The organism is Aeromonas sp. R2-4, from assembly GCF_040908365.1.
Classification (GTDB): domain Bacteria; phylum Pseudomonadota; class Gammaproteobacteria; order Enterobacterales; family Aeromonadaceae; genus Aeromonas; species Aeromonas veronii.
The window spans coordinates 1-115,343 of the sequence record NZ_JBFODO010000052.1; the positions used below are offsets into that span (position 1 = coordinate 1).

93 protein-coding genes, 1 tRNA gene and 2 pseudogenes (1 of these 96 running past the window's edge) are annotated in these 115,343 nt (G+C 59.6%); 59 read left to right on the forward strand and 37 right to left on the reverse strand.

Features of this window, described 5'->3' with window-relative positions; genetic code table 11:
- Nucleotides 1-59, forward strand: a pseudogene (locus tag AB5Z05_RS18940) (PT domain-containing protein); the annotation flags it as partial.
- Nucleotides 46-213 (forward strand): annotated as a pseudogene (locus AB5Z05_RS18945) (PT domain-containing protein); the annotation flags it as partial. The pseudogenes AB5Z05_RS18940 and AB5Z05_RS18945, both read left to right, overlap by 14 nt.
- Nucleotides 214-497: 284 nt before the next feature.
- Here AB5Z05_RS18945 and AB5Z05_RS18950 read toward each other — a convergent pair.
- The 3 genes from AB5Z05_RS18950 to AB5Z05_RS18960 all read right to left on the reverse strand — a co-directional run bounded on the left by AB5Z05_RS18950 (nt 498) and on the right by AB5Z05_RS18960 (nt 3,390).
- Complete coding sequence (locus tag AB5Z05_RS18950) at nt 498-1,238, reverse strand: YebC/PmpR family DNA-binding transcriptional regulator (RefSeq protein ID WP_005337681.1); 741 nt, start codon at nt 1,236-1,238, stop codon at nt 498-500.
- A gap of 101 nt (nt 1,239-1,339) precedes the next feature.
- On the reverse strand, nt 1,340-3,106 hold the full coding sequence (gene aspS / locus AB5Z05_RS18955) for an aspartate--tRNA ligase (protein ID WP_368152762.1): 1,767 nt from the start codon (nt 3,104-3,106) through the stop codon (nt 1,340-1,342).
- A gap of 32 nt (nt 3,107-3,138) precedes the next feature.
- On the reverse strand, nt 3,139-3,390 hold the full coding sequence (locus tag AB5Z05_RS18960; protein ID WP_005337686.1) for an FmdB family zinc ribbon protein: 252 nt from the start codon (nt 3,388-3,390) through the stop codon (nt 3,139-3,141).
- A gap of 162 nt (nt 3,391-3,552) precedes the next feature.
- Between AB5Z05_RS18960 and AB5Z05_RS18965 the strand changes: the two genes are divergently transcribed.
- The 6 genes from AB5Z05_RS18965 to AB5Z05_RS18990 all read left to right on the forward strand — a co-directional run bounded on the left by AB5Z05_RS18965 (nt 3,553) and on the right by AB5Z05_RS18990 (nt 9,749).
- The gene (locus AB5Z05_RS18965) at nt 3,553-4,401 is read left to right on the forward strand and encodes a DUF72 domain-containing protein (protein WP_368152764.1); all 849 of its coding nucleotides are present in this window, start codon (nt 3,553-3,555) and stop codon (nt 4,399-4,401) included.
- 275 nt (nt 4,402-4,676) lie between these two features.
- Nucleotides 4,677-5,423: a carboxy-S-adenosyl-L-methionine synthase CmoA gene (cmoA, locus tag AB5Z05_RS18970; protein WP_368152766.1), complete on the forward strand. Its 747-nt coding sequence runs from the start codon at nt 4,677-4,679 to the stop codon at nt 5,421-5,423.
- Nucleotides 5,420-6,397, forward strand: a complete 978-nt coding sequence (cmoB, locus tag AB5Z05_RS18975) for a tRNA 5-methoxyuridine(34)/uridine 5-oxyacetic acid(34) synthase CmoB (protein ID WP_368152768.1) — start codon at nt 5,420-5,422, stop codon at nt 6,395-6,397. The genes cmoA and cmoB overlap by 4 nt, the downstream gene beginning before the upstream one ends.
- Before the next feature lie 52 nt (nt 6,398-6,449).
- Nucleotides 6,450-7,238 (forward strand): ATP-dependent zinc protease, encoded by a 789-nt coding sequence (locus tag AB5Z05_RS18980; RefSeq protein WP_005337698.1) that lies wholly within the window; start codon nt 6,450-6,452, stop codon nt 7,236-7,238.
- A gap of 3 nt (nt 7,239-7,241) precedes the next feature.
- Entirely contained in the window at nt 7,242-8,780 is a 1,539-nt protein-coding gene (locus tag AB5Z05_RS18985; protein WP_005337699.1) for an inactive transglutaminase family protein, read from the forward strand.
- A gap of 3 nt (nt 8,781-8,783) precedes the next feature.
- Entirely contained in the window at nt 8,784-9,749 is a 966-nt protein-coding gene (locus tag AB5Z05_RS18990) for an alpha-L-glutamate ligase-like protein (protein WP_005337700.1), read from the forward strand.
- A gap of 288 nt (nt 9,750-10,037) precedes the next feature.
- Here AB5Z05_RS18990 and AB5Z05_RS18995 read toward each other — a convergent pair whose 3' ends face one another.
- A complete protein-coding gene (locus tag AB5Z05_RS18995) occupies nt 10,038-10,640 on the reverse strand; it encodes a peroxiredoxin C (RefSeq protein WP_005337701.1) in 603 nt (200 codons plus the stop codon).
- Between the two features lie 146 nt (nt 10,641-10,786).
- Here AB5Z05_RS18995 and AB5Z05_RS19000 point away from each other — a divergent pair, with 146 nt between their 5' ends.
- The 3 genes from AB5Z05_RS19000 to AB5Z05_RS19010 all read left to right on the forward strand — a co-directional run bounded on the left by AB5Z05_RS19000 (nt 10,787) and on the right by AB5Z05_RS19010 (nt 12,827).
- Nucleotides 10,787-11,695 (forward strand): hydrogen peroxide-inducible genes activator, encoded by a 909-nt coding sequence (locus AB5Z05_RS19000; RefSeq protein ID WP_005337702.1) that lies wholly within the window; start codon nt 10,787-10,789, stop codon nt 11,693-11,695.
- 194 nt (nt 11,696-11,889) lie between these two features.
- Nucleotides 11,890-12,339 (forward strand): C40 family peptidase, encoded by a 450-nt coding sequence (locus AB5Z05_RS19005; RefSeq protein WP_005337703.1) that lies wholly within the window; start codon nt 11,890-11,892, stop codon nt 12,337-12,339.
- A 311-nt stretch (nt 12,340-12,650) separates the two neighbouring features.
- Entirely contained in the window at nt 12,651-12,827 is a 177-nt protein-coding gene (locus AB5Z05_RS19010; protein ID WP_005337704.1) for a hypothetical protein, read from the forward strand.
- A gap of 164 nt (nt 12,828-12,991) precedes the next feature.
- Here the strand turns inward: AB5Z05_RS19010 and dsdC are convergent, their stop codons facing one another.
- Nucleotides 12,992-13,936, reverse strand: coding sequence for a DNA-binding transcriptional regulator DsdC (dsdC, locus tag AB5Z05_RS19015; RefSeq protein WP_368152770.1), 945 nt, complete (start codon nt 13,934-13,936; stop codon nt 12,992-12,994).
- Nucleotides 13,937-14,159: 223 nt separating this feature from the next.
- Here dsdC and dsdX point away from each other — a divergent pair, with 223 nt between their 5' ends.
- The 3 genes from dsdX (at nt 14,160) to AB5Z05_RS19030 (ending at nt 17,330) form a co-directional block, all read left to right on the forward strand.
- The gene (dsdX, locus tag AB5Z05_RS19020) at nt 14,160-15,497 is read left to right on the forward strand and encodes a D-serine transporter DsdX (protein WP_368152772.1); all 1,338 of its coding nucleotides are present in this window, start codon (nt 14,160-14,162) and stop codon (nt 15,495-15,497) included.
- A gap of 16 nt (nt 15,498-15,513) precedes the next feature.
- A complete protein-coding gene (locus AB5Z05_RS19025; protein ID WP_368152774.1) occupies nt 15,514-16,845 on the forward strand; it encodes a D-serine ammonia-lyase in 1,332 nt (443 codons plus the stop codon).
- A gap of 308 nt (nt 16,846-17,153) precedes the next feature.
- Nucleotides 17,154-17,330, forward strand: coding sequence for a hypothetical protein (locus tag AB5Z05_RS19030; protein ID WP_005337712.1), 177 nt, complete (start codon nt 17,154-17,156; stop codon nt 17,328-17,330).
- Nucleotides 17,331-17,402: 72 nt separating this feature from the next.
- On the opposite strand, the gene icd is transcribed toward AB5Z05_RS19030, so the two are convergent.
- Together icd and AB5Z05_RS19040 are read right to left on the reverse strand one after the other, a co-directional pair.
- Nucleotides 17,403-18,656, reverse strand: a complete 1,254-nt coding sequence (icd, locus tag AB5Z05_RS19035) for an NADP-dependent isocitrate dehydrogenase (protein ID WP_368152776.1) — start codon at nt 18,654-18,656, stop codon at nt 17,403-17,405.
- A 156-nt stretch (nt 18,657-18,812) separates the two neighbouring features.
- Nucleotides 18,813-19,688, reverse strand: coding sequence for an AraC family transcriptional regulator (locus tag AB5Z05_RS19040; protein WP_005347181.1), 876 nt, complete (start codon nt 19,686-19,688; stop codon nt 18,813-18,815).
- 116 nt (nt 19,689-19,804) lie between these two features.
- Between AB5Z05_RS19040 and manA the strand changes: the two genes are divergently transcribed.
- From manA to AB5Z05_RS19080, 8 genes are all read left to right on the forward strand, one after another.
- Nucleotides 19,805-20,995, forward strand: coding sequence for a mannose-6-phosphate isomerase, class I (gene manA / locus AB5Z05_RS19045; RefSeq protein WP_368152778.1), 1,191 nt, complete (start codon nt 19,805-19,807; stop codon nt 20,993-20,995).
- A gap of 638 nt (nt 20,996-21,633) precedes the next feature.
- Nucleotides 21,634-24,330, forward strand: a complete 2,697-nt coding sequence (locus AB5Z05_RS19050) for a GH92 family glycosyl hydrolase (protein ID WP_368152780.1) — start codon at nt 21,634-21,636, stop codon at nt 24,328-24,330.
- A 55-nt stretch (nt 24,331-24,385) separates the two neighbouring features.
- A complete protein-coding gene (locus AB5Z05_RS19055) occupies nt 24,386-26,788 on the forward strand; it encodes a GH92 family glycosyl hydrolase (RefSeq protein ID WP_236268333.1) in 2,403 nt (800 codons plus the stop codon).
- 62 nt (nt 26,789-26,850) lie between these two features.
- A complete protein-coding gene (locus AB5Z05_RS19060) occupies nt 26,851-29,373 on the forward strand; it encodes a GH92 family glycosyl hydrolase (protein ID WP_368152783.1) in 2,523 nt (840 codons plus the stop codon).
- Between the two features lie 306 nt (nt 29,374-29,679).
- Complete coding sequence (locus tag AB5Z05_RS19065; protein WP_368152785.1) at nt 29,680-32,118, forward strand: GH92 family glycosyl hydrolase; 2,439 nt, start codon at nt 29,680-29,682, stop codon at nt 32,116-32,118.
- A 442-nt stretch (nt 32,119-32,560) separates the two neighbouring features.
- On the forward strand, nt 32,561-34,453 hold the full coding sequence (locus AB5Z05_RS19070; RefSeq protein WP_368152786.1) for a PTS fructose transporter subunit EIIC: 1,893 nt from the start codon (nt 32,561-32,563) through the stop codon (nt 34,451-34,453).
- 233 nt (nt 34,454-34,686) lie between these two features.
- Entirely contained in the window at nt 34,687-35,439 is a 753-nt protein-coding gene (locus tag AB5Z05_RS19075) for a DNA/RNA non-specific endonuclease (protein ID WP_368152788.1), read from the forward strand.
- Nucleotides 35,440-35,738: 299 nt separating this feature from the next.
- Nucleotides 35,739-36,842 (forward strand): ElyC/SanA/YdcF family protein, encoded by a 1,104-nt coding sequence (locus AB5Z05_RS19080; RefSeq protein ID WP_368152790.1) that lies wholly within the window; start codon nt 35,739-35,741, stop codon nt 36,840-36,842.
- An 81-nt stretch (nt 36,843-36,923) separates the two neighbouring features.
- On the opposite strand, the gene AB5Z05_RS19085 is transcribed toward AB5Z05_RS19080, so the two are convergent.
- Nucleotides 36,924-37,298, reverse strand: a complete 375-nt coding sequence (locus AB5Z05_RS19085; protein ID WP_005337730.1) for a DUF805 domain-containing protein — start codon at nt 37,296-37,298, stop codon at nt 36,924-36,926.
- A gap of 367 nt (nt 37,299-37,665) precedes the next feature.
- On the opposite strand from AB5Z05_RS19085, the gene AB5Z05_RS19090 reads away from it, so the two are divergent.
- On the forward strand, nt 37,666-39,591 hold the full coding sequence (locus AB5Z05_RS19090) for an NAD(P)-binding protein (RefSeq protein ID WP_368152791.1): 1,926 nt from the start codon (nt 37,666-37,668) through the stop codon (nt 39,589-39,591).
- A complete protein-coding gene (locus AB5Z05_RS19095; protein WP_279498468.1) occupies nt 39,588-40,793 on the forward strand; it encodes a cytochrome c in 1,206 nt (401 codons plus the stop codon). The genes AB5Z05_RS19090 and AB5Z05_RS19095 overlap by 4 nt, the downstream gene beginning before the upstream one ends.
- 88 nt (nt 40,794-40,881) lie before the next feature.
- Here the strand turns inward: AB5Z05_RS19095 and AB5Z05_RS19100 are convergent, their stop codons facing one another.
- The 3 genes from AB5Z05_RS19100 to AB5Z05_RS19110 form a co-directional block, all read right to left on the reverse strand.
- A complete protein-coding gene (locus tag AB5Z05_RS19100; protein WP_005353195.1) occupies nt 40,882-41,217 on the reverse strand; it encodes a DUF3634 family protein in 336 nt (111 codons plus the stop codon).
- Between the two features lie 106 nt (nt 41,218-41,323).
- Nucleotides 41,324-42,292 carry a nucleoside hydrolase gene (locus tag AB5Z05_RS19105; RefSeq protein WP_005337734.1) on the reverse strand — a complete coding sequence of 323 codons (969 nt, stop codon included), beginning with the start codon at nt 42,290-42,292 and terminating at the stop codon, nt 41,324-41,326.
- Nucleotides 42,293-42,511: 219 nt separating this feature from the next.
- A complete protein-coding gene (locus AB5Z05_RS19110) occupies nt 42,512-42,805 on the reverse strand; it encodes a hypothetical protein (RefSeq protein ID WP_005353197.1) in 294 nt (97 codons plus the stop codon).
- A gap of 212 nt (nt 42,806-43,017) precedes the next feature.
- Between AB5Z05_RS19110 and AB5Z05_RS19115 the strand changes: the two genes are divergently transcribed.
- From AB5Z05_RS19115 to AB5Z05_RS19130, 4 genes are read left to right on the forward strand one after another with little or no spacing between them, the layout of a single operon-like run.
- Complete coding sequence (locus AB5Z05_RS19115; RefSeq protein ID WP_368152792.1) at nt 43,018-44,463, forward strand: coniferyl aldehyde dehydrogenase; 1,446 nt, start codon at nt 43,018-43,020, stop codon at nt 44,461-44,463.
- A gap of 11 nt (nt 44,464-44,474) precedes the next feature.
- Nucleotides 44,475-45,095, forward strand: a complete 621-nt coding sequence (locus tag AB5Z05_RS19120) for a TetR/AcrR family transcriptional regulator (RefSeq protein WP_368152793.1) — start codon at nt 44,475-44,477, stop codon at nt 45,093-45,095.
- Nucleotides 45,076-45,594, forward strand: a complete 519-nt coding sequence (locus AB5Z05_RS19125) for a hypothetical protein (RefSeq protein WP_368152794.1) — start codon at nt 45,076-45,078, stop codon at nt 45,592-45,594. Before AB5Z05_RS19120 ends, AB5Z05_RS19125 begins: the two co-directional genes overlap by 20 nt.
- An 18-nt stretch (nt 45,595-45,612) precedes the next feature.
- Nucleotides 45,613-46,797 carry an iron-containing alcohol dehydrogenase gene (locus tag AB5Z05_RS19130; protein WP_368152795.1) on the forward strand — a complete coding sequence of 395 codons (1,185 nt, stop codon included), beginning with the start codon at nt 45,613-45,615 and terminating at the stop codon, nt 46,795-46,797.
- A 3-nt stretch (nt 46,798-46,800) separates the two neighbouring features.
- On the opposite strand, the gene AB5Z05_RS19135 is transcribed toward AB5Z05_RS19130, so the two are convergent.
- On the reverse strand, nt 46,801-47,106 hold the full coding sequence (locus AB5Z05_RS19135; RefSeq protein WP_368152796.1) for a hypothetical protein: 306 nt from the start codon (nt 47,104-47,106) through the stop codon (nt 46,801-46,803).
- A gap of 194 nt (nt 47,107-47,300) precedes the next feature.
- Here AB5Z05_RS19135 and AB5Z05_RS19140 point away from each other — a divergent pair, with 194 nt between their 5' ends.
- From AB5Z05_RS19140 to AB5Z05_RS19185, 10 genes are all read left to right on the forward strand, one after another.
- Nucleotides 47,301-47,561, forward strand: a complete 261-nt coding sequence (locus AB5Z05_RS19140) for a GNAT family N-acetyltransferase (RefSeq protein WP_005337747.1) — start codon at nt 47,301-47,303, stop codon at nt 47,559-47,561.
- A complete protein-coding gene (locus tag AB5Z05_RS19145) occupies nt 47,548-48,138 on the forward strand; it encodes a nucleotidyltransferase family protein (protein ID WP_368152797.1) in 591 nt (196 codons plus the stop codon). Before AB5Z05_RS19140 ends, AB5Z05_RS19145 begins: the two co-directional genes overlap by 14 nt.
- 71 nt (nt 48,139-48,209) lie before the next feature.
- Nucleotides 48,210-50,033 (forward strand): SulP family inorganic anion transporter, encoded by a 1,824-nt coding sequence (locus AB5Z05_RS19150; RefSeq protein WP_021230679.1) that lies wholly within the window; start codon nt 48,210-48,212, stop codon nt 50,031-50,033.
- Between the two features lie 121 nt (nt 50,034-50,154).
- Nucleotides 50,155-51,516 carry an MATE family efflux transporter gene (locus AB5Z05_RS19155; RefSeq protein WP_013723595.1) on the forward strand — a complete coding sequence of 454 codons (1,362 nt, stop codon included), beginning with the start codon at nt 50,155-50,157 and terminating at the stop codon, nt 51,514-51,516.
- A complete protein-coding gene (locus AB5Z05_RS19160) occupies nt 51,513-52,124 on the forward strand; it encodes a hypothetical protein (protein WP_368152798.1) in 612 nt (203 codons plus the stop codon). The genes AB5Z05_RS19155 and AB5Z05_RS19160 overlap by 4 nt, the downstream gene beginning before the upstream one ends.
- A gap of 276 nt (nt 52,125-52,400) precedes the next feature.
- Nucleotides 52,401-52,616: a YdcH family protein gene (locus AB5Z05_RS19165; protein ID WP_005337763.1), complete on the forward strand. Its 216-nt coding sequence runs from the start codon at nt 52,401-52,403 to the stop codon at nt 52,614-52,616.
- A 162-nt stretch (nt 52,617-52,778) separates the two neighbouring features.
- Complete coding sequence (locus tag AB5Z05_RS19170; protein WP_368152799.1) at nt 52,779-53,972, forward strand: extracellular solute-binding protein; 1,194 nt, start codon at nt 52,779-52,781, stop codon at nt 53,970-53,972.
- Nucleotides 53,969-56,107, forward strand: coding sequence for a diguanylate cyclase (locus AB5Z05_RS19175; protein ID WP_368152800.1), 2,139 nt, complete (start codon nt 53,969-53,971; stop codon nt 56,105-56,107). Before AB5Z05_RS19170 ends, AB5Z05_RS19175 begins: the two co-directional genes overlap by 4 nt.
- A gap of 138 nt (nt 56,108-56,245) precedes the next feature.
- Nucleotides 56,246-56,905: a YceH family protein gene (locus AB5Z05_RS19180; protein ID WP_368152801.1), complete on the forward strand. Its 660-nt coding sequence runs from the start codon at nt 56,246-56,248 to the stop codon at nt 56,903-56,905.
- A gap of 84 nt (nt 56,906-56,989) precedes the next feature.
- Nucleotides 56,990-57,547 carry a HutD family protein gene (locus AB5Z05_RS19185; RefSeq protein WP_042057881.1) on the forward strand — a complete coding sequence of 186 codons (558 nt, stop codon included), beginning with the start codon at nt 56,990-56,992 and terminating at the stop codon, nt 57,545-57,547.
- A gap of 114 nt (nt 57,548-57,661) precedes the next feature.
- On the opposite strand, the gene azu is transcribed toward AB5Z05_RS19185, so the two are convergent.
- On the reverse strand, nt 57,662-58,102 hold the full coding sequence (gene azu, locus AB5Z05_RS19190) for an azurin (protein WP_076494211.1): 441 nt from the start codon (nt 58,100-58,102) through the stop codon (nt 57,662-57,664).
- Between the two features lie 335 nt (nt 58,103-58,437).
- Between azu and AB5Z05_RS19195 the strand changes: the two genes are divergently transcribed.
- The 6 genes from AB5Z05_RS19195 to AB5Z05_RS19220 all read left to right on the forward strand — a co-directional run bounded on the left by AB5Z05_RS19195 (nt 58,438) and on the right by AB5Z05_RS19220 (nt 67,951).
- Nucleotides 58,438-59,484, forward strand: a complete 1,047-nt coding sequence (locus AB5Z05_RS19195; protein ID WP_368152802.1) for an FAD:protein FMN transferase — start codon at nt 58,438-58,440, stop codon at nt 59,482-59,484.
- Nucleotides 59,485-59,643: 159 nt separating this feature from the next.
- Nucleotides 59,644-61,290: a tetratricopeptide repeat protein gene (locus AB5Z05_RS19200; protein ID WP_368152803.1), complete on the forward strand. Its 1,647-nt coding sequence runs from the start codon at nt 59,644-59,646 to the stop codon at nt 61,288-61,290.
- Between the two features lie 66 nt (nt 61,291-61,356).
- The gene (locus tag AB5Z05_RS19205; protein WP_069555464.1) at nt 61,357-62,319 is read left to right on the forward strand and encodes an ion channel; all 963 of its coding nucleotides are present in this window, start codon (nt 61,357-61,359) and stop codon (nt 62,317-62,319) included.
- Between the two features lie 114 nt (nt 62,320-62,433).
- Nucleotides 62,434-63,240 carry an exodeoxyribonuclease III gene (gene xthA, locus AB5Z05_RS19210; protein WP_368152804.1) on the forward strand — a complete coding sequence of 269 codons (807 nt, stop codon included), beginning with the start codon at nt 62,434-62,436 and terminating at the stop codon, nt 63,238-63,240.
- Nucleotides 63,241-63,637: 397 nt separating this feature from the next.
- A complete protein-coding gene (locus AB5Z05_RS19215) occupies nt 63,638-64,837 on the forward strand; it encodes an efflux RND transporter periplasmic adaptor subunit (protein ID WP_368152831.1) in 1,200 nt (399 codons plus the stop codon).
- A 9-nt stretch (nt 64,838-64,846) separates the two neighbouring features.
- A complete protein-coding gene (locus AB5Z05_RS19220; RefSeq protein ID WP_368152805.1) occupies nt 64,847-67,951 on the forward strand; it encodes an efflux RND transporter permease subunit in 3,105 nt (1,034 codons plus the stop codon).
- Nucleotides 67,952-68,011: 60 nt separating this feature from the next.
- Here AB5Z05_RS19220 and AB5Z05_RS19225 read toward each other — a convergent pair whose 3' ends face one another.
- The 3 genes from AB5Z05_RS19225 to AB5Z05_RS19235 form a co-directional block, all read right to left on the reverse strand.
- Nucleotides 68,012-69,133: an HlyD family secretion protein gene (locus AB5Z05_RS19225; RefSeq protein ID WP_368152806.1), complete on the reverse strand. Its 1,122-nt coding sequence runs from the start codon at nt 69,131-69,133 to the stop codon at nt 68,012-68,014.
- Nucleotides 69,093-69,398, reverse strand: coding sequence for a hypothetical protein (locus tag AB5Z05_RS19230; RefSeq protein ID WP_021231217.1), 306 nt, complete (start codon nt 69,396-69,398; stop codon nt 69,093-69,095). The genes AB5Z05_RS19225 and AB5Z05_RS19230 overlap by 41 nt, the downstream gene beginning before the upstream one ends.
- A 284-nt stretch (nt 69,399-69,682) precedes the next feature.
- Nucleotides 69,683-70,867 (reverse strand): OmpP1/FadL family transporter, encoded by a 1,185-nt coding sequence (locus tag AB5Z05_RS19235; protein WP_368152807.1) that lies wholly within the window; start codon nt 70,865-70,867, stop codon nt 69,683-69,685.
- Between the two features lie 392 nt (nt 70,868-71,259).
- Between AB5Z05_RS19235 and AB5Z05_RS19240 the strand changes: the two genes are divergently transcribed.
- The 4 genes from AB5Z05_RS19240 to AB5Z05_RS19255 all read left to right on the forward strand — a co-directional run bounded on the left by AB5Z05_RS19240 (nt 71,260) and on the right by AB5Z05_RS19255 (nt 77,151).
- Nucleotides 71,260-71,760 (forward strand): hypothetical protein, encoded by a 501-nt coding sequence (locus AB5Z05_RS19240; RefSeq protein ID WP_368152808.1) that lies wholly within the window; start codon nt 71,260-71,262, stop codon nt 71,758-71,760.
- A gap of 273 nt (nt 71,761-72,033) precedes the next feature.
- Nucleotides 72,034-73,551 carry an efflux RND transporter periplasmic adaptor subunit gene (locus AB5Z05_RS19245; RefSeq protein ID WP_368152809.1) on the forward strand — a complete coding sequence of 506 codons (1,518 nt, stop codon included), beginning with the start codon at nt 72,034-72,036 and terminating at the stop codon, nt 73,549-73,551.
- A gap of 73 nt (nt 73,552-73,624) precedes the next feature.
- Nucleotides 73,625-76,753 carry an efflux RND transporter permease subunit gene (locus tag AB5Z05_RS19250; RefSeq protein ID WP_368152810.1) on the forward strand — a complete coding sequence of 1,043 codons (3,129 nt, stop codon included), beginning with the start codon at nt 73,625-73,627 and terminating at the stop codon, nt 76,751-76,753.
- Nucleotides 76,754-76,797: 44 nt separating this feature from the next.
- Nucleotides 76,798-77,151, forward strand: a complete 354-nt coding sequence (locus AB5Z05_RS19255; protein ID WP_368152811.1) for a copper-binding protein — start codon at nt 76,798-76,800, stop codon at nt 77,149-77,151.
- A gap of 119 nt (nt 77,152-77,270) precedes the next feature.
- Here AB5Z05_RS19255 and AB5Z05_RS19260 read toward each other — a convergent pair whose 3' ends face one another.
- The 6 genes from AB5Z05_RS19260 to AB5Z05_RS19285 form a co-directional block, all read right to left on the reverse strand.
- Complete coding sequence (locus AB5Z05_RS19260) at nt 77,271-78,188, reverse strand: iron-siderophore ABC transporter substrate-binding protein (RefSeq protein WP_349930018.1); 918 nt, start codon at nt 78,186-78,188, stop codon at nt 77,271-77,273.
- Nucleotides 78,189-78,271: 83 nt separating this feature from the next.
- Nucleotides 78,272-79,075, reverse strand: coding sequence for an ABC transporter ATP-binding protein (locus AB5Z05_RS19265; protein WP_368152812.1), 804 nt, complete (start codon nt 79,073-79,075; stop codon nt 78,272-78,274).
- Nucleotides 79,075-80,112, reverse strand: coding sequence for an iron chelate uptake ABC transporter family permease subunit (locus tag AB5Z05_RS19270; protein WP_043821272.1), 1,038 nt, complete (start codon nt 80,110-80,112; stop codon nt 79,075-79,077). Before AB5Z05_RS19270 ends, AB5Z05_RS19265 begins: the two co-directional genes overlap by 1 nt.
- Before the next feature lie 7 nt (nt 80,113-80,119).
- Nucleotides 80,120-81,136, reverse strand: a complete 1,017-nt coding sequence (locus tag AB5Z05_RS19275) for an iron ABC transporter permease (protein WP_110302427.1) — start codon at nt 81,134-81,136, stop codon at nt 80,120-80,122.
- A gap of 124 nt (nt 81,137-81,260) precedes the next feature.
- Nucleotides 81,261-83,228: a TonB-dependent receptor gene (locus AB5Z05_RS19280; RefSeq protein ID WP_368152832.1), complete on the reverse strand. Its 1,968-nt coding sequence runs from the start codon at nt 83,226-83,228 to the stop codon at nt 81,261-81,263.
- A 278-nt stretch (nt 83,229-83,506) separates the two neighbouring features.
- Nucleotides 83,507-84,310, reverse strand: coding sequence for a siderophore-interacting protein (locus tag AB5Z05_RS19285; RefSeq protein ID WP_368152813.1), 804 nt, complete (start codon nt 84,308-84,310; stop codon nt 83,507-83,509).
- Nucleotides 84,311-84,634: 324 nt separating this feature from the next.
- Here AB5Z05_RS19285 and AB5Z05_RS19290 point away from each other — a divergent pair, with 324 nt between their 5' ends.
- Nucleotides 84,635-86,152 (forward strand): HD domain-containing phosphohydrolase, encoded by a 1,518-nt coding sequence (locus tag AB5Z05_RS19290; protein ID WP_368152833.1) that lies wholly within the window; start codon nt 84,635-84,637, stop codon nt 86,150-86,152.
- 100 nt (nt 86,153-86,252) lie between these two features.
- Here AB5Z05_RS19290 and AB5Z05_RS19295 read toward each other — a convergent pair whose 3' ends face one another.
- Nucleotides 86,253-87,518, reverse strand: a complete 1,266-nt coding sequence (locus tag AB5Z05_RS19295) for a TIGR03503 family protein (RefSeq protein WP_368152814.1) — start codon at nt 87,516-87,518, stop codon at nt 86,253-86,255.
- Nucleotides 87,515-88,249, reverse strand: a complete 735-nt coding sequence (dnaQ, locus tag AB5Z05_RS19300) for a DNA polymerase III subunit epsilon (RefSeq protein ID WP_005337813.1) — start codon at nt 88,247-88,249, stop codon at nt 87,515-87,517. The genes AB5Z05_RS19295 and dnaQ overlap by 4 nt, the downstream gene beginning before the upstream one ends.
- A 79-nt stretch (nt 88,250-88,328) precedes the next feature.
- On the opposite strand from dnaQ, the gene rnhA reads away from it, so the two are divergent.
- On the forward strand, nt 88,329-88,793 hold the full coding sequence (gene rnhA, locus AB5Z05_RS19305; RefSeq protein WP_005353268.1) for a ribonuclease HI: 465 nt from the start codon (nt 88,329-88,331) through the stop codon (nt 88,791-88,793).
- Here the strand turns inward: rnhA and AB5Z05_RS19310 are convergent.
- The gene (locus AB5Z05_RS19310) at nt 88,781-89,503 is read right to left on the reverse strand and encodes a methyltransferase domain-containing protein (protein ID WP_005361718.1); all 723 of its coding nucleotides are present in this window, start codon (nt 89,501-89,503) and stop codon (nt 88,781-88,783) included. The two genes, rnhA and AB5Z05_RS19310, sit on opposite strands and share 13 nt — an antisense overlap.
- Nucleotides 89,504-89,575: 72 nt before the next feature.
- On the opposite strand from AB5Z05_RS19310, the gene gloB reads away from it, so the two are divergent.
- Together gloB and AB5Z05_RS19320 are read left to right on the forward strand one after the other, a co-directional pair.
- Nucleotides 89,576-90,340: a hydroxyacylglutathione hydrolase gene (gene gloB, locus AB5Z05_RS19315; RefSeq protein ID WP_236292354.1), complete on the forward strand. Its 765-nt coding sequence runs from the start codon at nt 89,576-89,578 to the stop codon at nt 90,338-90,340.
- Between the two features lie 70 nt (nt 90,341-90,410).
- Complete coding sequence (locus tag AB5Z05_RS19320; protein ID WP_005361719.1) at nt 90,411-91,964, forward strand: LysM peptidoglycan-binding domain-containing protein; 1,554 nt, start codon at nt 90,411-90,413, stop codon at nt 91,962-91,964.
- A gap of 160 nt (nt 91,965-92,124) precedes the next feature.
- Here the strand turns inward: AB5Z05_RS19320 and astE are convergent, their stop codons facing one another.
- Together astE and AB5Z05_RS19330 are read right to left on the reverse strand one after the other, a co-directional pair.
- Nucleotides 92,125-93,150, reverse strand: coding sequence for a succinylglutamate desuccinylase (gene astE / locus AB5Z05_RS19325; RefSeq protein WP_368152815.1), 1,026 nt, complete (start codon nt 93,148-93,150; stop codon nt 92,125-92,127).
- A gap of 283 nt (nt 93,151-93,433) precedes the next feature.
- On the reverse strand, nt 93,434-93,643 hold the full coding sequence (locus AB5Z05_RS19330) for a DUF1127 domain-containing protein (RefSeq protein ID WP_113739172.1): 210 nt from the start codon (nt 93,641-93,643) through the stop codon (nt 93,434-93,436).
- Between the two features lie 526 nt (nt 93,644-94,169).
- On the opposite strand from AB5Z05_RS19330, the gene AB5Z05_RS19335 reads away from it, so the two are divergent.
- Entirely contained in the window at nt 94,170-95,063 is an 894-nt protein-coding gene (locus AB5Z05_RS19335) for a DNA replication terminus site-binding protein (protein ID WP_368152816.1), read from the forward strand.
- Nucleotides 95,064-95,218: 155 nt separating this feature from the next.
- Here the strand turns inward: AB5Z05_RS19335 and AB5Z05_RS19340 are convergent, their stop codons facing one another.
- The 3 genes from AB5Z05_RS19340 to AB5Z05_RS19350 form a co-directional block, all read right to left on the reverse strand.
- The gene (locus tag AB5Z05_RS19340; RefSeq protein WP_368152817.1) at nt 95,219-99,094 is read right to left on the reverse strand and encodes an SNF2-related protein; all 3,876 of its coding nucleotides are present in this window, start codon (nt 99,092-99,094) and stop codon (nt 95,219-95,221) included.
- Nucleotides 99,095-99,527: 433 nt separating this feature from the next.
- Nucleotides 99,528-100,613 (reverse strand): ATP-binding protein, encoded by a 1,086-nt coding sequence (locus AB5Z05_RS19345; RefSeq protein WP_368152818.1) that lies wholly within the window; start codon nt 100,611-100,613, stop codon nt 99,528-99,530.
- Nucleotides 100,610-101,338: a response regulator gene (locus AB5Z05_RS19350; RefSeq protein WP_323917453.1), complete on the reverse strand. Its 729-nt coding sequence runs from the start codon at nt 101,336-101,338 to the stop codon at nt 100,610-100,612. Before AB5Z05_RS19350 ends, AB5Z05_RS19345 begins: the two co-directional genes overlap by 4 nt.
- A 157-nt stretch (nt 101,339-101,495) precedes the next feature.
- Here AB5Z05_RS19350 and AB5Z05_RS19355 point away from each other — a divergent pair, with 157 nt between their 5' ends.
- Together AB5Z05_RS19355 and AB5Z05_RS19360 are read left to right on the forward strand one after the other, a co-directional pair.
- Nucleotides 101,496-102,653, forward strand: coding sequence for an efflux RND transporter periplasmic adaptor subunit (locus tag AB5Z05_RS19355; RefSeq protein WP_106842633.1), 1,158 nt, complete (start codon nt 101,496-101,498; stop codon nt 102,651-102,653).
- A 15-nt stretch (nt 102,654-102,668) separates the two neighbouring features.
- Nucleotides 102,669-105,803, forward strand: a complete 3,135-nt coding sequence (locus AB5Z05_RS19360; RefSeq protein ID WP_368152819.1) for a multidrug efflux RND transporter permease subunit — start codon at nt 102,669-102,671, stop codon at nt 105,801-105,803.
- Between the two features lie 86 nt (nt 105,804-105,889).
- Here AB5Z05_RS19360 and AB5Z05_RS19365 read toward each other — a convergent pair.
- Nucleotides 105,890-105,979: transfer RNA gene (locus tag AB5Z05_RS19365), tRNA-Ser, on the reverse strand.
- 439 nt (nt 105,980-106,418) lie between these two features.
- Between AB5Z05_RS19365 and AB5Z05_RS19370 the strand changes: the two genes are divergently transcribed.
- Entirely contained in the window at nt 106,419-107,327 is a 909-nt protein-coding gene (locus tag AB5Z05_RS19370; protein ID WP_216949325.1) for a L,D-transpeptidase family protein, read from the forward strand.
- A gap of 39 nt (nt 107,328-107,366) precedes the next feature.
- On the forward strand, nt 107,367-108,353 hold the full coding sequence (locus tag AB5Z05_RS19375) for a DUF481 domain-containing protein (RefSeq protein WP_058055848.1): 987 nt from the start codon (nt 107,367-107,369) through the stop codon (nt 108,351-108,353).
- Between the two features lie 116 nt (nt 108,354-108,469).
- Here the strand turns inward: AB5Z05_RS19375 and AB5Z05_RS19380 are convergent, their stop codons facing one another.
- From AB5Z05_RS19380 to AB5Z05_RS19395, 4 genes are all read right to left on the reverse strand, one after another.
- Nucleotides 108,470-109,885 (reverse strand): DASS family sodium-coupled anion symporter, encoded by a 1,416-nt coding sequence (locus tag AB5Z05_RS19380; protein ID WP_076495096.1) that lies wholly within the window; start codon nt 109,883-109,885, stop codon nt 108,470-108,472.
- A gap of 244 nt (nt 109,886-110,129) precedes the next feature.
- On the reverse strand, nt 110,130-110,855 hold the full coding sequence (locus AB5Z05_RS19385; protein ID WP_019445964.1) for a MaoC family dehydratase: 726 nt from the start codon (nt 110,853-110,855) through the stop codon (nt 110,130-110,132).
- A 245-nt stretch (nt 110,856-111,100) separates the two neighbouring features.
- Nucleotides 111,101-112,072: a 23S rRNA (adenine(1618)-N(6))-methyltransferase RlmF gene (gene rlmF, locus AB5Z05_RS19390; RefSeq protein ID WP_216948927.1), complete on the reverse strand. Its 972-nt coding sequence runs from the start codon at nt 112,070-112,072 to the stop codon at nt 111,101-111,103.
- Nucleotides 112,073-112,220: 148 nt separating this feature from the next.
- Nucleotides 112,221-112,709 (reverse strand): C40 family peptidase, encoded by a 489-nt coding sequence (locus AB5Z05_RS19395; protein ID WP_368152820.1) that lies wholly within the window; start codon nt 112,707-112,709, stop codon nt 112,221-112,223.
- A 275-nt stretch (nt 112,710-112,984) separates the two neighbouring features.
- Between AB5Z05_RS19395 and AB5Z05_RS19400 the strand changes: the two genes are divergently transcribed.
- Together AB5Z05_RS19400 and AB5Z05_RS19405 are read left to right on the forward strand one after the other, a co-directional pair.
- Nucleotides 112,985-113,707 carry a 4'-phosphopantetheinyl transferase superfamily protein gene (locus tag AB5Z05_RS19400; protein ID WP_368152821.1) on the forward strand — a complete coding sequence of 241 codons (723 nt, stop codon included), beginning with the start codon at nt 112,985-112,987 and terminating at the stop codon, nt 113,705-113,707.
- Nucleotides 113,704-114,552, forward strand: a complete 849-nt coding sequence (locus tag AB5Z05_RS19405; RefSeq protein WP_368152822.1) for a tetratricopeptide repeat protein — start codon at nt 113,704-113,706, stop codon at nt 114,550-114,552. Before AB5Z05_RS19400 ends, AB5Z05_RS19405 begins: the two co-directional genes overlap by 4 nt.
- A gap of 156 nt (nt 114,553-114,708) precedes the next feature.
- On the opposite strand, the gene AB5Z05_RS19410 is transcribed toward AB5Z05_RS19405, so the two are convergent.
- Complete coding sequence (locus tag AB5Z05_RS19410; protein WP_005334342.1) at nt 114,709-114,951, reverse strand: Lpp/OprI family alanine-zipper lipoprotein; 243 nt, start codon at nt 114,949-114,951, stop codon at nt 114,709-114,711.
- 225 nt (nt 114,952-115,176) lie between these two features.
- Nucleotides 115,177-115,343, reverse strand: the end of a protein-coding gene (gene ribB, locus AB5Z05_RS19415; protein WP_323894869.1) for a 3,4-dihydroxy-2-butanone-4-phosphate synthase. Its footprint extends 487 nt past the window's final position; 167 of the gene's 654 nt are visible here — the last part of the coding sequence; its start codon lies beyond the right edge, outside the window — the gene reads right to left on this strand; it ends in the stop codon at nt 115,177-115,179.

A 115,343-nucleotide genomic window follows, 5' to 3' on the forward strand; every position in this document is an offset into this window, starting at 1 on the left:
AACCAACCAACCAACCAACCAACCAACCAACCAACCAACCAACCAACCAACCAACCAACCAACCAACCAACCAACCAACCAACCAACCAACCAACTCGCCCCAGCCAATCCATTATCGACATCCCAACCTGTGACTCTGTATTGATGGGCCCCTGTGATAACAAGAGCACGCTCCATCACCTCCTATCCCCTACCCGCAACGAATTACCCTGACGGGCAGATGTGAGCAGTCAACGCCATCTCAAGAGCTAAAGGTGTGATAAACAGGATACGCGGAGCCTCGCTAACGCAATGCAGCAGAACTGCGACTGGCGTACGTGCAGGGCCAACCGACTGGCAGAGACAGAGCAATGATAATTCGCAGAGAAAGCGGGAAAGATTGTCAGTGAAGAGAATTGTTGCGCCGATTGCTCAACCGACACATCAGCAGTTGCCACGATGCAAAGATAAAAAAATGGCAGCCATCAGGCTGCCATCGGGAGAGCACGATTCAGCGATCAGAGGGTCGCAGCGACTTCATCGGAGATGGAGCCGTTGTGGTAAACCTCTTGCACGTCGTCCAGATCTTCCAGCATGTCGATCAGACGCATCAGCTTGGGTGCAGTTTCTGCATCCAGCTCAGCTTCGGTGGAGGGGATCATGGTCACTTCGGCGCTCTGGGCCTTGAAGCCGGCAGCTTCCAGACCATCCAGCACGGTACCGAAGTCGTTCGGGGTGGTGTACACCTCGATGGTGCCATCCTCTTCGGTGACCACGTCATCGGCGCCCGCTTCCAGCGCGGCATCCATCAGGGCATCTTCGTCCACGCCCACGAAGGTCAGCAGACCTTTCTTGCTGAACAGATAGGCTACGGAGCCGTCGGTGCCCAGGTTGCCACCGCACTTGCTGAAGGCGTGACGCACTTCGGCTACGGTACGGTTACGATTGTCGGTCAGGCACTCTACCATCACGGCAGAGCCAGCCGGGCCGTAACCTTCGTACACGATGGTCTCGAGCTGTTCGCCATCGCCACCACCGGCGCCACGCTGAATGGCACGGTTGATGGTGTCGCGGGTCATGTTGTTGGTCAAGGCGGCAGTCACCGCAGCGCGCAGACGCGGGTTGTTGGCGGGATCGGCATCACCCAGACGCGCGGAGGTAGTGATTTCGCGGATCAGCTTGGTGAAGATCTTGCCACGCTTGGCGTCCTGAGCGGCCTTGCGGTGTTTGATGTTGGCCCATTTACTGTGACCTGCCATAGAGACTCTCCGTTATTTTTAAATGTCAGTAACACTGATCATGACTAACCCAAGGGAAACACAGAGGCCGCACGGCGGCGGCCTCCGGTGCCGGTATCGGCTTACTCGTCGCCCTTGACGGTGGTTGCAATCGCCAGCTCACCCAGCTGGGCGGCGTTGGCAAGGCTGGGGGCGTCTGTCATCAGACAGGCGGCCGCGGTCGTTTTCGGGAAGGCGATGACGTCCCGAATGTTTTCGGTGCCGGTCAGCAGCATGCTGAGACGGTCCAGACCGAAGGCCAGACCGGCGTGCGGCGGAGTACCGTACTTCAGCGCATCCAGCAGGAAGCCGAACTTCAGGCGCTGCTCGGCCGGGGTGATACCCAGGATATCGAACACGGTGGATTGCATCTCGCTGTTGTGGATACGCACAGAACCGCCACCCACTTCGTAGCCGTTGATCACCATGTCGTAAGCGTTGGCGTAAGCACCCACAGGGTTGGCTTTCAGCTCGGCCGGGCTCATGTTGCTCGGCGCGGTGAACGGGTGGTGCATGGCGGCCAGACCACCTTCACCATCTTCCTCGAACATCGGGAAGTCGATGACCCACAGCGGTTTCCAGCTGTTCTCCAGCAGGCCCAGATCGCGACCCACTTTCAGACGCAGAGCGCCCATGGCATCGCAGACCACTTTCTTGCTGTCAGCGCCAAAGAAGATGATGTCGCCGTCGGCAGCGCCGGTACGAGCCAGGAGCTCGCGCACGATAGCGTCAGAGAGGAACTTGGCAACCGGAGACTGCACGCCTTCGATACCATTGGCGGCTTCGTTGACCTTCATCCAGGCCAGGCCCTTGGCACCGTAGATGCCGACAAACTTGGTGTATTCGTCGATCTGCTTGCGAGAGAGCTCGGCACCGCCCGGGACTTTCAGGGCAGCCACACGGCCTTTCGGATCGTTGGCGGGGCCCGCGAACACGGCGAACTCGACAGCGGTCAGCAGATCAGCCACATCAACCAGCTCCATTGGCAGACGCAGGTCCGGCTTGTCGGAGCCGTAGCGACGCATGGCTTCGTCGAAGGTCATGATCGGGAAGTCGCCCAGATCCACGTTCAGGATGTGCAGCCACAGTTTGCGGATCATCTCTTCCATCACTTCACGCACTTGCGGCGCTGTCATGAAGGAGGTCTCCACATCGATCTGGGTGAATTCCGGCTGGCGGTCGGCACGCAGGTCTTCGTCACGGAAGCACTTGACGATCTGGTAGTAGCGATCGAAGCCGGACATCATCAGCAACTGCTTGAACAGCTGGGGTGATTGCGGCAGAGCGTAGAACTTGCCCTTGTGCACGCGGCTCGGCACCAGATAGTCACGGGCACCTTCCGGGGTGGCCTTGGTCAGCATCGGGGTCTCGATATCGAGGAAGCCGTGCTCGTCCATGAAGCGGCGTACGAAGGCGCTGGCCTTGGCACGGGTCTTCAGGTACTTGGCCATCTCGGGACGACGCAGATCCAGGTAACGATACTTGAGGCTGATCTCTTCGCTGTTGACCTGATTGAAGTCCAGCGGCAGCGGCTCGGCACGGTTGATGATGTTGAGTTCGTGGGCGAACACTTCGATGGCGCCAGTGGCCATGTCGCTGTTGCGCTGGGACTCGGGACGGGTGCGCACCACGCCGGTCACCTGGATGCAGAACTCGCCGCGCAGCTCGGAGGCCAGGGCGAACGCCTCCGGCTTGTCCGGATCGAAGAACACCTGAACGATCCCTTCCCGGTCGCGCATATCGATAAAGATCAGACCGCCGAGATCACGACGACGATGAACCCAACCGCACAATGTAATGGTCTGCCCTGCATGGGCCTCATTGACCTGTCCGCAATAGATAGAGCGCATGGACTTCTTCCTTCGAAATTGTAGAGAGACGGTTAACCTTGGGCCGCCGGGCACGACTGGCAAGCACCGTCTGTCTCACAGCTGGCCAGATTCTTTTTCTTACCCGGTTTGAAATCAGTCTCGTACCATCCGGTTCCCTTGAGCCGGAAGCCTGCCGCCGATATCAGCTTGACCAGATTCGGCTTGCTACAGGCCGGACAGTCGGTCAGGGGGGCATCGGAAAGCTTTTGCAGTTTTGCCAATTCATGGCCACAGACGTCGCAACGATATTCGTAGATAGGCATGGGTCACAAGAAATTGAAAAACAAAAGGGCTGGCATTATAGAGGAAAACCCCCTTTTGGGTAAAATGGCCAGCAGCCTCCTTTCGCCAGTTTTTTGCACTCGATGGCAAAAAGCGGGTAAAAAATCGGCACGAATGCACCAAGAGCGAAGAGAATAGCCATCATGAGCCTCTATTTGGGCCTGCCGCAGTGGTCCCACCCCAGCTGGCCCGGCCAGTTGCTGGGCCTTGGCGCCAAGCCTGCCGAACACCTCGCCCACTATGCCACCGTATTCAATTCGGTGGAGGGCAACACCACCTTCTACGCCCTGCCGACACCGGACACTGTACAGCGCTGGGCCGATGCGGTGCCCGATCACTTTCGTTTCAACTTCAAATTTCCGCAAGCCATCAGCCACCAGAGCGATCTCGTGAGCGCAGACAAGCAAGTAGCCGACTTTATCAAGCTGCTTGCGCCGCTGCACGACAAGCTGGGGCTGCTCACCCTGCAGTTGCCCGCCCGTTTCGGGCCACAGGGGCTGGCCAGACTGGCGGCCTTCATTGATCGGCTGCCACGGGCGTTTCGCTACGCCCTCGAAGTGCGTCATCCTGATTTCTTCGCCAAGGGGGAGGCCGAGCGGGCATTGAACCGGCTGCTGATGGAACAGGGAGTGAACCGGGTGATGCTCGACAGCCGGCCACTCTTCTCGGTGCCAGCAACCACGCCAGCCCTTGTCGATGCCCAGGGCAAGAAACCACGCCTGCCGGTGCATCTGCTGGCCACCGCCAACGCCCCCATGGTGCGCTTTATCGGCCTGCCGGATCCGGCGGCCAATCACCCCTTCCTGCCCAGCTGGCTCCCCCACTGGCGCCAGTGGCTTTCCGAGGGCAAGGATCTCTACCTCTATATACATACTGCCGACAACGCCCAGGCACCTGAGCTGGCCCGCCAGATCACCCGCTTGCTGGAGCAGGAGATGGCCCCCTGGCCGGGGGAAAACGATCGCGCACGGCAGGGAGTGCTGCGCTTTTAGCCAACCTATTCTGCCGCCATCGTTTCACTGCAAAAAAAGTGCTTTTTTGTGGCGTGGCAAGCCCTGGCGTCAAGACAAACGGCCACCAATCCTCTACACTAGCGCCCCAAGTAAGGGTCCGGAACATGGCCCGTACGAACAGGAACGGTCCAAAGGATTTCACGACCAGCCACCCCGTTCGTAAACAGGTGATAAATCTACTCTGATGGGTGTCACCCAACGACTCAATTGAACAATACAGCCGGGTGATGTCCCGACTGTCAGGTTGCGCCAGCATGCATACCAAAGATCAAATTTTTGCCGCCCCGATCGCCCGATTGGGAGACTTCTGTTTTGACGAACAGGTCGTCGACGTTTTTCCCGATATGATCCAGCGCTCGGTGCCGGGTTACAGTAACATCATCTCTGCCATCGGCATGATGGCAGCCCGCTACGCCCAACCCGAGAGCCGACTCTATGATCTCGGCTGCTCACTGGGCGCCGCGACCCAGGCGATGCGTCGCCATGTCAGCCAGCCCGGCTGCCACATCACCGCAGTGGATCTCTCCCACCCGATGATCGAGCGCGCCCGCGCCCACCTCTCCGGTTTCAAATCCGAGGTGCCAGTGGAGCTGGTGGAAGCAGATATCTGCGACATCGATATCGAGAACGCCTCCGTGGTGGTGCTCAACTTCACCCTGCAATTTGTCGAACCAGAGAAACGGGCCGCCCTGATCCAGCGCATTCACGATGGTCTGCGCCCGGGCGGGATCCTGATCCTGAGCGAAAAGTTCCGCTTCGAAGATGAACCGGTCAACGAGCTGCTCATCGATCTGCATCTCGACTTCAAGCGGGCCAATGGCTACAGCGAGCTGGAGATCAGCCAGAAACGCACTGCCCTTGAGAACGTGATGCGCACCGACAGCCTGCCGGTGCATCAGGCACGCCTGCGGGATGCCGGTTTCGTCCATCAGGATCTCTGGTTCCAGTGCTTCAACTTCGGCTCCATGATTGCCATCAAATCCAGCGACGCCCAGACATGATCGACTTTGCCAATTTCTATCAACTGATTGCCAAAAACCGGCTGAGCCACTGGCTGCATACCCTGCCCGCCCAGCTGCACGCTTGGCAACATGACAACCAGCATGGCGACCTGCCGCGCTGGAATCGTGCCCTCAACAAGCTGCCAGTGGTCTCCCCCGGCAACATCGAGCTGAAAAGCCGGGTCGAGATTGACTCGGCCGAGAGCCTTGGCGAAGGGGAGCGCAAGAAGGTCGAAAGCCTGCTGCGCCACTTCATGCCCTGGCGCAAAGGGCCGTTCACCGTACACGGCATCCATATCGATACCGAGTGGCGATCTGACTGGAAGTGGGATCGGGTGCTGCCCCATATCAGCCCGCTCGAAGGCCGTTACGTGCTGGATGTGGGCTGCGGCAGCGGTTACCACCTCTGGCGCATGGTGGGTGAAGGGGCTCGGCTTGCAGTCGGCATCGACCCGAGCCCGCTGTTCCTCTGCCAGTTCGAGGCCATTCGCCACTTCGCAGGCAATGATCAGCGCGCCCACCTGCTGCCGCTCGGTATTCAGGAGCTGCCGGAGCTGCGTGCCTTTGATACCGTATTCTCCATGGGGGTGCTCTATCACCGCAAATCCCCCATCGAGCACATCGAGCAGCTGCGCAATCAATTGAAAGATGATGGCGAGCTGGTGCTGGAGACGCTAGTGATTGACGGCGGGGTCAACGACGTGCTGATGCCCACCGACCGCTACGGCAAGATGCGCAACGTCTGGTTTATTCCCTCAAGCCGCGCCCTCAAGCTGTGGGTCGAGCGCTGCGGCTTCACCGACGTGCGGATAGTAGACGAGAATATGACCAGCACCGACGAACAGCGTCGTACCGACTGGATGATTAATGAATCCCTGAGTGACTATCTGGATCCAGACAATCCGGCACTCACGGTAGAAGGACACCCGGCGCCGAAACGTGCCGTACTGATTGCCCGCAAGGCCAAAGACTAGCCGATGGCGATTCAGGAAGTTACACTGACCCAATTCCAGGAAGCACAGTTAAATGAATGACATGAAAAGCAAATTAAAAGGAATGACCCTGCTCTCCCTGCTTAGTCTCGGCGGGTGTGTCAATATGGAAAAAGCGCCTCAGGTCCCTGCTCTGACGCTGGCCGAGCTTCGTAGCGAGCTGAGCCAGAGCGAGCAGCGCCTGCAAACATCCATGGAACAGCAACAGAAGCAGTATGTGCAGCAACAGCACCTGCTGGTTCAGCTCAACACAGATGTCACCAATATGAAAGAGTCCGTCAAGCAAGTAGACCACAAGCTCGCCACCCTCCCCTCCGAGCCGCCCAAGCCGATGGCCATCCCCACCGAGAAGTGCCCGGCCCCCAATCAGGGTCACACCATCGATGGCAAACTGATGGTCGGTGAAGCCGAGTGGATCTGGGTTGATGCAGCCAACGACGCCTTCCAGGCGCGGGTCGATACCGGTGCGACCACCTCCTCCATCAGTGCGCAGGAGATCACCATTTTCGAGCGCAACGGCAAAAACTGGGTGCGCTTCTTCCTGAGCCATCAGGAAGTGGACGACAAGATCCAGATCGAAGCGCCGCTGGTGCGCCATGTGCGGGTGCGTCAGGCCTCTGCCGACGATCTGGACCGCCGTCCGGTAGTGCGTCTGGCCGTGCGCATTGGCGACATGACCGAGAAAGCCGAATTTACCCTGAAAGACCGTAGCGACATGACCTTCCCTGTGCTGCTGGGTCGCGAATTTTTGAAAGACATCGCCGTGGTTGATGTGGCCCGCGAATATATCCAACCCAAACCCAAGCTCAAGGATGTGAAATAATCCATGGTTTCCCGTAAGCCGTTCTATTTGCTGGTAGCCCTGCTGTACATTGTCGGCCTGGGGATGACGATCTATCACCATATCGCGTTGGATGTACCCCTGACGCCCGGTGAAAAGCGCCAGATCTGGTCCATCGAAGCCAAGCTGGAGTTCGAGGCGACCGGTGAGCCGGTGATCGCCTCTCTGGCCATCCCGGGCACCCAGCCCGGTTTCACCCTGATGAACGAGAACGCTGCCAGCCCAGGCTACGGCCTCTCCTTTGTCGAGAAAGATGGCGATGCCCGCGCCGAGTGGTCCATCCGCACCGCCTCTGGCCGTCAGGAGCTCTACTACCGCGTCGACATGATGGCAGATGCCCATGCCAAACCAGCCGCCAATCCGCAGCCGCCTGCCATCGAGAAGCAGATCGAGAGTGAGCCTTACGCCACCGCGATGAAGCAGATCCTCGAGCGGGCACAGGAGCGCTCTGCCGATGGCTACACCCTGACTCGCGAGATCATCAAAGAGATCGAGAAGCAGGAGCAGAACGCCGAGCTGCTGAAAAAGCACAAGAGCCGCGCCAACCTGATCGCCGAGCTGCTCAACAATGCTGACGTCCCCACCCGCGTGGTGCATGCCCTGAATCTGGAAGATGGCCGCCGTCGTCAGGAACTGGTGGATTACCTGCAGGTATTCAACAGCCCGACCGACTACAAGCTGTTCAACCCGCAAACCGGTGAACAGGGTCGTCCGGCCAACCTGCTGCTGTGGGAATATAACTCCGGCGCCCTGCTGGACGTGACCGGTGGTCACAACTCCCGTGTCAGCTTCTCGATGATCGAGCAGGAGCAGCCGGTTAGCGTGGCACTGGCGCAGAAGTTCGAAAAATCAGAGATGATGAACTTCTCAATCCACAGCCTGCCGCTGGAAGAGCAGACCCTGTTCAAGGGCTTGCTGCTGATCCCGATCGGCGTGCTGATGGTGGTATTCCTGCGGGTTCTGGTGGGGATCAAGACCTCAGGTACCTTTATGCCGGTGTTGATCGCGGTCGCCTTTATCCAGACCTCGCTGGTCACCGGCCTCATCGGCTTCCTGCTGATCGTCGGCACCGGTCTCATCATCCGCTCCTATCTGTCTCGGCTTAACCTGCTGCTGGTCGCCCGAATATCGGCCATCATCATCATGGTTATCTCGATGATCGGCATCTTCTCCGCGTTCGCCTTCAAGCTGGGGCTGACCGACGGTATGAAGATCACCTTCTTCCCGATGATCATCCTCTCCTGGACCATCGAACGGATGTCCATCCTGTGGGAAGAAGAGGGCCCGAAAGAGGTGTTCCGCCAGGGCGGCGGCTCTCTGCTGGTGGCCGTCATCGCCTATCTGGCCATGGATAACGAGCTTATTCGTCACCTCACCTTCAACTTCCTCGGCCTGCAGCTGGTGCTGATGGCGACCGTGCTGTTGATGGGTAACTACACCGGCTACAAGCTGAGCGAACTGAAGCGTTTCAAGCCGCTGGTGGACGAGATGAAATCTGGCGTCACCCCGGGTAAGGACAAGTAACCGATGTGGTTCTGGGAAAAATACACCACCCCGTGGAGCCTGTCCCAATCAGGCATCCTCGGCATGAACAAGCGCAACCACTCCTACATCAGCCGCTACAATCCGCGCAGCCTCTATCCGCTGGTGGATGACAAGCTGCAGACCAAGCAAATTGCGCTGGATGCAGGCGTTACCGTGCCTGAGCTGATCGGTACCATCCGTGCCCAGCACGATGTGGGTCGCATCACCGAGCTGGTAAAAGATTGGCCGGGCTTCTGCATCAAGCCGGCTCGTGGCTCGGGCGGCAAGGGGATCCTGGTGATCCTGCGTCAGGAAGATGGCCTCTTCTATAAACCCAACGGCAGCGCCTCCAACGGTCAGGATCTGGAGCGCCATGTCTCCAACATTCTGGCGGGGCTCTATTCGCTTGGCGGCAAGCCCGACGTGGCACTGGTGGAAGGCCTCATCAACTTTGATGATGTGTTCGACGGCTACTCTTTTGAAGGGGTACCCGATGCCCGGGTCATCATCTTCAAGGGGTTCCCGGTGATGGCGATGATGCGCCTCTCCACCGCCGCCTCTGACGGCAAGGCGAACCTGCACCAGGGCGCCGTGGGGGTGGGTCTGTGCCTGCGTACCGGTCGTGCCCTGCGGGCGGTGCAGTTTGGCAATCCGCTGCGCCACCATCCGGATACCGGCCTCGATCTCTATGAGCTCAAGGTCCCACACTGGGATACCCTGCTAACTCTGGCCGCCTCCTGCTACGAGATGTCGGGTCTAGGTTATATCGGTACCGATATGGTGCTGGACAAGTTCCGCGGCCCCATGCTGCTGGAGCTCAACGCCCGTCCCGGTCTTGCCATCCAGATCGCCAACGGTCGCGGCCTGGTGCCCAATCTCAAGACTATCGAGAAGCTGGGCCAGGTGAAGATGAACGTGGAGCAGCGGGTCAATTTCGCCAAGGATCACTTCGGGATCTTTGAGGAATAACACCTCCGCTTGTGAACTAAGCGCGCCTATGGCGCGCTTTTTTTATGGCGATTGTCTGTCGGCATATCCCCCCACCCAGCCATTCGGATCAGCACCTCATTTCGAAACAACGAGTACGCCAGCGAACGGCAGCTTGGAGTAGCAAGGAGAGCGATGGAACGATGGAACGATGGAACGATGGAACGATGGAACGAGAAGAGTGTGACCGCAATGTCAGAGGATGGATAAATCTCAGGTATAAAAAAACCGGCGCCAAGACGCCGGTTCTTCAAGGAGAGTACGACTCGATTACAGGGAGTCAGCATTCTCGGACAGGTACTTGGCAACGCCGTCCGGAGAGGCTTGCATACCTTTTTTGCCTTTTTCCCACTGAGCCGGGCACACTTCGCCGTGCTCTTCGTGGAATTGCAGGGCATCGACCATGCGCAGCATCTCGTCGATGTTGCGGCCCAGCGGCAGATCGTTGACAACCTGGTGACGAACGACACCGTTCTTGTCGATCAGGAAGGAGCCACGGAACGCCACGCCGGCTTCCGGATGCTCAACGTCATAGGCTTTGCAGATTTCGTGTTTCACGTCGGCGATCAGCGGGTACTTGACCTGACCAATACCGCCATCTTCCACTTTGGTGTTGCGCCATGCGTTGTGGGAGAACTGGGAATCGATGGAAACACCGATCACTTCCACGCCACGCTTCTGGAACTCTTCATAACGGTGATCGAAGGCAATCAGCTCGGACGGGCAGACGAAGGTGAAATCGAGTGGATAAAAGAAGACAACGGCAGCTTTGCCTTTGATGTGGGATGACAGGTTGAATGAATCAACGATCTCGCCATTACCCAGAACAGCTGCGGCGGTAAAATCGGGTGCGGGACGGCCTACCAATACCATATTCAATTCCTCTTTATGTGAAGTGAACAATCCGGTGAGGATTGGGCTACCTAGAGCCAAGTCCATCTAATTCAAGCGACAAACTATAGACCCGGTGGTAGATTAGTTAAATCAAATTAAATAGATAGCATTAATCGGGTTTTTCTATGCAACGTTGGCCCAGCCTCAAACAGCTGCAATATCTGGTCGCTCTCGATGAGCACAAGAACTTCAACCGCGCCGCCAAGGCCTGTCATGTCAGCCAGTCGACCCTGAGTACCGGGATCCAGACGCTGGAGGACATGATGAACCTGCAATTGGTGGAGCGGGACCACAAGAGCTTCATTATGACCCCGGTCGGCATGGAAATCGTCGAGCGCGCTCGCAATTTGCTCTCCGATGCGCGGGATCTCATGGAGCTCGGGCAACATCAGGGCGGCGTGATGCAGGGGACGGTACGTCTTGGCTGCATTCCCACCATCGCCCCCTTCCTGCTGAGCAAGCTGCTGAAAGAGTGCAGCAAAACCTATCCTGACCTCGAATTGTTGCTGCGTGAAGACACCACCAGCAATCTGCTCAAGCAGCTGGAACAGGGTCAGCTCGACTTGCTGATCCTCGCCCTGCCCATCGAGATCGGGGGATTTCACTGCAAGACCGTCGGCCAGGATCCGTTCCACATGGTGATGCCCGCCAGCATGGCGGCCGGTCTGCATACCCCGTTCGACTACAAGGAGCTGCCCAACCAGAGCATCTTTCTGCTGGAGCGGGAGCACTGCCTCACCGAGCACGCAGTAAGCGCCTGCCGCCTGCGGGACAAGAGCAAGATCAACCCGTTCGCCGCCACCAGCCTGCACACCCTGGTGCAGATGGTGGAAGCGGGTCTTGGCACCACCTTCCTGCCGCAGATGGCCATCGATGCCGGCATTCTTGCCAACTCCGATCTGGTGGCCATCCCGCTGCCGGGAGAGACCTCCTATCGCGAGATTGGGCTGGTCTGGCGCCCTAGCACCACCCGGGTACAGACCTTCTACAAACTGGCCGAGCTGCTTAAACCGCTGATCAGCCACAACGAGTGACAACAAACGCCAGCCCTCGGGTTGGCGTTTTTCAGTTCCCCGCCACATTTTTCCTCTCGGAGACTAGGTCTGGAGCCAGATCCCTGTTTATGATGGAAAAGTTGTCGCGTGCCCTCCTGCCCCCAGAACGATTTGGCAGGATATAGCGTTCGATAAATGTCTCGTTTGGTAGACCCGTCCGTGGAGAGAGCCCGATGTATCGCAAGCTGCTGCTATCCCTGCTGACTCTGCTGCTGGCCGCCTGTTCCAGCACGCCGGAGCCGCCTCCGGCCCCCCGGCAGAGCAGTGCCTTTGATGGCTTCTACCAACAATGGCGCGGTGTTCCCTACCGCATGGGCGGCGCCAGCCGCGCCGGGCTAGACTGCTCCGCCTTCACCCAGCTCGCCTACAGTCAGGTGCTGGGCTTCAACCTGCCAAGAACCACCGAATCTCAGGCCAGCATTGGCAAACCGGTGGATCGCTACCGGCTGCAACACGGGGATCTGGTCTTCTTCAAGACCGGCTGGCAACAGTACCATGTCGGGGTCTACACAGGTGCCGGCGAGTTTATTCACGCCTCCACCAGCAAGGGAGTGATCCGCTCCCGCCTCGACAACGTCTACTGGAACAGTCGCTACTGGCAGGCGCGTCGGGTGACCCAGTAACCGGCCACACGCCTGCTCGTGACACAAGTTGCGTGCCGATACTCTCCGTCAATCCCTGTCGCGATGTCGGGACACACAACCCGCGCTTATAACTCAATTGGACCCAAAGCCTGCATATCACACCATTTTGTGATAAGGTGGTGGCCAATTTTTAACACTTTTGCCTTTTTCTCATACGCTCTCTGTCCTGATTGACAACACGCGCGGCGATAACAAGCAGCGCGCGGCGAAAGTGGAGTGTGGCGCAACACTGCCGGACGGGTGTCCCACAGCTGCAGTATCAAGGGTTAAATAGATAAGGAGATCGTGCAATGAAACAGTATCAAAGCTGGCTGGGGCAATACCTGATGAGTCGCCGTGACGGTGACCACGCTATGGCATGCGAGATGGCGAGTTCCATCTGCGAGTTCTGGCAGCAGCAGGGTGATGAAAACGAACTGGACAAGTGGCAGCAGATTTACCAGAACCATCTGGAAAAGACCACCTGATCCCGACCGTTGCCTTGCTGCCAGCCACGGTTGGCAGCAAGGCCACTCGCGACCAACCACCATCAGCCAACCCCTCTCCCCCAATTTTCCCGCTACGTTAAACCGCTACCTTCGTTCACTCGCGCTTTACCATCTTCATTTTGCTCTTGCGCACCGGCCTCTGTTCATTCCATCTCGGCAGCCATTTCCTGCGCCCAGTCGATAAAGGCCTGGATCTTGGGACACGCCCGATTGGGCAGGGTCGCCATGTAATAACGCTGCTCGCACTTGATCTCCAGCCCGGCAAAAGGGGCCACCAGCTCGTTGCGTGCCAGTCGCTTGCTCACCAGATTCTTGCGCCCCATGGCGATCCCGGCGTGATTCATGGCGGCGATGATGGCGAGATCCGAGCGATCAAAACCCATGCTCAGCTGGCATGCCTCGAGGCTGACCCCGGCGTGGTGAGCCCAGCTGCTCCATTCGTCAGTATCCGAGTCAAATCCCCATGCCTGCCGATCATGAAGCAGACGGCACAAGGACAAGTTGGCGGGATTGCCGACAAGCCCGTGCTGCTCGGCATATTCCGGGCTGCAGACCGGCAGCATAAACTCATCCATCAGCGGGTGGATGGCAAGCCGCTCCGGGCTCTTCTCATCGAAATAGAGGGTCAAATCGATGCCATAACCATGCAGGTTGATGTTCTCGTTACCGGTGATGATATTGAGCTCGATCTGCGGATGCAGGCGGGAGAAATCAGCCAACCTGGGCACCAGCCAGCACTGGGCGATGGAGGGACGCGAATAGATGGTCAGGGTACCGGAGAGCTCCTGATTCTTGATCTCCAGGATCTCCTGATTGATGAACTCCAGCGAGGATTTGAGCGCCCAGAACACCCGCTGCCCATCCGCCGTCAGTACCACCTTGCGGTGAAAACGCTCAAAGAGCTTGAACCCCAGCTCCTCTTCCAGCGCGCTGATCCGGTGACTCACGGCACTGGGGCTCAGCGACAGCTCATCGGCCGCCATGGCAAAGGATCCGTGGCGGGCGGCCGCCTCGAAGGTGTGCAACTTGGCCAACTGGTAGCCGCTCAACAGCTTGTTGCGAGATATGTAATTATCCCCGTTATACATTCATCCCCCTCTTCGCAATGGCCGCCGATGATACACCCACAGGCCACCTCCAGGATGAAACCAAAAGACCCAAAGAGTGTGATTTCGATAAATTGTGACCAATGTAGCGCCTTTGCATCACCTCATCTCACCCAAGTGGTCGATTTCATCATTTGTCAGCCCCGCCTCATTTTCATTCAATAAGCGCATAAACAATCACACACAACAGATGTCGAGGCGCAGTATGAGTTCAGAGGTATGGGTCATCGCTACCTTGCTAAGTAGCATCGTTCTTATCGTGGTTACCATAGTGAAGGGCAAGGTGCATCCTTTCCTTGCCCTGCTGCTGGCGAGCTTCTATGTCGGCACCCTGATGGGGATGGAGCCCCTCAAGATGGTCAGCGCCATGGAAGATGGCATTGGCGGCACGCTAGGCTTTCTCGCCGCCGTCATCGGTCTTGGCACCATACTCGGCAAGATGATGGAGGTGTCAGGGGCGGCGGAGCGCATCGGCCTCGCCCTGCAGAAATGCCGCTGGCTCTCGCCACAGGTCATCATGGTGCTGGTCGGTCTGGTGTGCGGCATCACCCTGTTTGTCGAAGTGGGGGTAGTGCTGCTGATTCCGCTTGCCTTCTCCATCGCCCGCAAGACCAACACCTCGCTGCTCAAGCTGGCCATTCCGCTCTGCACCGCCCTGATGGCCGTGCACTGCATAGTGCCGCCCCACCCGGCAGCCCTCTACGTCACCAATCAGCTGGGGGCTGACGTCGGCTCGGTTATCGTCTATGGCCTCGCGGTCGGCCTCTTTGCCTCGCTGGTGGGCGGTCCGCTGTTTCTGAAGCTGCTGGGTAACCGGATTCCATTCAAGGAGGTACCCGCTGCCTTTGCCGACATCAAGGCCCGCGATGAGGCAACTCTCCCGACCTTAAGCGCCTCGCTCTTTACCGTGCTGCTGCCCATCATGCTGATGCTGGCCAAGACGGTCGCCGAGCTCAATATGGAGCATGCCAGCCACCTCTACACCGTGCTGGAGTTTATCGGCAACCCCATCACCGCCATGTTTATCGCCGCCTTCACCGCCTACTACGTGCTGGGGATCCGCCAGCAAATGAAGATGGAGGGACTGCTTAACAAGACCGAGGAGTGCTTCTCCTCCATCGCCAACATTCTGCTCATCATCGGTGCGGGTGGCGCCTTCAATGGGGTGCTCAAGGCAAGCGGCCTGGGCGATAGCCTGGCCACCATCCTCTCCCAGCTGGATATGCACCCCATTCTGCTCGCCTGGCTGGTTGCCATCGTGCTGCACGCCGCTGTGGACTCCGCCACCGTCGCCATGATGGGCGCCACCGCCATCGTCTCCCCCATCATGGTGCACTACCCGAACATCAGCCCGGAGATCATGACCCTGGCCATCGGCTCCGGTGCCATTGGCTGCACCATGGTGACTGACTCTCTGTTCTGGCTGGTCAAGCAGTATTGCGGCGCCACCCTGAACGAAACGCTCAAGTACTACACCACCGCCACCTTGGTCGCCTCCCTGATGGCGCTAGCCGGTACCTTCCTGCTCTCCTTTATCGTGTAACAAGACCGAGAACACTATGAAAAACATCGACGTACAACAGCTCACAGAGCAATTTCCACTGGTGCAATCCCTGATCGCGCTTGAGCCAGTCACCTGGTTCAACCCCAACACCACCACTCTGGCTGCCGGTCTGCCCTATGTGGGGCTCGATAACAACAATGTGGCGGACGCTTCCGCTCGGCTGGCCCGCTTCGCCCCCTACATGTGCGAAGCCTTCCCCGAGACCCGCGCCAGCAACGGTATTCTGGAGTCCGAGATCGCCGCCATTCCGGCGATGCAGGCTACGCTCAACCGGCGCTACGGGGTTGAGGTCACCGGTCGACTGCTGCTGAAAAAAGACAGTCATCTGCCCATCTCCGGCTCCATCAAGGCGCGAGGCGGTATCTACGAGGTGCTGACTCACGCCGAACAGTTGGCGATCAAGGCGGGACTGCTCTGCGAAGAGGATGACTACCGCAAGCTCTTTAGCGACGAGTTTCGCCAGTTCTTCAGCCAGTACAGCATCGCGGTAGGCTCCACCGGCAACCTTGGCATGTCCATCGGCATCATGAGCGCCAAGCTCGGCTTTACCGTCATCGTCCACATGTCAGCCGATGCGCGGGAGTGGAAGAAGCGCAAGCTGCGTGAACACGGTGTCATCGTGGTCGAATATGCCGAAGATTACGGGGTGGCGGTGGAACAGGGGCGCAAAGAGGCCGAACGCGACCCCAACTGCTTCTTTATCGACGACGAGAACTCCCGCACCCTGTTCCTCGGCTACTCGGTGGCGGGCGAGCGGGTGAAAAAGCAGTTCGACCAGATGGGTATCAAGGTGGATGCCGACCACCCGCTGTTTGTCTACCTCCCCTGCGGCGTGGGTGGCGGCCCGGGTGGCGTGGCCTTTGGTCTCAAACTCGCATTCGGGGATAACGTCCACTGCTTCTTCGCCGAGCCCACTCACTCCCCCTGCATGTTGCTGGGGGTCCACACCGGATTGCACGATGCCATTGCGGTGCAGGATCTGGGCATCGACAACCTCACCGCAGCCGACGGCCTCGCGGTAGGACGCGCCTCCGGCTTCGTCGGCCGTGCCATGGAACGGCTGCTTGATGGCTTCTACACCCTGAGCGATCAGGAGATGTATGACCTGCTGGGGCTGCTGGCACGCGATGAACAGATCACACTCGAACCTTCTGCTCTGGCGGGTATGGCCGGCCCGTGGCGGGTGGCTGCCAATCCCGAGTGGCTCACCGGGCGCGGTTTCGATGCCGCAACCATGGCACAGGCCACCCATCTGGTGTGGGCCACCGGCGGTGGCATGGTGCCCGCCGAGGAGATGGCAAAGTACCTGGCCAGCGCCAAGATCTAGGCTGTTTTGCCACATTTATCTGCAAATAAACCCGCCATCGCGGCGGGTTTTCTGTTTTGGGAACAAAGGGATGGGGCAGTTCTGTCGCAATCCATGGCGACAATTTCCCCAAGTTGGTCAGTTTGTGCTAAGATGGCGCTCATTTTTTGACATCTCGCGTCACGTTCGCCGCCAGATTGCCCATCGGGCTCTCTGCCCGGGTCGTGACTTTGCACCATCATGCCTGATGATGTTTCCCCCAGGATGAGCCGACAGGCTCCCGTCAAGGTGGGCACCCTCAAGGGCACATGAGATAAGGAGATCGGGTAATGAAACAATATCAAAGCTGGCTGGGAGATTATCTGATGAGCCGACGTGACGGAGATCACGCGATGGCTTCGGAACTTGCCAACACCATCTGCGCCTTCTGGAAGGCCCAGGGTGATGAAGCAGAAACCAGCAAATGGCAGCAACGCTATCAGCAACACGTAGAGCAGGCGCAATAAGCCCCTTCACTCTTTCGCGATAAAAAAACCGGCGCACATGGCGCCGGTTTTGCGTTTCTGGCAAGCAGCAAATTACATCTGGTCGATCATGTCCTGAGCAAACTGGGAGCAGGAGCGCAGGGTGGCCCCTTCCATCAGACGCTCGAAGTCATAGGTGACGGTCTTGTTGCGGATCGCCGCTTCCATCCCCTTGATGATGAGATCGGCCGCGTCAACCCAGCCCATGTGGCGCAGCATCATCTCGGCGGAGAGGATCAGCGAGCCCGGGTTGACCTTGTCCTGACCGGCATACTTCGGCGCAGTACCGTGGGTCGCCTCGAACAGGGCCACGCCGTCACCGATGTTGGCACCCGGCGCGATACCGATACCGCCTACCTGAGCGGCCAGCGCGTCGGAGATGTAGTCGCCGTTGAGGTTCATACAGGCGATGACGTCATACTCGGCCGGACGCAGCAGGATCTGCTGCAAGAAGGCATCGGCGATGACATCCTTGATGACGATGGTCTTGCCGGTTTTCGGGTTCTTGAAGGAGCACCAGGGGCCGCCGTCGATCAGCTGGGCACCGTACTCGTTCTGGGCCAGAGCATAACCCCAATCCTTGAAGGCACCTTCGGTGAACTTCATGATGTTGCCCTTGTGCACCAGGGTCACTGAGTCGCGATCGTTGTCGATGGCATACTCGATGGCGGCACGCACCAGACGCTCGGTACCGGCTTTGGACATCGGCTTGATGCCGATACCGCAGGACTCGGGGAAGCGAATTTTCTTCACGCCCATCTCGTTTTGCAGGAAGGCGATCACCTTGTTTGCTTCGGCGCTGTCGGCCTTCCACTCGATACCGGCGTAGATGTCTTCGGCGTTTTCACGGAAGATCACCATGTCGGTCAGATCAGGACGTTTCACCGGGCTCGGGGTGCCGTCGTAGTAACGTACCGGACGCAGGCAGATGTAGAGATCCAGCTCCTGACGCAGGGCTACGTTGAGGGAGCGAATACCGCCACCGACCGGAGTAGTCAGCGGGCCCTTGATGGCCACGCAATATTCACGAATGAAATCCAGGGTTTCGGCCGGCAGCCAGGCACCTTCACCATAGACATGAGTCGACTTCTCGCCGGTATAGATCTCCATCCAGGCGATCTTGCGCTCGCCCTTGTAGGCTTTCTCGACCGCAGCATTCACCACATTCAACATGGCCGGGGTTACGTCAACACCGATGCCATCCCCTTCAATAAACGGAATGATCGGATGGTTGGGAACCTGCAGCTTGCCGTTGGCATCGACTGTGATTTTCTGACCTTGGGTCGGGATTACTACTTTGCTTTCCATCGGCATCTCCTAACTTCCGTTTGTTATCAACTTGTTTGTTGCGCGCGGCCATCTTAGCCCATTCATTTTCATAATAAAACGACAAGAAAGCATGTCAGACCAAAGAGGTAGCCACCCGCCAGTGCGCCGTCACCACGCCTTCCCGACACAGCCCCGTTATCCCTCCAGCTCGCTGGCCGCCGCCTGCGGCTGACTCAGGGAACGGTACTGGGAAGGGGTCAAGCCGGTCTTCTGTTTGAACACCCGGCAGAAGTAGTTCACGTCGGTAAACCCGCAGCGATTGGCGACCTCTTCGAGACGGAAGCGATACTTTTTCAGCATGAACTTGGCCCGCTCCAGCCGCACCCAGCTGATGTAGTCCGCCAGCCGCATGTGCCCCTGCTGGCGAAACAGACGTGAGAGGTGGCTGGGGGAGAGATTGAAGCGGGCGGCGATGCATTCGCGGCTGATGGGGCGGTGGAAATTTTCCTGAATGTAGATGCAGATGCCATGAAAAAGATCGGAGCCACGAGGACGACCGCTCTCCGACTCCACCAGCAACTGCCGTGAATAACTTAGCAGCGCCTGCAGCAGGTGATTGTCCATCGGTGCCCTTATCGGCTCCTGCGCAAGGGTGTTGAGGGAGAGCAGGATATGATCGAGCGCCCGTCCGGCACCGGCCTGAATACTGTGCTTCTGCACATCGAAGAAGCCGGTGTCTCCCTTGTGCTTGCTCACCAGACTGAACCCTATCTGACGCTTGCCGAACAACAGGCTGAGCACGGAACAGTCATTGTCCCAATCCGGCTTGTTCCAGCCGTTAGGGGGAATGTACATCGCCTCCCGCGGCCCCATCTGTACCGACTGCACATCCCCTTCCGGGGACCAGATCTGGTTGAGATAGTGGCCACTGAATACCAGCTCGAGACGCGGAAAATTGACCTGATAACTGAAGCAGGGAGGCACCCCTTTGTCAGAGGCAAACAACACCTTCTCAAAGCCTCCCCCCTCACTTAGAAAGCCGTCCAACAGCTGGGTAAAGATGATACTCATGAATGATCCTGATCAAGATGCAGAGAGCAACCGATTGCGGTGCGCTGCCCCTGCCATGCTATAGTCCGCGCCAGACTGAAATTCCCAAAAAATCGTTCTGATACAAGGAGCCATCCATGAGCTACCCGCCGTTTTTTCTAATGTGCAACCCGATCCAGGATTATGTCTGGGGCAGTCGTGACTCCCTGACCACGCTGTTTGGCATCAAAAATCCCGAAGGCAAACCACAAGCTGAACTGTGGATGGGCGCTCACCCCAATGGCTGCTCCGAAGTGACCCTGGCAGGCGAGACCGTGAAGCTTTCCAGCCTGATTGACGCCAACCCCGTCGCCATGCTGGGCGAAGCTACCCAGGCTCGTTTCGGCTCACTCCCCTTCCTGTTCAAGGTGCTCTGCGCCGAGCAAGCCCTCTCCATTCAGGTACACCCGAGCAAGGCACAGGCCGAAGCCGGTTTTGCCAGAGAAGAGGCCGCAGGCATTGATATCAAGGCGAGCAACCGCAACTACAAGGATCCGAACCACAAGCCGGAGCTGGTCTTTGCCCTCACCCGCTATCAGGCGATGAACGGCTTTCGCGCCATCCCTGCCATCCTGGCCCTGTTCGATCGCATGGCGCTGCCCGCACTGGTCGACCTGACCGCGGCGCTTCGCCAGTCACAGGATGAAGCTGGCCTGCAGCACTTCTTCCACCAGTTGCTGATCCTCAGCGGTGATCGCAAGGACGAGGCGCTGGCTGGCCTGCTGGCCTATGCAGCCGCCCATCAGGATGAAGAGACTTTCGCCACCATCAGCAAGCTGGCCAACCAGTACCCGGGGGATGTGGGGCTCTTCTCGCCGTTGCTGCTCAACGTGGTAACACTTGAGCCGGGTCAGGCGATGTTCCTCGATGCCCAGACCCCCCACGCCTACATCCACGGCACTGGCCTCGAGATCATGGCCAACTCCGACAACGTGCTGCGTGCCGGTTTGACCCCCAAATACATGGATGTGCCGGAGCTGCTGGCCTGCACCAGCTGTGTCGCCAAACCGGACGACCAGATCCTGCTCACCCCTCGCATGGAAGGCACAGTACAGCACTTCGACGTGCCGGTACCGGATTTCACCTTCAGCGTATATGGCGCAGGCGAACATGCCCTCACCACCGGCAATGCCGAGATCCTGTTCGCCATCGATGGGGCCATAACCCTCATTGGCCAGGATGGCGAGCGTCTGACACTGACCATAGGGCAATCTGCATTTGTACCCGCCAGCACCGGCGATTATCGCGTGACGGCTGAAGGGCGTTTTGCCCGCGCCAGCAACCGCTGATCCTGGTGGGCCATCGGCTCATCACCCTCTGTTCAAAGGGCCCAGCATGGCCCTTTTTTTCAGCTCATCTGACCATGTGGAGCCCGGTACGACTCACAAAATCGGTCATTTAACTCAACATCGAAGAATAACACGCTGACTTATAATGATTAATATCATTTAGCCTCCCTGGTCACGCCACCCTGCAGTTATGCGAGCCAGCTCACACCCTTCCCCACACGTCATAAAAATCCAGTTAATGCCATTTTTTTCCTCTGTCCTAAGATATTAATCAACGAAATAATAGAAACCGTTAATTTACAGGCAGCAGGAAAAACATTTAAGAGCATTTATATATTCCAGATGTAACACAGCTCAGCCACTTATTTCATAAGTGTAAGGGGCGATTTTTAAATCAGGCTATAGGTGCCTGTTATTTTTCTGCGCATTTATTTTTCCGCCTGTATGGCCAGAACGTTTTCACTATCCATTTTATCTGGCTGATATTCCCCCCGTCACCATCTTTATCCAGTGACAGTCGGGGTAATACATGAAGATGGCTATCTCAGCCGGCAGATATTCATTGGCTGGCCCGGCATTCTGCATTATCTGTTTTTATATGTTCGATACCCTACTTTCATTAACCTGTGGCGACAAATATGAAACTGAAACGTTCCCTGCTCGCGTGTGCCGTACTGGCTGGCCTGGTTGGTATATCCGGTTGTCAAAATGACTCGGATACCGCTGTCGATAACAATAAAGAGACTAACGTCTCCCGTTACGTCAATCCGTTCATCGGCACAGGTAATTTGGGCAACACCTATCCTGGTGCCACTACCCCGCATGGCATGGTGCAACTGTCGCCCAATAATGGGGCCAATGGCTGGGAATATATCTCCGGCTATTACTACCACGACAACCGCCTCGCCGGGTTTTCCCACACTCACCTCTCGGGGGCCGGAGCTGGAGATCTCAACGATATTCTGGTGATGCCGATCAACTCACGCTCCAATTTCATGCTGAACGAGGGGTCGGCCTCACTGAATCTGGAGGCCTCCCGCTACAGCCACAAGGATGAAGAGGCAACAGCGGGCTACTACAAGGTCAATCTGAAGGATTACGGGATCAAGGCCGAGCTGACCGCCTCGGATCGAGTGGGTGTTCATCGCTACACCTTCCCGCAAGATAAAAAATCGGAAATCGTGGTCAACCTCGGCTTCAAGGTCAACTGGGACTACACCTCCGACTCCTATCTGAAATGGGACAAAACCCACAACCGGATCGAGGGCCATCGCTTCTCTGACGGCTGGGCCCCCAGCCAGAAAGAGTTCTTCGTGATGGAGTTCGACCAGCCCATCAAAAACATCCGCTTCGCCTACTTTGACAAAGACCAAAACCGCTATCTGGACCTGCCGGAAGGCACCACCGAGATCGGCAACGAGACCCGTGGCAAATATCAGTACGCGCGTGCCTATGTGGAATTTGATACCGCGGCGGCGGGCTTGGTCGTCGAGGCCAAGGTAGCCCTCTCCAACGTCGAGATCGGCCGGGATGGCAACGCTGGCGCCTCACTCAACATGACCGAAGTGGCCAATATGTCGTTTGACGATGTCCGTCAGGCTGCGACCCAAAAATGGGAAAAGGAGCTGGGCAAGGTCCGGGTCAGTGGGGATGAGGAGTACAAACAGACCTTCTATACCGCGCTCTACCACACCTATCTGGGCCAGACCATTCACTCTGATCTGGACGGACGCTACCGCCAGGTGCATCAGGGGCGCAACGCCTATCCGGATGGCAACACACCGTGGGGCGAGCAGATCGATACCCTCAAGGAGTCGGTTCGCACCGCCGATGCCAACCGGGATGGCAAAGCGGACTTTACCCGTTACGACACCTTCTCCCTGTGGGACACCTATCGCGCAGTACAACCCCTCTCGTCACTGCTGGAGCCGGATCGCCTCGCCGATGTGGTGCTCTCCATGCTCTCCTACGCCGAGGAGGAGTGGATGGACGATCTGGGCAACCTGCGCAAGGGCAGATTGCCGGAGTGGACCTTCAAGGGTAACGAGACCGGCATGATGATGGGGATGCACTCCACGCCGGTGATCCACGACGTGCTCTCCAAAGGCTCGCTGGACAGACGGATGATCGCGCTGGGCTTCAGTGATGCGGAACGTCAGGAGATCAAGGAACGACTGGTGACAGCCATGATCACCGACGCCCGCGCAGCCACCAGCCAGGGGGTTGCCTGGATCAAGGAGTACGAGCAGCAAGGCTATGTACCTGCCCAGTTGCATGACACGCCTCCTGCCAATGACTGGGAATCACACTCTCCCTTCAAGGATGCCTGGACCTCATCCTACTCGCTGGAGTACTCCATGAATGACTGGGCGATCGCCCAATCGATCAAGGCAGTATTTGGCGAAAGTGACCCCCGCTATCAGGAGTTTGCCGATCGATCCAAGAACTGGCAGGCGCAGTTTGACTTTGGCGGCAAGCAGTACAAGGGGTGGTTCAAGGCCCGCGACTACGCTGGCAACTTCATTGATGCCGGTTGGGTAGACCCGAAAACCGGCCGGGCAGTGGGCAAGGATTGGCGCCCCGACATGTTCAACTGGTCATTCGCCGAGTCCAACGGTTGGCAATACGCCTTCAGCGTTCAACATGACATTCATGGCCTGGTCGATCTGATGACCCGGTTCGACCAGACCCAGAATCCTCAGGCCAAACGGGGCGAACTGTTTGCCAAACGGCTGGACGAGTATTGGAGCACCTATCCGGATCGCAACGCTGGCGACAACCAGTTCCCGGTATTCAACACCGGCAACGTGGGACAGCATGTGCAGGGCAACGAGCCCGATATCCATGTGCCCTACCTCTACAACTACGTAGGACAGCCCTGGAAGGGACAGGCCGCCATCGTGGCAGCCACCAACGTCTGCTACAAGAACACCCCTGACGGCATCTGTGGCAACGATGACTTTGGCACCCTCTCTGCCTGGTTCGTGTTCCGGGCGCTGGGCTTCTTCCCGGTCAATGCCTCCTCCGGCATCTACGAGATTGGCACCCCCATGTTCGAAACCGCCTCGCTCGATGTGGGTGCGGGCAAGCAGTTCACCGTCACGGCCCAGAATGTCAGCCGCGACAACATCTACATCCAGTCCGCTCGCCTCAATGGCAGCGAGTTCAATCGCAGCTACCTCACCCATGAGGAAATCCTCAGTGGCGGCAAGCTTGAATTCGTGATGGGCGATAGCCCCAACCAGAACTGGGCCAGCCAGCCGGAAGATCTGCCGCCCGCGCAAGGTATCGGCTCCTTCCTGCACGAAGGCGACCTGCCTGCCGGTTCCCGTTAATCACCTGTTCGGGGGAGGACTTCCTCCCCCATCACCACTCAAAAATGGAATGACCATGTTCAAGTGCAATCTTCTTTCTCTTGCGGTGATTGCCGCACTGACCGGTGGCATCGCCGGTTGCAACAGTGAGAGCGAGTCTACCGCTATCGAGAAACCGGTAACTCCGGTTGTCGATCTGTCGGTACTGAAATACGTTGACCCCATGATAGGCACCGCCGCATCCGGCCACACTTTCCCCGGTGCCACCCGCCCTGCCGGCATGGTGCAGCTCTCGCCGGATACCTTTATTGGCTCCAACACCGATCACGAGAGCGGACTAAACCCCTGGCACTCAGCCTCCGGCTACTGGGACTCTTCCAATTACCTCACGGGCGAGATCGTCGCAACCGATGTTCCGCTCTACGGCTTCTCTCATACCCATCTCTCCGGCACTGGCGCCACCGATCTGGGCGACATTCTGGTACTGCCCTACGCCGAGATGGCCGACGCCCAAATAAACGCCTTTGACAAAACCAATGAGCACGCCAGCGCCGGTTATTACCAAACCAGACTGAACAAGGGGGAGATTGAGGTTGAACTGACCACCACCAAACGGGTCGGTTTGCACCGTTACACCTTCGCCAAAGGAGCGGATCGGAATGTGAAATTCGATCTGGGCCACACTCTGCTGAACAACAACGGCCAGTCGCTCAAAAACAAAATCGAAGTGGTGGATGAGTACACCCTGCGTGGCCGCAAAACCTCCACTGGCTGGTTCCAGGGACAGAACCATCAGGGCCAGAACATCTTCTTCTACGCCAAATTTAACCAACCTGTGGCCAAGGCCATGCTGGGCGAGCAGGACAAGATGCCGACCCGGGAGATGCGCCCCAACAGCGTCTATCAAGGGGATGACCTGACCGCCTACCTCAATTTTGGCCAGGGTGACCAACCGCTCGAGATCCGGGTCGGTATCTCGGCGGTGAGCTGGCAAGGAGCACAGAAGAATCTGGAAGCGGAAGCCCCCACCTTTGATTTTGCCAAGGTGAAGTCAGACGCCGAATACGCGTGGGCCGAAAAGCTGGCAACACTCAAAACCGAAGGGGGGACGGAAACCGAGAAGACCAATTTCTACACCGCCCTCTACCACATGATGATCGCCCCTATCGAGCTCTACGATGTGGATGGCAAGTATCTTGATATGCAGGGCACCCTGCGCACCCTGCAACCAGGTGATACCCCCAACTACTCCATCTACTCGACCTGGGATACCTTCCGCGCCGTTCACCCCATGTGGACCATCATGGACCCGCCACAGGCGACTCTCTACGCCAAGGATCTGATCCGCAAATCCAACGTGGAGTTCGGCCTGCTGCCCAAGTGGGAAGGCCACGGCTCGGAAACCGGCACCATGATTGGGTACCCCTCGGCGGCCATCCTTGCCGATGCGGTGACCAAGGGGCTGATCGATGCGCAAGAGGCACTGGAAGCCTCGGTCAAATCGGCCCACTACCGGCCTGCCGATTACCCGCAGATCCATGACGACATCCTGAGTGCGCTGATGGCCGGTCAGCTCAGCTATCACGAGAAAGAGCAGTGCGTCCGTTATCCCAACTGGAACTCGGTCTCCTACTCGCTGGAGTTCTCTTTCTACGACTGGACCATCGCCGAGATGGCAAAAGCCGCGGGCGACATGACCACCTATCAGGAGTTCAAGGCACGATCCTACAACTCGCTCAAACATTGGGATCCCCAGGCTGGCAATGCCGATGGCAAAGGCTTCTTCGTACCGACCGAGCTGAAAAACGGCGACCCGTGCGCCCTGAAATACGCGCCAACCGATTTCGATCCCTACAAGTCGGATGCCTTCTACTACACCGAGGGCAATGCCTGGCAGTGGCAGTGGTCATTCATGCAGGATCTCGACAAGCTGACCGAGATCATGGGTGGCCAGCAGGGACTGAACGACAAGCTCGACAACCTGTTCAATGCCGACCCCAACGGGGGCGAAGCACATCAGGACATGACCGGTTACATCGGGCAGTACATTCATGGCAACGAGCCCTCACACCACGTCATCTATCTCTACAATCGCACCGCTCAGCCCTGGAAAGCGCAGGAGTACCTCGACCGGGTCTATAAGGAGTTCTACAAAACCACCCCGGATGGCCTGATCGGCAATGAAGACGTTGGCCAGATGTCGGCCTGGTACATCATGAGTGCCATGGGCTTCTATCAAATCTCCCCGGGCGACCCGACCTACACCATCGGCCGTCCCATCTTTGACAAGGTCACCATCAACCTGCCCGACGGTCAGTTCAACGTGGTAGCGCAGAACAACAGCCCGGACAACCTCTATGTCAAAGAGGTCACCATCAATGGCAAGCCACTCAACCAGTACAACACCTTCGCCCACAGCGAGATCCGTCCCGGTGGTGAGCTGCGTTTTGTGATGACCAACCAGCAACCGACCCCGTAACTCTACAAGCGGCAAGCCACCCGGCTTGCCGCTTGTTCATCTCCGGAATTTGAGGAACTACGATGTTCAAACCCCACAAGCTGGCCATCATGGTGACAGCCCTGCTTGGCCTCTATGGCTGCAACACAAACGATGAGACTACTGACAATGGCCGCCCCGACAATGCCCTGCAGGTGCTGCAATATGTCGATCCGCTGATCGGCACCGATGGGCTGGGCAATGTCAATCCGGCCCCTGTCATGCCGGAAGGGATGATCCAGCCGGGCCCGGACAACTGGAATCCGGCCAACTGGAATGGCAAGGGATCCCCTTCCGACTATCACCACCATCTGGCCAAGCTTTCCGGCTTCAGCAGCACCCATATCTCGGGGGCAGGCAAGGGGGATCTCAATGATTTCGCCTTCTTGCCCTTCACCGGCAGCAATACCGACCCGGTCACCATCAACAAGACGAGCGAACAGTCGGAAGTAGGCTATTACAAAGCGGATCTGGTGGAGACCGGCATCAAGGCCGAACTCACTGCCACCCAGCGGGTCGCCTTCCACCGTTACAGCTATCCGGCGGGTGAAGATCGTAAAGTCCAGCTCGATCTGCAGCACGAGCTGCTGGAGCAGTATGGCAACCACTCCCGCAATATTTACTTCAGGCGGGTGAGCGACAACGCCATTGCCGGAGCCAGAACCAGCAACGAGTGGGGGCAGTGGCAGACGGTCTTTTTCTACACCGAGTTTTCCGAGCCGTTTGTGGATCAGATCCTCTATGTCGATGGCAAATTGAGCAACGACACAGAGGTGGGGTTGGCCGATTACATCGGGTATGGCGAAACCAGACCCCGGGTACGGGATGTGGTGACCCAACTCAACTTTGCCAAAGGGGAACGGCCCATCACCATGAAGATGGCGATCTCGGGCACCGGCATTGAGGGGGCCATGGCCAACCTGCGCGCCGATGAACATGGCTACCGCTTCGATCAGGTGGTGCAGGAGAACAAGCAGGCATGGGCGAAAGTGCTCAATAAGTTCACCCTGGAGGGGGGGAGTGATGCCGACAAGACGCTCTTTTACACCTCCCTCTATCGCACCTACATAGCCCCTTTCGTCTATCAGGATGTGGATGGCCACTATCGCGGAATGGATGGCAAGGTGCATCAGGCCAAGCCGGGCTTTACCAACTACTCGGTCTACTCCATGTGGGACACCTTCCGCGCCGCCCACCCGTTGAAGACCATCATCGAAAAAGATCGTGCCATCAACTATGTGCACGACCTGCTCAACAAATATAAAACCGGCGGCATCATGCCCAAATGGGAGCTGCACTCCGACTATACCGGCGAGATGGTCGGCTATCCGGCGGTCTCCATCATCGCCGACGTCATCGTCAAATACCCGGGTGAGTTTTCACCAGAAGAGATAAAGCTGGCGCTGCAGGCGGCCAACGTCTCCGCCAACTTTGACCTCGAATTGACCAAATCCTGGGTGCCCTATCAGGATCCCTGGAACGGCGACAAGCGCTTCACCGTGATGACCCGTCACGGCCAGTATGCCGAGCAGCACGGCTATGTCCCCGCCAACGTCAAACTCAAGCCAAAAGAGGGGGGCATGGCGCAGGACAAGTACGATGAGCTGGTCAACGAGTCCGTCTCCTACGGCGTCGAGAATGCCTACTATGACTGGTGCATCGCCCAGCTTGCTCGCCTGGCTGGCGACAAATCCGCCGAGAACCGCTATCTGGCCCGGGCCACCACCTGGCGCGCCTATTTTGACTACAACCCGGCACAATATGGCAAATATGGCGCGACCGGCTTTATGCGCCCCAAAAATTACGATGGCAGCTGGGTCAACAACTACCCCTCCTGCGCCATCGACAAAAACGGCGACCCGATCACGCCACCACAAAATTGCGACATCAACGACAGCAGCCGTTATGACACCTTCTGGCCCTATCGTGCCGAGCACCGGGGGCAGGACTTTACCGAAGGCAACACCTGGCAGTGGAGCTGGTTTGTTCCCCACGATATCGAGGGGCTCAAAGAGGCGATGGGGGGCGAGGAGGGATTCCGGAAAAATCTGGATGCCCTCTTCACCGCAAACTCCAACGCCGATACCTCGCAAGGGGACATGACCGGCTATATCGGGCAGTTCGTGATGGGTAACGAGCCGGATCACCATGTCCCCTACCTCTATAACTGGACCAAGGAGCCGTGGAAAACCCAGGAGTATGTGGATCAGGCGGTGCGCAGCTTCTTCCACCCGACCACCACCGGGCTGATTGGCAATGAGGACGTGGGGCAAATGTCGGCCTGGTACATCATGAGCGCCCTCGGCTTCTATCAGGTCACGCCGGGGCTCCCGGTCTACACCATAGGTCGGCCACTGTTTGACAAGGTGACGATGGATATCGATGGCGGGAAATTCACCGTGAGCGCCGAGAACAATGGCCCCCAAAATATCTATGTGGAATCCGTCACCATCAATGGCAAACCGTTGGGGGAAAACCTGACGTTCAACCACAGCGATATTCGGGCAGGCGGTGAGTTGAAATTTATCATGACGGCGCAAAAACCGACCCGCTCAGATAATAAATAACCATCATTGATTGCCAATATATGTTTAGGCCCAAAGCTTCCTTTGGGCCTCTTTTTTGGTCGATTCACAAGAACACTCAAAAAATATGACGTGCTGCATCACATGATATGCGGATCACAAACAGACAGCCTTGTCACAAAAGTCTAGTGAATGACACTTTTTTACTCTGTCGATGAAACAGAAGCCATGGGAATAATAGCGCTCGCCGGGATTGACAGCGCCGAGCCTTGATATTTCTCAGGCACCACTCCGGCATCAAAAAATAAATTCTGACTGCTCACCCCCTACACGATGGAGCCGTTCCATATGTTCAAGAGAAATATTCTGGCTATTACCCTGACCAACACCCTGGCCATGTTATCCGGCTGCGATTCAGATAACAGCAGCACCGATAACGACGAGCAAAAGCCAACGCCAACCAATGTGTTGCAATACGTGAATCCATTTGTTGGCACTGGCTTTAACGGTCACACTTTTCCCGGCCCCGTGGTACCGGAAGGCATGGTGCAACTCTCGCCGGATACCGAACTGATAGGGTGGCACTCCTCCTCCGGCTATCACTTCGACAAAGACACCCTGTTCGGTTTTTCCCACACCCATCTCTCCGGCACCGGCATGGGGGGGCTCGGGGATATTCTGTTCCTACCCTTTACCGAAGATAAGGCCAAATACATCGAGCCGAACAATGATTACCGCAAGGCCATCTCGGTCAAAATGGACAAAAAATCCGAGCAGGCCGAGCCTGGCTACTATGCGGTGCGTATCGCCGAAAATGGCATCAAGGCCGAGTTGACCGCCTCCGAGCGGGTGGGCTTTCACCGCTACACCTATCCGCAGGGCCAACCACAACGACTGAAGATCGACTTGAATTCGATCCTCAACAGCGACTGGGGATCGAGTTCGCTTCGCAACAAGCTCACTGTCAGCGAAGATGGCTACACCATCACCGGCGAGCGGGATGCCACCCACTTCTCCGGCTGGGCGAAAAACCAGAAGATCTTCTTCCATGCGACCTTCGACAAGAAGATCAAAGGGGTCTACATCCTCGCTGGTGGTGTGCCGGTAGAGGGCTTGATCGCCGAGCACAAGGCCAAATCCAAAGCGGATGTCACCGCCTACGTCGAATTTGAAGAGGGCGGTTCCGCCCAACTGAACGCCAAAGTCGCCCTCTCGGCAGTCGATGCCATCGGCGCACGGAACAACTACCAGGCCGAAGGGGATGTTTCGTTTGACGAGGCCCGCGCCAACGCCCGCGAGAAGTGGGCCAACGCTCTCAATTTCACCATCGAGGGGGGTAGCAAGGAGCAAAACGAGATCTTCTACACCGCCCTCTACCACACCAAGATCGCCCCCATCGTCCATCAGGATGTGGATGGCAACTACCGCGGCATGGGCAAAGGGGTGCAGGCCAAGGGGGAAGGCAGCTACTCCATCCACTATGGCCAGGCAAGCGAAGATCAGCCCAACTTCTCGGTCTACTCACTGTGGGATACCCAGCGAGCGCTGCACCCGCTCAAAACCATCACCGAACCCACCCGCGCCGTGCAATATGCCAAGAACCTGCTCCAGAAGTATCTGGAGAGCGGCCTGCTGCCCAAGTGGGAGCATCTGGGGGATGAGACAGGCACCATGGTGGGCTATCCGGCGGTGGTGGTGATTGCCGACGCCATCACCAAATACCCCGATGCCTTCACTGCGCAGGAGAAAAATCTGGCGCTCACGGCCGCCATCGACTCCTCCACCTATACCAACTACCCCATGCTGGCGACCGAGTGGGACAAGGCGGTGCTGGACAAGACCCTGACCAACCACATCGATTACATCGAAAAGAACGGCTTTGCCCCGGCAGTGCAGCGGATCGACGGTCAGCCCGTTTTCGCTGACTACACCCTCGAGTCGGTCTCCTACGGTCTGGAGAACGCCTTCTATGACTGGGCCATCGCCCAGATCGCCAAGGCGGCCGGCAACCCAGCGGCCGAAGCGCGCTATCTGGCCCGTTCTAACGGCTATCAGCGCTACTTCGACCACAATGCGACCGAATACGCCCAGTACGGGGTGACCGGTTTCATGCGTCCGGTGATGATCGATGGCTCCTTCATGACGCCGTTTGATCCCTATGGCACCGAACATGAGACTGGCAACTATACCGAGGGCAACGCCTGGCAGTGGACCTGGTTTGTGCCCCATGACATCAAGGGTCTGAAAACCGCGATGGGCGGAGAAGAGGCCTTCAAGCAGAATCTGGACGCCACCTTTGCCGCCGAGAGTCAGGGGTCGGAGACCGCTGACATGACCGGGATGATGGGTCAGGTGGCCTTCGGGAATGAACCCTCCCACCATATCCCCTACCTCTACAACTGGACATCGGAGCCGTGGAAAACTCAGGAAACAGTCGACTACATCCTCGACACCATGTACTCGAACACCCCGGCAGGCATCATAGGCAACGAGGATGTGGGCTCCATGTCAGCCTGGTATGTGATGTCAGCACTTGGCTTCTATCAGGTGAATGCGGCAGATCCCGTCTACACCATTGGCCGCCCGCTATTTGCCAAAGCGACCATCCCGGTCAAGGGGGGAACCTTCACCATCATCGCCGATAACAACAGCGCCAAGAACCGCTATGTCCAGTCGGTCACCATCAATGGCAAACCGCTCAAGGATGGTCTCTTCTTCGAGCACAAGGAGTTTGTACAGGGGGGCAACCTCCACTTCGTGATGGGCGATACCCCGCCACAAAAGTAACGATCGATAGCATTGAAGTGACATTCAGCACGCAACCCGAAAATGTCACTTTGTGATACCCGACGGCCCACGCCAGATGGATTGATAAAATCCAATCAGCGCTGGGCCATTTTATTTTCCAGTGGAAAGCCCTGGTTCAGCCATTAACCCGTTTTTCTAAAATCTGCCTTAAATCGGGCAATAAACCGCAAAAAATGGCTGTAAATCCCATTACAAGGGTTTTTCTGTCATACCTTGACCGCTGTCACAGCCTGCCATTAATTAAACAAAAACAGCTATTGAGTTAAAGAACAACAATTTGCGAGCTGGATCACACCAGCAAAACAATGCAACAAAAATCCAGTTATTGCTACATTCATCGCCTGTCCAACCCTACCCTTGAGGGCAATAATGAGCCCAATTCGCAACGCATGACTTAGCCCTTACAGGGAAGGAGAGTGAGATGTTACCCACCATGACCAACGGCAGACTCATCTGCCTGGAGTTGAAGGCCACCAGCAAGGAGGCTCTGTTCGACGAGATGGCACAGATGCTGGCGCGCGATGGCGCCGTGTCTGATCAACAGCAATTCGTCAAGGATATCTGGGCCCGCGAGCAGCTGGACTGCACCGGCTTCGAGCAGGGTGTCGCCCTGCCCCACGCCAAGAGCAAGGCGGTCAGCCGTCCGGCCATTGCCATCGGTGTCAGCCGTCAGGGTATCGAGTACGGCGCCGAAGATGGCAAGCCGACCCAGCTGATCTTCATGATCGCCTCCCCGGATGGCGGCGCCAACCACCACATCGAAGTGCTGGCCGAACTCTCTACCCGTCTGCTGGAGCCGGGCTTTATCGAGCAGATGAAAGCGGCCACTACCGTTGAGCAAGCGCTGACCCTGCTCAAACAGGGCCCGAAAATGGAAAAACCGGCGCCAGCCGCCAAACCGGAGGCCTCTGCTCCGGTTGAACCCACCGATCGCACCTTCAAGGATCGCCTCAATACCATGAAGCAGCACCTGCTGTTTGGTACCTCCCACATGATCCCCTTCATCGTGGCGGGCGGTGTGCTGCTCTCCCTGTCGGTGATGATGAGCGGCAAGGGTGCCGTGCCGGAAGCGGGCTTCCTCAAAGACATGGCGACTATGGGTATCGCCGGTCTGACCCTGTTTACCGCTGTACTGGGTGGCTACATCGCCTACTCGCTGGCTGACAAGCCGGGCCTGGCCCCGGGCATGATCGGCTCCTGGATTGCCGTTCAGCACTATCAAACCGGTTTCCTCGGCGCCATTCTGGTGGGCTTTATCGCAGGTTTCGTGGTCAATCAGCTCAAACGGATCAAGCTGCCTGACTCCATGACCTCCCTTGGTTCCATCTTCATCTATCCGCTGATCGGCACCTTTCTGGTGTGCGGCATCGTGATGTGGGGGATCGGAGCCCCGATCGCCGCCATGATGGAGGGGATGAACCACTGGCTCTCCAGCATGGCGGGCTCAGGTAAAGTGATGCTGGGTGCCATTCTCGGTGGTATGACCGCCTTCGATATGGGCGGCCCGGTCAACAAGGTTGCGACCCTGTTTGCCCAGACTCAGGTCAACACCCAGCCCTGGCTGATGGGCGGCGTCGGTATCGCCATCTGTGTGCCGCCGCTCGGTATGGCACTGGCGACCTTTATGTCTCCGAAGCGTTACAAGAAAGAAGAGCGTGAATCCGGTAAAGCGGCCGCCATCATGGGCATGATCGGTATCAGTGAAGGTGCTATCCCGTTCGCTGCTGCTGACCCCATGCGTGTTATCCCGGCCATCGTCGCAGGCGGTATCGTCGGCAACATCACCGGCTTTATGATGCACAGTATCAACCACGCCCCCTGGGGTGGCTGGATTGTCCTGCCGGTTGTTGAAGGCAAGATGGGCTATATCCTCGGCACCATCCTCGGCGCTCTGACCACTGCCATCATCGTCAACCTGCTGAAGAAGCCGGTGAGCGAAGAAGATGACGTCACTACCACCCAAACCAGCTTCGAAGTCATTGAAGCGGAAGGGGAAGCGGACGTACTGGCCATCACTGCCTGCCCGTCTGGCGTTGCCCACACCTTCCTGGCCGCCAAGAGCCTGCAGAAGGCCGCCGCCAAGCAGGGGATCAAGATCAAGGTCGAGACCCAGGGCGCCAACGGCATCATCAACCGCATTACCGCCAAGGATGTCGCCAACGCCCGCTGCGTCATCTTCGCCCACGATGTGGCCATCAAGAACCGCGAGCGCTTCACCAATATCGAGGTCATCGATGTGAAGACCAAGGAGGCGATTCACAATCCGGAAGCACTGCTGGCCCGCACGCTGGGCAACAAGGCAAACGCCGCCTGATAGCAGTCAGACCAACCAGTACAAGGGGCCCATCACGGGCCCCTTTTCGTTGCCTGCCGAGCAACCGCATATCATCCCACCGACCAAGCCACTGATTTAAAACATATTAACCAGTCACATCACGGATCTTGGCGAGCCGTCACAGAACGGTGACGTGTAAAAAAACAGCAATTGAAGCGCTGGTCAGATCTCATGTCAAATGGCTCCGCCTACTAAACTGGAGCATCACAAAAATGATAAAAATCAATAAATTGGTTCTGGCTGTTACCCTCACCCTCACTGCCACCCCCTTGCTGGCAGCCCACTGGACGTGTGGCGAGCACGTGCGCTTTGGTCTGCCCTCCGAATCGGATCAGAAGCTCTGCCGTGAAGGGTATGCGGTCGGCTACAACTACGACTACAAGGTGGCGGACTGGGTCTCCTACCGGATGACCGCCCAGAGCGCACAGGGCACAGTGCCTCGCAAGGATGCCTTCGCCGAGGACAGGGAGATCCCGGTCGCCTACCGCGCCACCCTCTCCGACTACAAGGGCTCGGGCTACGATCGTGGCCATCAGGCCCCGGCGGGAGACATGAAATCGAACAAGAACACCATAAAAGAGAGCTTCCTGCTGAGCAACATGACACCGCAGATCGGGGTGCTCAACCAGAAGGCGTGGCGCGTGCTGGAGGACAAGGTGAACAAGTGGGCGGTCTCCCACAAGGATGTGCAGGTGATCACCGGCCCCATCTTTACCGGCTCTGAAGAGTCCATCGGTCAGGGTGTGGCGATCCCGAGCGCCTACTACAAGATCGTGATGGATCCGGCCAGACTGCAGGCCATCGCCTTTATCATGCCGCAGGAAGAGGTGCCCATCAGCCAGATCGCCGACTACCGGGTCTCGGTACGCGAGGTGGAGGAGCAGACCCAGCTCAACTTCTTCAGCGATATGCCCGAAGAGCAGCAAGAGACGCTGGAAGCCCGCGTCTCCCCGATGTGGAACTGAGCGCGAACACTCGCCAACAGATGGATTGAGACGCCATCTGTCTTGCATCGCAACAGAGGGAGGGGGAGTCACGCTCCCCCTGCCCTTTTCAGATGGCAGCTGATCCGTTGCGGCCATTTTTGCGGCCACAGGTGTGGCATCACCCGACGACTCGCCCCGACTCACAGTTTGCCGCACCGTTAACTGGTATATTGCCCTCTCTTTGGCACTAACAGACTGAATTGACGCACATTTGCCTTATCCCATCGGCCCGCAAACCGGAGCCCACGGCGCGATTCAGCCCGACAGAGGACCTTTTGATGAAACAGACCCTTCTTGCCCTCACCCTCGGCGGCCTGCTGGCGCTCTCCCCCCTCGCCCTGCAAGCGGCCGAGAGCTCAATGCAGATGGAGCACGACCTCAATACCCTGGTCAGCAAACGCCAGGCGGTGGACATGCTGCTCGGCGAAGCGCTGCAGATCTACAAGTCGCCAGCCAAGATCTCCCACGCCGGTTTTACCGCCAAGATGCCGAGCAATATGGAGCTGGTGACCGAGCGGCTGCTGGCCGCCTACCAGCTTGAACCCTACCGCACCGACCTGCTCATCTCGGCGGCCAACGCCCAGATCTACAACAGCAACCTGAGCCGCGCCATCACCTTGCTGGAGCAGGCGCAAGCCGTCGCTCCCGATGATCTCGACATCAACAGCTATCTTGCCATCTGGCAGTTGGTGAAGGGTAACAAGGAGGCTTCCCGCAGCTATCTGGCGAAAGTGGCGGATCGCAACAGTGGCCGCGCCGCCGATCTGGAGGAGATCATCGCCCGGGTGCAGCGGATCACCGCCGCCCCGCTGCAGACCGAACTGACCGGGGATCAGGTCAAGGCCACCCAAGAGGGCAAACGCGCCATCGTTACCCTGGGCTACGCCCTCAATCCCGACGGCAGCATGGACAAGATCCTGCTGGGCCGTCTGCAAACCACCCTTGAGCTGGCCAAAGCCGACCCGGAAGCGCTGCTCATCCTGACCGGCGGCGTGCCCCAGAACCGCCAGACCGAGGGCAAGCTGATGGCTGACTGGCTGGCCAACCACGGCATCGACCGCAGCCGCCTGATTGAAGAGAACTACGCCACCAGCACGGTGGACAACGCCCTCTACAGCGCCTATGCCCTCGCCCGCCACCAGATTGACTATGCGGTGCTGGTGAGCTCAGCCAGCCATGTACGCCGCGGTCAGACGGTGCTGGAAATCGCCTGCGACCAGATTGGCCCGGCCAACATCAAGGTGGCGAGCGTCAGCTACCCCGACAAGCCCCTCGAGGAGCTGGCCACCCCGAGCGAGAGCGAGCTGCTCAGCATCTACCGCGACGCCCTGCGCACCTACGGCATGTGGAGCTACCGCTCCGCCCCGCTGATTGAGCGTTGATCGGCCATCAAAACGAAAAAGAGAGGGAGGCGTGATGCCTCCCTCTCTTTTATTGACCGATGATTGGCCAAGCCGCGCCCGTTAGCTGACGATAAAGCCCTGCGAGGGGGCCGCTTTGGGATCGTCACCGAAGCGGTTTGGCCCCTGCTGGCCGTTGCAAACCATAAAATAGATAAGCACCAGGGTGCCGATAATGGGGATAAGCCCGAGCAGCAGCCACCAAGCGCTGCGGTCGGTATCGTGCAGGCGACGGGCCGCCACCGCCAGCGATGGCAGCAGCACCGCCAGCGAATAGATGGAGCTGATCAGCTCATTGTCGCCGCCGATCAACTTGTCCACCATGCCGAGCAGCAACATGACGATGACGTTGCACAGCACGAACATCCAGTATTCGGTGCGACGGGCCCGCCCGCTGAATACCGCATATTGCTTGAGGACCGAGATATACCAGTTCATTGCGCCTCCTGAGTGGCCTTTATGCCTATGAATAAAAAAGAGAGTCGATAAAACAAGTAGTTAAGAGCTTAGCGCGATCATCCCCCCGAGTCGACAATGATGCCCGAACGCCTCCCAAACTAATCAGCGGCGGCAATCATTGACCGACCGAGCCGGAAGATAATTTGCCCTGCAACAGGGCAAATCCCCCCCATCAGCGCATCACTCTCGTCACAAGCAGGAAAATGGTGCTTAATAATCCATTAGCAATCGTATGGACTCAGCGTGAGGATAGCGGTAGATTCGGCGCCCAATCCTGAACAGGATCTGTGTCTCCCTCCCATAATGAATCCACTTATTCATTACTTCTCCTAACACAGGGATAGCCATGAGTATTACACGCAGAGATTTTCTCAACGGCGTTGCCATCACCATTGCGGCAGGCGTCGCCCCCATCAATCTGCTCAAGGCTGCCGAAGGCGGCAGCACGCTGGCGGATAAAACCCTGGCCTACCCGCCTGCCCTCACCGGCCTGCGCGGTAACCACCCGGGCTCTTTCGAACCGGCCCACAGCATCGCCCGTGATGGCAAGCAGTATGATTTTGCCAATATTCCCCTTGAGGGGGAGTACGATCTGGTGATCGTCGGCGCCGGGATCAGCGGTCTGGCCGCTGCCTGCTTCTATCAGCAACTGCTCGGCGCGGATAAGAAGATCCTGCTGCTCGACAACCACGATGACTTCGGTGGCCACGCCAAGCGCAACGAGTTCACCACCCCCGATGGCCTGCGTCTGGGTTACGGCGGCAGTGAATCCCTGCAATCACCGCGCTCGGTTTACAGCCCGGTGGCGCTCGGTCTGCTCAAGGCGCTGGAGGTCAACATCGACGAGCTGGCCGCCGGTTTCCAGCAGACCTTCTATCCGGATCTGGGACTGAGCCGCGGCGTCTATTTCGACGAGAAACACTTTGGCGTCAACAAGATAGTGAACGGGGATCCGGGCCACAACGTGGCGGACGATATCCCCCGCGATCGCCTGAACGGCCGGCCGCTGGCAGAGTTTATCGGTGACTTCCCCCTCGATGATGCCGACAAGGCCGCCCTGTTGGCCCTGCACGAATCGAAGATCGACTACCTGAGCGGCATGACCCGCGAGCAGCAGGACGAGTGGGTGACCCGCAACAGCTACACCACCTTCCTGCGCGATAAAGTGGGCCTGAGCGAGCGGGCGATCACTTACTTCCAGCAGCGCACCAACGACTTCCAGGCGGTCGGCATCGACGCCACCGCCTGCGCCGATGCGCGCCTCTGCGCATTGCCGGGGTTCGACGGCCTCAATCTGACGCCGCTAGATGCCGAGGAGCAGGCGGAGCTGGACGACCCCTACATCTTCCACTTCCCCGATGGCAACGCCGGTCTCACCCGCCTGATGGTACGCAAGCTCATTCCGCAGGTGGCGCCGGGTCACACCATGCAGGATGTGGTGCTGGCCAAGTTTGACTACAGCAAGCTCGACCTGCCGGAGCACAAGGTGCAACTGCGCCTTGGCAGCACGGCGTTGCAGGCCAAAAACGTGCGCCTCGCCGACGGCAAGCTGGCGGTGGATGTCACCTACATCAAGGAGGGGAAACTGCACCGGGTGCGGGCCAAGCAGTCGATCATGGCTGGCTACAACATGATGATCCCCTACATGGTGCCCGAGATGCCGGAGCCCCAGAAGGAGGCGCTGCGCCAGAATGCCAAGGCGCCACTGGTCTACACCAAGGTGGTGATCAAGAACTGGCAAGCCTTCGTCAAGCTGGGGGTACACGAGGTCTACTCCCCCGCCGCACCCTACAGCCGGGTCAAGCTCGACTATCCGGTCAGCATGGGTGGCTACGAGCATCCCAAGAGCCCGGATCAGCCGATGTGCCTGCACATGGTCTATGTGCCGACCCTGCCGGGCAGCGGCCTCTCGGCACGCGAACAGTCCCGCAAGGGGCGCGCCATGCTCCTCGGCATGCCGTTCGAGCAGCATGAGCAGATGATCCGCGAGCAGTTGCAGGGGATGCTCGGCAGCGCCGGTTTCAACCATGAGCAGGACATCCTCGCCATCACGGTCAACCGCTGGTCTCACGGCTACTCCTATGTCACCAACACCCTGTTTGATGACGAAGCGCAGTGCGAAAAATGGATTGAACTGGGTCGCCAGCCGATCGGCAACATCACCATCGCCAACTCGGATGCGGGCTGGAGCCCCTACGCCCACGCCGCCATCGACGAAGCGTGGCGCGCCGTCAACGAGCTGGTAGCCATGAGCAAGGGAGGTGCCCAATGAGCCGCGCCCTGTCACTGACCGCCAGCGCCCTGCTGCTGGCCCTGCCCGCCCTTGCCGCCAACGCGGCCCCCGCCATGTCGGCAGGCGAATACGTGGCCAAGCTCGGCGATTGCGCTGCCTGCCACACCAGCGAAACCAGCAAGCCGCTGGCGGGCGGCAAAGGGTTCCCGACCCCCATCGGCACCGTATTTGCCACCAACATCACCCCCGACAAGACCCACGGTATCGGCAACTACAGCCTGCCGGAGTTCATCAAGGTGATGCGTGAAGGGGTGGCCCGCGATGGGCATCGCCTCTATCCGGCCATGCCCTACACCGCCTACGCCAAGATGAGCGATAAGGATCTCGAAGATCTCTATCACTACCTGATGAAGGAGGTACAGCCGCTGGCCATCGCCAACAAGGAAAGTGACATCCCCTGGCCCCTCAACATGCGCTGGCCGCTGATGGGCTGGAACTGGGTCTATCACGATGACAGCCGTTTCACCCCGGTGGCGGGCAAGAGCGAAGAGTGGAACCGCGGCGCCTATCTGGTGCAGGGTGCCGGCCACTGCGGCAGCTGCCACACTCCGCGCGGGCTTGGCATGCAGGAGAAAGCGCTGACCGAGGCGGATCCCGTCTACCTGAGCGGGGCGGCGCTGGATGGCTGGTATGCCCCCGATATTCGCGGCAGCCGTTACAGCAAGCAGGCGCTGATCGATCTGCTGAAAACCGGCCGTAGCCAGCATGAAGCGGTCGCGGGCCCCATGGGGGAAGTGATCACCCACAGCAGCCAGTATTTCAGCGACGCCGATCTGGCCAGCATCGCCACCTATCTCACCGACCTGAAAGATGAACCGGTGGCGGAGAAAGGGGCCCGCGCCTACGCCAGTGCCAGCGGCAAGGCGGACTACGCCATGTACTGCTCCACCTGTCACGGGGTCAACGGCCAGGGCAATGACCACGTCATCCCCTCGCTGGTCAACAACCGCACCGTGCTGGCGAGCGATCCGTCGAGCCTGATCAATGTGCTGCTGCACGGCGCCGAAACACCGGTCACCCACGGCCATCTGGGTTACCACATGCCGGGCTATGGCTGGACCATGGATGATGAGCGGCTCGCCGAGCTGGTCAACACCCTGCGCGCCTCCTGGGGCAATGAAGGCACCGCCGTCAAGGCGGCGGCGGTCAAGACCCAGCGCGAGCTGCACGGCGAGGAGTAAGGGCAAGCCGCTCTCGCTTGGCCAAGTGCCATAAAAAACGGGCCTCCACTGGAGGCCCGTTTGCTATTGATGAACCAGGTTCCGGTGCTTATCCCTTGCGGGATTTTGGCCCCGGCAGCGGCGCCGTTGGCTGGCGGTAATCGCCATAGGGGAAGATATTGCGAAAACGCTGGGCCACCGGCTCGGGGATGGAGCGGGAGAAGATCAGCTTGACGCCATCGCCATCACGCTGCCCCACAATGCGACCGCGCACCGTGTCGTGGCGCAGGATCTGCTTGGCATGCTCAATAAAGGCGGGTGACACCTTGCCCTGCTTGACCACTACCTTGCCGGGTGCAAGGCGGATCTCGAACAGGGCGCCACGTCCCAGCTTCATCAACCACCAGATCAGGGCTATCGCCACTATCAAGGAAATCCAGGCCATCTTCATCCCTCCCAAGCTCTTGATATCAGGCAGTATAAGCGGCCGAGCGTTCCGATTGTTTGGCGCCGATCACAGCCCCCGCCTCAACGTAATAGCGCCTCTTTGCTCAGCAATCCTTGCCCCAGCCCACCAGCGTCTCGCGATAGAGCGCCAGCAAGGCTTCATCGCGCACCGCCACCCCGACCTGCTGCGGACGATAGGCTGCCCAGTCATCGTGGGAGTGGCGTTTGCCATCGAACTTTTGCAGGGTGTGGCCGATGGCCGGGCCGCTGGTAATCACCCGCACCGGCCCTTCCCGCAGGGTAAAGAGGGTCGGATCAATCACATAGGCGATGGCGGACGGGTCGTGGACATGGCAACCGGAGAGCCCCAGCTTCTCGGAGTAGAAGCGCAGGTAGAAGCGGCTGACATCCCACAGGAAGCGGCCCGGCTCCCCCGCCTTGTCCCTGAGCTCATCCAGATAGGCGCTGCTGAAGAAGCTCTGCTGAGTCACATCAAGCCCGATGATCACTACCGGCCAATCGGCGGTAAAGACCCGGTCGGCGGCATCGGGATCGTCGTGGATATTGGCCTCGGCATAGGGGGTGACGTTGCCACGATGGCCGTTGACGCCAAAGGCGCCGCCCATCACTACTACCTGTTTCACCAGCGAGACAATCTCGGGGGCCTGTTGTAGCGCCAGCGCCAGATTGGTCAGTGGGCCGATAGTGACTAGGGTGATCTCCCCCGGCGCGGCTTTCACCGCCTCGACTATGTACTGCCAGGCGGGGCGGGGATCCGGAGCGATAGTCACCTCCCCCGCCTCCATGTCGCCAAAGCCGCTCGGGCCGTGGACTATGGTGGTGGGGCCGACCGGCTCGCGCAGCAGCGGGGCGGCAGCGCCTTTGGCCACATCCGCCTTCATGCCGTACTTCTGCTTGAGCCAGAGGGCGTTGCGGGTGCCATTGTCGATGGTGGCGTTACCAAAAACAGTGGTGATGGCGAGCAGCTCGATGGCGGGGTGGGCCTCGGCAAACAGGATGGCCATGGCATCGTCGATACCCGGGTCGGTATCCAGAATGATTTTATGGGTCATGAGAAATTCCTAGGTGACAAACCCTGCGACAAAAGGGAGAGTCTACCCGGCTGACGGCCCCGTATCCCGGCATGGGATCACAGACCGGGCCTTTGCTCCCGGCAGCGGGGGCGCTGCTGGCGACAATCTGCATAAAAAAACGCGGCCCTGTTGCCAGCGCCGCGCCCTTTATCGTTGTTCGCTATCTGCTATCTGGCAGTGAACTGCCTGACCGGATCCTCAGTGCTTGCGATGCCAGCGTGGTGAGGTCGCCTTCTCCCCCCAAGGAGTGACGCAGGGGAGCAGCGCCCCTTCAATCACCATCTCGCTGCCTGCCAGCGCTTCGGCGATCTTCTGGTGCAGCACCCGCAGTACCTTGCCCTCGTGCTCGGCCAGAGAGTGGCCCGCAGCAAAGAACTCCGGCTGATATTGCAGTGCCAGCTTCTGGGCGAATTCGTAGGTGTTGAAGCAATCCGGCATCCGCTCAACCACATCTTCAAGCCGGGCCAACAAGCTGTTCAGTTCCCTGGTCATAGTGCTCTCTCCGTGTAGGTTAATAGCCAAAAACTACCCCTTATTAGATAAGTCACCAACGAGCAAACCACAAAAGTGTGGGGAGACACACAGTTCTCTCTTGCGTCCAGCTCGCGGTGAACGGCAGACAGCTTGCCAGCTTTACATTCCGGTAACAAACAGCTAGATTTAGACCGACTAATCAGTCGGTCATTTTTCATGCGGAGAACAACATGGGTGCGGCGCAGCTTCAACACACTCCTGAGGATATCCTCGCCATCAAATTGTCCCTGCCGGATCAGCTGACACGGCTCAAGCGGGCGAGTCTGGCTCATCCCATGCCTACCTTGGCCGAGCGCCGGGCGCAGCTGACCAAACTCAAACAGGCATTGCTCGCCCACAAGGGGCAGCTGTGCAAGGCGCTGGCAGCAGATTATGGCCAGCGCAGCCACTACGACAGCCTGATTGCCGATGTGCTGCCCTGCATCATGCAGATCAACTACACCCAGAAGCGGCTCAAACGCTGGATGCAGCCCCACCGCCGCCACACCGGCCTGCTGCTGGCCCCCGCCAAAGTAGAGGTGCACTTCCAGCCACTCGGGGTAGTCGGCATTATCGTGCCGTGGAACTTTCCGGTGATGCTGAGCCTCGGCCCTCTCATCACCGCCATCGCGGCGGGCAACCGGGCGATGCTGAAACTCTCCGAGTTCACCCCTCATACCAACGCCGTGCTGCGCACCATGCTCACCAGCGTGTTTGACGAAAACGAGATCGCCATCATCGAGGGGGATGCCCAGATGGCGGCGGCGTTCAGCTCACTGCCGTTCGATCACCTGCTCTTTACCGGCTCCACCATGGTGGGCAAGCTGGTGATGGCTGCCGCCGCGCCCCAGCTCACCCCGCTCACCCTTGAGCTGGGTGGCAAGAGCCCCTGTCTCATCGCCCCCGACATGCCGGTCGCCACCGCGGTCGAACGGATGATCTTCGGCAAGAGCCTCAACGCCGGACAGATCTGCGTCGCCCCCGACTATGTGCTGCTGCCCCGCAGCGAGGTGGATAACTTTATCGCCGCCTATCGCCGCCACTTCAGCAAGCTCTACCCGCAGGGGCTCAATAGCGCCGACTACGGCGCCATCATCAACGACCGCCAGTATCAACGTCTCGTCAGCTGGCTCGATGAAGCCGAGCAGGCGGGTGCCCAGCTCCACCCCTGTGGCAGCCCGGCCCGCGATGACCAGCGTCGCCTGCTGGTGCCCTACCTGCTGACCGGGGTGCCGGGTCAGTGTCAGGTGATGCAGCAGGAGATCTTTGGCCCGCTGCTGCCGCTCATCCCCTACGACACCCTGGAGGAGGCACTCGCCTATGTGGCCGAGCGGCCCCGCCCGCTGGCCCTCTATCTGATGAGCTTCGACCCCGAGCTGCAGGCGCGAGTGACCCGCGAGACCCACTCCGGCGGCATGGCGATCAACGAAAGCCTGTTTCAAGTGGCGGCCGACGATGTGCCGTTCGGCGGCATCGGCGCCTCCGGTATGGGCCACTACCACGGCCACGAGGGGTTCCTCACCTTCTCCAAGGCAAAAACCGTGCTGACCCGCGGCAAGTTCACCACCGGCTCCCTGATCCATCCCCCCTACCACAACTGGATCCAGAAGCTGATGATGGCCTTCTTCCTGCGCTGATGGAGATGCCCATGAACCAGGCTATCCCGCAGCCACAAACCATGACCGACAAGCGCCGCCAGATCCTGGATGCCGCTCTCGCCCTCTGCGCCGAAGATGGCCTGCAGGGGGCCGCCACCGCCCGTATCGCCAAGGCGGCCGGGGTGGCCAACGGCACTCTGTTCCACCACTTTCCGAGCAAGGAGGCACTGATCCTCGCCCTCTATCAGGATGTAAAGACCCGGATGGGGAGCGCCATCCATGAAGCAGATCCCACCCTGCCGCTGTACGACCAAACCCGCCACTACTGGCAGCTGGCGATGGGGTGGATGCTCGCGCATCCCAATGAGCTCAAATTCGTGCTGGGCTTCTTTCACTCTCCGCTGCTGGCCAGACCGGCCCGCAGCCAGATCCTGAACGATGCCCTGCGCTTTCTGCCTGCTCTGCTGGCAAAGGGGCAGGCCAGCGGCGAGCTGATGCAGGCTCCCGCGCCACTGTTGCTGGAGGTGTGTCAGGGCCAGTTCCTCGCCTGCGCATCACTGTTTGTCGATCAACCGGAGCTGGGACAGGACGACTACTGGCAAGCCAGTGCGTTCGCCCTCTTCTGGTCAGCCATCTCAGGAGCCAATCCTCATGCAAACACGGATGTTTGAACCTGCGGCAGCCCTTGGCCGCCGCCTCTGGATCACCACACTGCTCTGGGTGGTGGGTCGTACCCTCTGCCGCGCCGCCCGCACCGATGAGGCGGTACGCCGCGAATTGGCGCCGTTGCCGGACGGGCTGGCTATTCGCCTCGAAGTGGGCGGCATCGGCTACGCCATGAACATGCACAAGCAGAGTGGCCGCTGGTATCCCGATGCGCCAGCCGCCCCCCATGCCACCATCCATCCGCTGCGGGTGCGCTTCAAGCATCCCAATATCGCCTTTCGCGCCCTGAGTTTTCGGCTCGGGGTCAATCAGGCATTTGGCGAAAACCGGCTGCTGGTGGAGGGAGACCTGACCGTTGCCATGCATCTGGTGCGGGGGCTTGAGCAGTTGCAGTCCCTGATCCTGCCCGCCTTTATCGCGCGGCCTCTGCTGCGCCACTATCCCGCCCCGACCAACAAGATCGGCCGGGCCTGCAACATCTATCTGGGTCTGGTGACCGGCTAACGCGCAAGGAGCCTTGAAATGAGCCGCTATTACGATTTCTTCTGCCCGGTCAAACTGCTGGCCGGTGAACAGGCGCTGGAGCAACTGGCCAGCGAGCTGACCAGCCTCGGGGCCCGTCGCCCGCTGCTGCTGACCGACAAGGGGGTCAATGCCACCGGCCTTGCCACCCTGCTGGCCAATGTGCTGGCCGAGGGGCAACTGCCGGTCGCCGCCATCTGGGACGAGATCCCGGCCGACTCTTCCACCGCCGTGGTGGAGCGGATCGCCAAACGCTATCGCGAGCTCGACTGCGACAGTCTGGTGGCGCTGGGGGGCGGCTCTGTCATCGACACCGCCAAGGCAGTCAACATTCTCACTTCCATGGGGGGGGATCATCTGCTCGACTACTCGGGCGCCGGTTGCCTGACCCGTCCCCTCAAGCCGCTGGCGGTGGTGCCCACCACGGCGGGCACAGGATCAGAGGTGACTCTGGTGGCGGTGATCAAGGATGAGGCGAGCGGGCGCAAGGTGCCCTTCACCTCCCCCTTCCTGCTGCCCCAACTGGCGGTGCTCGACCCGCGCCTGACCCAGGGGCTGCCCCTCAATATCACTGCCGCTACCGCCATGGACGCCATGACCCACGCCATCGAAGCCTTTATCGGCACCGCCAAGAACCCGGTGAGCGATGCGCTGGCCCTGATGGCAGTGGAGAAGATCGCCAGCGCCCTGCCGCAAATCATCCACGACCCGCAAAACAAGCAGCTGCGGCTGCAACTGGCGGAAGGCTCCACGCTGGCTGGCATGGCTTTTTCCAACTCCATGGTGGGGCTGGTGCACGCCCTCGGCCACAGTCTGGGAGCCCGCTGCCATCTGCCCCACGGGCTGTGCATGAACCTCTTTTTGCCGACCGTGCTCGACTACAACCGCCCCGAGGTGGATAGCGAGTTGGCCCGGCTGCTGTTGCCGCTGGTGGGGGCAGAGCGCTTTGCTGCCACCCCGGCCCATCAGCGGGCGGAGGCGACCATCACAGCCATTCGCACCCTGCGCGACACCTTGTGGCAAGCGGTCAAGCTGCCGCGCACCATGAGCGAGGCTGGGGTAAGCGATCGCTCGCTACTGACCGAGATCCGCGATCTGGCGGTCAACGACGGTGCCCTGCTGTTCAATCGCAAGGACGCCGACCGTGAGCAGTTACTTACCCTGCTGGAGCGGGCCTGGGCCTAGTGGCTAATCGGCCGCAACCTCACAAATAAACTGGAATGGCGCATCAGGATGGTGCGCCAACAATGAAAAGAGTTGATCAAAATCCTCTTGGTTCTTTTTGCTCGCGTGGTTGTGGCTATACCAAATAGTCCCCGTATCCCCCATCCACAATGAGATTCTCTTGGCCAACAACAGCCGAATTTTTCTATTTTTACCTGCCGTGTCAAACTGAGCCTTGAGTTCATGGTTGGATGCATCAGAAATCGCAATCTGCCGCTGATCTGGGCTGTTCTGACTTTGAGCCAACACCTTCCGGGTAACTTTCAACATTACCGTGTCCATTCTTACCTCTTCCGAACTTGCTGATTATTGCCACATAGATTCGTGCCAAGATAAAAGCCAGAGAGCAAGAGCTGGCTCAATAATCCTGATAACAATCGATACATCATCCACTATCTGTTCTATACCTTGGCTAACAGTTATGTTGTGCCGAGAGACCCAACTTTATGCCAGAGGTGCCCACCATGAGCGACATCATCCATCAGGCCAACCAGCAGCAGTTCATCTGTATGGTGGAGGGGAAAGAGTCGAGACTGCGCTACCGGCGGCTCGATGCCAAGACCATCGACGCATACAGCACCTTCGTGCCCCCCGAGCTGCGGGTGCAGGGGATTGCCGATCAGCTGGCGCGTGCCTTCTTCAACTGGACTCAGGCGGAGGGGCTCACTATAGTGCCGAGCTGCCGCTACATTGATGTCTGGTTACGCCGCAATGCCAACAACTGAACCTCTGAACACCGTCCCCGAACAGCAATTCCAAGCCAAAACAGAAGCCCTGCTGCGGGCCGATCCGCAGCGGATGGCCTGCCTGCAAGCCGCCGCAGAGCTCAATCTGCCCGACTGGGCGCTGGGAGCTGGCTTTATCCGCAACCTCATCTGGGATCACCTGCATCACAAAACCGAGTCAACCCCGCTCAACGATATCGACCTTATCTACCTCGATAACAGCGACCCACAAGGGCTGGCCGAAGCAGAGCACGAAGCCTGGCTGGCAAAACGGCTGCCCGGCCAGCAGTGGGAAGTACGCAATCAGGCCCGCATGCACACGCGGCAGCTGGTAACGCCGTTTGCCAGCAGCCTTGAAGCGCTCAGCCACTGGGTCGAAGTGCCCACCTGCATCGGCGTGCGCCTGACCAAAGATGGCGAGTTCGAGTGGCTCGCCCCCTACGGCTTTGCCATCAACTGGTCGCTGCAAGTGAGTGCCAACCCCAAATGTCGCCAGGACAAACAGATTTTTACCCAGCGCATCAAGGAGAAACGCTGGCAGGCTATCTGGCCTGACCTTCAGGTAAACTGGCCATAACCTGATTGCAATCTTTCGATAACCTTGGGCACACTAGGGGAAAAGCTGGTTGTAACTCAATGGGTTAAATAATGCGCGACTTCTTCTCTCTCGAACGCTGGCTACCGGGCCTCGCCGCCCTGCTGCATTACCAGCGCGCCTGGTTGATGCCAGATCTTCGCGCCGGACTCTCGGTGGCGGCCGTGGCCCTGCCCGTCGCCATCGCCTATGCCGAGCTTGCCGGGGTGGGTGCCATCGTCGGCCTCTACTCCTGCATCCTGCCCATGCTGGTCTACGCCCTGTTTGGCACCTCCCGCCAGCTGATTGTCGGCCCCGATGCCGCCACCTGTGCGGTCATCGCCGCCGTGGTAACGCCGCTGGCCGCAGGCGACCCAACCCGTCACTGGCAACTGGTAATGACCATGACCGCCATGACCGGCTTCTGGTGCCTGATTGCCAGCCGCTTCAAGCTGGGAGTGCTGGCGGACTTTCTCTCCCGCCCGATCCTGATGGGGCTGCTCAATGGTGTGGCCATCACCATCATGGTGGGCCAGCTCTCCAAGATCTTCGGCTTCACTTTCAGCGAACGTTACCTCATCGAGCGGATCGCCAGCGGGGCTACCTATATTACCCAGACCCATCTGCCGACCCTGGCCATGAGTTTGGTGGCCCTGCTCACCCTGCTGCTGGCCAAGCGCTACAAACCGGCATGGCCCTCCTCCATGGTGGCCATGGTGGTGACCGCTGCGCTGGTCTGGGGCTTTAATCTCGGCCAGTTTGATATCGCCACCCTGGGGACGGTGGGCTCCGGCCTGCCCGCGTTCCAGATGCCGGAATTTCCCCCCGGTCTGATGCGGGAGCTGGTGCTGCCTGCCCTTAACCTCGCCATGGTGAGCTTCGTCTCCATGATGCTGACCGCCCGCAGCTTTGCCGCCAAAAACGGTTATGAGATAGACGCGGACAAGGAGTTTCGGGCCCTTGGCATGGCGAACCTCGCCTCCGCAGTCTCACAGGGTTTCGCCATCAGCGGCGCGGATTCACGCACCGCGGTCAACGATGCCAACGGCGGCAAGAGCCAGCTGGTCTCCATCATCGCTGCGGCGGTGATCGCCCTCATCACCTTCTATCTGACGGCGCCGCTCAAATATATTCCCACCGCCGCCCTCGGGGTGGTGCTGGTGATGGCCTCACTCTCGCTCACCGATTTTCGCGGTCTCTGGGCCCTGCGCCACTCCGATCGATCCGCCTTCTGGCTGGCGCTGGTCACCTTTATCAGCGTGCTCACCATGGGAGTGATCCCCGGGATCACCCTCGCGGTTTTGCTCGGCTTGTTCCAGTTCCTGCGCAATGTGATGCGCCCCACCGATCAGCTGCTTGGCATGGATGACGAGGGGGTAGTACGTACCCTGGGAGACAACGAACAGGCCAAGGCAATCCCGGGTATTCTGGTCTATCGCTTCAACTCACCGCTCACCTACTTCAATGCCCCCTATTTCAAGCGGCGGGTGCTGGCCCTGCTGGTGCAGGATCCCCGAGCCCCCAAGTGTCTGGTGATCGATGCAGTCGCCTGCTTCACCCATCAGGACATCAGCGTGATGAGCATGGTGGGAGAGCTGCACAAAGAGCTGAAACGGCGCGGCATCCATATGGTGATGGCGGGTCGCCACGGCCAGATGACCCACTGGCTAAAGCAGGCAGGCGTACGGGTGGGCGATGAAGGGATCATCCTCTGCCCCGACATGTATCAGGCGCTGCGCCTGACCCGCTGCTACCGCGAGCCGGTGTTCAAGGATGATGCGGTGGTGGAGAGCACCACTGATGCCATCCGCTCCAACTGGCCGCAGGATGATGCCCTGCCCGACTCGGCGCGCCTCACCCTGCCAAGCGAACAGGAGGCGGGCGCCACGCCTGCCTGATCCCTTGGCCTGACCCCCTGGCCGGTGCAATCCTGCACAAGGATTGCACCGGCCTTGGCCTTGGTGTTAAATGCGCCCCCAGAGGGCACTCCCCCGTGCCCTCCCAGCTGTTGGACATGCCATGCAATCTCAATCCCACGCAGGCCCGGGCACCCTCTTTGCGCTGACCTGGCCGCTCTTTATCGATCTCGCCCTGCACTTTCTGACCGGCGCCCTCAACACCTTCATGGTGGGTCACGTCTCCTATCAGGGAGTGGCCGCGCTGGCGGTCGGCAATCAGGTGTTCGACCTCGCCATCACATTGTTCAGCTTCGTCAGCATCGGTACCAGCGTGGTGATCACCCAGTATCTGGGGGCGGGCGATCGGGAGAAGAGTCGGGTGGTGATCCACACCGCTATCGGCTTCAACCTGCTGATCGGGCTGGTGGCCGCCATCGGCGTGATGGCGGGGGCCAGCACCATGCTGGCGCTGATGAACCTGCCCGCCAACCTGATGAGCGACGGGACGCTTTACTTGCAGATCATCGGTCTCTGCCTGTTGCCAGAGGCCGCGGCGCTCTGTCTGGCGGCCACCCTGCGCGCCCACGGCCACACCCGTCAGGCGATGTATGTGACTCTCATCGTCAACCTCATCACCTTCGTCGGCAACCTGCTGCTGCTCTACGGCTGGTTCGGCCTGCCCCAGCTTGGCGTCGCCGGTGTCGCCATCAGCACGGTCGCGGGCCGCCTGATCGGCGTGGTGCTGCTGGTGTGGCTGGTAGCCCGCAAGACCGGCATTCGGCTGGTGGTGCGCGATATCGTCCACCCCAGTCGGGAGATGCTGGGCAAGGTGCTCCATATCGGCCTGCCTGCTGCAGGGGAGAATCTCTCCTGGATGCTGCAGTTTATGGTGGTGACAGCCTTTGTCGGACTGCTGGGTGACAAGGCGCTGGCGACCCAATCCTACTTCTTCCAGATCTGCCTGTTTATCCTGCTGTTTGGCCTCTCCATCGGCCTTGGCAACGAGATCATCATCGGCCATCTGGCGGGCGCAAGACAGTTCGATCGCGCCTATCAGCAGCTGCTCAAGAGCCTCAAGCTGGGGCTGGCGGTCACCTGCGTCATCGCCGTGGCGGCGGCCCTCAATGGCCGTACCATCATCAGCCTCTTTACCGATGATGCCGACATCATCACTCAGGTGGCGCAACTGTTTCTTATCAGCCTTATCCTCGAACCCGGCCGCACCTTTAATCTGGTGGTGATCAACGCCCTGCGGGCCACCGGGGATGCCCGTTTCCCCCTCTACATGGCGTTGCTCTCCATGTGGGGAATTGCCGTGCCACTCTCCTATTTCCTCGGTATCATGCAGGGTTATGGACTGGTCGGTATCTGGCTGGCGCTGGCCTGCGACGAGTGGGTGCGCGGTCTGGCCATGTTCTGGCGCTGGCGCAGTCGTCGCTGGCAAAACAAAATTCTTGTTGAAACAAAAGCGGAATCACAATGAAGAAGATAGGACTCTTGCTGGCTGCCATCCTGCTCAGCCCCCTGGCCATGGCGCAAACTGCCCCTGCCGCTCCCAAGGCTCAAGCCACCCAGACCTGGTATGTGGCCCCCATCGCCATCGATGAAACCAGCGACGCCCAGAAGGCGCTGACCAAGGAATTCATGGCCCAGATGATCAAGACCATCAAGATCAACGAGTACCAAACCGGCAAGGCGGTGGGCAACACCAAAAAGCCCAAGTGGCTGATCCGCACCAAGCTGATCCCCGCCAGCAACGAGCCGCTGGTCGGCAAGAAGCACCCGCAGGGTCTCACCTACGGCAAGGGCAATCCGACCCAGGAGATCGTCGGCGAGCTGTTGATGAACGGCACCCTGGTGGCCCACATCGGCCAAGGCTGGCGCGAGCCTATCGTCCCGGGCACGCCGGTGGCCGAAAAGCTCTCCATCGCCAACTATCGCTACGCCATCGGGGATCAGGCCAAGTCGGCGGATCTGGAGGAGCTGGCGGCCCAGATTGGCTTTGAAGCGGGCAAGGTGATCCACCGCGATGGCAAGCCGCTGCCCGAGAAGAAAAAGAAAAAAGAGCAGGCGGACGAAGAGAAAGAGTAACGTTGCCTGCATCCATAAAAAGGGGCCACTCGGCCCCTTTTTTGATCCTGCGCCCTCACGCCAACACAGCCCCTGTTGTGACTTGTCGCACAGTTTGGCTCACCATTCAGATTGATAAATCACTTATTTTGTTTTTATTCAACAACTTATAAACATCCCGCCGAATACTCCAAATCATTGCCCCCAAATCTGATCAGGATCACATTTATCCCCGGCACTAAGGGGTAGCTTTGGTCTTACAGGCACAATCAAACGAAACCAAGGAGGCTCCATTACATGTTCCCAGAGTACAGAGAACTCATCTCGAAACTGAAGAGCAGTGATGTCCATTTCCAGAAGAAGTTTGACTTGCACAACGACCTGGATGCGGAGATTAGAAAGTTGGAAAAGCATCACGCCAGCGACTATAGCGCCGAGGTGAGAGATCTGAAAAAACAGAAACTCAAACTGAAAGAGGAGATATACGACATCCTCAAACAACATCCACAATAGATGCCTCGAAGAATATGCGGATAAGCAATTTATCCCCCAGCCCGGCCCACGCGCCGGGCTTTTTGTTGTTTCAGTCAATTAGTTGACACCCGAGCCTACCGATCTTGCCGGTAGTTTGTTACATTTTTCCCTTGGAATTCAGGGAATAACGGTGATGATAACATGAGCAGAAAACGATCTTTTTATCATCTCTTGCTGCTTTGCCTGTTCGCATTGAGCCACCCCCTGCAGGCTCAGGAGCCTGAACTGGAGCTGTGGCACTCCCAGCAAGCCGGTTACGTGATCGACGACGTGATCGCCCGCTTCAATCAGGAGGGGAACCACAGAGTGCGGGTCACCCAGATTGAGCCGGGCAAGATCAAGGCGGATCTCCTGCTGGCAGCTCAGGCCAGGGGGCTGCCCGACCTGATGCTAATCCCCTCCGATTTTATCGGCCTCTATCGCCAGATGACCCTCGCTCCCCTCCCGGCCGAGTGGTTTTCCCCCGCGCTGATGGCCAGCGCCCTGCGTTATGTCACCCTGGATAGGCAACGCTGGGGCATGCCCATGATGCAGGGCAACCATCTGATGCTGTTTTACAACAAGGCGCTGGTCTCGACTCCGGTGACTCAATGGCAGCAACTGACAGCTATCACCCCGGCCCTCAAGGCCAAGGGGGTCGACCCCGTCAGCTGGCCCTATCACGACATGTACTACTTCGCCGCCTTTTTACACACCTTTGGCGGCTCGCCGGTGACCGAAGGGCGCATCACCCTCGACAGCCCGGCCATGGTGCAGGCGCTGGAGGCCTACCGCACCGTCGCCAGCGAACAGTGGGTCGATCCCGAGTGCGACTATGACACCGCCCTCGCCCGCTTCAATGAGGGCAAGAGCGCCTACCTCATCAATGGGGACTGGGCGTTCAATGATCTGGTGAAGAATATGGGGGATAAGCTGGGCATCGCCCTGCTGCCCCGCTGGCAAAGCCATCCCATGCACTCCATGAGCGGCGCCTACGTGATGGGAGCCTCCCGCTGGGCGATGGATGATGAGGATCGGCAACCCGTCATCAAGGCATTGATGGCCTTTATCCAGCGTCAGGATATTCAGCAGTTCATCTATCATCAGGGGGCGCTGCTGCCGGTCAATCAGCAGGCTTTTACCGCCATCAGCCGCCGTCCCACGCCTCAGGAAAAAGTGCTGCAGGAACAGTTCACCCTCAGTACCCCCATGCCCTCCGACAGCGCCATGTCCATCGCCTGGCAAGCGATGGAGAAAGGGTTCGAGCGCTTTAAAGAGGGGATCAGTGCCGCCGACACCGCCCGCTATATGCAGCAGCTGGCCGATCAGCAGTACCGGCAGGTCAAAACACCATGAAACATCGCACCTTTCGGCTCGGCCCGACCCTCATCATCATCCTGTTCACCGTCGCCTTGCTGCCGGCACTGCTGGCCAGCACTGTGCTGCTGATCCGCCAGCACCAGATCATCGCCCAGAGCGAGCAGTCGCAGCTGGAGCGAGCCCTCACCAGCATGACCCGCGAAGCCCGCTTTCGCAGCGAGCTGATCGGCACCCAGCTCAATCAGCTCAGCCAGGATCGGGTACTCCATCAGGCCCTCGACAACTTTCTCTTCTCCAGCCATGCCCGGCTGGCGCTGGCCACCTTTGTCAAATCCAACAGCCTGCTCACCTCGGCCTACCTCATCGATGACAAGGGGTTGGTGGTGGAGTACATCAATGGCCAGGCCTCCCACCTCGAGTCGAGCAACCTGATGCCGCAGCTGATGGCCTGGGGCAAGACCCGCGAGGCAAAACAGGGCAAGCATCTGCTACTGCCCGTCGATGATCCCGTGCTGGTCGACGACATGGAGCAAAACCGCAGCGGTGGGCTGGCGCTGGTGGCCCCCATCTATCGCAACCACCAGCGCGCAGGGGTGATGCAGACTCCTTCCGGCTTCGTGATGGCCATCCTCCCCTGGCGACAGATGGCCCAGTTGCTGGAACCCTATCTCAAGGGGAGCGAATATCTGGTGATCTCCCAGGGCGAGAACCGTCTCTACGAAGGGGCTCACCAGAGCGCCAACGCCATGGATGACAGGGAGCCAAGCAAGATGGCGCAGCCCCTGGCCATTGGCTGGCCCCAGCTGGAGCAGGAGATCACCCCCACCATCACCCTCTACAGCTACAGCAATGACAGGGTCAGCGAACTCAATAAATCCCAGCAGTTGCTGACCGTCAGCATCGCCGTCATGTTGCTGCTGGTGGCCATCGGCTGCGTCTGGCTCACCCGCTGGCTCACCCGACCGCTGCGCTCGCTGGCCGCGCTGGTGCGCAGCTATGGCAAGGGCAACTACCAGCAACGGCAGGCGCCGCTGCGCTTTGTGGAGTACGACGAGGTGCGCCAGTTGCTGCAGGAGATGGCCAGCACCATCTCGGATCAGGTGCGGGCGCTCTATCAGCAAAATGAACAGCTGCAGCAGGCCAATAGCGAGAAAGAGGCCTTCAACCAGCGGCTGCTCGGCTTCAACGATGAACTGGAGCAAGAGGTTGCCTCGCAAACGACCGCCCTGCGCTCGGCCCTGAGCCGGGAGGAGCGCAGCCGCCATATCCTGCAATCCTGGTTGCAGTTCGGTCTGCACCAGCAGCTGGATATCGATATTGCCGAGCTGGCCAGCTCCGCCCTGCTGCAGCTCTCGCAGCTCTATCCCGGCCACCGCTGGGGGCTGGTGATCCGCCGCGATGGCCAGCCCCACTACTCCCTGACCCAGGGGGTCGATGCCCCCTTGCGGGATGCCTTGCAGGAGAAACTGGTTCAACTGATGGATGAGGAGGTCAAACACTCCGAATGCCAGTGGGATAACGCACTTTGGAAGATCATGACCCTGCCCGGCAGTCAAAGTGGCGTGCTGTTTGGCTATCTGATGGTGAGCGCCGAAGGGCTGGAGTCCGAAGACAGGGCCATCTTGCGGCTGTTTGCCAAGCAATTGGCGGTGGGCATCGAGGGGCGTCTCTTCACCGACGAGCTGGCGCGGGTCGCCCGCACCGACAACCTCACCGGGCTGCCCAACCGGCAGGCGTTCGAAGAGGCCTTCCACCACTATCAAGCAGTGCTGGCGCGCCATCCCGAGCGTCACCTCGCCCTCTTCATGCTCGATCTCAACGGCCTCAAGCGTACCAACGACCAGTATGGGCACGAGGCTGGCGACGCCCTGCTGATCCAGATGGCTCACCAGCTGCGCACCCTCTGCCGTCAGGATGAGAAGATTTTCCGTATCGGCGGCGACGAGTTCGTGCTGCTGGCGGAGGCGGATCACCTCGCCAGTCAGCAGCTGGCAGGCAGGTTGGAGGCAAGCCAGCAGCACGCCATCGTGCAGCATGGGGAGCACAGCTTCCCGCTGCGTTTTGCCATCGGCTGGAGCAGCAGCGACCAGACCCCCCTGGCGGAGCTGAGCCGGGTGGCTGACGACGCCATGTATGCCAATAAGGCGCGCTTCTATCAGGGGCAGCGCTAAAAGCGGAGACCTCTGGCGTTGGCGAGCCTTTCGCCAACGCCCTGATCAGCTCGCAAAAATGGCGCGCAACGCTAGACGCGGCACGGACCATGACTAAGATAGGGGCTCTTGATGTCTCGATTTGGAAGGGAGTAGGAAATGGAGTTAGTACTTGGCCCGCTGGAAGCCCGCGTCATCGGCTGTCTGATTGAAAAAGAGATCTGCACCCCGGATCAATATCCCCTCTCCCTTAATGCACTGGTCAACGCCTGCAACCAGAAGAGCAACCGCGAGCCGGTGCTGGAGCTCTCCGAGCTCGATATCCGCGCCGTGGTGGACGAGCTGATCCGCAAGCGGCTGGTGGTCAACACTGCAGGCTTCAACGCCCGGGTGCCCCGCTATCAGCACAGATTCTGTAACACCGAATTTGGCGAGCTGAAATTCAGTGCCCAGGAGCTTGGCATCGTCTGCGAACTGCTGCTGCGCGGCCCGCAAACCCCGGGGGAGCTGCGCTCCCGTACCAACCGCCTCTGCAGCTTCGATGATGTCACCGAGGTGGATGCGGTGCTGACCCAGCTCATCGAGCGTGGCCCCTACGTGGTCAAGCTGCCGCGCGAGCCAGGCAAGCGCGAATCCCGCTACGCCCACCTGTTCAGCGGCGAAGTGGATATTCAGGCGATGATGGATGCCGCCCCCGCCGCGGCCTATGCCTCCCCTGCCGCCGACCGCCTGAGCGAGCTGGAGCAGGAGGTGAGCGATCTCAAGAGCCGTCTCGCCGCCATGGAAGCTCGGCTGGCTGCGCTGGATGTTCAGGGCTGATCGCCTTTACCATCGCCAATCTCTATCAGGGAGCCGGGGCTGATGTCCCCGGCTCCCTGCGTTTTTTATCGTGAGGACGTGCCCGTGATCACCCTGATTAAAGAGTCTGACCACCAGAAGATGCCCTGGAAAAACCAGCAGGGCACCACCAGCCAGATCCTCATCTCCCCCAAGGGGAGCAGCCTTGCCAAACTCGACTTTGACTATCGACTGAGCTCGGCCCCCATCAAGAGCGCGGGCCCCTTCTCCCCCTTTCCTGGCTATCAGCGCATTTTGCTGCCGGTGAGCGGGGCTGGCTTTGTGCTCAATGGTCACCCCTACGCCACCTTCGAGGCGGCGCACTTTAGCGGCGATGAGGAAACCCACTGCGAGTTGCTGAAAAAAGAGGTGACCGATCTGGGGCTTATCTACCATCCGGATCGCATCAGCGCCAACGTGCGGGTACTGAACCTCCCCTTCCCGCTGACCCTTACCCTCGAGCCAGAGAAGACCTACCTCTGTCACCTGCTGAGCGGCCAGCTGGCCGTGCAGGGCAAAGAGGTGGCCATCAACGAGACGCTGGTAGTGACCGGGGAAGAGAGCATTCACTTCGAATGCCAGAAGAAGACCGCCATCGCCTTCTTTACCCTGCAGGCCAAATAGCACAAAAGTCGGCGGTGTGCAGTCATGCCACGCCACACACAAACAGCAGAGATGAAAAAGCCGGGAAATCCCGGCTTTTGCTATTGAGGCAACCGGCTCGAGCCAGTCAGCACCTTAGTTGACCTTGAAGGAGCCCTTCATCATGGCGAAGTGGCCGGGGAAGGAGCAGAAGAAGGTGAGATCCTTGCCCGCCAGACCGTCGGTCTTGAAAGTGACGCTGCTGCTCTCGCCGCCGCCGATCAGCTTGGTGTGAGCCAGTACACGGGCATCGTCCTTGGGCAGATAGCCGTTCTCGGCCCCGGCGCTCATCCCGGCAGTCGCCACGGTCTGATAGTCGGCGGTGCTGGCCAGCACCCAGTTGTGACCCATGGCTGTCACGGGCAGCTTGCCGGTGTGGTTCAGGGTGACCGTCACCTCCTTGCAGGTGGCCGGCACGCTCATCTCTTTGAGGTTGTACTGCATGGCATCATTGCCTTCGATGACCAGTGCACACTCATCCGCCAGCACGGGGGCAGCCAGGGTACTCAGAAACAGCAGGGTAATCGCCTTTTTCATCATCTTCTCCTTTGATTGGCAATGGATGGCAACGACTTGGCGGATGCGGTGAACGCTTCGCAAAGATGCCGTCTAAATCGACCTTCATTTTACTCAGTTGTCTTCAATCGGCTATGGCTTTTGGCCAAAGCTGCGGGCCAGGTCACCAGACGGTGCTCTACTCGCCACTCTCTCCCTCACGGAGGGACGATACGGCACTCGGCTGTCACAGGTTCAAAACTGTTTAATTTTTTCTGCCCTTTTCCCTCCGATTGCCCCTATCAGAGCTCGCCCGGCGGGCGCCCCTTGGCTAAGCTAGCGCCCCGATATGAACCTTCTCCCAATGAGAGCGCCGGATGATTGCGATAACCCCCGTGGCGGCCCTGCGCGGCCTGCTGCTGACCCTGCTGCTGGCTCTGGCCGGCTGCCAGCCCACCCCGCCTGCCCAGACCCGTATTCAGGGCAAGACCATGGGCACCTACTATGTGGTGACCCTGAGCGATAGCTACCCCGGTGGGGAGCCCGCCCTCAAAAGCGATGTTGAGAGCCTGCTGGCCCGGATGAACAAGGAGATCTCCACCTACGATCCGGGCTCGCTCATCTCCCGTTTCAATCAGGGGCCCGCCAATACCCCGTTTGCCATCCCGCCCGCCATGGCCATCATAGTCCAGCAGGGGATGGATGCCGGTAAGCTGACCGACGGCAAGCTGGATGTGACCGTGGGGCCTCTGGTCAATCTGTGGGGCTTTGGCCCGGACAAACGGCCGGTCAAGCGGCCCGATGAGGTGGCCATCGCCGCCGCCCGCCACAAGGTGGGGATCGACAAGCTGACCCTGACCCCGCAGGGTGATCACTTCCTGCTCGAAAAAACGATCCCGGATCTCTATCTCGACCTCTCCACCCTTGGCGAGGGGGCCGCCTCTGACGAGATTGCCACCCTGCTCGAGGGCAAGGGGGTACACAACTACCTGATCGAAGTGGCCGGTGCTGTGCGCAGCAAGGGCAACAACAGCAAGGGCTCGCCATGGAAAGTGGCCATCGTCGAACCTTCCGATCAGCCGGGAGCGTTTTCCGATATCGTCATCCCCAACGGCATGGCGCTCAGCACTGCAGGCAGCTATCGCAACTACTACGAGCTGGATGGCCAGCGTTACTCCCATATCATCGACCCCGCCACCGGCCAGCCGGTCACCCACAAGCTGGTCTCCGCCAGCGTGATCACCCCGACCGCACTGGAGGCCGATGCCCTCGATACCGCCCTGATGGTGATGGGGCCTGAAGCGGGGTTGGCATTTGCCAAACAGCACCAGCTGGCGGTCTATCTCATCATCAAGACTGAACAGGGGTTCAAGGCCGAGTACACGCCGCAATTTGCTCCCTATCTGGCAGAGAAAAAACGGTGAGTTCAAGGCCCTGGCAACAGGGCCTTTTTCTTTCACTCATCGCGGACAAAAGGCGGACAAACGGAGATGGTTCGCAATCGACAACTTGGCCAATTGCCTCTTCGGGCGCTTTGGTGGCACACTTTCCCTCATCAGCCCGCAGCGCCTCGACCCAGACAGATGCAGACACCTGAACAAGAGCCAGAGAAAAAGAGCCCAGCCAAGCCACAACGCATTCTGATGGTCAATGAGCAGCGCTCGTTTCAGGTGATGATGAAGGCGATGCTGCTCAATCTGGGTATCAGCAACATCACCTACTCCAATACCGCCGAGGATGCGCGGCGCCGCTGCCAGAAGGGCAGTTTCGACATCTATCTCATCGATTACGATCTCGGGGTTGGCGAAAATGGTCGCCAGCTGCTCGAGAGCCTGCGCGACAAAGATCTGATCCCGCCCCAAAGCGTGGTGATCATGGTGAGTGGCGACAGCTCCCGCGCCATGGTACTGAGCGCGCTGGAAGCCGAGCCCGACGAATACCTGATGAAGCCCTTCTCCCAGGAGCAGTTCTCGTTTCGCCTCAAACGTGCCCTCGCCCGGCGCAATACGCTGGCCAGCGTCTTTACCGCGCTGGCCGATGACAATCTGGCAGCCCTCATTACCGCCTGTGCCGAGCGGGCCGATGCGGTGCCCCGTTTTGCCAACTACTGCCGCTGCCTGCAGGCCGATACCCACCTCAAGCTGGGTCAGGCGCAGGAGGCACGCGCCCTGATGCGCCAGCTGCTGGCCGGGCAGGAGAACAGCTGGGCCCGCCTGACGCTGGGTAAGGCGTGCAACACCCTGGGGCTCCACGAAGAGGCGGTCAGCCATCTGCAGGCGACCCTCAAAAATACCCCGCTGATGGTGGAGGCTCACCTCTGGCTGGCGGAATCCCTGCTGGCCCTTGGCAATGACGAGCAGGCGCAGCAGGAGCTCAGACGGGCGGTGGATATCTCCCCCCAGTCGGTGCAACTATCCCGCCGGCTGGCGGAGGTGTGCCTGCAGCGCCACGACTACGCCCAGGCCAAGGATGTGCTGATGTCGCTCATCGACCTGTCGCGCAACTCCATTCACCGCACGCCCCATTATCTGGGGGCCTATATCCAGACCCTGACCCTCTACGCCCTCAACAGCAACGACAGCTACCACATCGCCAACCTGCAAAAGCAGGTCAATTCTGCCCTGTCGCGCATCCGCGATTCGCTGATGATGTCGGAGTTCAACTACCCGGTGTTCGAGCAGATCTGTCAGGCCCGGGTGCAGATTGCGCTGGGGGAGCTGCTCAAGGGCAAGAAGATGCTCTATCGCGCCAACCAGAACTGGCTCGATGAGCCTGCCACCATGCCCCCCGCCCTGCTTGGCGAGACCATCCTTGCCCTCTATCAGCTCGGCGAGTTCGAATATGCCGAAAGCCTGCAGGGGCTGCTGGCGGAGGACGAAGATCGGTTGCTCACCACCTGCATTCAGGCAACCCGCGATGACAAGACGGTGCTGGAGCGGCGTCAGCGCTACCAGCAGCTCAACGATCTGGGGATCAAGGCCTATCAGAGCGGCGAGCTGGAGCAGGCCCTCGGCCATTTTCGCGAGGCCCTGCGCCGCGCCCCCGCCAATACCGGTGCGGCTCTCAACAAGATCCAGGTGCTGCTGCAACTGATGCAGAAAAACCGCAAGAGCCCGGAGTTTGGTGCCGAGTGCAAAGACACCCTGGACGTGCTCGACGGCATCCCCCTCAACCCGGCCCAGCAGGAGCGTTTTCGCAAGCTGCGTCAGGAGTTCAACCAGTTCAGCTAAGACGCCGCCACGCCCCCTTTTCCCCGCCTATGCTGAAACCAGTTCGGCAATGCGAGGGAAACGAAGATGGCGATGTGTCGTTATCTGGTGGCCGATGGCCGCCACTGCAGTGAAGAGGCTGGCGAGCACGATCTCTGCCACTGGCATGATCCCCACCATACCCATCAGGAAGCCCGCAGCGCCGAGGCGCTTGAACAGTACGTTCGCGCTGGCGGACTCTGCCACGGCCTGCAGCTGTCACGGGCCAATCTGGCGGGTCTCAATCTGGTCAACAAGGAGTCCGATCAGGGATTTTTGCTGGAGCAGTGCAACCTCTATCGCGCCAACCTGCGCGGTGGTCACCTCTACGGCCTGCGCATGAAGGGCGGCAGCCTGATGAAGGCCGATCTGAGTGATGCCAACCTCCAGTGCGCTACCCTCGATGACGTCAACCTGCTTGGCATCCGCTGGCACAACACCCGGCTCGACAACATGCAGACCGGCAAACGGGTGATGCAGGATCGCAAGGGGCGCCGCGAACGGGACCCCAAACAGGCACGCATCTGGTTCAAGGAGGCGGAAGAGACCTACCGGGATCTGCGCAAAGCCTCCGAGGCACAGGGGATCTTCACCATGTCCGGCAACTATATCCAGCAGGAACTCACCATGCGCCGCCTGCAACTGCCGTTCTGGTCGACCCAGCGTTTTACCTCCTGGGTGGTCGATCTCTTCTGCGGCTATGGCGAGGCCCCGATGCGGGTGGTGCTCTTCTCGTTGCTGCTCATCTTTATCTGCAGCATTTTTTACTTCTTCTGCGGACTGCATTTTCAGGGCGAGCACCTCATCTACCAGCCCGGTGCCCCGCTCGAGCAAAATGCCATCTTCCTGCTCGAATGCCTCTACTACAGCGTGGTCACCTTCACCACGTTGGGGTACGGTGACTTCACTCCGGTCGGCCTCTCCAGGATCTTCGCCGCCTTCGAGGCCTTCACCGGCAGCTTTACGCTGGCGCTGTTTGTGGTGGTATTCGTCAAAAAGATGACCCGCTGACACCTCTGCCCACACCGCGGTGCCTGCCACTGACGCAGGCCCGCGCCAAACTTGCATCCACAGCCGATTCCTAGTCCAATAGCCACTTATAAAAATGACATGAGCATCCCGGACATGAAGATCATCTCTTTCAATATCAATGGCCTGCGCGCCCGTCTGCACCAGCTGCAAGCCATCATCGACAAGCACCAGCCCGATGTGATCGGCCTGCAGGAGATCAAGGTGCACGATGAAGCCTTCCCGCTGGCCGATGTGGAGGCCATGGGCTATCACGTGGAGTTTCACGGCCAGAAGGCCCACTACGGGGTCGCCATCATGAGCAAGCAGAAGCCGGTCAAGGTGGAGAAAGGCTTCCCCACCGATGACGAAGAGGCCCAGCGCAGGATGATCATGGCCACCTTCGAGCGCGAAGACGGATCTCTCATCAAGGTGATGAACGGCTACTTCCCGCAGGGTGAAAGTCAGGATCACGAGACCAAGTTCCCGGCCAAGCAGAAGTTCTACGAGGATCTGCAGCACTACCTCGAGACCAACCACACCCCGGACGACCCGCTGGTGCTGATCGGGGATATGAATATCTCCCCCACCGATCTCGACATCGGCATCGGCGAGGCGAACCGCAAGCGCTGGCTGCGGGATGGCAAGTGCTCCTTCCTGCCCATCGAGCGCGAATGGATGGAGCGACTGAAAGGGTTTGGCCTCACCGACACCTTCCGCGCAGCCAACCCCACCGAATGCGAGCGTTTCTCCTGGTTTGACTACCGCTCCAAGGGCTTTGACGAGAACCGCGGCCTGCGCATCGACCTCATCATGGCCTCCGACGCCCTCAAGGACAAGGTGACCGAGACAGGTATCGACTACGAGCTGCGCGGCATCGAGAAACCCTCCGACCACGCACCCATCTGGGCCTGCTTCGCCTGACACGGCGCAAGATTAACCGATGAGCCGCGACGAATTCGTAAACTGTGAAGCGGCTCGCGGTTGCCTGCGATAAAAGGGCGTAAAAAACCCATCCAGACAAGGTGCCTTATGGCACCTTATTTTTTGCAGCAAGGAGTGGCTGGCGTGATACGGTTGCGAAGAGCCCGGGCCCGGGATGAACATCCCCGAAGCCCCCCGCCCAAATCGGAAAAGTCAGACTTTTTTCGTCAATCGGCAACCCTAATTGCCACTTTGAGAAGGTTGTGTTCAAGGTTGCCGCCCTATCATCTCCCATTCCAATCATAAATAAGTTGTTTTTTTAATCATGAAGTTAATGATGTGTATGGAGAAACATGCTGAACGCAGCAGCCGAAATCGATCCAACAGGAGTGTGATGATGAAGGTGCCCAATGCCGGAAGAGAGGTTTACAAACGCAGCTTGCTGACCCTGGCGCTGATCAGCGGTCTGAGCGCCTGTGGCGGCGAGACGACCCAAACGGCCCAGACCATGCCCGCCGTCCCTGTGGTGGTCGCCGAGGTCAAGCTGACCGATGTGCCGCTCACCACCGAGATGGTGGGAGAGACCGCCGGTTTTCGCGAGATTGATGTGCGCTCCCGGGTCAGTGGCATCTTGCTCAAGCGCACTTATGTGGAAGGCCAGCCGGTTACCGCCGGTCAGGAGCTGTTTTTGATTGACCCTGAGCCCTACAAGGTGGCGCTGGAGCAGGCCAAAGGGACTTTGGCTCAGGAGCAGGCCCGTCTCAACAAGGCCCGTGCTGACCGGGATCGCATCATTCCCCTCTTCAAGCGTCAGGTGGTGAGTCGCAAGGACTATGACGACACCATCGCCAACTATGAAGCGGCCATCGCCAGCCATCAAGCCGCTCAGGCCAAGGTGAAAGAGGCGGAGCTCAACCTCAGCTACACCCAGGTGACCGCCCCCATCAACGGCATGGCGAGCAAGAGCTCCCAGTCCGAGGGGAGCCTCATCTCCACCAGCGGCGACAACGGCCTGCTCACCACCATCACCCAGTTCGATCCGCTCTACGTCAACTTCTCCTACTCGGAGCAGGATCGCCTCAACTTCGAGAACTCGGTGAAGAAGGGCTTGATTGAGGCGAAGGATGCCACCACCTGGCGTACCCATATCCGTCTGGCCGATGGCTCCCTCTACCCGGAGGCGGGCAAGCTCAACTTCTCCGACAACCGGGTCGATCCCCAGACCGGCACCATCCGTGCCCGCGCTATCTTCGACAACAAGGACGGCGTACTGCTGCCCGGCCAGTTTGTCCGCATGACCATCGATCTGGGCACCCGCAAAAACGCCATCGTGGTGCCGCCCCGCGCCATCATCCAGTCCCAGGCTGACCGCATGGTGATGGTAGTCGATGCCGACAACAAGGTAGTGCCCCGTCCGGTAACCCTGGGCGCAGCGGTCGACTCCGGCGTGCTGATCGAGAGCGGTCTGCAGGCTGGTGAGCGCTATATCGTCGAAGGCTTGATGAAGGCTCGCCCCGGCGCAGTGGTAAAACCTGTCTCTGCCGATGAGATGAAGGCGATCACCGGCAAGGTGGTCAGCCAGTCTGCGGCCAAGTAAGGAGCCCGTATGTTTTCCAAGTTCTTCATAGAACGTCCCATCTTCGCCAGCGTGATTTCGATCATTATCGTGCTGGGCGGGTTGGCGGCGATGCGGGCGCTCCCCATCGAGCAATATCCCCAGATCACCCCGCCGGTGGTCTCGGTCACGGCGTTTTATCCGGGCGCAACCCCGGAGGTGATCTCCCAGACCGTGGCAGCGCCGCTGGAGCAGCAGATCAACGGCGTCGAGCGGATGATCTACATGCAGTCGGGGTCGGCCTCCAACGGCCAGATGAACCTCAACGTCTACTTCGAGATCGGCACCGATCCGGATCAGGCCACCATCAACGTTAACAACCGGGTCTCGGCCGCCATGGCCCAGCTGCCGGAAGAGGTGAAAAAGCAGGGAGTGACGGTCAAGAAGAAATCGACCTCCATCCTGCAGGTGGTCACCCTCCAGTCACCGAACGGCTCGTTCGATACCACCTATCTGTCGAACTACGCCCTGCTCAACATCATCGACGAGCTCAAGCGGATTCCCGGCATCGGTGATACCACCTTGTTTGGCGGTACTGACTACGCCATGCGTATCTGGCTCAGGCCGGATCGACTGGCCCAACTCGAGCTCACCCCGAGCGACGTGATCGGTGCCATACGCGAGCAGAACACCCAGTTCGCGGCAGGCAAGATTGGTGCCCAACCCACCACGGCCCCCATCGACTTCACCTACACGGTGCAGACCAAGGGGCGCCTTGAGGATGTGAAGGAGTTCCAGAACATCATCGTCCGCTCCATGCCCGATGGTTCCAAGATCCGGGTCCGCGATGTCGCCCGGGTCGAGCTGGGGGGCAAGGATTATGATCTGGTGGCCCGCGCCAACGGCAAACCGGCCATCGGTATCGCCACCTATCTGCAACCGGGCGCCAACGCCGTCGCGGTTGCCGATGCGGTACACGCCACCATGGAGCGACTCAAGGAGCGATTCCCGCAGGATATCGAGTACCAGATCCCCTACGACACCACCGAGTTCGTGAAGATTTCCATCGAAGAGGTGGTACACACCCTGTTCGAGGCGATCGTGCTGGTGTTCGTGGTGGTCTATCTGTTCCTGCAAAACTTCCGCGCCACCCTGATCCCCTGTATCGCGGTGCCGGTGTCGCTCATCGGGACCTTCGCCGGCATGCTGGTGCTCGGTTTCTCCATCAACCTGCTGACCCTGTTCGGCATGGTGCTTGCCATCGGCATCGTGGTGGATGACGCCATCGTGGTGCTCGAAAACGTAGAGCGGATCATGAGCGAGAAGAAGTGCTCCGCCAAGGAGGCTGCCATCCTCGCCATGCAGGAGGTCTCCGGTCCGGTGGTCGCCATCGTACTGGTGCTCTGCGCCGTGTTCCTGCCGGTTGCCTTTATGGGCGGCATGACCGGGGTGATGTACAAGCAGTTTGCCATCACGGTCGCGGTCTCGGTCGCCATCTCCGGTCTGGTGGCACTGACTCTCTCTCCGGCCCTCTGTGCCGTGTTGCTCAAAGAGGGACACCACAAACCGGCCCGCTTCTTCGTCTGGTTCAACGATAAATTTGACCAGCTGACCCGCGGCTATGTGCGGGGTGTAGCCTTCCTGAACCGTCGGGTGGGGGTCGCCTTTGCCATCATCGCCGTGCTGATCCTCTCCATCTACGGCCTCTTCCTGAAAGTGCCGGGCGAACTGGTACCAAACGAAGATCAGGGCTACCTCATCTCCGCCGTCATGCTGCCGGATGCGGCCGCGATGAGCCGGACCCAGGCGGTGGCGGATCAGTTCGACAAGATCGCCATGGCCAACCCCCATGTGAAGGATGTGATCACCTTCTCGGGCTTTGACATTCTCTCCAATGCCATCATCAGCAACAGCGGCATGACCTTCATTACCCTGAAGGACTGGAGTGAGCGTCAGGGGGCCGGGCAGGACTCCTTCTCGCTGGCCAAGACCTTCCAGGGCTTGAGCCTGATGGGGCTGGCGGATGGCTTTGTCGCCTCCTTCAACCCGCCTCCCATTCAGGGGATGTCCACCACAGGTGGCCTTGAGGCCTATCTGCAGAACCGTGGCACCGGCAACGCCCAGGCCTTCTCAGGCGAAGTGCAGCGCTTCCTCGAAGCGGCCAAGGCGCGCCCGGAGTTTGCCAGCGTCACCAGCACCTACCGCGCCAACGTGCCGCAGGTCTATCTGGACCTGGATCGCGAAAAGGCCAAGGCGCTGGGGCTGCCGATCAACGCGGTGTTCGACACCATGCAGGCCACCTTCGGCCAGGTCTATGTCAACGACTTCAACCAGTTCGGCCGTACCTACCGGGTGCAGTTGCAGTCCGAGGCCGACTACCGCGCCAAGAAGAGCGACATCCGCAACGTCTATGTCCGCTCCGACAAGGGGGAGATGATCCCGCTCAGCAGTCTGGTAACGGTGCGTGATGCCACCGGCCCCGAACTGGTCGAACGCTTCAACATCTTCCAGGCCGCCAAGATCATGGCCCAGCCCGCCCCAGGCTACAGCTCGAGTCAGGCCATCGCCGCGCTGGAAGAGGTCGCCAATGAGGCTCTTGGCAACGACGCCAAGCTGGAGTGGACCGGCTCCGCCTATCAGGAGAAAGCGGCCGCAGGCAGTGCAGGCATGGCCTTTGGTTTCGGTATCGTGATGATCTTCCTCATTCTGGCCGCCCAGTATGAACGCTGGAGCCTGCCGTTTGCGGTGATCACCGCCGTACCGTTCGCCCTGTTCGGTGCCCTGCTCGCCACCTGGCTGGTGGGGCTGACCAACAACGTCTACTTCCAGATCGGGCTGGTGACCCTGGTCGGCCTTGCCGCCAAGAACGCCATCCTGATCGTGGAGTTCGCGGTGATGAAGCACGAAGAGGGGATGAGCCTCATCGAGTCGGCACTGGAGGCGGCGCGCCTGCGTTTCCGTCCCATCGTGATGACCTCGCTCGCCTTCATCCTCGGCTGTGTGCCGTTGGTCACCTCCAGCGGCGCCGGTGCCGCAAGCCGTCACGCCCTCGGCTGGCCGGTCATCGGCGGCATGCTGGCGGCCACCTTTATCGCCATCTTCTTTATCCCGCTCTTCTTCCGGCTCATCATGCGCCGCTCGGAGAAACGGGCCTGACCACTGCGGTCTCGCTCACCAAGCCCCTCCCTCACGGAGGGGCTTTTTTATGTCGGTCCGTTACATCGCAAACAGATAGGCCTTCATCGCCTTGAGGCGTACGGTGGCGGCACCGATGATGTCGATAAAGCCAAGCATCGGATGGGGTTTATGTGCCGAAATCCAGGCTGAGCCGGTTGCCCCAATTGGCAGGTCCACACCGTCCGGCACCAGCATGTCGAGCACCACTGTCCGGCCATGGCTGGACATGTTGTTGCCCACATGCTGCCGTACATCTTGATCCCCCTGCGCAACACTCATCTGGGCCTCCCCCGTACCAGTAAGTACTGAGTGCACCCGTGCCCGAAAGATGCGCCCGGGATAGGCATCTACATAAAACTCGGCAAACTGGCCTGGTGCTATGTTGCGAAAACTCTGATCCGGAATGCGAAACTCCAGAAACTTGCGAGAAGTGTCGTATAGGTGCATGTTGCCGGTACGGGAACCGCTGACAATATTGACTATCGAGACCTGACCATCAAACGGAGCCCTGATCACCTTCTCTTCATTCCGTCGCTCCTGCAAGGCCAGCTCTGTCTCTAGATTCAACACCTGAGCTTCGATCGCCTGAACCTTCGCTTCACTGGCACTCAGTTGCGCCAGATCGCCATCAATTTGGGTCTGCAGCTGGTCACGGCTCTGAATACTGGCAAAGTTACCCAACTGGGTCAGCCGAGCCAATTCCTTGTGATTGAGGTTCAGTCGTGACTGGATCGCTCGCTGCTGGCTTACCTCTGACGCCACCTGGGCATGCTGGGCGTCAATCTGATAGCTCAACGCCTGAGACTTACCGTTACTCTCCCAATCCGCAAGACTATAAATGGGCTGACCACGCGCAACGCGCTGATTATGCGCAACATAAATCTGATCTATCTGATGAAACTGGTTGATGCCTAGTAAGGGTCCCAACACCGCATGAGGTGCCTTGACCGTCGCGAATCGGTAAAATCCACCGGAGCCAAATGGCGAGAGGTAGTCAACAAACCAAGCGCCAATAACGCGCCAATTGCGGTACTCCAAAAACCCGTTTTTAGGTTCCAAGGCAATATGTTCAGCTTGACCAGCAACCAGACGATCAGGATATAGGGCAGCAGGATCTCTTTCATGATGCCTCCCCCTCATGACGACCACGTCGAATACCATGGCCGATAATAAGGCTCATCCGCTCGCTCAGCACATCCCAACGGGCAAAGGCGATGATGACGGCAAGCACCCACCAAGTCTTGTCGATAAACAGTCCGCACAAGGAGAGCGCAAACACCAGGGTGATATGCACCGACTCAGACACCTTGGCACGATGCACAGCGATCTCATGCAGTTGCCACAGCAGATAGACCAGATAGAGGACCACATAGAGAGTGATCACAGTAATCACCCCCATAAAGATCTCGGAATCAAGCAGTACCATGATGGCTGGCAAAGCATGGTTGAACCTGGTCGCCTCAATTGGATAGATGTGGGCACCTTTCGAGAAGAAGACAACCAGAGCGACAGTGACCAATATAAACGTCAGGCGCCAAAGCCACCGCGCTAACGCAGAGGTTGATTGTGATGACATTTGATGTTGTTCCTTGAGTAACGGATGAGCAAACAAGTGGACCTCACGAGCCACCCAGCTAATAACGCGCCGGATCGGCGCGACGGCTAGGATGGAGAAGCCCCCAACCAGTGAAGGCTTGCAAGGCTCACAACTCAGAACTGGTGTTGCACACCGATGTTGAAGAAGTTCAGGTAGCTGTTGTTGTAGCTGCCGGACAAGTGCGGGCGACCGATCCCGTCCTGATCCACTGGCATATCACCCAGCCAGACCAGGGTATAGCTCGCTTCCACCTTGGTGGCTGGGCTCAACTGATAACTGGCCCCCAGACCCCAGCGCCAACCAGAACCAACTGGAAGCATCACAGTACGGTACTCATCACTCACTGCACTACTGTCATAGCCTATTCCGCTGCTCAAACGCAGTGCAGGGGTAACATCAACCTGTGCCCCCAGGCTGGCATGCCATGTATCCTTGTAATTCATATCAATGGTTTGGCTGCCCATGGCAGATGCCACACCGATATCGCCAAAACGGGACCACTGCTGCCAGTTGGCACTGGCCAGCAAGGCCCACTGGTCGTTGAGCTGGTGATAGCCACTTAGCGTAATGGTCTGCGGAATCATGATCTCGAACCCTAGACCTGCCACATCAGCACGTGGGAAGAGCTGATCTTCCAGCTCCCACTTCAGTTCGGAGAAGTAGCTCAGGCCGATACGGGAGTGCTGATCCAGCTCGTAAAGTACCCCGAAGGAGGCGCCATACGCCCAGTCGCTATTGGAGAATTCCCGCCCTTCTCCCATCCCGGACGTCAGATCCACAGAGGCTTCCAGCGAACCATTCATGGCGATCAGGCTGGCGCCCACTGACCAATTTGAGTCAATGCGGTACGCCAGACTAGGAGCAAAGGCGATGCCGGTCAGCTTGGCCGACTGGGTATAACCACGACCATCCCAGCCATCGCCATAATCGATACCCAGACCGTGACTGCCAAAGACGCCGAGACCTGCGACCCATTGATCGTCGATGGCATGAGTCAGATAGAGGCTGCCAAGCGGCGCGGTCTGCAGGGCATTTCCGCCGTTGTTACCGCCGTTGTCCAGATCCAGCTCAAGGTCGCCGTATACCACACCGCCATTGACCTGTAACTGGGTACCTTCCAGTTTGGTCATACCGGCCGGGTTGCTTGCGATAGTATCTGCCCCTTGGGCACGGGCGGCAGACCCTGCGTTGGCCAGCGCACTGTTGGCAGTGCTGGTCTCGTAGAGGGCAAGGCCGCCAGCCATGGCTGATGGACTCAGCAAAGCGGCAAGCATCAGCGACAGCAGTCGTGGCTGCATTTCAATACTCCTGAATAGTGAACATGGTGAGCACCCGGCAAGGTGTGCAGCTCAAAAACACGGTTTGACTCTTTGATTGTCAGCATCCGGGAAACCTGCGGCTTTATACTGCTCGCTCATGGCGTCACGGGATGGATAAGGTCGGCAAGCACTCCTGCCGCAGTCATTTATGCCGGAGCAAAAGAGTGAACCATCACGCCATCGTGGTAACTGACAGGGGCATCCTAACGGGATGAGAGGCATACTTCATTAGGGTTGGGCATACGCAATGGTTAAGCATTGCTTAAATATCCCCCCCCAACACAGCACCTCTATTACATCACCGGCGCCATTGACCTTCACCTCGTGGCAAGGTTTACAGTCCCGCCATCTGCTCCCTGAGGATGCCCGGATTGTCACTCACCCAGCTTGCTGCAAGATTGCCCTCTGTTGCTCTGGCCCGGCTATTGCTGGCGCTGCTGCTCGTCTGCAATCTGACCCTCTGCATCAGCTGGCATGGTTCTCCCCTCTCCTCCGAGCCGACCCCAAGCAGCGCCCAGTCGATGGTGATGTTCGATTCATCCATGGCGATGGCGGATGGCGATATCTCTCATGCAATGCCTGCTATGGATCTCCCGGGCGATGTCATGCCCCTCTCCTGCCATCAGGGAGACGAGGGGTCAGCCATGGGCGATGAGTGCCAGATGCAGACAGGCATCAATGCCCCCTCCTTCGGCGCGATGGCTCTGCTGGGTGTACTGGTCGCCCTGCTGATCTTCCCCCTGCTACTTGGCAACAACGTCGCAGCGTCACTGCTTGATAACTGGTTGCGGGATCCCTTCCTGCGCTCGCGCGGTACTCACCCTCCCTCCTGGCCACGCCGACATCTGATGCTGTCGGTGTTACGCCACTAGAAAGTCCTTCTCTTGCGGCACAGGCAAGCTTTAACTTGCCCGTTTCCTGCCGCCTTGCCTTGACCCTGTGCCCCGGCCAAACCGGTCCGCTCACAGGGAGCCGTGCGCACTGATACAGCTGCGCCCCGTTTGCCGCCAATCCCTCGGGTGATGCCTTGTCCATCTCCCGTCCGGCGGCGTGCACAAGAGAAGAGATATGATGTCACTTGCCCCTGTTACCGGCCTTATCGCCGCCAAAAACCTTGCCACCCAGCCACTAAGTGGAGGTGTGCGATGAGCCAGAAACTGCTGGTATCGGCCCTGCTGCTGGCCCTCGGCGCCGGTGGCGGCTACTGGGCCGCCAAACAGACCACCACTGGCACTGCAGCCAAGGAGAGGACGCCGCTCTACTGGGTCAACCCCATGGATCCGCGCGACAAGCGCGATGCCCCCGCCAAGGACAACATGGGGATGGACTTCATCCCCGTCTATGAGGAAAAACAGGGCGGCTCGCCGGGCACTGTCACCATCAGCCCCGAGATCCAGCAGAACCTGGGGGTACGGCTCGCCAAGGTGGAGAAGCTGCCCATCCACCAGCAGATCGAGACGGTGGGCTACGTCGGCTATGACGAGGACAAGCTGGAGGCGGTCAACGCCCGCATGGCAGGCTGGATCCGCACCCTCGCCATCAAGAGCGAGGGGCAGCAGGTGAGCAAGGGGAACCTGATTTACGAGCTCTATGCCCCGGATCTGGTCAACGCCCAGCACGAGTATCTGCTGGCGCTCAACACCGCCAACCCGCTGCTGCTGCGCGCCGCCGAGGGCAAGCTCAAGTCCCTGCAGGTGCCGGCGGATCAGATTGCGGCCCTCAAGCGCAGCCGCCAGGTGCAGGAGACGGTGCGCATCTATGCCCCCAGCAGCGGCTATGTCTCCGAGCTGAAGGTGCGCGAAGGCCAGTATGTGGAGCCCGCAGCGGCCCTCTTTAACATCAGCACCCTCAAGCAGGTGTGGGTGAGCGCCGAGGTGTTCGAGCGCCAGGCGGCCCAGCTGAAGGTGGGCGATCCGGTCACCATGACCCTGGACTACGCCCCCGGTCGCAGTTGGCAAGGTAAGGTGGATTACCTCTACCCGACCCTGGACGCTGCCACCCGCACCCTCAAGGTGCGGCTGCGCTTCGCCAACCCGGACGAGTTCCTGAAACCCAATATGTTCGCCAAGGTGAGCATTCGCACCGGACAGGGCGAACCCCGGTTGGTGGTACCGAGCGAAGCGGTGATCCGCACCGGCAGCCAGGACCGGCTGGTGCTGGCGCTGGGGGATGGCAGCTTCAAGTCGGTGGCCGTCACCCTGGGCCCCCAGTTTAGCGACAAGGTCGCCATCAAGGCAGGGGTCGAAGCCGGGGACAGCATCGTCAGCTCGGCCCAGTTTCTGCTCGACTCCGAATCGGCCATCGATTCCGACTTTCAGCGCATGACGGCGGTGCGCCCCGCCCAGGTGTGGACCCAGGGCGAAGTTGAAAGCATCGATCTGGCCAACCGCACCCTGATGGTCTCCCACCAGCCCATCCCCGAGTGGCAGTGGCCCGCCATGGAGATGGAGTTCACCGTCGCCGACGGAGTCGATATCAGCCAGCTGGCCGAGGGGCAGACCCTGCATCTGCAGGTGATGCAGGAGGGGGATGAGTACCGCATCACCAGCATCCATCAGCAGCAAGCGCCAGCAACCGGCGACGCCACCAAGTCTGCGTCGGATGAGATGGAGAGGATGGAAGGCATGGACCATAGCCAGCACGATATGGGAGCCAAGTCATGATCACTGCCATCATTTGCTACCTTGTCGACAAACAGGCTCAGCTCTCTGCACCCAATGAGCAAGGAGCCCAATCATGATCCCGTCGATTATTCGCTGGTCAGTGGGCAACCGCTTTCTGGTGCTGCTATTGACCCTCATGCTCACCGCCTGGGGACTCTGGTCGGTGAAGCAGACTCCGGTGGACGCCCTGCCGGATCTCTCCGACGTGCAGGTGATCATCAAGACGGCCTACCCGGGCCAGGCGCCTCAGGTGGTGGAGGATCAGGTGACCTACCCGCTCACCACCGCCATGCTGGCGGTGCCGGGGGCCACCACGGTGCGCGGCTACTCCTTCTTCGGTGACTCCTTCGTCTATGTGCTGTTTGACGACAACACCGACCTCTACTGGGCCCGCGCCCGGGTGCTGGAGTATTTGAGCCAGGTCGCGCCCAACCTGCCCGCCTCCGCCCGTCCCCAGCTCGGCCCCGATGCCACCGGGGTGGGCTGGGTCTACCAGTACGCGCTGGTAGACAAAACCGGCAAGCACGACCTCAGCCAGCTCACCTCGCTGCAAAACTGGTTCCTCAAGTACGAGTTGCAGACGGTGGAGGGGGTCTCCGAGGTCGCCACCGTGGGTGGCATGGTGCGCCAGTATCAGGTGCGGGTCGACCCGGACAAGCTGCGCGCCTACGGCATCCCGCTCTCCCTTATCGAGACCGCCATCAAGCAGGGCAATCAGGAGACCGGCGCCTCCGTCATCGAGATGGCGGAAGCGGAGTACATGGTGCGCTCCAATGGCTACCTCAAGAGCGTCGAGGATCTGAAGCAGATCCCGCTCGGTACCACTGTGCGCGGCGCCCCACTGCTGCTGGGTGACGTGGCGGATGTGGTCACCGGGCCCCAGAGCCGGCGCGGCCTGGCCGAGCTCAACGGCGAGGGAGAAGTGGTGGGCGGCATCATCGTCATGCGCTACGGCGAAAATGCCCAGCACACCATCGACGGGGTCAAGGCGCGGCTCGCCCAGCTGAAAAGCAGCCTGCCAAAGGGGGTGGAGGTCGTCACCGTCTACGATCGCTCCGACCTTATCCAGCGCGCCATCGACAACCTCTCCGGCAAGCTGGTGGAGGAGTTCGCGGTGGTGGTGCTGGTCTGTCTGGCCTTCCTGTTCCACTTGCGTTCATCCCTGGTGGTGGTCATCTCCTTGCCCATCGCCATCCTGACCGCCTTTATCGTGATGCACCTGCAGGGGATCAACGCCAACATCATGTCGCTGGGAGGCATCGCCATCGCCATCGGCGCCATGGTGGATGGCGCCATCGTGATGATCGAGAACGTCCACAAGCACATGGAGCGGGAGGCGCTCACCGACAAGAACCGCTGGCGCATCATCACCGAGGCGAGCATAGAGGTGGGCCCCGCCATCTTCTTCTCCCTGCTGATCATCACCATCAGCTTCCTGCCGGTGTTCGCGCTGGAGGCGCAGGAGGGGCGGATGTTCCACCCCCTCGCCTATACCAAGACCTACGCCATGGCCGCCGCCGCCGGGCTCGCCATCACGCTGGTGCCGGTGATCATGGGTTACTTCATCCGTGGCAAGGTGCTGGCCGAGCAGGCCAACCCGCTCAACCGCTGGCTGAGTCAAGGCTATGTGCCGCTGCTCAAAGCCGTGCTGGCCCGTCCGAAAACCACCCTGGCCATCGCCGCCGTGGTGACGGTGGCGGGCTTCTGGCCGCTCAAGTACCTGGGCTCCGAGTTCATACCGCCGCTGGATGAGGGGGACATCATGTATATGCCCACCACCGCGGCCAATATCTCGGTGGGCAAGGCGCGGGAGATTTTGCAGCAGACCGACAAGCTCATTCGCACCATCCCCGAGGTGCAAAACGTGTTCGGCAAGGCGGGGCGCGCCGAATCGGCCACCGACCCCGCCGATCTGGTGATGATGGAGACCAGCATCCAGCTCAAGCCCCGCGACCAGTGGCGCCCCGGCATGACCCCGGAGAAGCTGAAAGAAGAGCTGGATTCCCTCATCCGCTTCCCCGGCCTCACCAACGCCTGGGTGCCCCCCATCAAGACCCGCATCGACATGCTGGCCACCGGCATCAAGACCCCGGTCGGTATCAAGATTGCGGGGCCGGACCTCAAGGTGATCCAGCAGCTCGGCCAGCAGCTGGAACAGATCGTCGGCAAGGTAGAGGGCGCCTCATCTGTCTACGCCGAGCGGGTGGCCGGTGGCCGCTACGTGAAGGTAGACATCGACCGGCTGAAAGCGGCCCGTTACGGTCTCAATATCGCCGACGTGCAGTCGGTGCTCGCCACCGCGGTGGGCGGCATGGAGGTGGGCCAGACCATCGAGGGGCGCGAGCGCTACCCCATCAACCTGCGCTACCCCCAGAGCTATCGCGACTCGGTAGCCAGCCTCGAGCTGCTGCCGCTGGTGACCCCGAGCGGTGCGCGCATCGCGCTGGCGGACGTGGCGCGGGTCTACATCAGCGACGAAGCCCCCATGCTGCGCAGTGAAAACGCGCGCCTCAACGGCTGGGTCTACGTCGATATTCGTGGCCGCGACATCGGCTCTTTCGTGGCAGAGGCCAAGTCCGAGGTGGACAAGCAGCTGGTGCTGCCGGCGGGCTACGCCCTCACCTGGTCCGGTCAGTTCGAATACATGGAGCGGGCCAAGGCGCGCCTCGCCTACGTGGTGCCGCTCACGGTCGCCATTATAGTGCTGCTGCTCTATCTGGCGTTTCGCCGCTTCCAGGAGGTGCTGCTCATTCTCACCACCTTGCCGCTGGCGGTGGTGGGCGGGATCTGGACCCTCTGGCTGCTCGACTTCAACCTCTCGGTGGCGGTCGGGGTCGGCTTTATCGCCCTGGCGGGGGTGGCAGTGGAGACCGGTGTCCTGATGCTGGTCTACCTCAACCACGCCTGGGATGACCTCGTGGCCTGCGGCAAGCCGGACCAGGCGGGCCTGCACCGGGCGGTGATCCACGGCGCCGCCCTGCGCCTGCGCCCCAAGATGATGACGGTGGTCACCATCATCGCCGGCCTGTTGCCCATCATGTGGAGCCACGGCACCGGCTCCGAGGTGATGCAGCGCATCGCCGCCCCCATGATCGGCGGCATGGTGAGCGCGCTGGTGCTGACCCTCTTGGTGCTGCCAGCGGCCTATTATCTGTGGCGCAGTCGCAGCCTTGGCAAGAGCGCGAACCCGCAATCCGAATAACCCGATTTCACGATCCATATTGACTGAACGATGAGGAAACCATCATGAACTACAAGACGCTGACCCTGACATTGCTGCTTGGCCTTGCCACCCAGACCAACCTGCAGGCCGAAGAGATGATGCACCATGAAGGGCACGATGTGAGTCAGACGGGTGAGATGAGCGAACAGGGCGCAATGGTGATGACCAAGGGGGTCATTACCCGCCTCGATGAGGAGAGCGGCAAGGTCGGCATCAAGCACGAGGCGATCGAGAATCTCAAGATGCCCGCCATGACCATGGTCTTTCGAGTGGCAGATCCGGCACAGCTCAAGGGGCTGAAGGTGGGGGATGCCATCCATTTTCATGCCGAAAGCCAGAGCGGCAAGCTCACAGTGACAGCCATCCAGCCGCAATAAACGGCTCTGGCTCGCCGAAAAGGTCACGATAGACAGTGACAACGCAAGAGGGAGGCATCAGCCTCCCTCTTCTTTTGATCAACCTGTTCGTGTGGTCAACCTCTGGCGCGCGATAGCACTCAGCTGCGGGTTGCCAGCAACTGCTCCACATCCTCGATCACCTTGAGGGCCGCCTGCGGGCCGCCGCTGGAGGTCCAGAGCGACCCGTCCACGGCGCCAAAGCGCTTGGCCTTGATCACCGGCAGCTGCTGGAACGCCGGGGTCTGCTCCGCCTGACGCATGGCATCTACCGCATCACCGCTGGCGCTCAGAGTGCCGACCACCAGCCAGTCGGCATCCAGCAGGTTGAGGGACTCCAGACTCAGCGCCGGTGAGTGGGGCGCGCCAGTCCCCTGTTGTTTGTCCGGACGCACCAGTCCCATCGACTCCACTACGCTGCTGGCAAAGGTGCCCTGATACATAAAGCTCGGCCCCTTGGGATTCCAGCGCACTATGCTGATGCTCTCCCCCTGATGCTTAGCCAGCTTGCTGCGAGCCTGAGTCAGCCGCTCGGCATACTGCAGCAAGAAAGTATCCCCTTGCTGGTCGCGGTTGAGGGTGTGGGCGGTGCGGCGGAAGCTATCCTGCCATGGCTCCCCCCACTTGCTGGTTACCACGGTCGGCGCGATCTCCCCCAGCAAGGTCAGCAGCTCGGGACGGGTCTGGCCAGTCAGGATAAGGTCGGGCTCCAGCGCAATCAGCGACTCCAGATTGGGGCTGTCGAGATCGCCGATCACCTGGATCCCCATGCCCGCCTTGTTCAGCAAATAGCGGGGCAAGGTGGGTTGACCACGGCCATTGACGGCGCCGATGGGGGTCAGCCCCAGGGTCAGGGTGCTGTCGAGTTCGAGCTCGCTCAGCACCACCACCCGCGTTGGCTGGACTGGCACCTGCACCTTCTGGCCAAACGCATCAGTCACTTCACGCATATCCTGCGCCTGAACCAGCGGCGCGGCCAGCATCAGGATGGCTGCTGCCAGGGCGGCAAAACGCTTCATCATCTCACTCCTTCTCGTTGCACGGCCCGGATAATCGGCCGCGTGAATACACTCGGTGGGCCCACAGAGCAGCCCCATATGACTCAACTCGCCGAACGCAGGGTGCGGCCATGTTCGTGGCGACGGGGCACGATAATGGGCGCCCCGTCGCCGGGGGCATGCAGAATGTCGACACTGGTCTGGTAGAGCCGGTCGATTAGATCCTTGGTCACCACCTCCCGGGCCGGGCCCATGGCGGCAATGGTCCCCTCGCCGATGGCGATCAACTCGTCACAGTAGCGGGCCGCCATCGCCAGATCGTGGATCACCAGCAGCACGGTTTTGCCCTCGGCGGTGATGCGATGAATCGCCTCCATCACCTCGGTCTGGTGACCGATATCGAGGGCACTGGTGGGCTCGTCGAGCAGCACCATGTCGCTGTCCTGCGCCAGGATCATCGCCAGCCACGCCCGCTGTGCCTGCCCGCCGGAGAGGGACGCGGCGCTCTGCTGCCAGATCCCCTCAAGCTGCATTCGCTCGCAGGCAATACGCACCATGCGGGCATCCTCCTCACCCCACTGATTGAACCAGCCCTGATGGGGGTGGCGGCCATACTGCACCAGCTGCTCAACCAGAATGCCGGCAGGCAGGGTCGGCCGCTGGGGTAGATAAGCGAGCTCCCGCGCCAGCCCCTTCATGGGGTAGCTGGCAAGCGGCTTGCCTTTGAGCAGGATCTCGCCGCGTTGGGCTTTCATCTGGCCGGATAACAGCTTGAGCAGGGTCGATTTGCCGCAGCCGTTGGGGCCGACGATCCCCACCAGCTTGCCTCTCGGCACGCTGAAGGAGATATCCCGCAGGATGGGCGTCTGCTGATAGGCGAAGTGGAGGCAATTTACGGTGAGCGTCATCAGTCAGCCCTCTGGCGATCGTTAACAAGAAGAAACAGCAGCAACAGGCCGCCGAGAATGCGGGTCATGATGCCGGTCGCCACCTCGTGAGGGCTGGCCAGCACCCGGACCAAGGTATCGCTGGCAAGCAGCAGCAGGGCGCCGCTAAGCGCCGCCAGCCAGAGCGGCACCACCCGGTCTTTCACCAGCCAGGAGGCAAGAATGGGGGCAGCCATGGCGATAAAGACCACGGGGCCGCCGATGGCGGTGCCGAGCGCCGCCACCAGAATGGCCTGCGCCAGAATGCCCAGTTGCACCCGATCGCCGTTGACGCCAAGCCCTCTGGCCATCTCGGGGCCAAAGCGCAGCACCGCCAGCGAGCGGGAGAGATAGACGATCCAGGGGCAGAGCAGCAGCAACAGGATGGCAATCGGGGTGATGGTGCTGTAACCCACGGCGATAAAGCTGCCCATATTCCACAGATAGAGGGAGCTCAGGTGCAGCAGGGCCTGGGTGGACATCACAAACTGGCCGAGCGCCTCGAACAGCTCGGAGAGGCCGATGCCGATCACCACGAACAGATAGCCCTGCTCACCCGGTTTGCGGCAGAGGGCATAGAGCACCAGCGCCGCGAAGATGGCGCCGATAGGTGCAGCCCACCAGGGCCAGCTGCCCACGGTCAGATAGAGGGAGAAGACGATGATGGCCAAGGAGGCACCGTTGTTGACCCCCACCATGTCGGGGGTAGCCAGCCGGTTGCGAACCAGAGTCTGCACCAGACAGCCGGAGAGCCCCATGGCCGCCCCCGCCACCACCACCCCAAGGATGCGCGGCAGCCGGATCTTGAACAGGGTGAGCTGCTCAAGCCGGGTCCCCTCCCCCAGCAGGGTGTTGACCACCCCGGCAAAGCCGAGCTTGCCGCCGCCAACGCTCAGGGCCAGCAGAGCCAGCGCCAGCAGCGCCATGGCCAGCAGAGCAAGCCAGCGCCAGCTCGGCAGATGGATCAGCAAAGAGCGGTTGCCGGCCCGCAGGCAGAGCATATCGGTAGGTGTGCGCATCAGCCCCTCACTTGACGGTCAGCAGGGTACGAAAGCCCCCGCGGTGGACAATAGCAATCAGCACCGGCGCGCCGATCAGGGCCAGAATGACCCCGTTGGGCAGCTCGAACGGCTGGATCAGCCAGCGCGCCAGAATGTCGGCCAACAGCAGAAACAGCATGCCGAACAGGGCGGAGAAACAGACCTGCACCGACAACCTAACCGGCTCTACCAGTCGGCCACAGTAGGCGGCCAGAAAGCCGACAAAGCCGATGGGACCGGCGATGGCGATGGCACTGGCGGTAAACAGGGTGGCGGCCAACAGCACGCCAATTCGCACCCGGTTTGGGCGGATCCCCAGCGCCTGGGCCTGACTGTCCCCCATCTGCATCAGGGTCAGCTGGCGACAGAGCAGCAAGGTGATGACAAACGCCGCCAGCACGAAGGGCAGCACGGCAATGATGGCATCGAGATTGGCCGCCGACAGGGAGCCGAGGTTCCAGAAGCGGTACTGCTCCAGCACCATCTTGTTGGAGAGCAGCAAAAAGCTGGAGAGACCGCCGAAGGTGGCCGAGAGCGCCACCCCGACCAGAATCAGCTTGAGGGGGTTGGAGCGGCCAATCATCATGCCAAGCCCCAGCACAATCACGTTGCCGAGCAGCGCACCGAGTCCGGCCCAGAGCAGATAGCCATAGGCAGACTCTACCCCGAACCAGGTGAGCCCCACTACTAGTGCAAAGACGGCCCCGGCGTTGACCCCGAGCAGACCGGGCTCCGCCAGCGGATTGCGGGTCGCGCTCTGCAACAAGGAGGCCGCCAGAGATAAAGAGGCGCCGACCACCATGGCACAGAGGGTGCGCGGCAGTCGCAAGGTATTGAGCACCATGGCGAGCTTCTCGTCGCCAGCCCAGCGGGCATCCCCCATCAGGTAGCCGAGCACCTCGCGAGCACCATAGACACCCGCACCGGTGGCGAGCGAAAGAGAAAGCAGTACGAACAGGAGGAACAATCCCAGCCAGAACAGCGAGGTCTGGTCTCTAAACACCCTTTAACTCCTTATGATCGCAATGCCATCTTGTTGAAATACATGTGGTTTTAATAAAAGTCGTCACCCGAGGTGATCCCCTGACAACAAAGGAAGCCCGCCAGTGCGGGCTCCCGCTCAGCCATTACAACTTGTAGGCCACACCGGCATAGACAGTGCGCCCGTCGAGAATTTGATCAGCCTCGGTGGCAACCCAGTCACGCTTGGTATTGCTCAGGTTGTTGAGTCCGAACTTCAGATCCAGTGCCCGGGTGGCGTTCCAGACTGCCCCGACATCCAGTGTGTGGAATCCGGCGGTGGTCTCATAGGTGGTGCCGCTCATGCGCGGAACCGGCAGGATCTGGCTGCCGGTGTAGTTCCAGCCGAGCTGGGTACTCAGGCTCTCGATGACCTGCCACTCCAGCTTGGCGTTGGCGGTATGCTCCGGCGTCCGATAGAGATCCTTGCCGCTGGTCTTGTCCTCCCCGTCGATCAGGGTGACGTTGCTGGAGAGGGTCAGGTTATCAGTGAGATCAAACCAGCCGCTCAGCTCCACCCCCTTGATGCGGGCCTTGCTGACGTTCTGATAGGTCATCACCGCCGGACGCCAGGTGGAGGTCCATGCCTCGCTCTGGATCTTGTCCTTGATATCGTTGTGGAAGGCGGTAACCCCGGCGCCCCAGAACGAACCATCATAGGCGGTGCCCAGCTCGTAGCTGACGGCGGTTTCCGGTTTCAGATCCGGGTTGCCCACTACGGCGCAGCGACCGCGACAGGCGGCTACCGCATAATCCGGGTTGGACTGGGCAATGGTCGGCGCCTTGAACGCCTTGCCAATCCCGCCCTTGACCACCCAGTTGTCAGTCAGGCTGTAGAGGGCATAACCGCGGGGGCTGAACTCGGTGCCATAGGTCTCGTGGTGATCGACCCGGCCACTCAGGGTCAACGCCAGATCGCCAAAGCCAAACTCATCCTGCAGATAGAGCGCGCTCTGGTTGACGCTGACATCGCCCCCCTTGAGGTTGACGTTATGCTTGAGTTCGGTGATGCGGTACTCGGCACCGCTGGTCAGCAGGTGGCTGCCCAGATTACCGCTCAGCTGGCCATCGAAGGTGTGGTTGGTCTGGCTCACATCGCCGCTGGTCTTGCTCAGCGCCGTCATCAGTTCGGAGTCGTCAAACAGGTCAACCTGCTCGAAGGCATAGCCGACCCGGCTGTCGAACTGATCCCAACGGCCGACGTGAGTGGCATTGAGCCCCAGTCGCTCCATCTGCTGGATATTGCGCGGCGTCTGGCCGTAGTTGTTCCAGTGGGCCTCCCGATCGTCTTTGGCGTAGTTCATCCCTACATCCAGATCCTGACGATCATCGATCAACCATTTGACGTTGGAGAGGATCCCCAGCTTTTCACGCTGCTCGATGGCATCGGCCTTGGGGTTGATGCTCTGCTCGCTCTGCCAGGCATCCCGGTGATTCCCTTCTACCACCAGGTTGGCCAGCAGCTTGTTGTCGATCAGCGCCCCGCCCACATAGGCGCTCGCCTTGTTGATATCCCCGCCGTGACCATCGGTGGGATCGCTGAAGGTATAGGTGGCCGCCGCTTCAGTCTTCTCCCCGGGTTGGCGCAAGATGACATTGACCACCCCACCCAGCGCATCGGCACCGTAGAGGGAGGAGATGGGGCCACGGATCACTTCGATACGCTCGATGGCCGCCATGGGGATGGCGGAGAGATCGAAATCATTGCCATAACCGGAGGTAAGAGCATCGCGGGAGCTGATACGCCGGCCATTCACCAGCAACAGGGTGTAATCCCCCTCCAGCCCGCGCAACTTGATCTCGCTGCGGCCGTAGCTGGTAGCAGGGCTGATATTGACCCCCGGCAACTGTTTCAGAGCGCCGGTCAGATCATTGACATTGAGCTTGTCGAGCTCGGCCCGAGTCACCACAGAGACGCTGGCCGGGGCGGTCAGCTCGCTGTGCCGGGTTTTACTCGCCGTCACCACCATAGTTTCATGAGCGGTGACAGGCGCAGTCCCTTGGGCCAGAACTGGCAGGGCAAAAAGGGATAACACCAGCGGATGCACTGCAAATCGTCGGGATGATGTACGCATCATCAACACTCCACATAAAACAATCAGGGCCAACACCACCGACATCCCTGTCTGACCTCGCCAGACCCGGTGCAAAGTGATGGAGTTCATTGGCATGAACAGTCGTCCATGCCCCATCACCCCGAACATCAGTGCATTACGGCAGGCCCTGCGTTGTGCTATGCCACTCGCAGCCATCAATAACAAAAGCGCCGTACCGACTGACATCGGGACGGCGCAATACTAAATGCAAATCATTTTTATTTGCAAGCGTGAATCAGGTATTCTTTCGCATCCGCTTAATTATCCATCACATCGTGACGGGTCTGGTGATAGGCCTCTTCACTCTTGCCCCGGCGCCAGTACGGCACGGCGTAGAGCGACTGGCGATCCACCTCGAGCACAGACCGAAAATGGCGGCGCAGCGGCAGCACCAGCGCCTCTTCCCCACCCAGCCAGAAGAAGCCACCATCGCGCACCAGCGGCAGAGCAATCACATGCTCCAGCAGGCCGCTGGACTCGGGCTCGCCAACAAACCAGTGACAGCGCACCCCGACCGGCAGCGTCAACGATTGAGCATCGGCCTGATCCGGCACCAGAATCGCAATTTCCCCTCTGGCATCGGCAGGCATCACCTCACACATCGCCATGATGGCGGGCAAGGCGGTGAGATCCCCCACCAAGCAGTAGTGATCGGCCGATTGCAGCATGGGGTTGGGACCACCCGGCCCGGAGAGGATTACCTTCTCTCCCGGCTTGGCATGGGTAGCAAAGGCGCTGGCGGGCCCGCCGTCACCGTGCAGCACGAAGTCGATATCAATTTCCTGCTCATCACGGCGAAACGCGCGGATGGTGTAGGTGCGGATCACCGGCTTGTCAGCCGGGTCACTCCAGCGCGGGCCGCTCGGGGTCATGGCAGGCAGCACCGGCTCTACCTGATGGGGCTGGGCCAGCATCACCTTGATATGGGCCCCACCGCAGGTAAAGGGATAGTCAGCCAACTCGCTGCCACCAAAGGTGATGCGACGCAAATGGGGGGTGATCTGGGTGATGGCTTTGACAGTCAGCAGACGGGGACGATTGGGAGGCAGAGATGGGGACACGATGGGGCTCCTCGTTGAGTGTGTCGCCCATGCTACACGCAAATAGGAATTACTATCAAATAAGATTATTTCTCGTCTAATAGCTACAAGCTGGATTCAAACATCCCCAACCACTGGCGTCCACACCCCAATCCAGACATAGGCTTTATGCACGCTAGCTCCATGATTGGGCAAAGAAAGCAGCCGGACAACGCCATAGTTACAAAGGGTTCCATTTGCTTATTTCGACCATAGTTTTTCGAGATCAAATTTTATTTCCCAATAAGTTTCCTATCCTTAGTGAAGCAGTTAATGTAAGCACAGGATGCCAAACAGGATTGTATGATGGATGACCAGATCCTGATTATTGATGATGACGATCTCTGCCTCCCCGACGCACAGCAAGCGGGCTGGAAGGTGATGATTGTTGACGATGAGCCTGAAGTGCATCGCATCACCAAAATCACCTTGAACAAATTCGAGTTTGACAATCGCCCCATCGATTTTCTGCATGCCTATTCCGCGGCACAGGCCAAGGAGTTGCTGGCCACCACCCCGGACGTTGCTCTGTTGCTGCTGGATGTGGTGATGGAGGTCGACCACGCCGGCCTCGATGTCGTCAAATACGTCCGTGAAGATCTGCAAAACAAGATGGTACGCATCGTGTTGCGTACCGGCCAGCCCGGCCAGGCGCCGGAAGATGACGTGGTCACCAACTACGACATCAACGACTACAAGGATAAAACCGAGCTCACCTCCCAGAAGCTGCGCACCTTGCTGCGGGCCAGCCTGCGCTCATATCGGGATATTCGCACCCTGGAGAGTAACCGTCAGGGGCTGGAAAAAGTCATCGAAGCCTCCAAGGGGATCTTTGAGAAACGGGCGTTGCGCCAGTTTGTCGAAGGCGCTCAGGAGCAGCTCAGCGCCCTGCTCCATCTGGGGGAAACCCAGATATACGACGTCAAGCAATACGCCTATGAGGTGAAGGATCAAGTATTGGAGCCCCTGCTCCCCGGCCATCCCGCCATGCTCCTCACGGATGCGCCGGAGATCCTGCGCCAGGCTATGAGCAAGCGCAGCAACGTCTATAACGCCACCCAGATGGTGCTCTACTGCCAGAATCCGCGCCACCACCTGCTGTTCCACATCGAGACCACCCGCCAGCTCAGCCAGATCGATACCAGTCTGCTGACCCTGTTTACCGAAAACATCATAGTGGCGCTGGAGAATATCCGGCTCAATGAGGTGATCGCCGACAACCAGCGGGAGATCATCTATCGCATCGGCGAACTGGTCGAAACCCGTTCAAAAGAGTCAGGGCTGCACGTCAAACGGGTCGCGCTCTATACCGAACAGTTCTGCCACCTGATGGGCATGAGCGAAGAGCAGAGCGAGCTGGTGAAACGTGCCTCGCCGCTCCATGACATTGGCAAGGTGGGAATTCCTGATGCCATCTTGCACAAGCCGGGCAAGCTGACACCGGAGGAGTGGGAGATCATGAAAACCCACGCCCAGCTCGGGCAGGATATGCTCTCCGGCAGCGATTTGGCGCTGTTTCAGATTGGTGCCACCATCGCTGGCAATCACCATGAGAAGTGGAATGGCAGTGGCTATCCCCGCGGTCTGAAAGGGACGGATATTCCGCTGGAGGGGCGAATTGTGGCGCTGGCTGACGTGTTCGATGCCCTGGGTTCGGATCGCTGCTACAAGAAGGCGTGGCCGCTGGACAAGGTGCTGGCCCTGATTGAAGAGGAGAAGGGGCAGCATTTCGACCCCCAGCTGGTCGAGCTGATGATGGCCAATCTGGACAAGTTCCTCGAGATCCGCGAGCAGAACAAGGATGTCTATATCGGCGAACACTGATAGCCAGCTTGTTCTGTTTATGAACTAAAAAACCGCCCTGCTTATCAGGGCGGTTTTCTATATCTGGCATCACGTCACTTCAGAGCGAGAAGTACGAGGGTTACTGCTCTGGCAGATTGAGATCCAGCTTGGCAGCAGGTTGTCCAGCTTGCTGATTCTCGGCCTGTGCAGCGGCCAGAGCACGCTTCAGGGCACGCCGTTTTTGTATCACCACGAACCCGACCCCACCCAATACCGCCAGCAGCACACCACCGCCCGCCAATGCCCAGACCAGCCAGCCCATTTCCTCCTCTGCCGGAGCTTCATGGGTCGCCTCGGCGCTAGATACAGGAGCTGCGGCCGACACCACCTCTACAGGAGGCGGCGGTGGCGGGAAGACATTGAAGGTTTTCACCGGCAACTCGATTTTCAGCTCACGGCCGAGGCGAGTGGTGCCATAGAGGGTTGCTTTCACCTCATGCTGACCGACCTCCTTGATGTGGGAGAGATCGATATCAAGCTTGGGATCGCTGGCGGTCTCGCTGAACTCGTAGAGGCCGCCCACATTGCTGGTCACACTCCCCTTGACCACCACGGAGGCGGGATCCAGCTCATCACGGTCGATTAGCAGTGAGAGCTTGGCACCCAGCTCATCCGAAGGCGGCGACAAGTTATAGCTGAACGGATAGGGGTAAAGCAGTACATCCTGATAACGGGCACGGACAAACACCTGATTGCCCGTGCTGAAGATTGCGCGGTACTTGCCACCGGGAATATCCTGCAGCGTCACTTCCGCCGTCATGATGCCATCGCCTGGCACCTCATCTAGCCCCTTGCCATCATCGCGATAGTGGCCAAGTACTTGATCCAGCACGACCTCTTTCTTATCGGCATCGCTGAACGATTGCAGCTTGACGGTCATGCCAAGATCAGAGAGATAGTATTTATCTTTCGGCGGCTGACCATTGATCAGCAACCACGCCTTGAGCTTGACCACCTCCCCCTGATAGAGCTGCATCGGCAGGGCGGCGATATCGAGCCGGATATCGGAGAGAATGCGCACCCGGTTGTCGGGATCCACCTCGCCAATCGCCTGCCAGGGGCCCGGCATGGGATTGCGCAGGGTAATGAGATCATGCTCCGGCAGCGCCAGCCAACCCACATCGGCAGGTTTGACCTTGCCCACGTAAAGCTTGCTGCCATCGGGGCGAACCAGGATCACGGACGGGGTGCCCGGCTTGCGCTTGATAATGAAGGTGATCTCCTTCACGCCGTAATCGATGCGAAAGCGGTTATCCAGCAGCGGAATATCGGAAGGGGCAAATACCTCGGTCGCCGCCGCCCCCAGCGAGAGCAACAGCAGCAGACCGGCACACCACTTGCTCATTGCCGCCACAGACAACTTCCTCCCTTCTTCTGTACCAGATCCAGTCTCGCCTCGTGCAGGGCCTGAACCTCGGTGCTGGCACGCACCACCTTGAGGGCGGGTCGGTTGCTCTCTAACCGGCGAATACTGGTGTCCTGATTGCTTTCGTTTTCGTTGCTTTCGGTGGCCAGATTGAGTTTGGTCTGGCCGCCGGTCATCAGCAGGTAGACGTCCGCCAGGATCTCCGCATCGAGCAAAGCCCCGTGCAGGGTACGGTGGGAGTTGTCGATACCGTAACGATCGCACAGCACATCCAGGTTGTTGCGCTTGCCGGGGAAGAGATCACGCGCCATCGCCAGGGTATCTGTGATGGTGCAGATATCCGCCGTCTTGAAGTTGAGTCCGAGCTTGCTGAACTCGTAGTCCATGAAGCTCACGTCAAACGGTGCGTTGTGAGCGATCAGTTCGGCGCCGCGGATGAAGTCGAGGAATTCGTCGGCAATCTGGCTGAACGACGGTTTGTCACGCAGAAACTCGTCGGTGATACCGTGCACCTGGATCGCTTCCGGGTCGACCAGACGATCAGGCTTGATATAGACGTGATAGTGGTTACCGGTCAGCTTGCGGTTGATCACCTCCACACAGCCGATTTCGATAATGCGGTGCCCCAGATAGACAGGGCCGCCCGCCGTATTCATACCTGTGGTTTCAGTATCCAGAATGATCTGGCGATTCAGTTGGGGTGTGTTCATGATCCAATCTATGTCAAACTTCGGCTTTACTTACTCGCTAGTTTACCCCAAGCCTCATGTTAAAACAGATTGATTGCTCATGTTAAAACAGATTGATGTCTATACCGACGGCTCCTGCCTCGGCAATCCGGGCCCGGGTGGTTACGGGGCCGTCATGGTCTACGGCAAGCACCGCAAAGAGATTTCCGCCGGATTCAAGTTGACCACCAATAACCGGATGGAGCTGATGGCCGCCATCATGGGGCTGCGCACCCTCAACGAACCGTGCAAGGTACGCCTCACCACCGACAGCCAGTATGTCCGCCAGGGGATCACCCAGTGGATCATCGGCTGGAAGAAGAAAGGGTGGATGACCGCCAACCGGCAACCGGTCAAGAACGTCGATCTCTGGAAGGAGCTGGATGCGGAAGTGGGTCGCCACCAGATTGAGTGGCTCTGGGTGAAGGGTCACTCCGGCCATCCGGAGAACGAACGGTGCGACGAGCTGGCCAGAGAGGCCGCCTGTGGCAAGGATCTGGCCGAAGATACCGGCTACCAGCCCTGACGGGCCATTCCCGGTGTGGCGAGGGACTTTGGCAGTTGCCAGCGCCGCCGCACCGGGATCAATGGAAAGCGCCGTTTACGGGCCGCAATCACGTATACCGACGCAAATGCCCTGCAATAATCCCGCCCGATACTCTCCCGCCACCAACTGTGCCAGCTCTGTTTTCCCATAAACGAATAACCGAAACGCTCGTCGAACATCACCTCGCATCCCAGCAGATGCAACCAGTCCGTCACCCGCCCCGGGGTGAACATCCGTGCCGACCAGGGCATTCTGCGCCGCAAGAACGGCACACAGTGACCGATCCCGACCAGACTCATGGGGTTATAGCCACTGATGATCAGCCAGCCATCGTCGGTCAGCACCCTTTCGGCTTCGCGCAACACCTGATGAGGATCGGCAGAGAAATCGAGGCAGTGAGCCAGCAGGCAGGCATCGACGCTGCCGGTCCGCACTGGCAGATCGAGGGGATCGCCATACATGTCGAGCAATCGCCCGCCGGGGGCGACCCCGATCTGGTGACGAATGGAGGAGCGTTTGCAGGAGAGTTCAGCGCTCAGGGCGCCAATTTTCAGCAGATGATACCCAAACAGATTGGGGCACCAGTTGTCGAGCCGATCCTGGATCTCGGCCGCCACCCAGTCCCCCATAGGCAATGCAGACCAGCTGGTCGGGATCTCGATTTGTTGTTCGGTACGTGCCACCTGCATAATAGGGCTCAACTCGGGGTTTCGAACGCCATCCTGTTATATAAGATACCCTCCCTAAAGAGAAGCAGACTCATGTATCCAGTGATCACAGTTCCAGCCTTTAATGACAACTACATCTGGTTGATCCGCCACGAAAATCACTGTCTGGTGGTCGATCCGGGCGACGCAGGTCCCGTGCTGGAGCGGCTTGAGGCATTGGGGCTGGTGCTCGATGCCATCCTGCTGACCCATCACCATCACGACCATGTGGGGGGCGTCAGCACATTGCTCGAGCACTTCCCCCACGCGAGACTGTATGGCCCCAAACTTGACCCCATGCCGGATCACCACGGTCAGTGGCTGGAAGATGGCGATCAGATCAACTGGCACGGCCTCGCCCTCGAGGTGATCCATGTGCCCGGGCACACTCGCGGCCACATCGCCTACCACGGCAACGGCATGCTCTTTTGTGGCGATACCCTCTTCTCGGCCGGTTGTGGCCGCCTGTTTGAAGGGACGCCGGAGCAGATGTACCACTCGCTGCAACGACTCGCCGCCCTGCCCGATGAGACCCTCATTTATTGTGCCCACGAGTACACCCTCTCCAACCTGCGTTTTGCCTATGCGGTCGAGCCGGACAACCCGGCGATCCGCCGCCAGATCGGGCTGATCAGCAAACTGCGGCAACAAGGGCTGCCAAGTCTGCCAACCCGGCTGGGTGACGAACGCACTTTCAACATTTTTCTGCGATGCGAACAGGATTCAGTGAAATTTTCTGCTGAAAAGCACGGGCTAAAATGCGTGGAAAATCCGGTAGATACCTTCACCATCCTGCGTCAGTGGAAGGACGTTTTTTGAACAAACCTTGATCAGGGGGCCATTGCCCCTTATGATGCGAGCTGTTTTTCCTAAAAATGACCGGAACGAGATGAAGGTACGAACGGCCTTATTGGCAGCGCTGTTGCTCAGCGGCTGCCAAAACCTGAGCCATCAGGATGACCGGGCGCTAACGGCAATCGAGCCGATCAAGTCCCCCCAGGTCAAGAAAAAAGCGCATAAAAAACACTCTTCCCATTTCCTGTTTGGCGATGAACAGCTGGACGAAATGGAAGATACGGACAATCTGTGGGTGCGTATCAGCGATGATATGCAACTGGAAACTCCGGACAACCCGCGCATCCGCCAGCAACGTGAGTGGCTGTTGCGCAATGATAAGCATCTGGCGACCATTGCCAGCCGGGCTGAACCCTACCTCTATCTGATGGTAGAGGAGATTGAACGGCGTGAGCTGCCAATGGAGCTTATTACTGTCCCGATGATCGAGAGCATGTTTGATCCTCATGCCCGATCCCGCAGCAATGCCGTCGGACTCTGGCAGTTTGTGCCAGCGACAGGCAGAAACTTCGGTCTGCGCCACGACAACTGGTATGACGGACGGCGCGATGTGCTGGCCTCCACCAATGCGGCGCTCGACTATCTGGAGTACCTGAACCGCTTCTTTGACGGTGACTGGCTGCAAACGCTAGCCGCCTACAATGCCGGGGAAGGACGGGTTCGCAACGCCATCCAGCGTAACCAGCGCGCAGGCAAACCGACCGACTACTGGTCGCTCGATCTGCCCCGCGAAACCCGGATGTATGTGCCCAAGATCCTCGCCATGGCTGACATGATCAGCAATGCGGACAAGTACAATATCCAGTTGCCGGTGCTCGCCAACGAGCCGAAGCTGCGAGTGGTGGAGACCGGCAGCCAGATCGATCTGAACGTGGCCGCCCAACTGGCAGGTCTGCGCACCTCACAGCTCAAGGAGGTCAATCCGGCCCTGAGCCGTGGTGTGATGTCGCCCCGTGGCCCTTACCGCCTGCTGGTACCGGTAGAATATGCCGATACCCTGGAGCTGGCACTGGCCGATCTGCCCAAGAGCGAGCGTATTCGTACCCGCTCCTATCAGGTCACCAGTGGCGATACCCTGTCGCGCATCGCCCAGAATCATGGTGTCAGCGTGAACGAGCTGAAGCTGGCCAACAATCTGCGCAGCAACAACCTGCGTCGCGGTCAGCAACTGGTGATCCCGACCCACGGTCAGGTCAGCAGCAAGGCCAGCTCCGCCAGCAAACCGCAACAGCTGGCAAGCCGTGGCAGCAGCCAGAAGGCCAAAGTCAGTTACAAGGTGCGCTCGGGTGACAACCTGTGGAGCATCAGCCAGGCACACGGCGTCTCCCACGAAGAGCTCGCCAAGTGGAATGGTCTGAATGCCAAGTCGGCGCTCAAACCAGGCATGAAGCTGGTGGTCTATCCCAAGCAAGGGAAGAAGAGCGACAAATCGATGGTGTATCAGGTTCGCCGTGGCGACTCCATCTCCTCCATCGCGGCTCGCTTCCAGGTGGCCATCAACGATGTGATGCGCTGGAATCAGCTGGATAAAGGGGATTACCTCAAGCCCGGCCAAGAGCTGACCCTGTTTGTGAAGAACAACAGCTAAGCCTCACCGCTTGAACCCGATAAAAAACGGGGCCAGTCATCTGACTGGCCCCGTTTTTTATTACTGCGGCTAACCGCTGCTGTGTCTGAGCCACCGACTAAAACAATGGCTTGGCGCCGCCTGCGGATGCATCACCGCTCTGCAGGCAAAGCTATCACCGCTATTCCCAGAGACTTGTCGGCACCACCATCAGCACGGTGCGCTGGCCGATCGCCACATTGGCATTGGGGAAGACCACCGCCTCACGCGGCTTCTCGACCGTGTAGCGCAGCTCGCCATCCTCGGCCAGCACGAACCCTTGGGGGAATTCGGTGAAGTTGTCCACATCGCTGGCGAACAGGAAGCGAAAGTCCGCCGATTTTTTGGTGATCACCCGATCGATGGCAAACAGGGTGAAATCATCCGCCCGCCACGGCTCCAGCGCCACCTCATCCTGAGTGACCAGCTCCTGCAGCGCTTGGCGGGTTTCGATAAAGCGGGTCATATCGTTCTCGCCAAACGGGCGCACCTTGCCCAACTCCACCGTAAAGGCGTGGGCACCATGCTGGCGGGAGCTGTAGTAGCTGAAGGTCGTGGTCGGGCTGGCGGAGAGCAGAATAGTACGCACCCCGCAGGCGCCGAGGAACTGCACCTGCTCGCGGCAGTGGGGCCGCTCATGGGGAAAGGGGTAGACGGCAAACTTCTCGTGGCGCGAGCCGCGAATGGCGGTGTGCAGATCGTAGTGGTAGCGTGGACGAGCCGGATTGGCAAAGAAGCGGCTCACATACTGCTCGAGGCGCATGGCGCGGATCCGCTCCCGATTGCAGAGCCCCTCCCCCTTGCTGTGTGCTCCGGAGAAGAGCCGGTTCATGTTCTCCTCCACCTCCCGCAGCCCCAGATTCATCGCCGCCGGATTGCCAAACAGGAACAGCACCCGATGACGGGCGCTCAGCTCGCCTGAGAGCAGACGACTCAGCAGCTGGTTGCAGATCTCGATGGGAGCGGTCTCGTTGCCGTGAATACCGCAGGAGAGGACGATATCCTTGCGTCCTCCCGGCTGGCCGCCCGCGCCACTGGCAGGCTCCAGACAGAGCACGCCCGTATCCCAGACGCTGACCCACGCACCATCGGGCAGGGCAAATTCAAAGGGATCGAGCTGCCACTCATGGCTGCGGGTCATGGCCAAAAAATCGTGCTGGGGAATCATCCGTCTCACCCTCTCGCTCTGGAATACTATGGCCGGATTATACGCAAGGCATCGCGGCTTAAAATCGTTTTTTAAACAAATTCAAACATTAACGATACAAGTGTGATAACAATCGAACGATCACAGCAATGGCAGTAGCAATGTGGAATAAAGAGGATAGGAAAAAGGATCAACGTAAAGCGGGGGGAGATAAAACAGACAATGACAGACATGGCGGCCGGGCGCCACAGGGGCAGAACAGCAAACGACTCAGCAGAAAAACAAGGCATCCATGCCCGGCTGATCAACCACGCCAGAACGGCTTGGTGGTCTCTTGATAACGGTCAGCTTCGTTCAGGCCGATGTCTTTGAGCAGGTACTCGGGCAGTTCGGAGAGCTGGCGACGGCTGCGGCTGCGCTCCAGCCAGGTCAGAACGGTCATTTTAACGCGAGCAACCAGATTCAATTGGCTGGAATGCTGGTAACCGGCTTCGGTATAAGTCATGTTGGCCATGATGTGGCTCCTCTGAATATTTGTTTACGCACTGGGCTTTATTTGATGCGCAAAGCTTAGTCAGGGAGTCAGACCGACTCAATTGACGAATTTTGATACGTTACATTAGTAAATATAATGTCTAAAAACGGCAGGATTTAATTTTAATCCTTTGATTTTAAACAAATAATTATTTTTACGGTTGGCCAGCAGAGTCGCACAGCATATTGTGCTGCATGGCACCCATCTATATATGCATTTTACTGCTTTACATATGCAGGGATGGACAGGGTGTGAACAGCTGGCAACAGCGGAGTTACACGTGATTGTTAATTTAATGATCTTGTGGCGATCTTTATTTAACACCCTGAAACATAAATAAAACCATCACCACATCCCCATTCAGAGGCGCACATTGCCCCCTCCTCAAAGTGCCTCTTGGCACTCCAACCGCATGCTGGTATGTTTATTTATACAGTAGTTTTGCTACCCGCAGGAGATGTCATACCTGATGTCATCAACAGCGGGTCAGACCACAGGATCATCGATGGATACCTTTACACCGACCGCCGCCCTGCGTCAACAGATGGCCGCCATTGAAGCCTCTCTCAACCAGCTGGCCGATCTGCTTTGCCAGCTCGACCTGCAGGAGGCCCATGTCTATCCCCTCCCCCCGGTTGCACAGGGGGAAGAACACGACCCGATCGAGCAAATTGAGGTGGGCTATCTCAACGGTGAAGCCGCGCTGGCGGCCACCCTCGCCGCCTATCGGGATCACAGCGCCCGCCCCGGCTGCTCCACCAAGGCGACTCACCGGCTGCCCGGCTGGTTGCGCTTTCCTGCCGCCGCAGCCCCCTTGCTGCAACCGCTGATCGACCAAATCAACCAGCACAAGCTCGATTTCAAGGCGCTGGTGCAACAGGCGGGGGGACGGGACGAGAAGTTCGAGCTGGTACATACCGCCCTGCCCGGCGTGATCACCCTGCAGGTCTACCGCAAGCTGACCCTGTTGGCGGGGGAGCTGCAATCCCTCGGCTTTACCTGGGCCGACAAACAGACCATCAATCGCCTCAATCGCGAACAGGTACTAGAGATGCTGGAGCGCAGCCGCCGCTACATACCGACCCTCTCCAACAACGAGGAGTGGAGCAAGATGGTGGATCAGGAGGTGTACGACATTCGCCGTCTGCCCGCCGATGCCGAGCTGCGGATCCGCCGCCCGGTCAAGACTCACCCGATGATCAACCTGCTCTGGTTGGAGCGCACCCCGCGCAAGCAGCAGATCAAGGCGAGCCTGCCTCTGCTGCTCTGCTCGGATACCCCGCCTGCAGTCACCCATCTGGGCAACTATCCCCCCAAGAGCCGGCAGGCGCGGCGAGATCGCAAGATTGGCGGCGAGCCCATCATCGAGCGGCTGCACCTCTATCTCTATCAGGGGTGACTGGATCAGGGATAGCTGGTTCAGGGATAACTGCGCCGCCTTGCCGCGATAAACGAGTATCCCGCATCTGCGTCCCAAACGAGAAAAGGGAGAACATCTCTGGATGTTCTCCCCTTTTCTGTCTCGATAGGCGGTATGAAAGGTGGCGTCGCCAATCAGCCCATCAGCAGGGCCCGCAGGCTCTCCACATCCAGCCCGCGCACCTCGGACTGGCCGCTCAGCAGGCCATCGGCCAGCGCCCGCTTCTCGTCGTGCAGGGCGACGATCTTCTCCTCCACCGTCTGCTCGCACACCAGCCGGTAAACGGTCACCGGCTGGGTCTGGCCCATCCGGTGGGCCCGATCGCTCGCCTGATCTTCCACCGCCGGGTTCCACCAGGGATCGAGGTGCAGCACGGTATCGGCCTGGGTGAGGTTGAGGCCGGTCCCCCCTGCCTTGAGGCTGATGAGGAACAGCGGCACCGCCTCATGACGAAAACGCAGGATGGAGTCCTGACGGGATTTGGCGGAACAGCCCCCATCCAGATAGCAATAATCCCAGGATTTCTGCTCGATGCGGGCCCGCAACAGACTCAGCAGATCGACAAACTGGCTGAACACCAGCACCCGATGACCGCCGTCGATCGCCTCTTCCAGCAGGGCCATCGCCTCGTCCAGCTTGCTGCTGGTTTGCGACCACTCGGGCATCACCAGCTCCGGCGAGCAGCAGAGACGGCGCAGCCGGGTCAGGCCACTCAGCACATGCATCAGGGCGCGCCCATCGGCGCTCTGCACCTGCTGCACCACTTCCCGCCGGGTCGCCTCGTAGAGCTGGCGCTCCTCGGGGGAGAGGCTGATGTGGTGGATGATCTCGGTCTTGTCCGGCAGCTCGGTCAGCACCTGCTGCTTGAGACGACGCAGGATAAAGGGGCTGATCACCGCCCGCAGCAGCGCCATGTGCTGGGGATCCTTGACCGCCTTGCCAAAGCGACGCTTGAACTCGCCAAGGCTGCCGAGCAGCCCCGGGTTGATGAAGGTAAAGAGGCTCCACAGCTCCCCCAGATGATTCTCGATGGGGGTACCGGAGAGGGCGAGGCGAAAATCGCCGTCGAGCTGGAACAGCAGCTTGGCGCGCTGGGTACCGGCGTTTTTGATCTGCTGAGCCTCATCGAGCACCATGCTGGACCAGCGGCGGGACTTGAGCGCCTCCGCCAGGCTGCCGAGCATGCCGTAGTTGATGAGGATCACCTGACCGGCCTTGGCCTCGCGAATAATCCCCTCCCGCTCGGCCGGGTTCTCGAACACCACCACATCAAGCTCGGGGGCAAAACGGGTCACCTCCTCCTGCCAGTTGGTGACCACTGACTTGGGCACCACCACCAGCGCAGGGCCAAGGTGCTGGCGCATCCGCAGCACGATGAGCGCCTGCAGCGTCTTGCCCAGACCCATGTCATCGGCCAGACAGGCACCAAAACCGTGATGGGCCAGGGTCGCCATCCAGCGCACCCCCTCTTTCTGATAGTCCCGCAGGGAGGTAAGCAGCTCGTCCGGGCAATCGACCTCCTGCTGCCACTCCTGCTGAAGGGATTGCCACGCGGCATCCCCTTCGGTGGTAATGACCGAGAGCAGGCGAGTGAGCGGATAGGCCAGTTTGTTGTTGATGCGCTGCTCTTCATCGAGCATGGCCCCCAGCATGGTGAGCCGCTCCACCAGCTTGTCGCTCAGCATCAGGCTGGTCTTCTCGTCGAGCTGAACGGTGCGCTGCCCCGGGGTCATCTGACGCAGAATAAGGCGCAGGTCGAGGATCTGGTGCTCATCGAGGGCCAGTGCCCCTTCGACCTGGAACCAGTCCTGCCGCCGCTCGATGCGCAGGCTCAGAGCCGCTTCATCAAGGCTCTTGAGACGGGCGCTGTCCTGATGCCAGTGAATGACCACACCGGCATCCACCAGCTCGGGCAGGGCATTGACCAGCGCCAGCGCCTGCTCCCCCTGCAGTAGCCACTCGCTGCCGGGCAGGCCGATGGGCAATTGATTGCGCAGCAACTGGGCCTGCAGCTTCTCGGCCCCGAGATCCCGCTGCCAGTAGTGGTACGCCTTGATCCCCTGCCGCACGATCGCCTCCCCCTTGCCAAGGGGCTGGGGCGGCAGATCCTCAAAGCGAGTGACCAGCTTGACCGACAGCTGACCATCCTGCCAATCCAGTTGCACCGAAGGAATGCCCGGCCAGGGAGCCAGTTCGGCGTTGCCGCTAAGCCCCGCAACCTGACTGTGCCAGGGCAACTCGGGAATAGCGTCCAGGGTGCGTTGCAACTCGGCCAGCCCCTCGGCGGGCAACAGCGGGATGGATTCGAGCGCTGGCAAGCGGTCGAGCAGCGGCTGCGGAGTGAGGATCAGCTGCCACAGGTCCTGCGCCAGCGGCATGATATGGGCCCCGCGGGCGGCCGCATCGGGGCAGAGCTGCGCGCTCATCCCCTGTTCGGTAGCCACCACCTGCAGCAGGGGGGCACTGATGGCCAGTTGCAGCTTCTGCCCCTTGGCGTTGAACAAGCGGGGGTGATCGGCCAGCGGCGCCCAGACATCCCGCGGCAGTCGTCCCATCACCCGTGGCAGGGTGCGAACCAGTGCCCAGTCGTGCTCGTCGAGCATGGCGGCATATTGGGTGGAGAGCAGGGCCGGATCGACCCGGCGACCGGCGGTCCACTCCCCCTTGGTACTGAGTTTCTGGATCTTGCACTCCAGCTCGGGGCCGTCAGCATGGAGCAGCCACACCAACCGCTCCTGCGGCTTGCGTACGCCACTGGAGCGTCCCAGCCCCTGCAACCAGTTGAGCCAGCTGGCAGAGGCCGCGGTTTTATCCTCGTCCCCGTCATCATCCTGCTCGTCACTGCCCTCTTGCGCACTCTCCTCACTGCCGCGCAGTTGGCACAGGGGCGCCCCTTTGGCCGCCTCGCCCAACAAGATGCGCAGCAGATCCTGACAAAAGGCCATCAGGCGATGATGGGGCTCGGCATCGAGCAGATGGGAGAGATCCCACTTGTGCAACATGGCCACCTGCGGGCTCTGGGCACCGTGACGGGCCAGCGCGCAGAGATCGAGCCAGAGATAGCCCCAGTGGAGCTCCTCCACCGGCAGCTGCAAGGTATCGAACAAGCCGACCGCCTGACCGTGGCGATCGCCCGCCCACTGGCTGAGCAGGTCGGCAAGCAGGGGGAACTGGCCAGTCAGGCTGCGCTGCCACTTCTTGCGCTGTTCGCTGGCGATGACGGGATCGGCCTGCTGCAACCAGCCAAGCCAGAGCAGGGCGCTGAACGAACGGGGCCACTGGCCCGCTTCACCCTCATCGGTTGCCTGCCACTGGCCCAGCGCGGTGAGCAGTCGCTCACCAAGCGGGCCGCTCTGGTTCTGCTGGGCCAGCGCCTGCAGGGCTGGCCAGCCGGGGGCGGCATCCTTGTCCTCGCCGGTTGGCGATGTGCTCTCGCCATCCCCACAGAGCCAGCGCCACTCCACCTCGAACGCTTTGGCCCGGGCCTGCACCTCGGGGGCGCAGCGCACCAGCGCATTAGCCAGCGGCCAGCGCTCTTCATAGGGGGCATCAAGCAAGAGTTGCAGCGAGAAGTGCTCCAGCAACATTTGCTGCCAGGCGGGGCTGGAGCCCGCCAGCAACTGGTGAGCGTCCGGGGTATCTAGCAGGGTCAGCAGATCGCTGGCCGAGAAATAGGTGGGGATCTCCCCCGCCTTGCCGCGGCAGAGCTCGCGCACCACCGCATGGGTGAGATCCTGCCCGGTCAATGAGGGCACCCGGCTCCAGTCCGGCGCCGGGCAGAGACCGGCACGCACCCCCAGGATCAGCGCCAGCGTCCCCTCGGCGGTCAGGCTCCACTGCTGCTCCCCGCGTAATCTGACCAGCCCCGCATCCTGCAGTCGGGTCAGTTTATCGATCAGGGCATGGCCTATCGCCAGTTGTTCTTGCAGCAAACGGGTACTGGCAACGCGCTGCAATTGCAGGGTGGCGAGCAGGGCATAACTATCCGAAGAGAGGGTGGACGCAGACATCAAGACTCACGGGCAAGTGCAAAAGCGGAATTTTAACGGTAAAGCGCCAGCGGCTCGACCCTTTACCGTGAAATAACTCAAAAAAAAACGGCCATCCATGATGACCGTCGAAAGTAACGAAGGAAATAGCCGGATCATCCGGTTACCTCCCACAGCGGGAAAATCGGGAGCGCTAGCCCCTAATTCGTGGAGCCAATGCTAGAGGTTGGCGCCCGAAAAAGCTTTGAAGCGGATCACAGTTGAAAAGGATTTCTGAAAACGGTTTCAATTTTTAGCGGCAAAAAACCATGATTTCGCGCCAAATGAGCCATGTCCCAACCACTCCTGCTCACCCGGCACAAGCGGTAGAAAACCCTATAACGGTCGCTTGTCGTACGCCCCTGTGCGGGCAGCTGTCAGCTGTATAGCTTCATCAGAACCTGCCACCCCCAGGCTAGATTTCAGGGCAACCGGACATGGCCGAGATGGGCCAGGAGAGCACGAATCTGCTCCCTCCCCGTCCGGTAGCTTGGCAAACCGCGCTGCCGCCGTGGGCCTCGGCAATCGCCTTGACCACGGCGAGTCCAAGTCCGCTGCCGCCGCTCTTGCGCGAGCGTGACGGATCTCCCCGACGAAACGCATCGAAGATACAGGCGGCGATCTCCTCGCTGATGCCTGGCCCCTCATCTTCCACACTCAGGACGCACACACTCTCCGAGCGATACAGCCGCACGGTCAGCAGGCCCGGCAGCGCGTGCTTCTGGGCATTTTCCAACAGCGCCATCAGAGCCTGACGGATACGAAACAGATCGCAGCAAGCATGAAGTTCGCTATCGAGCTCCCGCTGCAACACAAATCCGCTCGCCGCCAGAGGGCTGGCAAATGCCTCAAGCACCACGGCAAGCTCGTCGGCCAGCCTGACCTCGGACCGCTGTAACTCCAGATGGCCGCTGTCGTTGAGGCTCAATACCCGCAAATCCTCGATCAGGTGATTGAGCCCCTCCACCTGACGCAGCAACCCCTCGAAGAGTTCGCTGCTGGGAGGAAATACCCCTTCGGCCAGCCCCTGCAAACGGCCGCGCAAAATGGTCACCGGAGTGCGCAACTCGTGGGCAATGGCGGCATTCCAGAACTCCCGCTCGCGGGTCATGCTCTGCAGCCGCTCGGCCATGGCGTTGAAGTCGCGCACCAGTTGCGCCGTCTCCCCGATCGCCTGCTCATCCTCCGGCACACGGGCATCGAGTTTGCCCTCGGCCACCTCGCGCAGGCTGGTTGCCACCGAGTTGAGGGGAGTCAGGATGCGGCGAGAGAGGCGCACCGCCACGTAAAGCGCCATCCCCAATGCAATGAGAATGGTGGAGCCGATCCATAACATCTCGACCCTGGAGGGCACCCAGGTCTCGGAGATGCTGCCCGGCACAAACGCCACGGCGATACCATAAAACACATAGGTGCCGATCACCGCGAGGGAGATGATACCAAGCGTCATCAAGCCCAGAGAGCGGATGATCTGCCTGCGAAGGCCGGGCGCCGATTTCATGCATCGCCCCCGAAGCGATAGCCAACCCCCCAGACACTGGCGGGGACCCCCTGAATGCCGTGTGTCTCCAGTTTTTTGCGCAACTTGCTGATGTGGCTATCCACCGTACGTTCCTGGGTATCCCCCTCCGGCAAGCAGTGAGTCAGCAGTTCGGCGCGGCTGAACGCCCGTTTCGGCGCCCGCATCAAAGAGGCGAGCAACTTGAACTCGGTCAGGGTCAGCTCCAGCATCTGCTGCTGGTCATCGCGGAAAATGCTGGCCTCGTGGCTCTCCAGATCGATCTGAAACTGACCGACCCGCAGCACATTCGCCGTGGCAGGCTTTACGGCTCGGGTGCGCCTGAGCACGGCCTGCACTCGCGCCACCACTTCGGCCGGATTGAAGGGTTTGACCACATAGTCATCCGCCCCCATGCGCAGCCCCATCAGCTTGTCGAGATCCTGATCGAGGGCGGTCAACATGATCACCGGCGTATCGCCGCGCGCCCGGATCTCGCTGAGCACCTGCCAGCCATCCAGTTGCGGCATCTGCACATCCAGCAGCAGGAGGTCGGGTTTGAATGCCTGATGCATGGCCAGCGCTTCACGGCCATCGGCGGCGTGCAGGGAGCGCAACCCATGACGTTGCAGGTAAGCGGCGAGGATGTCGGCGATCTCGGCTTCATCCTCTGCAATCAGTACCAGTGACTGGCCCGCCGGGCTGGCGGAAGCATTGAGATGGGACATAGTCGGACTCGAAAAAAGGTGGCGTTGAACTTTATCATCGCCTCCATGGATTCTCCACAAAGCCTCGAATCATTCGCAATAGCCCCTCGCCATAATGGCCGTTCGATGCACTCTCCGGTCACATCACACCGGAGAGAAGGTTTAACGAGGTGAGTGGATGATGTTTGTAAAACAGCGATATGCGGGCGCCCTGCTCGCCGTCATTGCCGCATTCGGGTTGGCGGGTTGCGATGTCGCGCCGCAAGAGCAGGAGGCACCCGCCCTGCCTCAGGTATCGGTGCTGACTCTGACTGGTCGGGAGCTTGTCATCAGCGAGGATCTGCCCGCCCGGGTGGCGGCACTGCGCAGCGCCGACATTCGCGCCCAGATTAGCGGCATCGTACAGCGCCGCCTGTTCGAGCAGGGCGCCGAGATCAGCGCAGGCACAGTGCTGTTCCAGATAAACCCGGCCCCCTTCAAGGCCGATGTCGACAGCGCCGCCGCCGCATTGCAACGGGCCGAGGCCGTGCTGGCTCGCGCCCGCATCCAGATTGACCGCCTGAAGCCGCTGCTGCGCACCGACGCCATCAGCCGCCAGACCTATGACGATGCGGTCTCCCAGCGGGATCAGGCGGCTGCCGATGTAGCCCAGGCCAAGGCGACCCTGGCCCGGCACCAACTGAACCTGCAATTTGCCAGCGTAGAGGCCCCCATCGCCGGACGTATCGATCAGGCGCTGGTGAGTGAAGGGGCCCTGGTGTCGCCAACCGATACCACCCCCATGGCCCGGATCCAGCAGATCGATCAGGTCTACGTCGATGTGCGCCAACCGGCCTCGGTGCTGGAATCCCTGCGCCAGCAGGCTGGCTCAACGGCACCGGAACTGGCGGTGGAGATCCTCGGTAGCAATGGCACACCGCTGGGCATGCAGGGGCGCATCCTCTTCTCCGGCATCGAGGTCGATGCCGGGACCGGCGATGTGCTGCTGCGGGTGCTGGTGGACAATCCCGAGAGGCGGCTGTTGCCCGGTCTCTACGTGCAGGCGCGCATTCCCCGTGCCCGCTATGCCAACGCCCTGACCGTGCCCCAGCAGGCAGTAGTGCGCACATCGGGTCAGACCAGCGTGTGGGTGGTGGATGGCCAGGGGCAGGCACAGCTGGTTCCGGTCAACACCGCTGAACTGGTGAATAGCCAGTACCGCATCGCATCCGGGCTCAGTGCCGGGCAACAGGTGGTGATCGAAGGGATCGATCGTCTGACCCCGGGAGTTCAGGTCATTGCCTCCCCCTGGCAACCACCCGCTGTCAGCCAACCGGCTGACGGTGGCATTCGCTGAATCGGAGAGTTATCCATGCCGCAGTTTTTTATCCATCGCCCGGTGTTTGCCTGGGTGATCGCCCTGTTCATCGTGCTGGCAGGGGTCATCGCCATCCCCAAGCTCCCCATCTCCCGCTATCCCTCGGTGGCGCCGGTGTCGGTGACCCTCTATGCCGCCTATCCGGGCGCCACACCGCAGACCCTGAACGATGCGGTGGTGAGCCTGATCGAGCGCGAGCTGTCGGGAGTGAAGAACCTGCTCTACTTCGAGTCTTCTGTGGACGCCTCGGGCAGCGCGCAGATCACCGCCACCTTCAAGCCGGGCACCGATCCGGAGCTTGCCCAGATGGACGTGCAAAACCGCATCAAGGCGGTCGAGCCTCGCTTGCCACAAGCGGTGCGGCAAACCGGCCTGCAGGTGGAGTCCGCCTCATCCGGCTTTCTGATGATGGTCGGCATGACCTCACCGGATGGCCGCTTCGATGAGGTTGCCCTCAACGACTACATGGCACGCAATATTGTGCAGGAGTTGCGCCGCATCGACGGGGTGGGACGAGTGCAGCTGTTCGGCGCCGAGCAGGCCATGCGCATCTGGGTAGATCCGGCCAAACTCGCCGCCTACGGGCTGACCATCAGCGAGGTGGCGCAGGCCATCGAGCAGCAGAACATCCAGATTGCCCCGGGGCGCCTCGGTGACGAACCCGCCCTGCCGGGGCAGCGCCTGACTGTTCCCCTCACGGTTCAAGGGCAGCTGACGACTCCCGAGGCGTTCGCCGCCATCGTGCTGCGAGCAGGTGGTGATGGCGCCAAGCTGGTGCTGGGTGATGTCGCCCGGGTCGAGCTGGGGGCGCAATCCTACGCCTTTTCCAACCGGGAGAACGGCGTGGCTGCCACCAGCGCCGCCATCCAGCTCTCCCCCGGCGCCAACGCCGTGCGTACCGCCGATGCGGTGCGCACCCGTCTCGCCCAGCTCGCCCCCACCCTGCCGGCGGGCATGGCCTATTCGATACCCTTTGACTCGGCCCCCTTCGTCAAGGTCTCCATCGAAAAGGTGATCCACACCCTGCTGGAAGCCATGGTGCTGGTATTTCTGGTGATGTTTCTCTTCCTGCAGAACCTGCGCTACACCCTGATCCCGGCCATCGTCGCCCCCATCGCCCTGCTTGGCACCTTCGCGGTGATGCTGCTGGCCGGTTTTTCGATCAACTCCCTCACCATGTTCGGCATGGTGCTGGCCATCGGCATCATAGTCGACGACGCCATCGTGGTGGTGGAGAACGTCGAGCGCCTGATGGCCACCCGGGGGCTGTCGCCCCGGGAGGCGACGTCGCAAGCCATGAAGGAGATCACCGGGGCGGTGATCGGCATCACCCTGGTGCTCACGGCGGTGTTCCTTCCCATGGCGTTTGGCAGCGGCTCGGTGGGGGTCATCTACCAGCAGTTCACCCTGTCGATGGCGGTGTCGATCCTCATTTCGGCCTTCCTCGCCCTGACCCTGACACCTGCGCTCTGCGCCACCTTGCTGCGTCCGGTCAGTCCGGATCATCATGAGAAACGCGGCTTCTTCGGTGCCTTCAACCGGGCTTTCGAGCGGTTCACGGCAGGCTACGGTGCGCGGGTAACCCGGCTGGTCGGGCGCAGCGGACGGATGATGGCAACCTTTGCCGCCCTCTGCGCTGTGCTAACCATCGCCGCCGCCCAGCTGCCCTCCTCTTTCCTGCCGGACGAGGATCAGGGCTACTTCATGACCTCCATCCAGCTGCCGACCGGCGCCACCAGCGAGCGTACTCTTGAGGTGGTCAAGGCCTTCGAGGCTCACGTCGCCTCTCGCGAGGCGCTGGACACCAACCTGGTGGTGCAGGGCTTCAGCTTCTCCGGCGCAGGTCCCAATGCCGCCATGGCCTTCACCATGCTCAAAGATTGGGATCAGCGTCATGGTGCCACGGCAGCCGAAGAGGCAGATCTGGCACAAGCGGCTATGGCAAATATTCCTGAAGGCACGGTAATGAGCCTGCTGCCGCCCGCCATCGACGAGCTGGGCACCGCCTCCGGCTTCACCCTGTTCCTGCAAGACAGAGCCAACCGGGGAGATGCCGCTCTGCTGGCCGCTCAGGCCCAACTGCTGGAACTGGCCGCCAAAAGCCAGGTTGTCAGTGATGTGTATCCCGACAATCTGCCTCCCGGCGAGAGCATTCACCTCGAGATCAACCGACAGAAGGCCGAAGCCATGGGACTCTCGTTCGCCAGAGTGAGCAGTACCCTGTCGGCCGCAATGGGGTCGCTCTACGTCAACGACTTCCCCAACGGCGGGCACATGCAGCAGGTCATTCTGCAGGCCGACGCGTCGGCGCGCATGCAGCTCGATGACGTGCTCGGCCTGCGGGTGCGCAATGCCAGCGGCGGCATGGTCCCCTTGCGGGAGGTGGTGACACCGGAATGGCGCGAATCGCCGCAACAGATGATGCGCTTCGATGGCTTCCCCGCCGTGCGTATTGCCGGGGGGGTAGCGCCCGGCATCTCCAGCGGAGCGGCGATGGCGGAGATGGAGCGTCTGGTGGCGCAATTGCCACCAGGCTTCGCATTGGCCTGGACGGGACAGTCGTTGCAAGAGCGCCAGTCGGCCGAGCAGGCACCCCTGCTGATGCTATTGTCGGCGCTGGTGGTCTTCCTGGTGCTGGCGGCACTCTACGAGAGCTGGTCGATCCCGCTCTCGGTGATGCTGGTGGTGCCGCTGGGCCTGCTCGGCGCTGTCGCGGCCGTGATGCTGCGCGGCATGCCCAACGACGTCTTCTTCAAGGTGGGCATGATCACCATCATCGGTCTGTCGGCCAAGAACGCCATCCTCATCGTAGAGTTTGCGCGCCAGTTGCACAGCGAAGGGCGCTCACTGCTTGATGCGGCTGTCACTGCTGCCCGCCTGCGCCTGCGCCCCATTCTGATGACGTCGCTGGCCTTCACCCTCGGGGTGGTGCCCTTGATGCTCGCCAGTGGCGCCAGCGCGGAGACCCAGCACGCCATCGGCACCGGCGTGTTTGGCGGCATGATCAGCGGCACCCTGCTGGCCATCTTCTTCGTACCGGTCTTTTTTGTCTTCATCATCGGGGCGCAGCAGCACCTGCACTCCTGGCAGACACGGCGAGCATCCAACAGCATTCATCCGGACCGATGACCACAGATACACAGGCGGCCGGATAGTCCCTCAACACATCACCAAAAGAAAAAGCCCAACCTGCTAAACAGGTTGGGCTTGGTATGTGGCGGAGAGACAGGGATTCGAACCCTGGGTGGCATTGCTGCCACAATTGATTTCGAGTCAATCCCGTTCGGCCACTCCGGCATCTCTCCGTGGGGAGAGATTTTTACCCAAGCTGGGCCGAGGATGCAATAAAAATTTCTTAGATATCAAATGGCTGAATCAGCTATCTGGGAGCAGGCTCACAATGCGGCGCGTGCTGTTCGCGTTGCCAGGCCACCCTGCATCCACCCGACATTAACCCGCTCGCACACCCGGCCATTATCCATATCGTAATATTCCCCCATTGCCATCAGGCGTCTCTTTTTCCTACTTAGCGCTCAAATTTATGGGTGATGCCTATTTTTGCAGGTTTCCTATGTATCCCTACATCATTGTGGGTGCGCGGCAAGCTGGTAATCATGGGCTGATTGAGGAACAATCGCGCCATCCTAGCGGCTATGTTGATGATGTCCCGCCCCGATTGAACTGATGGATCTTCTTATGCGATTGCCGAAACTCAAGCCCCTACCCTTAACGCCCGCCCTTTCCATGCTGCTGGCAGCCATCCTGCTCTGCGCCGCGCCGGCAGAGGCCAAACGCTACCCGTTGCCAGCTGCCGGGAGTCGCCTCATCGGTGAGCTGGAGGATTACATCATCCAGCAGAATGAACATCTGGAACTGGTTGGAAAAAATACGCAAATTGGATTTTTGGCGCTGCTTGAAGCAAATCCGGGTGTAGACCCCTATTTACCCAAGCCGGGAACCCGCTTGACGCTGCCCACCCAAATGCTGCTGCCTGATGTGCCGCGCGAGGGGATCGTCATCAATCTGCCCGAACTGCGTCTCTACTACTTCCCCAAAGGGAAGAGCGAGGTCATCGTGCTGCCCATCGGAATTGGCGATATCGGCCGCGAGACTCCGGAGATGACCACCACCGTCATCGAGAAGAATCCCAACCCGACCTGGGTGCCCGGCCCCATGGTGCGCAAATCCTGGCTGGAGCAAAAAGGGATCACCCTGCCCGCCGTGGTGCCCCCCGGCCCGGAGAATCCCCTTGGCAAGTTCGCCATGCGCCTTGGCTATGGCAAGCGCGACTACCTGATCCACGGCACCAACAAGGATTTTGGCGTTGGCCTGCGGGTAAGTGCAGGCTGCATCCGGCTGCGACCTGACGATATCGAGGCCCTGTTCAAGATTGTGCCGATCGGCACACCGGTGCGGGTCATCAATCAACCGGTCAAGGTAGCCATCGAACCGGATGGTCGGCGCTGGCTGGAGGTACACTCCCCGCTCTCTCGCACCGAAGAGGAGCTTGAAAATGGCGCCCCGCTGATGTTATCACCGGCCATAGAGAGCTTTATCAGCGCACCTGACGTGATGCAGGATGAGGTGACGGCGGCGCTGGAGAGCAAAAACGGCCTGCCCCGCCCCATCAGCAGCCAACTTGTCAGTGGCTAAGTCACCAGCGCCCGAGTCGCACCGGAGTCACCTTACCTCATGAAATACCTGCCTCTCATACTCATGGTGATCTGCCATCCCCTGTGGGCAAAAGACATCCTCTGGATGAACAATGGCGATCGTCTGACCGGTACCATCGAAGAGATAGGCGATGAGTCGGTACGCATCTCTTTGCCCTATACCGGTGCCGTTACCGTCAAGCGGGATGCCATCAAGCGCTGGCGACTAGAGCATCAGGATAAACCCAAGGCGACCGCCAAAGGTGGATTCACCCTGTTCAAGGATGAGCAGGATGAACGCAAGGCCTGGCTCTGGACCGGTAGTGGCGATCTCAACATCAAGCTCAAACACAAGGACAAGCACACCAACAACGTCAACTTCAAGGGCAAGACCGAGTTGGCCAATCTGGACTGGCGCTACAGCTTCTCCGGAGAGTACTCCTACGAAACGTCTGACAGCGTCACCGATAACCACGACTACAAACTGAACCCGACCATTGACTACTTTTTCGATCAGCAGTGGTTTGTGCGCAGCTCGCTCAATGCCGAATATGACATGCTGGAAAGCAACTACCTCAGCCTCGACTATGGTACCGGGCCGGGTTACCGCTTCTGGAACGAGAAGCGCCGTCGGCTGGAGTTCGTGGCGCAAGGGGGTCTGCGCAAGGCCTACTTCAGAGAAGAGAGCGGGATTGGGTTGCTCTTCAAAGGCAACCGGATCATCGACTACCCCTTTGCCAGCATGAACTGGGATTATCGCCAACCCATCCCGATATGGCGGGAAAAACTGGAGCTGTTCAGTCAGGGGCGCTATCTGCTCTATCTGGATCAACCCTCACCCTATATCACTCTGAATCGAGATGTGACCGGCAGCGTGGGCTTGCGCTACTACTTCAACGACCACCTGCGCCTCTCCTGGTCGAGCGAGATGGAGTGGGAAGATGGCGAAGTCCATTTCGTCGGTCTCGAGCAAAAGTACAAAGAGACCGAATTCAGGCACCTGCTCAATCTGGGCGCCAGTTTCTGAGTCAACTGCAAACAGAAAGAGGAGCCAAGTTGGCTCCTCTTTCTGTTTTGGTCATCACCTGCCATGGCACTTCTCCGATGATGGAGCAGGCAACAGATGAGAAACCGGCCGTACGCTCAGATCAGTCCCCAAGCGGCAATCTGGTAGATCCATACCATCGCCAACAGGGTACCGACCAATCCCATGATGACGCCGATACGCACCATCTGGTGGCTCTCAACCAGACCGGTGGCGTGGGCCAGCGCATTGGGGGGAGTACTGATGGGCAACGACATCCCGAGCGAAACCGAAATGGTGACCGCCAGGATCAGGGTGTGACTGCCACCCCACTCGGCCAGCTCCGGCATGCTGACCGCCAGTGCTGCCACCAGTGGCAGCAGCAGGTTGGCGGTCGCGGTGTTGGACATGAAGTTGGCCATCACCACCGCCAGCAGGCAGGCGCCGACCAGCACCGCCAGCGTAGAGTACTCGTGGAACGGAATATGGGTGATGAGCCGCTCGGCCAGACCTGAGTCCTCCAGCGCCAACCCCAACGCGATACCGCCCGAGACCAGCCAGAGCACGTCGAGGGAGATCTTGTGCAGATCGTCCTTGGTGATGATGCCGGTGGTCAGGAACACCGCCACCGGGATCATGGCGACCACGTAGGAGCTCATGCCGTGCAGATCCCCCAGTAGCCAGAGCACTATGGTGGTGATAAAAGTGAGGTAGACCACCCAGGCGCGAGGGGTCTGCATAAAGCGCCCCTCAATCTTGAGATCCATCCGCTTGAGGGTGCTCGGGAAGAAGCGCCCCAGCAGAAACCAACCTAGCAGCAACAGCAATACCACAAAGGGCACCGCAAATCCCATCCACTGACCGAACGAGATGGCATGCTCGCCGGTCAGGTATTTGAGGGCCACCGCGTTGGGCGGAGTGCCGATGGGAGTGCCGATCCCGCCGAGGTTGGCCGCCAGCGGAATGGCCAGCACAAAGCCGATTTTGGCCGGGTCCTTGTCGGGGAACGCCGCCAGCACTGGGGTAAGGATGGCCAGCATCATGGCGGTGGTGGCGGTATTGCTCATGAACATGGAGAAGGTGGCGGTGATCAACATCAGCCCCAGCATGACGATCCGGGGATCCTGACCAAACGGGCGCAGCAACACCCGCGCCAGATTGACGTCCAGATGGTATTTGGTCGCCGCAATAGCGAGGAAAAAACCACCAAGAAACAGCATGATGACCGGCGAGGCAAAGGTCGCCATCACTTCAGTCGACTTGAGCAACTCACCAAACCCCGGTTCGGCCTTGTCGGCAGTCATGAACCAGAGCCCCTTGTCGGAGAGCAGCAGCAGCTCCAGCACGATGATCAGCACCGAGGTGGCGAAGATAGGGATGGGCTCCAGGATCCAGCAGAGGGCGGCCAGCACGAAAATAGCCACGACCCGCTGCTCGATGACGGTGATCCCCTCCAGCGGGATCCAGTGGGTCGGGATCAGCAGGATGGCGAGGCTCAGCAGCAGTGGCAGAATAATCTTATTATTGATGGGCACTATTGTCTCCAGGATCGGGAGTAAGAAGCCAATAGTGGCATAACATGCTATCGCCTCACGCGGCCAACTCGCCAAAATGAGAGCTGGCTAACTGCACGGCGCACCGTTTTGTGAGTCATATCAAGCTGGGGTCGGCGCGCTATGGCTGACGCCTCAACCCTTGCAACAAACAGGCAAAAAACGGGCCCGCTGTTCGTTGCACACGACAGCGGGCCCGTTTCACCATTCATGCCGATGAGGGGGCTCAGAAGTAGATGCGGGTCACCGACTCGATGACGCAACCCGGGCGGCGGATCCCTTCGATCTCCACCTTGATCTCTTTGAGCAGCTCCAGCCCACCCTTGATGGGGGTGACCCGGGCCAGCTTGGTGCGGGCGCGGATGTTGCTGTCCACCTTGATGGGGTACGGGAAACGTACCTGATCCAGCCCGAAGTTCACCACCATGCGGGCGGTCGGGAACTCGGGGGTGGCCTCATCGACCGAGCCGGTCAACTGCGGCAGCAGCGCCAGGGTCAGGAATCCGTGGGCGATGGTGGTCTTGAAAGGCGACTCGGCGGCCGCACGCTCCGGATCGGTGTGGATCCACTGGTGATCCCCGGTCACTGCAGCAAACTGATCGATCATCTGCTGGCTGACGTGCAGCCACTCGCCGACGTGGGTCTCTTCACCGATGCGGGCCTGCAGGGCGGCATAGAGCTCGGCCGCCTCGGCCCCCAGCTCAACTGCGGGTTCCTGAGCCACGGCAGGCTGACCGTTGGCTACTTGTGCCACGGTTGCTGCATCCTGTTGCTGCTCGCTCTGGGACTCGGCTTGCAAGTCCAGCACACGCCCCAGCAAAGGATGAAGATGTGCCTTTTGCTGAAACTCACGCCAGTAGTCGCGGATCGCCGGAGAGAGCCAATCCTTGAGCTCAAAGGGGTGCTGCGCCAGAATTTCGCGCTTGCGCTTCAGAAAATCGACAACTTTCATCTACCGATCCCTATTTGATTCTATGCCTGTAAAGAGGTCTAACCAGTCCTATTTTATTAAAGTTTCAGCTGTAAGTGCAAAAAAATCTCGGCGTACACCTGTACCAAGGCGGAAGTAACTACTTAGACCATGTAAACCAGCACGATCTGCCAATGAGGAAATCGATTGCCAAAGATGCCGCCAGCAGGGGAAATTCATCGGGGTCGTTATGAAAAAAGGCCCTCGTCGGGCCTTGTGGTTGGGACTCAGCGCGCGCTCGACCAGCCGCGACGCAATCCCTCTTCATCCAGGAAGGACCAGGCGAGGATCCGGCTCACCTTGTTGCCCTGCGCCATGTCGATCACCCGTACTTGACGCGCACCCACCCGGCTCAACGCCTTTTTCGCCCCCGGCAGGTTCTCTTTTTTCGACACCAGCGAGCTGAACCAGAGGCACTGAGTGGCAAACTCCTTGCTCTGGGCAATCATGTTGGCCAGAAACGCCGCCTCGCCCCCTTCGCACCAGAGCTCGGCCTTTTGGCCGCCGAAGTTGAGCACAGGGGCGCCTGTCACCTCCTTGCCCAGATTGCGCAGCTTGCGCTCCGTTCCCTTGCTCGCCTCTTCCAGCGATGCATGGAACGGCGGATTGCACAGCGTCAGGGTGAAGCGCTCCTTCGGCCCGATGATGCCGCGAAACACATGGTTGGGGTTGCCCTGCAAACGGCAATCAATCTGGTTGCCGAGTCCGTTGCTCCTGGCCAGCAGGGTGGCCGCCTTGACCGAGACCGGATCGATATCCGATCCCACAAAACGCCAGCCATATTCGCGGGCACCCAGCAGCGGATAGATGCAGTTTGCCCCCACCCCGATATCCAGCACCCTCACCCCCTTGCCGGTAGGGAGCTCGCCTGCGCTCTCGGCCAGCAGGTCGGCCGCCCAGTGCAGGTAGTCCACCCGTCCCGGGATGGGTGGGCAGAGGTAACCGGCAGGCAAGTCCCAGTGGGCAATCCCGTAGTGATGGGCCAGCAGGGCGCGATTGAGAGTCTTCACTGCATAGGGATCGGCAAAATCGATGGTGCGGGTGCCGTAGTCATTGATAAAGACATGAGCGGCCAACTCGGGAGTTCGCAGGCAAAGCGCCTCAAAGTCGTAACCCGCCTGATGGCGATTACGGGAGTGAAGTCCGGATTTACGGTCGCCCGACTTGGGGCCACCGGCTGATGGGATGCGGGGTTTCATGCTGAGCCTGCCGAAGAAAACGGGCCCACACTATAGTGATTTGACTCGGGAAAGTCTAAACGACGGCAATAAAAAACCGGGCTATCGAGCCCGGTTCAAGTGAGGTTGGAAAAACAGTCCGTACTGCGAGCCGTTTGTCCAGCCTGACTCAGATATCGATCCGGCGAGCTTGCCAGAACTTGTTGCGCCAATATTGGCTATCCAGCTTGGAGCGTGTCACACCGGCGCGAGTCGAGGCGTGGATGAATTCACCATTGCCGACATAGATACCAACGTGGTTGAGACGACGATTGATTTTGAAGAAGACCAGGTCACCCTCGACCAGATCCTGCTTGGAAACGCGCGTCCCTTCATGGACTTGGGAGCGGGTATCGCGGGGTAATTCGATACCGACGGCATTGCGGAACACTTCACGGGCAAAGGCGGAACAGTCGATACCGCGCTGGCTGCTGCCACCCATCCGGTACGGAACGCCACGCCACTCTTTATATACAGTCAGGATTTCATTCACATCGGGTGTCTGGGAAGCTTCCGGTTCGATGACAGGTTCGACCATGGAAACTTCGATCTTGCTCGCGACCTCGGGTTGGGGTGCCGAGGCACAACCCACCATTCCGAGCACGACCAGCAGTAGCATCAGGTGGCGCAATCCTTTATCCCCGCTAAATAGTAAATCTTGTTAAAATACGGCCCCAAAGGGCAATTTATAAGGCAACAGCACCCGACTATATCCAAGAATTCTATCGAGGCAAGTGAAAATCCCTATCAAGCTCACATTTTTGCAAGGAAATGCACGATTTTTCATAATTAATGTGATCATGCACAAACAATATACAATCGCAAAAAGAGCCTTGAGCCTCATAGATAACTGGCTTTTATCCCTGCTTCAGCACCTTTTTAAAGTGAAAAACCATGATCGAAACCGATCTTTTTTTGTTAAAACCGGCCAGGGTATGCCAGGAGCTGCTTGCTCAATTGCCTGAATGGCTGTCAACCGATGAGCAACATATCTGGCAAGCCATGACCCATTCTGAACGGCGTCAGGAATATCTGGTGAGCCGCGCCCTGCTGCGCCAGCTATTGGCCGAGCGGCTGCAACAACCCGCCGCCAGGCTGCAATTTTGCAACGGCCCCCACGGCAAGCCCCGACTACATGATGATGCTTGGCAGTTCAATCTGAGCCACAGTGGCAGCTGGCTGGTGTTGGCGTTCTGCCCGCATGGACCGCTTGGGGTGGATATCGAACTGGGCAAACGGCGGCATCATCCCCTCCCCCTGGCCCGCCGGTTTTATGCACAGAGTGAATATGAGTGGCTCTGCGCACTGCCTGCCCAAGAGCAGGAGAGCGCCTTCTACCGGCTCTGGTCGCGCAAGGAGGCGGTACTGAAAGCCCACGGTGGCGGCATAGCGGCGGGGCTGGAGAAGGTAAGGTTTCTCCCGGAGGAAGGATGGCGACTCGACAACCGGCTCGATGACACTGCTTATCAGATACAGGATTGGCCCTTTGCCAGCGGCTGGCTCAGTCTCGCGGCGACGGCAGCCCCCGTGACCTTTTACCGGCTGGATGAGCGCTTGAATTGCCACTCGCTTAACCCCATGTTACTTAACACCCTTTCTGAAGAGTCCAACTCATGATCGTCGACATTACTCCCCAGAATTTTCACGCAGAACTTATCGATGCGTCCATGAAGAAGCCGGTCGTCATCTATTTCCATGCTCCGCAGATGCCGGAGTGCCAGGGGATGACACCGCTGATCGAATCACTGGTTGGGCCCGCCAATGAGCAGGTCACCCTGGCCAAGGTGGATATGAACGATCCCCAGCTGCAGCCGCTGGCCAGTCAGCTTGGTCTGCGCGCCCTGCCGGCGCTGGTTCTGTTCCATCAGGGTCGCCCTGACGAACAGGGGATCATCGAAGGGCCGCAGGATGAAGCCAGCCTGCGCCAGTATTTCGCCGCCTTCGCCCCCAAAGAAGAGGAAGAGTTGCTGGCCAAGGGGCAACAAGCACTGGCTGACGAGCAGCCCAGCACCGCCTATGCCCATCTGACCAAGGCACACCAGCTGGCTCCTGAACGCCACGACATCAGCCTGTGGCTCATTCAAGCTGCGCTCGACCTCAACCTGCTGGAGGAAGCGCAGGAGCGCCTCGGCACCATCCCGATGGCGGCGCAGGATGGCCACTTCCATACCCTGAGCTCACGGCTGGCGCTGGCCCTACAAGCGGCAGACAGCCCGGAGCTGCGCGCGCTGGAAGCCCGTCATGCAGAACAGTCTGATGATTTTGCCCTGACTCAGGAGCTGGCGGTGCAATACAACCAAGCTGGTCGTCAGGAAGAGGCGTTGGGACTGCTGCTGGAGATCCTCAAGCGGGATTTGGCATTCGGCGATGCCAGAAAGACCTATCTCGATATTCTGGCGACCATGGGCAGCACACCGGCGGCGCAGAGCTACCGTCGCAAACTCTATAGTCTGCTCTACTGATCGGAATCGAACTGGCTGGTAATGATGGGGGAGTGCCGGGAGACCGGCATGACCTCATGGGTCAAGTACGAAAAAGGTACTGTGGGAATAGTGGAGATACGGTGAATTTCAGGCAAAAAAAAATGGCGCAAAACTGCGCCATTTTTTTCGCATGGATTACTTCTTGTAGGAAGTAGCCATGTTGTCGATGCGCTGGTTAGCACGCATAGCTTCTTGCTTGGCTTCGGCAACATCAGCAGCGATTTTGGACTGATCAGCACGAACTGCGCTAACATCTTGAGCCAGTTGGTCAACTTTGTTAGACAGATTCTGAACGGAAGTTTCCAGTTCGCTGGTGTTTGCACAACCGCCCAGCAGAGCGGACAGACCAACAACACCTACCAACAACAATTTTTTCATTTTTAAAGCTCCCTTGAACTCGCCAGACGTTTAGCAAGCGGCGTGATTATGGCACAAAAAAATCCTACTTTGCATAGTCCCCACCACAGATAAATGCATTAAAACCCTCATTTTTTTTTGAATGAACAGTTTTTGTCCAGATTCGTCTAAAAAATGAGTGCCGTGTGGTGGGGGCACGGACAAAGGTTAACCAAATTTTTGCCTTATTACAATTTCGTATGAGGCTCAGGCTGTACGTTCTGACAACAATTGACGATATTGCACCAGATCCTCGATGGTCAGCACCGGCATCTGGTGCTTGCGACCGAACGCAACCAGGTCTGGCAGACGAGCCATCGAGCCATCTTCTTTGGTCAATTCACACAACACACCAAACGGTTTGAGGCCAGCCA

Excerpts from the sequence above, each read along its gene's own strand:
- AB5Z05_RS19110 (WP_005353197.1), bottom strand. The coding sequence starts at position 42,805 with ATGACCAGGGAACTGAACAGCTTGTTGGCCCGGCTTGAAGATGTGGTT.
- AB5Z05_RS19260 (WP_349930018.1), bottom strand. The coding sequence starts at position 78,188 with ATGAAGCGTTTTGCCGCCCTGGCAGCAGCCATCCTGATGCTGGCCGCG.
- AB5Z05_RS18950 (WP_005337681.1), bottom strand. The coding sequence starts at position 1,238 with ATGGCAGGTCACAGTAAATGGGCCAACATCAAACACCGCAAGGCCGCT.
- xthA (WP_368152804.1), top strand. The coding sequence starts at position 62,434 with ATGAAGATCATCTCTTTCAATATCAATGGCCTGCGCGCCCGTCTGCAC.
- AB5Z05_RS19150 (WP_021230679.1), top strand. The coding sequence starts at position 48,210 with ATGCGCGACTTCTTCTCTCTCGAACGCTGGCTACCGGGCCTCGCCGCC.
- aspS (WP_368152762.1), bottom strand. The coding sequence starts at position 3,106 with ATGCGCTCTATCTATTGCGGACAGGTCAATGAGGCCCATGCAGGGCAG.
- AB5Z05_RS19255 (WP_368152811.1), top strand. The coding sequence starts at position 76,798 with ATGAACTACAAGACGCTGACCCTGACATTGCTGCTTGGCCTTGCCACC.
- AB5Z05_RS19000 (WP_005337702.1), top strand. The coding sequence starts at position 10,787 with ATGCAACGTTGGCCCAGCCTCAAACAGCTGCAATATCTGGTCGCTCTC.
- rnhA (WP_005353268.1), top strand. The coding sequence starts at position 88,329 with ATGTTAAAACAGATTGATGTCTATACCGACGGCTCCTGCCTCGGCAAT.
- AB5Z05_RS19290 (WP_368152833.1), top strand. The coding sequence starts at position 84,635 with ATGGATGACCAGATCCTGATTATTGATGATGACGATCTCTGCCTCCCC.
- AB5Z05_RS19180 (WP_368152801.1), top strand. The coding sequence starts at position 56,246 with ATGGAGTTAGTACTTGGCCCGCTGGAAGCCCGCGTCATCGGCTGTCTG.
- AB5Z05_RS19125 (WP_368152794.1), top strand. The coding sequence starts at position 45,076 with ATGCAAACACGGATGTTTGAACCTGCGGCAGCCCTTGGCCGCCGCCTC.
- AB5Z05_RS19115 (WP_368152792.1), top strand. The coding sequence starts at position 43,018 with ATGGGTGCGGCGCAGCTTCAACACACTCCTGAGGATATCCTCGCCATC.
- icd (WP_368152776.1), bottom strand. The coding sequence starts at position 18,656 with ATGGAAAGCAAAGTAGTAATCCCGACCCAAGGTCAGAAAATCACAGTC.
- AB5Z05_RS19395 (WP_368152820.1), bottom strand. The coding sequence starts at position 112,709 with ATGCTACTGCTGGTCGTGCTCGGAATGGTGGGTTGTGCCTCGGCACCC.
- AB5Z05_RS19235 (WP_368152807.1), bottom strand. The coding sequence starts at position 70,867 with ATGCAGCCACGACTGCTGTCGCTGATGCTTGCCGCTTTGCTGAGTCCA.
- AB5Z05_RS19335 (WP_368152816.1), top strand. The coding sequence starts at position 94,170 with ATGGATACCTTTACACCGACCGCCGCCCTGCGTCAACAGATGGCCGCC.
- AB5Z05_RS19175 (WP_368152800.1), top strand. The coding sequence starts at position 53,969 with ATGAAACATCGCACCTTTCGGCTCGGCCCGACCCTCATCATCATCCTG.
- AB5Z05_RS19385 (WP_019445964.1), bottom strand. The coding sequence starts at position 110,855 with ATGAAAGTTGTCGATTTTCTGAAGCGCAAGCGCGAAATTCTGGCGCAG.
- AB5Z05_RS19060 (WP_368152783.1), top strand. The coding sequence starts at position 26,851 with ATGTTCAAACCCCACAAGCTGGCCATCATGGTGACAGCCCTGCTTGGC.
- dsdX (WP_368152772.1), top strand. The coding sequence starts at position 14,160 with ATGAGTTCAGAGGTATGGGTCATCGCTACCTTGCTAAGTAGCATCGTT.
- AB5Z05_RS19090 (WP_368152791.1), top strand. The coding sequence starts at position 37,666 with ATGAGTATTACACGCAGAGATTTTCTCAACGGCGTTGCCATCACCATT.
- AB5Z05_RS19320 (WP_005361719.1), top strand. The coding sequence starts at position 90,411 with ATGAAGGTACGAACGGCCTTATTGGCAGCGCTGTTGCTCAGCGGCTGC.
- AB5Z05_RS18960 (WP_005337686.1), bottom strand. The coding sequence starts at position 3,390 with ATGCCTATCTACGAATATCGTTGCGACGTCTGTGGCCATGAATTGGCA.
- AB5Z05_RS19220 (WP_368152805.1), top strand. The coding sequence starts at position 64,847 with ATGTTTTCCAAGTTCTTCATAGAACGTCCCATCTTCGCCAGCGTGATT.
- AB5Z05_RS19215 (WP_368152831.1), top strand. The coding sequence starts at position 63,638 with ATGAAGGTGCCCAATGCCGGAAGAGAGGTTTACAAACGCAGCTTGCTG.
- AB5Z05_RS19250 (WP_368152810.1), top strand. The coding sequence starts at position 73,625 with ATGATCCCGTCGATTATTCGCTGGTCAGTGGGCAACCGCTTTCTGGTG.
- AB5Z05_RS19375 (WP_058055848.1), top strand. The coding sequence starts at position 107,367 with ATGAAATACCTGCCTCTCATACTCATGGTGATCTGCCATCCCCTGTGG.
- AB5Z05_RS19280 (WP_368152832.1), bottom strand. The coding sequence starts at position 83,228 with ATGCGTACATCATCCCGACGATTTGCAGTGCATCCGCTGGTGTTATCC.
- AB5Z05_RS19065 (WP_368152785.1), top strand. The coding sequence starts at position 29,680 with ATGTTCAAGAGAAATATTCTGGCTATTACCCTGACCAACACCCTGGCC.
- AB5Z05_RS19205 (WP_069555464.1), top strand. The coding sequence starts at position 61,357 with ATGGCGATGTGTCGTTATCTGGTGGCCGATGGCCGCCACTGCAGTGAA.
- AB5Z05_RS19400 (WP_368152821.1), top strand. The coding sequence starts at position 112,985 with ATGATCGAAACCGATCTTTTTTTGTTAAAACCGGCCAGGGTATGCCAG.
- AB5Z05_RS19340 (WP_368152817.1), bottom strand. The coding sequence starts at position 99,094 with ATGTCTGCGTCCACCCTCTCTTCGGATAGTTATGCCCTGCTCGCCACC.
- AB5Z05_RS19295 (WP_368152814.1), bottom strand. The coding sequence starts at position 87,518 with ATGAGCAAGTGGTGTGCCGGTCTGCTGCTGTTGCTCTCGCTGGGGGCG.
- AB5Z05_RS19350 (WP_323917453.1), bottom strand. The coding sequence starts at position 101,338 with ATGTCCCATCTCAATGCTTCCGCCAGCCCGGCGGGCCAGTCACTGGTA.
- AB5Z05_RS19200 (WP_368152803.1), top strand. The coding sequence starts at position 59,644 with ATGCAGACACCTGAACAAGAGCCAGAGAAAAAGAGCCCAGCCAAGCCA.
- cmoB (WP_368152768.1), top strand. The coding sequence starts at position 5,420 with ATGATCGACTTTGCCAATTTCTATCAACTGATTGCCAAAAACCGGCTG.
- AB5Z05_RS19405 (WP_368152822.1), top strand. The coding sequence starts at position 113,704 with ATGATCGTCGACATTACTCCCCAGAATTTTCACGCAGAACTTATCGAT.
- AB5Z05_RS19130 (WP_368152795.1), top strand. The coding sequence starts at position 45,613 with ATGAGCCGCTATTACGATTTCTTCTGCCCGGTCAAACTGCTGGCCGGT.
- AB5Z05_RS19085 (WP_005337730.1), bottom strand. The coding sequence starts at position 37,298 with ATGAACTGGTATATCTCGGTCCTCAAGCAATATGCGGTATTCAGCGGG.
- AB5Z05_RS19100 (WP_005353195.1), bottom strand. The coding sequence starts at position 41,217 with ATGGCCTGGATTTCCTTGATAGTGGCGATAGCCCTGATCTGGTGGTTG.
- AB5Z05_RS18995 (WP_005337701.1), bottom strand. The coding sequence starts at position 10,640 with ATGGTATTGGTAGGCCGTCCCGCACCCGATTTTACCGCCGCAGCTGTT.
- AB5Z05_RS19165 (WP_005337763.1), top strand. The coding sequence starts at position 52,401 with ATGTTCCCAGAGTACAGAGAACTCATCTCGAAACTGAAGAGCAGTGAT.
- AB5Z05_RS19075 (WP_368152788.1), top strand. The coding sequence starts at position 34,687 with ATGATAAAAATCAATAAATTGGTTCTGGCTGTTACCCTCACCCTCACT.
- AB5Z05_RS19140 (WP_005337747.1), top strand. The coding sequence starts at position 47,301 with ATGAGCGACATCATCCATCAGGCCAACCAGCAGCAGTTCATCTGTATG.
- dnaQ (WP_005337813.1), bottom strand. The coding sequence starts at position 88,249 with ATGAACACACCCCAACTGAATCGCCAGATCATTCTGGATACTGAAACC.
- AB5Z05_RS19135 (WP_368152796.1), bottom strand. The coding sequence starts at position 47,106 with ATGTTGAAAGTTACCCGGAAGGTGTTGGCTCAAAGTCAGAACAGCCCA.
- AB5Z05_RS19245 (WP_368152809.1), top strand. The coding sequence starts at position 72,034 with ATGAGCCAGAAACTGCTGGTATCGGCCCTGCTGCTGGCCCTCGGCGCC.
- AB5Z05_RS19370 (WP_216949325.1), top strand. The coding sequence starts at position 106,419 with ATGCTGCTGGCAGCCATCCTGCTCTGCGCCGCGCCGGCAGAGGCCAAA.
- AB5Z05_RS19120 (WP_368152793.1), top strand. The coding sequence starts at position 44,475 with ATGAACCAGGCTATCCCGCAGCCACAAACCATGACCGACAAGCGCCGC.
- AB5Z05_RS19310 (WP_005361718.1), bottom strand. The coding sequence starts at position 89,503 with ATGCAGGTGGCACGTACCGAACAACAAATCGAGATCCCGACCAGCTGG.
- AB5Z05_RS18965 (WP_368152764.1), top strand. The coding sequence starts at position 3,553 with ATGAGCCTCTATTTGGGCCTGCCGCAGTGGTCCCACCCCAGCTGGCCC.
- gloB (WP_236292354.1), top strand. The coding sequence starts at position 89,576 with ATGTATCCAGTGATCACAGTTCCAGCCTTTAATGACAACTACATCTGG.
- AB5Z05_RS19410 (WP_005334342.1), bottom strand. The coding sequence starts at position 114,951 with ATGAAAAAATTGTTGTTGGTAGGTGTTGTTGGTCTGTCCGCTCTGCTG.
- AB5Z05_RS19010 (WP_005337704.1), top strand. The coding sequence starts at position 12,651 with ATGAAACAGTATCAAAGCTGGCTGGGGCAATACCTGATGAGTCGCCGT.
- AB5Z05_RS18990 (WP_005337700.1), top strand. The coding sequence starts at position 8,784 with ATGTGGTTCTGGGAAAAATACACCACCCCGTGGAGCCTGTCCCAATCA.
- manA (WP_368152778.1), top strand. The coding sequence starts at position 19,805 with ATGAGCTACCCGCCGTTTTTTCTAATGTGCAACCCGATCCAGGATTAT.
- rlmF (WP_216948927.1), bottom strand. The coding sequence starts at position 112,072 with ATGAAACCCCGCATCCCATCAGCCGGTGGCCCCAAGTCGGGCGACCGT.
- AB5Z05_RS19055 (WP_236268333.1), top strand. The coding sequence starts at position 24,386 with ATGTTCAAGTGCAATCTTCTTTCTCTTGCGGTGATTGCCGCACTGACC.
- AB5Z05_RS19330 (WP_113739172.1), bottom strand. The coding sequence starts at position 93,643 with ATGGCCAACATGACTTATACCGAAGCCGGTTACCAGCATTCCAGCCAA.
- AB5Z05_RS19030 (WP_005337712.1), top strand. The coding sequence starts at position 17,154 with ATGAAACAATATCAAAGCTGGCTGGGAGATTATCTGATGAGCCGACGT.
- dsdC (WP_368152770.1), bottom strand. The coding sequence starts at position 13,936 with ATGTATAACGGGGATAATTACATATCTCGCAACAAGCTGTTGAGCGGC.
- AB5Z05_RS19040 (WP_005347181.1), bottom strand. The coding sequence starts at position 19,688 with ATGAGTATCATCTTTACCCAGCTGTTGGACGGCTTTCTAAGTGAGGGG.
- AB5Z05_RS19050 (WP_368152780.1), top strand. The coding sequence starts at position 21,634 with ATGAAACTGAAACGTTCCCTGCTCGCGTGTGCCGTACTGGCTGGCCTG.
- AB5Z05_RS19080 (WP_368152790.1), top strand. The coding sequence starts at position 35,739 with ATGAAACAGACCCTTCTTGCCCTCACCCTCGGCGGCCTGCTGGCGCTC.
- AB5Z05_RS19360 (WP_368152819.1), top strand. The coding sequence starts at position 102,669 with ATGCCGCAGTTTTTTATCCATCGCCCGGTGTTTGCCTGGGTGATCGCC.
- AB5Z05_RS19025 (WP_368152774.1), top strand. The coding sequence starts at position 15,514 with ATGAAAAACATCGACGTACAACAGCTCACAGAGCAATTTCCACTGGTG.
- AB5Z05_RS19230 (WP_021231217.1), bottom strand. The coding sequence starts at position 69,398 with ATGGTACTGCTTGATTCCGAGATCTTTATGGGGGTGATTACTGTGATC.
- AB5Z05_RS18985 (WP_005337699.1), top strand. The coding sequence starts at position 7,242 with ATGGTTTCCCGTAAGCCGTTCTATTTGCTGGTAGCCCTGCTGTACATT.
- azu (WP_076494211.1), bottom strand. The coding sequence starts at position 58,102 with ATGAAAAAGGCGATTACCCTGCTGTTTCTGAGTACCCTGGCTGCCCCC.
- AB5Z05_RS19270 (WP_043821272.1), bottom strand. The coding sequence starts at position 80,112 with ATGCGCACACCTACCGATATGCTCTGCCTGCGGGCCGGCAACCGCTCT.
- AB5Z05_RS19225 (WP_368152806.1), bottom strand. The coding sequence starts at position 69,133 with ATGGTATTCGACGTGGTCGTCATGAGGGGGAGGCATCATGAAAGAGAT.
- AB5Z05_RS19170 (WP_368152799.1), top strand. The coding sequence starts at position 52,779 with ATGAGCAGAAAACGATCTTTTTATCATCTCTTGCTGCTTTGCCTGTTC.
- AB5Z05_RS19145 (WP_368152797.1), top strand. The coding sequence starts at position 47,548 with ATGCCAACAACTGAACCTCTGAACACCGTCCCCGAACAGCAATTCCAA.
- AB5Z05_RS19265 (WP_368152812.1), bottom strand. The coding sequence starts at position 79,075 with ATGACGCTCACCGTAAATTGCCTCCACTTCGCCTATCAGCAGACGCCC.
- AB5Z05_RS19160 (WP_368152798.1), top strand. The coding sequence starts at position 51,513 with ATGAAGAAGATAGGACTCTTGCTGGCTGCCATCCTGCTCAGCCCCCTG.
- AB5Z05_RS19070 (WP_368152786.1), top strand. The coding sequence starts at position 32,561 with ATGTTACCCACCATGACCAACGGCAGACTCATCTGCCTGGAGTTGAAG.
- AB5Z05_RS18980 (WP_005337698.1), top strand. The coding sequence starts at position 6,450 with ATGAATGACATGAAAAGCAAATTAAAAGGAATGACCCTGCTCTCCCTG.
- AB5Z05_RS19095 (WP_279498468.1), top strand. The coding sequence starts at position 39,588 with ATGAGCCGCGCCCTGTCACTGACCGCCAGCGCCCTGCTGCTGGCCCTG.
- astE (WP_368152815.1), bottom strand. The coding sequence starts at position 93,150 with ATGATTCCCCAGCACGATTTTTTGGCCATGACCCGCAGCCATGAGTGG.
- AB5Z05_RS19105 (WP_005337734.1), bottom strand. The coding sequence starts at position 42,292 with ATGACCCATAAAATCATTCTGGATACCGACCCGGGTATCGACGATGCC.
- AB5Z05_RS19195 (WP_368152802.1), top strand. The coding sequence starts at position 58,438 with ATGATTGCGATAACCCCCGTGGCGGCCCTGCGCGGCCTGCTGCTGACC.
- AB5Z05_RS19345 (WP_368152818.1), bottom strand. The coding sequence starts at position 100,613 with ATGAAATCGGCGCCCGGCCTTCGCAGGCAGATCATCCGCTCTCTGGGC.
- cmoA (WP_368152766.1), top strand. The coding sequence starts at position 4,677 with ATGCATACCAAAGATCAAATTTTTGCCGCCCCGATCGCCCGATTGGGA.
- AB5Z05_RS19355 (WP_106842633.1), top strand. The coding sequence starts at position 101,496 with ATGATGTTTGTAAAACAGCGATATGCGGGCGCCCTGCTCGCCGTCATT.
- AB5Z05_RS19005 (WP_005337703.1), top strand. The coding sequence starts at position 11,890 with ATGTATCGCAAGCTGCTGCTATCCCTGCTGACTCTGCTGCTGGCCGCC.
- AB5Z05_RS19155 (WP_013723595.1), top strand. The coding sequence starts at position 50,155 with ATGCAATCTCAATCCCACGCAGGCCCGGGCACCCTCTTTGCGCTGACC.